Annotated in this window: 98 protein-coding genes, 4 tRNA genes, 4 other RNA genes and 1 pseudogene (1 of these 107 running past the window's edge); 61 read left to right on the top strand and 46 right to left on the bottom strand. The window is 36.0% G+C overall.

Translation table 11 applies throughout. The features are described 5' to 3' along the window. From J3U66_RS07840 to J3U66_RS07820, 5 genes are all read right to left on the bottom strand, one after another. Positions 1-2,545, bottom strand: partial view of a type I restriction endonuclease subunit R gene (locus J3U66_RS07840; protein WP_267348633.1) — the 5' portion only. 548 nt of this gene lie to the left of the window's left edge; only the first 2,545 of its 3,093 coding nucleotides appear in the window; it begins with the start codon at positions 2,543-2,545; its stop codon lies off the left edge, out of view. A gap of 285 nt (positions 2,546-2,830) precedes the next feature. Continuing rightward, complete coding sequence (locus tag J3U66_RS07835) at positions 2,831-4,171, bottom strand: restriction endonuclease subunit S (protein WP_267348632.1); 1,341 nt, start codon at positions 4,169-4,171, stop codon at positions 2,831-2,833. After that, the gene (locus J3U66_RS07830; protein WP_267348630.1) at positions 4,168-6,588 is read right to left on the bottom strand and encodes a type I restriction-modification system subunit M; all 2,421 of its coding nucleotides are present in this window, start codon (positions 6,586-6,588) and stop codon (positions 4,168-4,170) included. Before J3U66_RS07830 ends, J3U66_RS07835 begins: the two co-directional genes overlap by 4 nt. Before the next feature lie 710 nt (positions 6,589-7,298). Beyond that, positions 7,299-8,792 carry a hypothetical protein gene (locus tag J3U66_RS07825; RefSeq protein ID WP_267348628.1) on the bottom strand — a complete coding sequence of 498 codons (1,494 nt, stop codon included), beginning with the start codon at positions 8,790-8,792 and terminating at the stop codon, positions 7,299-7,301. 674 nt (positions 8,793-9,466) lie between these two features. Further along, positions 9,467-9,542 (bottom strand) — tRNA-Phe (locus J3U66_RS07820). A gap of 158 nt (positions 9,543-9,700) precedes the next feature. Between J3U66_RS07820 and J3U66_RS07815 the strand changes: the two genes are divergently transcribed. From J3U66_RS07815 to J3U66_RS07795, 5 genes are all read left to right on the top strand, one after another. Beyond that, on the top strand, positions 9,701-10,150 hold the full coding sequence (locus tag J3U66_RS07815) for an FxsA family protein (RefSeq protein WP_267334045.1): 450 nt from the start codon (positions 9,701-9,703) through the stop codon (positions 10,148-10,150). Positions 10,151-10,283: 133 nt separating this feature from the next. Beyond that, a complete protein-coding gene (locus J3U66_RS07810) occupies positions 10,284-10,577 on the top strand; it encodes a co-chaperone GroES (protein WP_034915350.1) in 294 nt (97 codons plus the stop codon). 46 nt (positions 10,578-10,623) lie between these two features. Beyond that, a complete protein-coding gene (gene groL / locus J3U66_RS07805) occupies positions 10,624-12,270 on the top strand; it encodes a chaperonin GroEL (RefSeq protein ID WP_065633806.1) in 1,647 nt (548 codons plus the stop codon). Between the two features lie 401 nt (positions 12,271-12,671). After that, complete coding sequence (locus tag J3U66_RS07800; protein ID WP_267334044.1) at positions 12,672-14,303, top strand: hypothetical protein; 1,632 nt, start codon at positions 12,672-12,674, stop codon at positions 14,301-14,303. An 18-nt stretch (positions 14,304-14,321) separates the two neighbouring features. Further along, on the top strand, positions 14,322-16,451 hold the full coding sequence (locus J3U66_RS07795) for an AAA family ATPase (protein WP_267348626.1): 2,130 nt from the start codon (positions 14,322-14,324) through the stop codon (positions 16,449-16,451). Between the two features lie 311 nt (positions 16,452-16,762). On the opposite strand, the gene J3U66_RS07790 is transcribed toward J3U66_RS07795, so the two are convergent. Beyond that, on the bottom strand, positions 16,763-17,377 hold the full coding sequence (locus J3U66_RS07790; RefSeq protein ID WP_267334042.1) for a hypothetical protein: 615 nt from the start codon (positions 17,375-17,377) through the stop codon (positions 16,763-16,765). 28 nt (positions 17,378-17,405) lie between these two features. Beyond that, a complete protein-coding gene (locus J3U66_RS07785; protein WP_323849461.1) occupies positions 17,406-18,566 on the bottom strand; it encodes a bifunctional tRNA (adenosine(37)-C2)-methyltransferase TrmG/ribosomal RNA large subunit methyltransferase RlmN in 1,161 nt (386 codons plus the stop codon). A gap of 122 nt (positions 18,567-18,688) precedes the next feature. On the opposite strand from J3U66_RS07785, the gene J3U66_RS07780 reads away from it, so the two are divergent. Then, positions 18,689-19,441, top strand: coding sequence for a M15 family metallopeptidase (locus tag J3U66_RS07780; protein ID WP_267334040.1), 753 nt, complete (start codon positions 18,689-18,691; stop codon positions 19,439-19,441). A gap of 7 nt (positions 19,442-19,448) precedes the next feature. Here J3U66_RS07780 and J3U66_RS07775 read toward each other — a convergent pair whose 3' ends face one another. Both J3U66_RS07775 and J3U66_RS07770 read right to left on the bottom strand, forming a co-directional pair. Continuing rightward, positions 19,449-20,744: an ATP-binding protein gene (locus J3U66_RS07775; protein WP_065633801.1), complete on the bottom strand. Its 1,296-nt coding sequence runs from the start codon at positions 20,742-20,744 to the stop codon at positions 19,449-19,451. Between the two features lie 19 nt (positions 20,745-20,763). Beyond that, positions 20,764-21,444 carry a response regulator transcription factor gene (locus J3U66_RS07770; RefSeq protein WP_065633815.1) on the bottom strand — a complete coding sequence of 227 codons (681 nt, stop codon included), beginning with the start codon at positions 21,442-21,444 and terminating at the stop codon, positions 20,764-20,766. A 393-nt stretch (positions 21,445-21,837) separates the two neighbouring features. Between J3U66_RS07770 and J3U66_RS07765 the strand changes: the two genes are divergently transcribed. The 17 genes from J3U66_RS07765 (at position 21,838) to asd (ending at position 33,956) form a co-directional block, all read left to right on the top strand. Beyond that, positions 21,838-23,133: a serine dehydratase subunit alpha family protein gene (locus J3U66_RS07765; RefSeq protein ID WP_267348624.1), complete on the top strand. Its 1,296-nt coding sequence runs from the start codon at positions 21,838-21,840 to the stop codon at positions 23,131-23,133. Between the two features lie 123 nt (positions 23,134-23,256). Further along, a tRNA-His gene (locus tag J3U66_RS07760) sits at positions 23,257-23,332 on the top strand. A 22-nt stretch (positions 23,333-23,354) separates the two neighbouring features. Continuing rightward, positions 23,355-23,431 (top strand) — tRNA-Pro (locus tag J3U66_RS07755). A 41-nt stretch (positions 23,432-23,472) separates the two neighbouring features. After that, positions 23,473-23,597, top strand: a non-coding RNA gene (locus tag J3U66_RS07750) — RtT sRNA. Positions 23,598-23,638: 41 nt separating this feature from the next. Beyond that, a non-coding RNA gene (locus J3U66_RS07745) (RtT sRNA) lies at positions 23,639-23,763 on the top strand. 41 nt (positions 23,764-23,804) lie between these two features. After that, positions 23,805-23,929: non-coding RNA, RtT sRNA (locus J3U66_RS07740), on the top strand. A 41-nt stretch (positions 23,930-23,970) separates the two neighbouring features. Beyond that, a non-coding RNA gene (locus J3U66_RS07735) (RtT sRNA) lies at positions 23,971-24,095 on the top strand. 176 nt (positions 24,096-24,271) lie between these two features. Beyond that, positions 24,272-24,994, top strand: coding sequence for a GntR family transcriptional regulator (locus tag J3U66_RS07730; RefSeq protein WP_267348623.1), 723 nt, complete (start codon positions 24,272-24,274; stop codon positions 24,992-24,994). Beyond that, positions 24,991-25,674 (top strand): GntR family transcriptional regulator, encoded by a 684-nt coding sequence (locus J3U66_RS07725; protein ID WP_267334037.1) that lies wholly within the window; start codon positions 24,991-24,993, stop codon positions 25,672-25,674. Before J3U66_RS07730 ends, J3U66_RS07725 begins: the two co-directional genes overlap by 4 nt. Positions 25,675-25,685: 11 nt before the next feature. Next, the gene (locus tag J3U66_RS07720) at positions 25,686-26,153 is read left to right on the top strand and encodes a PTS sugar transporter subunit IIB (protein WP_065633797.1); all 468 of its coding nucleotides are present in this window, start codon (positions 25,686-25,688) and stop codon (positions 26,151-26,153) included. 17 nt (positions 26,154-26,170) lie between these two features. After that, the gene (locus tag J3U66_RS07715; RefSeq protein ID WP_267334036.1) at positions 26,171-27,007 is read left to right on the top strand and encodes a PTS mannose/fructose/sorbose/N-acetylgalactosamine transporter subunit IIC; all 837 of its coding nucleotides are present in this window, start codon (positions 26,171-26,173) and stop codon (positions 27,005-27,007) included. Then, on the top strand, positions 26,988-27,809 hold the full coding sequence (locus J3U66_RS07710; protein ID WP_065633795.1) for a PTS system mannose/fructose/sorbose family transporter subunit IID: 822 nt from the start codon (positions 26,988-26,990) through the stop codon (positions 27,807-27,809). Before J3U66_RS07715 ends, J3U66_RS07710 begins: the two co-directional genes overlap by 20 nt. A gap of 13 nt (positions 27,810-27,822) precedes the next feature. After that, positions 27,823-28,908 carry an SIS domain-containing protein gene (locus tag J3U66_RS07705; protein ID WP_267334035.1) on the top strand — a complete coding sequence of 362 codons (1,086 nt, stop codon included), beginning with the start codon at positions 27,823-27,825 and terminating at the stop codon, positions 28,906-28,908. After that, positions 28,905-29,903: an SIS domain-containing protein gene (locus J3U66_RS07700; RefSeq protein WP_267348622.1), complete on the top strand. Its 999-nt coding sequence runs from the start codon at positions 28,905-28,907 to the stop codon at positions 29,901-29,903. Before J3U66_RS07705 ends, J3U66_RS07700 begins: the two co-directional genes overlap by 4 nt. Before the next feature lie 14 nt (positions 29,904-29,917). Next, entirely contained in the window at positions 29,918-30,349 is a 432-nt protein-coding gene (locus J3U66_RS07695) for a PTS sugar transporter subunit IIA (RefSeq protein WP_267334033.1), read from the top strand. A 148-nt stretch (positions 30,350-30,497) separates the two neighbouring features. Continuing rightward, positions 30,498-32,579 carry a prolyl oligopeptidase family serine peptidase gene (locus tag J3U66_RS07690; protein ID WP_267348621.1) on the top strand — a complete coding sequence of 694 codons (2,082 nt, stop codon included), beginning with the start codon at positions 30,498-30,500 and terminating at the stop codon, positions 32,577-32,579. A 273-nt stretch (positions 32,580-32,852) separates the two neighbouring features. After that, positions 32,853-33,956, top strand: a complete 1,104-nt coding sequence (gene asd / locus J3U66_RS07685) for an aspartate-semialdehyde dehydrogenase (protein ID WP_267344464.1) — start codon at positions 32,853-32,855, stop codon at positions 33,954-33,956. Positions 33,957-33,998: 42 nt separating this feature from the next. Here the strand turns inward: asd and J3U66_RS07680 are convergent, their stop codons facing one another. The 3 genes from J3U66_RS07680 to nagB are packed head-to-tail and all read right to left on the bottom strand — an operon-like array spanning position 33,999 to position 37,226. Further along, positions 33,999-35,228: an ROK family protein gene (locus tag J3U66_RS07680; protein WP_267348619.1), complete on the bottom strand. Its 1,230-nt coding sequence runs from the start codon at positions 35,226-35,228 to the stop codon at positions 33,999-34,001. Between the two features lie 37 nt (positions 35,229-35,265). Then, positions 35,266-36,408 carry an N-acetylglucosamine-6-phosphate deacetylase gene (nagA, locus tag J3U66_RS07675; RefSeq protein ID WP_267334029.1) on the bottom strand — a complete coding sequence of 381 codons (1,143 nt, stop codon included), beginning with the start codon at positions 36,406-36,408 and terminating at the stop codon, positions 35,266-35,268. An 11-nt stretch (positions 36,409-36,419) separates the two neighbouring features. Next, positions 36,420-37,226: a glucosamine-6-phosphate deaminase gene (gene nagB, locus J3U66_RS07670; protein WP_267334028.1), complete on the bottom strand. Its 807-nt coding sequence runs from the start codon at positions 37,224-37,226 to the stop codon at positions 36,420-36,422. Positions 37,227-37,472: 246 nt separating this feature from the next. Here nagB and nagE point away from each other — a divergent pair, with 246 nt between their 5' ends. After that, complete coding sequence (gene nagE / locus J3U66_RS07665) at positions 37,473-38,966, top strand: N-acetylglucosamine-specific PTS transporter subunit IIBC (protein WP_267334027.1); 1,494 nt, start codon at positions 37,473-37,475, stop codon at positions 38,964-38,966. 210 nt (positions 38,967-39,176) lie between these two features. On the opposite strand, the gene tusC is transcribed toward nagE, so the two are convergent. From tusC to fkpA, 3 genes are read right to left on the bottom strand one after another with little or no spacing between them, the layout of a single operon-like run. After that, positions 39,177-39,530, bottom strand: a complete 354-nt coding sequence (gene tusC / locus J3U66_RS07660; RefSeq protein WP_267334026.1) for a sulfurtransferase complex subunit TusC — start codon at positions 39,528-39,530, stop codon at positions 39,177-39,179. Positions 39,531-39,545: 15 nt separating this feature from the next. Then, positions 39,546-39,914 carry a sulfurtransferase complex subunit TusD gene (gene tusD / locus J3U66_RS07655; RefSeq protein ID WP_267334025.1) on the bottom strand — a complete coding sequence of 123 codons (369 nt, stop codon included), beginning with the start codon at positions 39,912-39,914 and terminating at the stop codon, positions 39,546-39,548. Further along, positions 39,915-40,730 carry an FKBP-type peptidyl-prolyl cis-trans isomerase gene (gene fkpA / locus J3U66_RS07650; RefSeq protein WP_267344468.1) on the bottom strand — a complete coding sequence of 272 codons (816 nt, stop codon included), beginning with the start codon at positions 40,728-40,730 and terminating at the stop codon, positions 39,915-39,917. Between the two features lie 229 nt (positions 40,731-40,959). Here fkpA and fabZ point away from each other — a divergent pair, with 229 nt between their 5' ends. Genes fabZ through rnhB form a run of 4 tightly spaced genes read left to right on the top strand, consistent with a single transcriptional unit; the run spans position 40,960 to position 43,967 of the window. Next, positions 40,960-41,406: a 3-hydroxyacyl-ACP dehydratase FabZ gene (fabZ, locus tag J3U66_RS07645; RefSeq protein WP_065558097.1), complete on the top strand. Its 447-nt coding sequence runs from the start codon at positions 40,960-40,962 to the stop codon at positions 41,404-41,406. A gap of 43 nt (positions 41,407-41,449) precedes the next feature. Next, positions 41,450-42,229 carry an acyl-ACP--UDP-N-acetylglucosamine O-acyltransferase gene (gene lpxA / locus J3U66_RS07640; protein ID WP_065633782.1) on the top strand — a complete coding sequence of 260 codons (780 nt, stop codon included), beginning with the start codon at positions 41,450-41,452 and terminating at the stop codon, positions 42,227-42,229. Next, positions 42,229-43,383, top strand: a complete 1,155-nt coding sequence (lpxB, locus tag J3U66_RS07635) for a lipid-A-disaccharide synthase (RefSeq protein ID WP_267334023.1) — start codon at positions 42,229-42,231, stop codon at positions 43,381-43,383. Before lpxA ends, lpxB begins: the two co-directional genes overlap by 1 nt. Beyond that, entirely contained in the window at positions 43,377-43,967 is a 591-nt protein-coding gene (gene rnhB / locus J3U66_RS07630; RefSeq protein WP_267371127.1) for a ribonuclease HII, read from the top strand. The genes lpxB and rnhB overlap by 7 nt, the downstream gene beginning before the upstream one ends. Before the next feature lie 2 nt (positions 43,968-43,969). Here the strand turns inward: rnhB and J3U66_RS07625 are convergent, their stop codons facing one another. Continuing rightward, entirely contained in the window at positions 43,970-44,569 is a 600-nt protein-coding gene (locus tag J3U66_RS07625) for a YiiX family permuted papain-like enzyme (RefSeq protein WP_267348615.1), read from the bottom strand. A gap of 102 nt (positions 44,570-44,671) precedes the next feature. Then, entirely contained in the window at positions 44,672-45,961 is a 1,290-nt protein-coding gene (locus J3U66_RS07620) for an NAD(P)/FAD-dependent oxidoreductase (protein WP_267348613.1), read from the bottom strand. Positions 45,962-46,299: 338 nt separating this feature from the next. Here J3U66_RS07620 and J3U66_RS07615 point away from each other — a divergent pair, with 338 nt between their 5' ends. The 5 genes from J3U66_RS07615 to rraA all read left to right on the top strand — a co-directional run bounded on the left by J3U66_RS07615 (position 46,300) and on the right by rraA (position 51,133). Continuing rightward, entirely contained in the window at positions 46,300-47,271 is a 972-nt protein-coding gene (locus J3U66_RS07615) for an HlyD family secretion protein (protein ID WP_267344471.1), read from the top strand. Then, positions 47,253-48,392, top strand: a complete 1,140-nt coding sequence (locus tag J3U66_RS07610) for an ABC transporter permease (RefSeq protein ID WP_065633777.1) — start codon at positions 47,253-47,255, stop codon at positions 48,390-48,392. The genes J3U66_RS07615 and J3U66_RS07610 overlap by 19 nt, the downstream gene beginning before the upstream one ends. 58 nt (positions 48,393-48,450) lie before the next feature. Beyond that, a complete protein-coding gene (locus J3U66_RS07605) occupies positions 48,451-49,566 on the top strand; it encodes an ABC transporter permease (RefSeq protein ID WP_416379733.1) in 1,116 nt (371 codons plus the stop codon). Positions 49,567-49,677: 111 nt separating this feature from the next. Beyond that, positions 49,678-50,556, top strand: a complete 879-nt coding sequence (locus J3U66_RS07600) for a 1,4-dihydroxy-2-naphthoate polyprenyltransferase (RefSeq protein WP_267348609.1) — start codon at positions 49,678-49,680, stop codon at positions 50,554-50,556. Positions 50,557-50,641: 85 nt separating this feature from the next. Then, entirely contained in the window at positions 50,642-51,133 is a 492-nt protein-coding gene (gene rraA / locus J3U66_RS07595; RefSeq protein ID WP_267334102.1) for a ribonuclease E activity regulator RraA, read from the top strand. A gap of 86 nt (positions 51,134-51,219) precedes the next feature. On the opposite strand, the gene dprA is transcribed toward rraA, so the two are convergent. Then, positions 51,220-52,323 (bottom strand): DNA-processing protein DprA, encoded by a 1,104-nt coding sequence (gene dprA / locus J3U66_RS07590; RefSeq protein ID WP_267348607.1) that lies wholly within the window; start codon positions 52,321-52,323, stop codon positions 51,220-51,222. 159 nt (positions 52,324-52,482) lie between these two features. Here dprA and def point away from each other — a divergent pair, with 159 nt between their 5' ends. Beyond that, a complete protein-coding gene (def, locus tag J3U66_RS07585; RefSeq protein ID WP_065633774.1) occupies positions 52,483-52,995 on the top strand; it encodes a peptide deformylase in 513 nt (170 codons plus the stop codon). Between the two features lie 36 nt (positions 52,996-53,031). Here the strand turns inward: def and grpE are convergent, their stop codons facing one another. Continuing rightward, positions 53,032-53,616 carry a nucleotide exchange factor GrpE gene (gene grpE, locus J3U66_RS07580; RefSeq protein WP_267334015.1) on the bottom strand — a complete coding sequence of 195 codons (585 nt, stop codon included), beginning with the start codon at positions 53,614-53,616 and terminating at the stop codon, positions 53,032-53,034. Positions 53,617-53,769: 153 nt separating this feature from the next. On the opposite strand from grpE, the gene nadK reads away from it, so the two are divergent. Further along, positions 53,770-54,648, top strand: coding sequence for an NAD(+) kinase (nadK, locus tag J3U66_RS07575; RefSeq protein WP_267344474.1), 879 nt, complete (start codon positions 53,770-53,772; stop codon positions 54,646-54,648). Positions 54,649-54,755: 107 nt separating this feature from the next. Here the strand turns inward: nadK and J3U66_RS07570 are convergent, their stop codons facing one another. Beyond that, positions 54,756-55,259, bottom strand: coding sequence for a phosphatidylglycerophosphatase A (locus tag J3U66_RS07570; protein ID WP_267348605.1), 504 nt, complete (start codon positions 55,257-55,259; stop codon positions 54,756-54,758). A gap of 94 nt (positions 55,260-55,353) precedes the next feature. After that, positions 55,354-56,364 carry an ornithine carbamoyltransferase gene (gene argF, locus J3U66_RS07565; RefSeq protein ID WP_267348603.1) on the bottom strand — a complete coding sequence of 337 codons (1,011 nt, stop codon included), beginning with the start codon at positions 56,362-56,364 and terminating at the stop codon, positions 55,354-55,356. Positions 56,365-56,631: 267 nt separating this feature from the next. Between argF and carA the strand changes: the two genes are divergently transcribed. The 3 genes from carA to J3U66_RS07550 are packed head-to-tail and all read left to right on the top strand — an operon-like array spanning position 56,632 to position 61,897. Beyond that, a complete protein-coding gene (gene carA, locus J3U66_RS07560; RefSeq protein ID WP_267348601.1) occupies positions 56,632-57,792 on the top strand; it encodes a glutamine-hydrolyzing carbamoyl-phosphate synthase small subunit in 1,161 nt (386 codons plus the stop codon). A 1-nt stretch (position 57,793) separates the two neighbouring features. Beyond that, entirely contained in the window at positions 57,794-61,009 is a 3,216-nt protein-coding gene (gene carB, locus J3U66_RS07555; RefSeq protein ID WP_267348599.1) for a carbamoyl-phosphate synthase large subunit, read from the top strand. Positions 61,010-61,051: 42 nt separating this feature from the next. Next, the gene (locus J3U66_RS07550) at positions 61,052-61,897 is read left to right on the top strand and encodes a fumarylacetoacetate hydrolase family protein (RefSeq protein WP_267348597.1); all 846 of its coding nucleotides are present in this window, start codon (positions 61,052-61,054) and stop codon (positions 61,895-61,897) included. Positions 61,898-61,933: 36 nt separating this feature from the next. On the opposite strand, the gene J3U66_RS07545 is transcribed toward J3U66_RS07550, so the two are convergent. Then, positions 61,934-62,407, bottom strand: a complete 474-nt coding sequence (locus J3U66_RS07545; RefSeq protein WP_267348595.1) for an NADAR family protein — start codon at positions 62,405-62,407, stop codon at positions 61,934-61,936. 149 nt (positions 62,408-62,556) lie between these two features. Beyond that, on the bottom strand, positions 62,557-62,976 hold the full coding sequence (locus J3U66_RS07540) for a GFA family protein (RefSeq protein WP_267348593.1): 420 nt from the start codon (positions 62,974-62,976) through the stop codon (positions 62,557-62,559). A 219-nt stretch (positions 62,977-63,195) separates the two neighbouring features. On the opposite strand from J3U66_RS07540, the gene J3U66_RS07535 reads away from it, so the two are divergent. Continuing rightward, positions 63,196-63,272: transfer RNA gene (locus J3U66_RS07535), tRNA-Met, on the top strand. Positions 63,273-63,295: 23 nt separating this feature from the next. On the opposite strand, the gene metF is transcribed toward J3U66_RS07535, so the two are convergent. The 3 genes from metF to J3U66_RS07520 form a co-directional block, all read right to left on the bottom strand. Then, positions 63,296-64,171, bottom strand: coding sequence for a methylenetetrahydrofolate reductase [NAD(P)H] (gene metF / locus J3U66_RS07530; RefSeq protein WP_065633764.1), 876 nt, complete (start codon positions 64,169-64,171; stop codon positions 63,296-63,298). A gap of 110 nt (positions 64,172-64,281) precedes the next feature. Next, positions 64,282-66,555: a 5-methyltetrahydropteroyltriglutamate--homocysteine S-methyltransferase gene (gene metE / locus J3U66_RS07525; RefSeq protein WP_267334006.1), complete on the bottom strand. Its 2,274-nt coding sequence runs from the start codon at positions 66,553-66,555 to the stop codon at positions 64,282-64,284. A 187-nt stretch (positions 66,556-66,742) separates the two neighbouring features. Beyond that, on the bottom strand, positions 66,743-67,294 hold the full coding sequence (locus J3U66_RS07520) for a YagU family protein (RefSeq protein WP_267344490.1): 552 nt from the start codon (positions 67,292-67,294) through the stop codon (positions 66,743-66,745). A 407-nt stretch (positions 67,295-67,701) separates the two neighbouring features. Between J3U66_RS07520 and J3U66_RS07515 the strand changes: the two genes are divergently transcribed. From J3U66_RS07515 to J3U66_RS07490, 6 genes are all read left to right on the top strand, one after another. Further along, positions 67,702-69,054 (top strand): Nramp family divalent metal transporter, encoded by a 1,353-nt coding sequence (locus tag J3U66_RS07515; RefSeq protein ID WP_267334004.1) that lies wholly within the window; start codon positions 67,702-67,704, stop codon positions 69,052-69,054. A gap of 262 nt (positions 69,055-69,316) precedes the next feature. After that, positions 69,317-70,978, top strand: coding sequence for a DNA repair protein RecN (gene recN / locus J3U66_RS07510; protein ID WP_267334003.1), 1,662 nt, complete (start codon positions 69,317-69,319; stop codon positions 70,976-70,978). 52 nt (positions 70,979-71,030) lie between these two features. Next, entirely contained in the window at positions 71,031-72,254 is a 1,224-nt protein-coding gene (gene coaBC, locus J3U66_RS07505; protein ID WP_267334002.1) for a bifunctional phosphopantothenoylcysteine decarboxylase/phosphopantothenate--cysteine ligase CoaBC, read from the top strand. Further along, positions 72,238-72,696: a dUTP diphosphatase gene (gene dut / locus J3U66_RS07500; protein WP_065633758.1), complete on the top strand. Its 459-nt coding sequence runs from the start codon at positions 72,238-72,240 to the stop codon at positions 72,694-72,696. Before coaBC ends, dut begins: the two co-directional genes overlap by 17 nt. Beyond that, a complete protein-coding gene (slmA, locus tag J3U66_RS07495) occupies positions 72,693-73,286 on the top strand; it encodes a nucleoid occlusion factor SlmA (RefSeq protein WP_065633757.1) in 594 nt (197 codons plus the stop codon). The genes dut and slmA overlap by 4 nt, the downstream gene beginning before the upstream one ends. 60 nt (positions 73,287-73,346) lie before the next feature. Further along, entirely contained in the window at positions 73,347-74,183 is an 837-nt protein-coding gene (locus J3U66_RS07490; RefSeq protein WP_267348591.1) for a mechanosensitive ion channel domain-containing protein, read from the top strand. Positions 74,184-74,236: 53 nt separating this feature from the next. Here the strand turns inward: J3U66_RS07490 and cysE are convergent, their stop codons facing one another. Together cysE and J3U66_RS07480 are read right to left on the bottom strand one after the other, a co-directional pair. Continuing rightward, a complete protein-coding gene (gene cysE / locus J3U66_RS07485) occupies positions 74,237-74,998 on the bottom strand; it encodes a serine O-acetyltransferase (protein ID WP_065633811.1) in 762 nt (253 codons plus the stop codon). 176 nt (positions 74,999-75,174) lie between these two features. Further along, entirely contained in the window at positions 75,175-76,416 is a 1,242-nt protein-coding gene (locus J3U66_RS07480) for an oligosaccharide MFS transporter (protein ID WP_267348589.1), read from the bottom strand. Positions 76,417-76,615: 199 nt separating this feature from the next. Between J3U66_RS07480 and J3U66_RS07475 the strand changes: the two genes are divergently transcribed. After that, the gene (locus J3U66_RS07475; RefSeq protein WP_267348587.1) at positions 76,616-77,620 is read left to right on the top strand and encodes a LacI family DNA-binding transcriptional regulator; all 1,005 of its coding nucleotides are present in this window, start codon (positions 76,616-76,618) and stop codon (positions 77,618-77,620) included. A 47-nt stretch (positions 77,621-77,667) separates the two neighbouring features. On the opposite strand, the gene J3U66_RS07470 is transcribed toward J3U66_RS07475, so the two are convergent. Further along, complete coding sequence (locus J3U66_RS07470; protein ID WP_267348585.1) at positions 77,668-79,137, bottom strand: glycoside hydrolase family 32 protein; 1,470 nt, start codon at positions 79,135-79,137, stop codon at positions 77,668-77,670. 308 nt (positions 79,138-79,445) lie between these two features. Between J3U66_RS07470 and J3U66_RS07465 the strand changes: the two genes are divergently transcribed. Beyond that, positions 79,446-80,405, top strand: coding sequence for an aminoimidazole riboside kinase (locus J3U66_RS07465; RefSeq protein WP_267348584.1), 960 nt, complete (start codon positions 79,446-79,448; stop codon positions 80,403-80,405). Positions 80,406-80,409: 4 nt separating this feature from the next. Further along, a complete protein-coding gene (locus J3U66_RS07460; protein WP_267348582.1) occupies positions 80,410-80,964 on the top strand; it encodes a sugar O-acetyltransferase in 555 nt (184 codons plus the stop codon). Between the two features lie 8 nt (positions 80,965-80,972). Here the strand turns inward: J3U66_RS07460 and ispC are convergent, their stop codons facing one another. The 12 genes from ispC to miaB all read right to left on the bottom strand — a co-directional run bounded on the left by ispC (position 80,973) and on the right by miaB (position 95,249). Continuing rightward, complete coding sequence (ispC, locus tag J3U66_RS07455) at positions 80,973-82,151, bottom strand: 1-deoxy-D-xylulose-5-phosphate reductoisomerase (protein WP_267348580.1); 1,179 nt, start codon at positions 82,149-82,151, stop codon at positions 80,973-80,975. A gap of 2 nt (positions 82,152-82,153) precedes the next feature. Next, entirely contained in the window at positions 82,154-82,915 is a 762-nt protein-coding gene (deoR, locus tag J3U66_RS07450; RefSeq protein ID WP_267333995.1) for a DNA-binding transcriptional repressor DeoR, read from the bottom strand. Between the two features lie 55 nt (positions 82,916-82,970). Beyond that, complete coding sequence (gene deoC / locus J3U66_RS07445; protein WP_267333994.1) at positions 82,971-83,636, bottom strand: deoxyribose-phosphate aldolase; 666 nt, start codon at positions 83,634-83,636, stop codon at positions 82,971-82,973. Between the two features lie 599 nt (positions 83,637-84,235). After that, a complete protein-coding gene (gene frr, locus J3U66_RS07440; RefSeq protein WP_065633748.1) occupies positions 84,236-84,793 on the bottom strand; it encodes a ribosome recycling factor in 558 nt (185 codons plus the stop codon). Positions 84,794-84,822: 29 nt separating this feature from the next. Then, positions 84,823-85,557: a UMP kinase gene (gene pyrH / locus J3U66_RS07435; protein ID WP_065633747.1), complete on the bottom strand. Its 735-nt coding sequence runs from the start codon at positions 85,555-85,557 to the stop codon at positions 84,823-84,825. A 119-nt stretch (positions 85,558-85,676) separates the two neighbouring features. Then, positions 85,677-86,537 (bottom strand): translation elongation factor Ts, encoded by an 861-nt coding sequence (gene tsf, locus J3U66_RS07430; protein ID WP_065633746.1) that lies wholly within the window; start codon positions 86,535-86,537, stop codon positions 85,677-85,679. 85 nt (positions 86,538-86,622) lie between these two features. Next, complete coding sequence (gene rpsB / locus J3U66_RS07425; protein WP_065633745.1) at positions 86,623-87,360, bottom strand: 30S ribosomal protein S2; 738 nt, start codon at positions 87,358-87,360, stop codon at positions 86,623-86,625. A 1,058-nt stretch (positions 87,361-88,418) separates the two neighbouring features. Then, positions 88,419-89,600, bottom strand: a complete 1,182-nt coding sequence (locus tag J3U66_RS07420; RefSeq protein ID WP_065633743.1) for a serine hydrolase — start codon at positions 89,598-89,600, stop codon at positions 88,419-88,421. A 14-nt stretch (positions 89,601-89,614) separates the two neighbouring features. Then, on the bottom strand, positions 89,615-90,721 hold the full coding sequence (gene mrdB, locus J3U66_RS07415) for a peptidoglycan glycosyltransferase MrdB (protein ID WP_267333993.1): 1,107 nt from the start codon (positions 90,719-90,721) through the stop codon (positions 89,615-89,617). A 2-nt stretch (positions 90,722-90,723) separates the two neighbouring features. Beyond that, positions 90,724-92,592, bottom strand: a complete 1,869-nt coding sequence (mrdA, locus tag J3U66_RS07410; protein WP_267333992.1) for a penicillin-binding protein 2 — start codon at positions 92,590-92,592, stop codon at positions 90,724-90,726. Positions 92,593-92,679: 87 nt separating this feature from the next. Continuing rightward, positions 92,680-93,702 carry a PhoH family protein gene (locus J3U66_RS07405; protein WP_267333991.1) on the bottom strand — a complete coding sequence of 341 codons (1,023 nt, stop codon included), beginning with the start codon at positions 93,700-93,702 and terminating at the stop codon, positions 92,680-92,682. Between the two features lie 119 nt (positions 93,703-93,821). After that, the gene (gene miaB / locus J3U66_RS07400) at positions 93,822-95,249 is read right to left on the bottom strand and encodes a tRNA (N6-isopentenyl adenosine(37)-C2)-methylthiotransferase MiaB (RefSeq protein ID WP_267333990.1); all 1,428 of its coding nucleotides are present in this window, start codon (positions 95,247-95,249) and stop codon (positions 93,822-93,824) included. Between the two features lie 624 nt (positions 95,250-95,873). Between miaB and J3U66_RS07395 the strand changes: the two genes are divergently transcribed. Next, complete coding sequence (locus J3U66_RS07395) at positions 95,874-97,109, top strand: N-acetylmuramoyl-L-alanine amidase (RefSeq protein WP_323849460.1); 1,236 nt, start codon at positions 95,874-95,876, stop codon at positions 97,107-97,109. A 21-nt stretch (positions 97,110-97,130) separates the two neighbouring features. Here the strand turns inward: J3U66_RS07395 and rsmG are convergent, their stop codons facing one another. Then, positions 97,131-97,730 (bottom strand): 16S rRNA (guanine(527)-N(7))-methyltransferase RsmG, encoded by a 600-nt coding sequence (gene rsmG / locus J3U66_RS07390; protein ID WP_267348578.1) that lies wholly within the window; start codon positions 97,728-97,730, stop codon positions 97,131-97,133. After that, positions 97,708-99,600 carry a tRNA uridine-5-carboxymethylaminomethyl(34) synthesis enzyme MnmG gene (gene mnmG, locus J3U66_RS07385; RefSeq protein WP_267348576.1) on the bottom strand — a complete coding sequence of 631 codons (1,893 nt, stop codon included), beginning with the start codon at positions 99,598-99,600 and terminating at the stop codon, positions 97,708-97,710. The genes rsmG and mnmG overlap by 23 nt, the downstream gene beginning before the upstream one ends. A gap of 576 nt (positions 99,601-100,176) precedes the next feature. On the opposite strand from mnmG, the gene hda reads away from it, so the two are divergent. Together hda and J3U66_RS07375 are read left to right on the top strand one after the other, a co-directional pair. Beyond that, positions 100,177-100,860, top strand: coding sequence for a DnaA inactivator Hda (gene hda, locus J3U66_RS07380; RefSeq protein ID WP_065633735.1), 684 nt, complete (start codon positions 100,177-100,179; stop codon positions 100,858-100,860). Position 100,861: 1 nt separating this feature from the next. Beyond that, entirely contained in the window at positions 100,862-101,641 is a 780-nt protein-coding gene (locus J3U66_RS07375) for a Cof-type HAD-IIB family hydrolase (protein ID WP_267333986.1), read from the top strand. A gap of 608 nt (positions 101,642-102,249) precedes the next feature. Here the strand turns inward: J3U66_RS07375 and J3U66_RS07370 are convergent. The 3 genes from J3U66_RS07370 to tusB all read right to left on the bottom strand — a co-directional run bounded on the left by J3U66_RS07370 (position 102,250) and on the right by tusB (position 104,337). Continuing rightward, entirely contained in the window at positions 102,250-103,356 is a 1,107-nt protein-coding gene (locus tag J3U66_RS07370) for an anhydro-N-acetylmuramic acid kinase (RefSeq protein WP_267348575.1), read from the bottom strand. Positions 103,357-103,360: 4 nt separating this feature from the next. Next, a complete protein-coding gene (locus tag J3U66_RS07365; protein WP_267348574.1) occupies positions 103,361-103,924 on the bottom strand; it encodes a Sua5/YciO/YrdC/YwlC family protein in 564 nt (187 codons plus the stop codon). 131 nt (positions 103,925-104,055) lie between these two features. Beyond that, positions 104,056-104,337, bottom strand: coding sequence for a sulfurtransferase complex subunit TusB (gene tusB / locus J3U66_RS07360; protein WP_267344509.1), 282 nt, complete (start codon positions 104,335-104,337; stop codon positions 104,056-104,058). Between the two features lie 130 nt (positions 104,338-104,467). Here tusB and tsaE point away from each other — a divergent pair, with 130 nt between their 5' ends. The 10 genes and pseudogenes from tsaE to purT all read left to right on the top strand — a co-directional run bounded on the left by tsaE (position 104,468) and on the right by purT (position 115,138). Then, positions 104,468-104,941, top strand: coding sequence for a tRNA (adenosine(37)-N6)-threonylcarbamoyltransferase complex ATPase subunit type 1 TsaE (tsaE, locus tag J3U66_RS07355; protein WP_267333982.1), 474 nt, complete (start codon positions 104,468-104,470; stop codon positions 104,939-104,941). Between the two features lie 60 nt (positions 104,942-105,001). Continuing rightward, positions 105,002-105,706 (top strand): annotated as a pseudogene (locus J3U66_RS07350) (N-acetylmuramoyl-L-alanine amidase); the annotation flags it as partial. 20 nt (positions 105,707-105,726) lie between these two features. Then, positions 105,727-107,562: a DNA mismatch repair endonuclease MutL gene (gene mutL / locus J3U66_RS07345; RefSeq protein ID WP_267348572.1), complete on the top strand. Its 1,836-nt coding sequence runs from the start codon at positions 105,727-105,729 to the stop codon at positions 107,560-107,562. A 2-nt stretch (positions 107,563-107,564) separates the two neighbouring features. After that, the gene (miaA, locus tag J3U66_RS07340; protein WP_267333979.1) at positions 107,565-108,476 is read left to right on the top strand and encodes a tRNA (adenosine(37)-N6)-dimethylallyltransferase MiaA; all 912 of its coding nucleotides are present in this window, start codon (positions 107,565-107,567) and stop codon (positions 108,474-108,476) included. A 301-nt stretch (positions 108,477-108,777) separates the two neighbouring features. Continuing rightward, on the top strand, positions 108,778-109,023 hold the full coding sequence (gene hfq, locus J3U66_RS07335) for an RNA chaperone Hfq (protein WP_065633726.1): 246 nt from the start codon (positions 108,778-108,780) through the stop codon (positions 109,021-109,023). Positions 109,024-109,044: 21 nt separating this feature from the next. Further along, the gene (gene hflX / locus J3U66_RS07330; protein WP_267333978.1) at positions 109,045-110,340 is read left to right on the top strand and encodes a ribosome rescue GTPase HflX; all 1,296 of its coding nucleotides are present in this window, start codon (positions 109,045-109,047) and stop codon (positions 110,338-110,340) included. A gap of 23 nt (positions 110,341-110,363) precedes the next feature. Beyond that, positions 110,364-111,578, top strand: coding sequence for an FtsH protease activity modulator HflK (hflK, locus tag J3U66_RS07325; protein WP_267348570.1), 1,215 nt, complete (start codon positions 110,364-110,366; stop codon positions 111,576-111,578). A gap of 14 nt (positions 111,579-111,592) precedes the next feature. Beyond that, positions 111,593-112,555, top strand: a complete 963-nt coding sequence (gene hflC / locus J3U66_RS07320) for a protease modulator HflC (protein WP_416379602.1) — start codon at positions 111,593-111,595, stop codon at positions 112,553-112,555. Positions 112,556-112,573: 18 nt separating this feature from the next. Further along, positions 112,574-113,872 (top strand): adenylosuccinate synthase, encoded by a 1,299-nt coding sequence (locus J3U66_RS07315; RefSeq protein WP_267333975.1) that lies wholly within the window; start codon positions 112,574-112,576, stop codon positions 113,870-113,872. A gap of 84 nt (positions 113,873-113,956) precedes the next feature. Continuing rightward, positions 113,957-115,138 (top strand): formate-dependent phosphoribosylglycinamide formyltransferase, encoded by a 1,182-nt coding sequence (purT, locus tag J3U66_RS07310; RefSeq protein WP_267348568.1) that lies wholly within the window; start codon positions 113,957-113,959, stop codon positions 115,136-115,138. Positions 115,139-115,343 lie beyond the last annotated feature (205 nt).

Genomic DNA, 115,343 nt, shown 5'->3' with positions numbered 1-115,343 from the left:
TACTATCATCGGCACGAATATACATATCTAACAGGTGTCGCATTGCGGGCTCAAAACGCTTCATCTCGACCAAATCACCACTAGCCAGCTTAATTTCATCACGAACTTTTTCATAGTGGCAAACTTCTGACTTGATTAAATCAATATCTTGAGCAGAATAGCCCGCATCAGACATTTCGTTAGCAATATTAGCAAATGCACGTAATAACTTAACTACGGCCTTGTACAAGGTTATACGAAGCGCTTCTTTATCGGTTAATTCATCTTGATTCAAGCCAGACTCACCACAAAAATAATGAATATAATCTTGAGTCTTTCGTGGGACTTTTACCGGTTCACATAATGCTCGAACCATTTCCAGCGCATTATCCAAATCCAGCTTGGCTTGCTCTAAACGGTTTTTTAGTAAACCGGCTACATCTTCCTTGTCATAATCATCAAACGCACCTTGAGTATAGTCAGAAATTGCTTTACCTAAAGAACGGAACAAATCTTTGTAGTCGATAATATAACCATATTCTTTATCATCACCATCTAAACGATTGACCCTACAAATTGCCTGAAATAGGCTGTGATCTTTCATTTGCTTATCAATATACAAATAGGTGGCTGAAGGTGCATCAAAGCCCGTTAGCAATTTATCGACCACAATCAATAGACGCATCTGCCCAGGCTCATCAATGAAACGCTTTTTAACTTCTGTTTCAAACTGTTCAACCATATTAGCAACTTTGTCTTGAGCTAATTCAAAATAGTCTGCTAGCATTTTGCGGTAACAATCATATTTAAAGAGTTTTTCCGTTAACCCTTCTCCTGTCTCTTCACCTTTAATATTCGCTGCAGTTGGTTGAAAACTGGTCACAATAGCGACCTTTCCAGCTAAGTCTGTTTGGCTGAACATTTCATAAGCTTTACAGGCCTGATAAACATCAGAGCACACTAACATAGCATTACCGTGACCATCCATCAAGCGTGGTTTAGTATCCATATCCAGCAAGATATCATTCACAATCTGTTGCAAGCGTGATTTGCTGGATAACACTTTTTGCATTGTGCCCCATTTTTGTTTAAGCTGCGTTTTTGCTATTCGAGATAAGCCACGCGTTTTCGCCTCAAACCACTCATCGATTTTCTTTTGGGATGTAATGTGTTGGTCGATGTCTCTTGCTTCATAGCGCAAATCCAATACTACGCCATCGGCGACAGCCTCATCAAATTTATAGGTATGAATGTAAGGGCCAAATACCTCAATGGATTTCTTTTTGTCTTTTTTCATCAGCGGCGTGCCCGTGAAACCAACAAACATTGCCTCAGGCAAAATTGATTTCATGGCATCATGTAACTTGTTAGATTGGGTACGATGGCACTCATCGACAAATACAAACAACTCGCCTTTAGCGCTAAAGTTGGATGGCAGTGACTTTTTCAGCTCTTTAATAAACTTATCGGTTTCAGCATCACGTTCAGACTCAGACTGACAGCCAAACTTATGTACCAATGTACAGACCAACCAAGGATTCGGTTGATTTAACGTCGCCACTAAATCGGCACCGCTTTTGGTGCGGTAAATGTCTTCCTCAACCCCTATAAATACTTTTTCAATCTGCTCATCCAGTTCAGTACGGTCAGTCACAATCAGCACACGGGCATCTTTGACATTTTCCCGTATCCATTTAGCTAACCACACCATAGTTAGGCTTTTACCTGAACCTTGAGTGTGCCAAATTATGCCACCCTCACGCTTTGCAATATAATGTTTAGCGGCCTCAATACCAAAAAACTGATTATGACGACAAGTTTTCTTTATTCCCGCATCAAAAACAATAAAATCATGGATGATTTGTAAAAAACGGACTTTGTTACATATACGGCTTAGGTGATAATCAAGTTTATGCGTATAAGTGTTTTCAATTATTTCTTTCCACTCAAGATAATATTTTTCGGGAGTTTCAATTGTAGCATACCGTAAACCTTGCGTATCATTGCCAGCCATTACTAATTGCATGGTAGTGAAAAAGTTACGAATAAAATCCTTTTTTTGGTTATCCAGATTTTGACGAATTCCTTCAGATACCGATATACACGAGCGCTTAAGCTCTATTACGCCCAGTGCAATACCGTTTACATACAGCACAATGTCAGGTCGTTTCTTATTTTCGCCCTTGATAGAGACTTCTTCGGCTATGGCAAAATCGTTGGCTTCAGGATTATTCCAATCAATCAACCATACTGTTTCATTCTGATGTCCAGTACCTTCTTTATCTTTAACACCATAGCGCAACAAACGATAAACATCTTTGTTGGCATAATAGAGCTTTTTACCTTCACCCAGCGCTGCTGCCATATCCAATTGTCGAATAGTGCGCTTAATTAACGTCTCACTTACACCCCGTTTTTTTAACCAATCACTAAGGATCGCAACTTCAATATTCTTATTATTTTCACGATCCCTCCAATCACCTAAATAACGATAACCTAAGTCAGTTTGAAAAAAATGAACAATCCGATTTTGGGTAGCGCGTTCACGCTGGCCGACAATACTCATATTAATTTTCCTTCATCTATGTTTTTAAGCTAAAGGCTCAAGAGATAAGGATTGCTAGTATCTTTTTATCATACAGGTTGTTCTGCCTGATATCCCACTCGCCATCAAATTAGGTAAACTCAGTCCTTTCATACAAATTTAAGCTATTTATAAAAATACGCTTAATTACAGCAGAGAAATGTACCGGCTTACCTATTGCCTTTAGTTAAATTTTATTATTCTTTTATTTAGCAAATTCTCGAGCTTCCGATTCAAGAATTTAATTATTTATATAACGATTTTCACTCACACCAATCTTGTTCTTCCTGTTAGTAACTCCTGCATCATTCCTTGTTTGATTTGGCAGGTTTTGTTTAGACGTTGCTCCAAAGCCTGAATTTCTTCGTCCATATCAGAGAGGATTGTGGCAATGGCGGTTTGTTCCTTTTCATCAGGCAATATAATTTTGAAGCCAAACATATCTTTATTTGTTATCTGGTTAATTGTTGCGCCCATAATTTCGTTTATCTGTTTTTGTATTAGATCTGATTGAAATTGGTAGAAGACAAATACAGAATATCTAGTCCTAAAAATTGACATAAATGCACCAAACGCACTTCCTTCCGCATTCTTATCAATTAACGCACACTTCCCGATAAGCTGGCGACTTCCATTCCGGACACAAACTAAAATATCACCTTGTTTTACTATAACTCGCTCAGATAGTTCCATATTGACGTAAACATTATCCACGTAAGCCAATTTACCATTTTGAACGTTCGACGATCTTAAAACTAATGTACCAAAATCTGCAACATCATTCGGCGAGTATGTTAGACCAATAAACGTTTGACCAATATCTCCGAGCGCACAAATCTCCCAATCCTCCGGTATCTCCCCTAATTCACTCTGTTTGGTGCCTTTTTTCGAACCATCTTCGCGCAAGGTGAATTGTGGTAGACGAGTGCGGCCAGTAAGGAGTTGTTGCATGGTGGCGGTTTTGATAGCCTGTTTTTTGGCAATCAGCTTTTCCAACTCGGTAATCAGCAGATCGACATCAGATAGTGCATTGGCTATGGCAGTTTGTTCTTTCGGTTCAGGATAAACTACAGGTATTTTTCCCAGAGATCCTCGAGAAATTCGTTTGTGTGTTGTTCCTCCTACCTGTTCTAAAACAAATTTAAACCAATCTGATGAAGAAAAATATTGATTGTAGAATTCACGATTTGCTATTTCATTAGAAGGTCGAAATATTGTGACATCTACAGACGTGATTACTTTATCTTCTCCAATATCAGGAAGAACGCAAGCTCGTCCTGCTGGTTCTGCTAAACGACAAATTAACAAATCACCCTTGTATAACTCTTTACACTTGAGTGTTTCAAAGGATTCTTCAAAAATATATTTTTTGGCATCTTTTTCAACATATCGACCAATTCCTATATTTCCTGTCTGTATTAACCTAATGCCTTTGTTTGTAATATGTTTCGCTTCAATCCAGTCTCCATCATCAAACAGACTTTTTTGGAAATTTACCAATTCAAATATGGTCTTTACCTCCCAATCCTTCGGAATCACTCCAACTTCAGTCTGCTTATATCCAATTGGAATAAGATTTGGGCTTGCTTCAGCGACTACATTGCTCATAATGTCCACTCCAACCCCATTGCTTTTAAGTGACTAGCCACTTTATCACTCAGACTTGTTACCGATTGCATAATCATTGGTAGTGGCTCACTGTAACGCTCTTCCAACTCTTTAACTCGATTGGCCAGTTGTTGGGTAATCCTTTCGATTTCAGCAATAAGGTTTGATTCGAGAGTCGCTAACCATTTATCGTCAACTATTAGAGATTTGATTTCATCAATACTAAGCTTCGAGTACTGCTTAAATACCGCCAAATCAAATGCATCTTGTGCTTCTTTAAGTGCTTTTTTAGCATCAGCCTCACAATCAAACAGTTTTTTAGCTTGTTTAAGTGCAGCTTTTTCATCAGCGTTAGTGGCAACTTTCAAACGCGTAGTGACTGTAGCTTTGGTGACTTTATCTTTGTCATTGACTGCATCATTGAGCAGACCGTCGTCACCACCATTTTCCTCAAGATATGTTTCTAGCTCTTGACTAGCACTATCAAGTTTACTTTGCAATGCATCGACCTTAGCTTGTTCATCAGCAAAATAGCGCGCCACAATAAGCGTAGGCGAAATTAATTCAGCTTTATATTTGGCTTTACCAATCACTAAATCAGGCGTCTCTTTGAGTTTTTCCCCTTTTTCCGCAACCAATTCACGCAGAACTTTACCCACAGACCAACCATCTTGCACTAGCACATATACATCATCTTGCATAGTATCAGCCCAGTAGTCCATTAAGATCTGGTAGATATCATATTTACTTAGCAATGGCGTTCGCGAATAACATTGCAGCAGATCTTCGCTGATCTGATGAATAATCTGTTTTGGCTGCTCACCTTGTTTTATCGCTTTTAGGTTTGCACGTTCAGCCCAATTGGTAAAGGGTTTAAGAGTTTGTGTTGCAAAGCTTTTGAACTCTGCATGATTTAGAATGGTATTTTTCACTTCAGAAGCGTTAATCAACGCTTCGCTATAACCTTCACGCGCAAGTTTGAATAAGGTAGCGCGAATACTCGGGAATATTTGCCAGTAGCGATCTAAAGCATCAACGTCACGATTGGGAATTCCCCCTTGCAGGTGGGCACTAAGATCATGCAGATCTTCCGGTTCGCTAGAATCAATATAGCGCGGAATATTCAGGTTGTAATCATTGGCTTCTATTTCGCTTAATGGTACTATACGACTAAAACGTGGCTGTTCTAGTTGTTTGGTAAACACCTCAACAATTTTGTAAATATCCTGGCTACGTAAGCGATTTTTATTGCCATCTTTGATAAAACCTTTACTGGCATCGATCATAAAAATACTTTCCCTCATCGATGCGTGTTCTTTATCGATCACAATAATACAGGCTGGAATGCCGGTGCCATAGAATAGGTTGGCAGGTAAACCAATAATGCCTTTTATATAACCTTGTTTAATCAGGTTTTCACGAATACGTGCTTCGGCGTTGCCACGAAATAATACGCCATGAGGTAGAATAACTGCGCCTTTGCCAGTGCTTTTTAAACTTTTGATAATATGTAATAAAAAGGCATAGTCACCATTTTTTTCGGGTGGCACCCCCCAGCTGAAGCGATTAAATTGATCCTCTTGAGGATTAATACCGTTAGTCCAGTTTTTATTTGAAAATGGTGGGTTAGCAACCGCAAAATCAAAAGTTTTAAGTTGTCCATTTTCTTCTTTCCATTGTGGATCTGTAATGGTATTACCTTTCCAAATTTTGGCGGTGGCATTGTTGTGCAGAATCATGTTCATACGAGCCAATGCACTGGTGGCGTTATCCATTTCTTGACCAAAAATACTCAAACCACGTGGAGCTTCATCACTGGCTTTTAATAAAAGAGAACCGGAACCACAGGTTGGGTCATAAACGGTGGCGTCCTGCCGAGTATTACTATTAATACCGATCACTTTAGCAAGAATGCGCGACACTTCGGATGGCGTATAAAACTGGCCTTTAGATTTACCCGATTCAGTTGCAAAGTGACGCATCAGATATTCATAAGCATCACCCAATAAATCGTCACCATCGGCACGGTTGGAAGAGAGATCAAGTCCTTCAAATAGACCTATCAGTTTAGATAGGCGGTCAACCATCTCTTTACCTTTACCGAGTTTATCTTCATCATTAAAATCGGCTACATCAATAACACCTTTGAGATCATTCTCTTCAGCTAACGCACTGATGATTTTATTTATTTTATCGCCGATTTCTTTATTGCCTTTAAGCTTAACCATATCATCAAAGCTAGCGCCTTGTGGCACGACAATCAAACCGTAAGGATCGCCTTTATATTTGTCTGATACATACTTCATAAACAATATTGTCAGAACATAATCTTTATACTGACTGGCATCCATTCCACCGCGCAGTTCGTCGCAACTAGCCCAAAGGGATGTGTATAGTTCAGTTTTTTTGATGGCCATGGTTATTCCTAATTATTACTACACTTGCGTAATCGGATGTTGTTTTTTCCGACACGTTTTAAATATGAACAGATTAAAGATTGGAGATAGGGTTGTAATCATTTAACAAAACTGCCTCCAATTTTTGTTTACCGATAAAAACAATGTATTACATTAGGCACCAATCCTACCACAAATTATGAGGGAGTGTGATGTTATAGGTAATAATATTTTGACTGGATAAATAGTAAGATATCTTCTCACTTTCTGGTAAAAAATATAGAATTTTCAGAAATATCACGATTGCCGTCTGTTTGGCTTTTAACAAATTCGCCTAATTTAGGGGCTCTTATATAGTTATGAAGACAAGATCCTACTGTTAACATTATTAAAAGACTACCGTTTCCAAAACCAAAACAATCGGCAAATCCGCCTCAGTCCAATTAAGAGCGGTTAATTCATTACACGCTCACTTTGGTTAATCTTTTGTAGATTACATTGCCGGTTTTCACTTAAAGTTATTTTCTTCAATTTTATTTCGACAATGCCTAATTACTCTTTTTTCGAGCCACCGACACCACCATTGGCGTTGTCGGTCGTAAGCGGTTGTCGCTGAAGAAACTACCGCTCTTTACTCGCCAACTCCGTCGGCTCGGGTTGCCCCTGCCCTGCAACCGTCCTGTTGTTGCTTAGCCTTAATTACGCCTGATTAAATACCCATGACGTAAGGACTAAGGATAGACACAAGTACCGATGCGACTGCTGAGGTAGGGAGAGGTGGATGTAACGCTGCCGACGTTCGTGAGTACAATGAACTGTTCCGAACCGTTGCTGTCGCTTGTCCAGTAGTAGTGAACGGCAAAGCCGGCAGCGGTATAACTGTCCATGTAACCCCATTCGGTGAACAAACCTGCACCAATATTACGATCATAATAATTGCCTGTTGATGGCGGTGTGCCGCCTGTCCAACTGTCTCCAGTTGCGTTAGTTAAGTCTTTGACCTGTGGCAGATGGTAACCACCGCCTAAATTACTACACCAAGATGAGTAGTTAGCAAGATTATCTAGCTTCCTTGCGCGATTGACAAACCACTGCTTTAACTCAAAACCATATTTTAATACCGCTGTATTATTACTATCATAACCGACTATTTCGAAGGTTTGTGGCAAACTGGGAGTAGCAATAGAACCTGGCGATGCTGAATTCTGTTGAGCTTTTGTTGCAACCGGTCCAGTAAGGGTAACGCGGATGTTAAAAGCATCATCGGGGGATGGTGTCATGGTAGCGGTAATACCACCTTGACTTATTGTTGGCCATGTCAATGCTGAACCTTTAATACCACCTATGTCTAAATCAAAATACAGATTATTTGCCCCAGTGGTCGGAAAGTTACGACTGTAACTTGATGGCTCAGTGGATTGTACTCGAAAGCCTTTACCCAGAGCCCAGATATCGTCGGGGCCGACCCCGGGGCCGCTACTGGAGTTGGAGTCGGCTTCATGTTCACCTTCAGCGTCAGGTGTATATAAGTAACAGATTTTAGGCGCGGCTTTAGGGCTGATATAATAAGTGGCAGTACCACTGCTGAAATTACGACTATTTGGTAGCCCATACTGGGTGGTTAAACTACCAGCAGTAGTGGTTAATTCCAATTTATAAGGCGCTTGACAAATATCTAAAGTAGCACTACGACTCACTACTTGATTGGCTTTATCGATAATGCGCACGCTTAAATTACCGGTAGCGGTAATACCATTAGTGCCTTGACCATCACCATCATCATCCCCCCAATAATTGTAAGGCTCACCAATTAAGGTGTTCAAAGCGATAGCATCAGCAGTGGGTGGCACCAACATAGCAATATCAATAAAGCTTTGGTTTTCTTTAGGTAACACTATTGGATTATCTAAGGTTGAAGTATTATTGGAAGGTGTAATGCGGGTACCATCGGATAACGTAATACTTAACAACCCCTCAGTCGTGGTAATTTTAGTTACCCCATTATCAGAGGTTAAATAGGGCTGACTACCATGAATGACTTGCGCCGTAGTCACCGACAACGCTTGAGTCGTAGTGGCATAAGGTAATAATAACAAAGGTATTAAAGCTAAATAGCATTTTATATTGAAAACAATATATGGCGGACGATTAACCAATAATAGCTGTCGTCGACAATGATGTTGAGAGCTGGGTTGGCGAACGTGCGATACTAAACCAGATAGCAACCTCTGCCTAAAATTTGATACGCAATCACACTTTAATTTGAGCAGAAAACGAGAGACTAAATCGAATACTAAACTAAGTTTTAAATTAAGCTTTAGGTGTAATAAATCAGCTAAAGTGTGTTGATATAGATTTTTGACGTAAGGCTGCCAATGTCTTGTGTCTTGTGTCTTGTGTCTTGTGTCTTTATATTATAAAGCATAATGCGCAATCCTTCAAGCAAATTTATGTTTTATTTACACTTTTCCATTTTAGTGCGCAAAAAACTAAACGATTAATTTACCGGTCAAAGTATAGCACCTTAGTAAAATTTAACTACCGATTAACGGCTATTATTTGTAAAGAATGGTAAATGAATAGGGAATGTTATTACTATATGAAAGTTATTAATTTCTGCTTATACGTTCCTTAGCTAAAATTGTAAAAAAATAGAAAAATAGACTTAAATCAGTAACGTTCTAGTCATGCTTGTTAACCTTAATAAATAAAGGTTAGCAAAGCCATTTTACCGATGTATGCGATTATTGAAGCCAATCTACCTGGCTGTGTATTCGATATTGTACTTGACTTGATTTAACACTGGTGAAAGTTGATTGATAAGAAAATACGTTGCAAGGCTTATGGGAAAAGGCTAAGACACAAAAAAACCAGCTTTCGCTGGTGTTCTTTTTGGAATTGGTGCCCGGACGCGGAATCGAACCACGGACACGGGGATTTTCAATCCCCTGCTCTACCGACTGAGCTATCCGGGCAACAATGGATGCACATTAAACACGATCTGAGATTATCCGTCAATCCCTTTTGTAAGATATTTTAAAAAAAATAGATTGTTTGGTTGAAAAATAACTAATCATCTATATATCTGGATCTAATTTTAATAATATAACGTCACTTTTTAAGGAATTGTTATATGCGATATCTAGGCTTTATTGTTTTTTTTATTTATCTCTATTTTGAGATTAGTACATTTATGATGGTAGCTAACGCTATTGGCGTTTTTCTTGCCTTAATTTGTATTATTGCAACATCGATTATTGGTTTTTCATTAGTTAAAACACAAGGTTTAAAAAACCTGCGCGAAATGCAACAAAAAATAGCAGAAAATCAGAGCCCTAAAAATCAAATTATTAAAAGTGTTGCTTTATTGTTTGCTGGTTTTCTATTACTTATCCCTGGTTTTTTGACCGACATTTTAGGCGCTATTTTATTAATTCCTTATGTGCAAGAATCGATTGTTAATTTCATTGTGAGAAAAATGCCCAAAAAATCAATATTTTCATCATACCAACGCACTGATAAAAATGCTGATATTATTGAGGGAGAATTTACTCGTAAAGATGATGAAGAATTAATCAATTAAAAAATATTTTGATTTTATTCTCTTGAAGAATTTAAAACAAACCCCATGTAGTATTCACTATATTATATAGATCATAATTTGATGATTTATTGTTAATAATTATTTAATTTAAATTAGTGCTAGGAGATAACTAATGAAAATTCGTCCATTGCATGATCGTGTGATCATTAAACGCAAAGAAGTAGAATCAAAATCAGCTGGCGGTATTGTTTTAACAGGTTCAGCTGCGGGTAAATCAACACGTGGTGAAGTTTTAGCTGTTGGTAATGGTCGCATTTTAGAAAATGGTCAAGTTCAACCATTAGACGTTAAAGTTGGCGATATCGTTATTTTCAATGAAGGATATGGCGTTAAAACAGAAAAAATTGATAACGAAGAAGTGCTTATCTTATCTGAAAGCGATATTTTAGCCATTGTTCAAGCGTAATTGGCAAATAATTTAATTTATAGACAGAATTCAGGAGAAATACAAAATGGCAGCTAAAGATGTAAAATTTGGTAATGACGCTCGCGTTAAAATGCTTAAAGGCGTTAATGTACTAGCTGATGCAGTTAAAGTCACTTTAGGTCCAAAAGGACGTAACGTAGTATTAGATAAATCATTTGGTGCACCAACTATTACTAAAGATGGTGTGTCAGTTGCTCGTGAAATCGAATTAGAAGATAAATTCGAAAACATGGGTGCACAAATGGTTAAAGAAGTAGCTTCAAAAGCAAATGATGCTGCTGGTGACGGTACAACTACTGCAACAGTCCTTGCTCAAGCGATTGTTAATGAAGGTTTAAAAGCGGTTGCGGCTGGCATGAACCCAATGGATTTAAAACGTGGTATCGATAAAGCTGTTGTTGCAGCAGTTGAAGAGCTTAAAAAATTATCTTCACCATGCGCAGACTCTAAAGCGATTGCACAAGTTGGTACTATTTCAGCAAACTCTGATGAAACTGTGGGTACTTTAATTGCACAAGCAATGGAAAAAGTGGGTAAAGAAGGTGTTATCACTGTTGAAGACGGCACAGGTTTACAAGACGAACTTGATGTTGTTGAAGGTATGCAATTTGACCGTGGTTATTTATCACCATATTTCATCAATAAACCAGAAACAGCGACTGTTGAATTAGACAGCCCATATATTTTATTAGCTGATAAAAAAATCTCTAACATTCGTGAATTATTACCAGTATTAGAAGCAGTTGCTAAAGCAGGTAAATCACTATTAATCATTGCTGAAGATGTTGAAGGCGAAGCATTAGCAACATTAGTTGTTAATACTATGCGTGGTATTGTTAAAGTTGCCGCAGTTAAAGCACCTGGTTTTGGTGACCGTCGTAAAGCAATGTTACAAGACATCGCGATTTTAACAGCTGGTACTGTAATTTCAGAAGAAATCGGTTTAGAGCTTGAAAAAGCAACGTTAGAAGATCTTGGTCAAGCTAAACGTGTTGTTATCAATAAAGACAATACCACTATTATCGATGGCGTTGGTGAAGAGTCTTTAATTACTGCGCGCGTTGAACAAATCCGTAAACAAATCGAAGAATCAACTTCTGACTACGATAAAGAAAAACTTCAAGAACGTGTCGCTAAACTTGCTGGCGGTGTTGCAGTAATTAAAGTTGGTGCAGCAACTGAAGTTGAAATGAAAGAGAAAAAAGCACGTGTAGAAGATGCATTACACGCGACTCGTGCAGCGGTTGAAGAAGGTGTGGTTGCCGGTGGTGGTGTTGCGTTAGTTCGTGCTGCATCTGCAATTTTAGACCTTAAAGGTGCAAACGAAGATCAAAACGTTGGTATTAAAGTAGCTTTACGCGCGATGGAAGCGCCATTACGTCAAATCGTGACTAACTGTGGTGAAGAAGCATCTGTTGTTGTTAACGCAGTTAAAGGTGGCAAAGGTAACTATGGTTACAATGCTTCAACTGAAGAGTACGGCGATATGATCGCAATGGGTATCTTAGATCCAACTAAAGTAACGCGTAGCGCATTACAATATGCTGCATCTGTTGCAGGTCTTATGATCACAACTGAATGTATGGTTACTGATTTACCTAAAGATGATAAAGCTGATTTAGGTGCTGCTGGTGGTATGGGCGGCATGGGTGGAATGGGCGGAATGATGTAATTCATCCTATTTCGTTACAACCCAAAACCTGTTAAAAAACCACCCTTTTATCGGGTGGTTTTTTATTTATTTTCCTTCTATCAAATACTCATTAACTTCACAACTTAATCACATAATCAACACCGTGAATATCAAATAAAAGTCCATTTACACTAATTGTTGTTGAAAATAGCAATACATCTAATTTTTCTTTATGACTTTTAGTTACGCTTTTTTAGAATTGAACCAAGTATGTTGTTTTTTTCTTGTCAAAATGAAATGTAAAATAGATAATAACATGATGAAAAAATAAGGTTTATTTTTTCTATAAAAATAAATTAATTATACCAAACTTTATTACTTTATATGAAATAAGATATAAAGTTATTAAATAATAAGTGAATATAAAAAGGAATAGAACAATGAGTGTATCGTCCAGTAAAAAAGCTGCAACAGTTCAACAAAATGATTATTCAGTAAGACAACGACAAAAATCTACCCGAACAGAATCCCCTCAAGCTAACATTCAAAATAATACTTTTTTCAAAGTTATTTTTTCCGATAATCTTTCTCTTGAACAAAAAGTTCAAGAAGTTACACAAATTTTAGAATTTACCGATAATAAAGAAATAGATCGTGAAAAAGTAGAAGAGTTTGATAAGTTCAAAGAATATCTACAATCAATCTCTGAAGAGATGTCTAAGCAACGTATCGAAATGACTGATACCGAAGTGTTCGCTGAATTGCAACGAGTCTATGCTGATTTTAATAATGACCTTAATGATTTTATTGATAAAATCAAACCGCTTACCGAGATAACTGATGCGCTTTATAACTTACGCCAAAATGGTGAAACACGTAACGCTCTAGCGCAAATAAAAGCAGATCAAGAATGGGATGATGAGAAGCAAGCCGAAAAAAAACAAATACAAGATGAAATCACAAATAACAATACACTAATAACCAAACTAAAAGAAGAAATTCATACTTTAGAGCAAGATAGAATATTCTTCGGACTTGGAAAAATTAAAGCGGCTTCAAAAGCGAAAATAGCAATTAATCAAGAAAAAATAGCGCAATTAGAACAAGATATACAAAATAAAAATACACAATTAGCAAATCTTGAAGAAGAAATTAAACACCGCCATGCGCAACGTAGTGAATCACTTGATGTTGAGAAATTAAAAGAGCTACTGAATTTAACATCAGATGAACACACATTACGACAAGCTGATATGGTTGAATCTGCCTTAAAATTCGTTAACCAAGGTAAAGAGCGTTTTGGTGCTATTCGTGGTCATCTTGAAAAGATGGTTAAACAAATCGAAGGGCTTAGCGACAATAATGGTAATATGATCCAAATTTATGCCATTATGAACGAAGCGACCAAACAAGTTGAAAAAGTCCATCGTGAACGCCGACAAGAACTCGAAAATAAAGATGTTGGTGACAATTTGTTAGAGTCAATGAAACTGGAAGAAACTCGACGTAATTTAGATGAACATATCGATACCGTATCAACCGCAACTGTCGATACTATGCAAACCTATGGCGAATTAACTACCGAAGCAATTAAAATACGTAACATGCAAGCTGCAACTAAAAAACAAGTAGAAAGTGCAAGAGCAATGCATTCACGCGGTATTGCATCAGTCGCTTCACAACTTAGCGTTGTGGTAACAGCGGTTAACTCAGCAGCGATTAATGAAGCGCAATCCATGGCAGGAAATACTTTAGCTGAAATGGCGAGAGTAACTAACGATATTGCTAAGAACGAAGCAATACGAATTGCAACGGGTCGTGATGAAATCAATAACGACTTAGAAGCTATGCTACAAAACTTAGCTGAATTTGGCGATACTCAACGTGAAGCAACAGAAATCACCCGTTCTGCCCTTGAAACAATGCGCGCTAATTTAGAAGAAATCGAAAAAATGTCCAAAGATGTTCAAGGTGATACTCGTGAATTTATTGCAGTAACTGGTGATGTTTTATCTGAAAAGAGTGAAGCCAAAAAAGAAACTAAAAATACTACGTCCCCTTTTAAACTATAACTGACGAAGGAATGCACAATGTACCTAGTTAGAGGGCGTGAATATTTAGCGCAACATCCCAATTTTTCATTAGTGGGAAGAGAGCATGATTTAGAAAGAATATCATCAATTCTGATCCGACAATCATCAAACTCACTTTTACTAACAGGACCAGCTGGTGTAGGCGTTTCGGCGCTTACCCTTGGTTTACAAGCAGCTAAAAATAGTCCTGACACACCATTTGACTTAATTGTTAAAAAACTATTTTGGTTAAATAGTGATGCACTGTTTTCCAGTGGTGATAGCACTAAAATTAATAACGAATTTCAAAATATTTTAAAAAAATTACTGCAAACACCTGAATCGGTTTTAATTATTACTGATACAGCTAATTTTTTAGAAGCGGCACACAATACCGGTAATGCTCATTTTATTAATGCATTAAATAACGCTGATAAATCAGGTAATTTTCAAGTAATTCTAGAAGTTCGTGATGATAAACTTAGTAGTGTGCTAAAAGCTAGTACTAAAATGCCAGAGCTCTACACGCTTTATGATGTAAAAGAGCCAACAGGAAGTGATTTAAAAGCAATTGTTACAGTTGTTGCAAAAGAGCTATCTGAACATCATCAAATCGAAGTTGACGATAATGCTATTGACGAAGCAATACACTTAACAAGCAAATATCGTGATAGTTTGGGTTTAGGTGGAGCACAGCCTCAACGCGCAATATCCTTGCTTGATCGCGCACTAGCAAGCTACCGCCAACTGACGCATAAACAGCACCCTAAAATTGCTGAATTAATGGCTAAAATTGCGAAAAGTACTGATGAAACAGAACGTCAAACTTTGCAACAGCAATTAAATCAATGGCAACAAGATTGGCAAGATTTGAAATCAGAAATTAGCAAAACATATCAATATCAACGTGATGCTGAAACATTACGCTTCCAGCTACAAGACGAAATCACCCAAATTCAGGAGCAAGAAGAGGAAAACAAAATTTCTGATTCTGCGGCCATAAAAACCTTTGCTCAATTGACAGCAGGTGGATTTGACTCGCCAGCTGTCACCAAATTGAAAGAAAAAATTCGACAAATTGATGCCGAAATTGCACAAAATAATGAGCAACATAAAAAACTAGTAATGCTTGCCAATAAAGATTTACGACTAAATCGACAAGAAGTAATTACTGAATTTAGTAAAATTTCGGGAATATCAACCAATAAACTCGATGAAAACGAAGTTGAAAATTTAATTAATTTAGAAGCGCATTTATTGTCACGTATTTTTGGTCAGGATGAAATCGTCAAACATGTAGCTAATTCGGTTAAAGTTGCTAAAGTCGATGCACTAAAAGAGTCTGGTCCAGCAATGTCTTACCTCTTTTTAGGGCCATCCGGTGTAGGCAAAACAGAAATGGCAAAAGCTTTAGCGCAATACGTATATGGTGACGAAAAATCATTAGTGCGATTTGATATGTCAGAATATATGGAAAAACATGCAGTTGCTAAATTAATTGGTGCACCGCCAGGATATGAAGGGTTTGAAGCTGGTGGTATTTTGACTAATTCAGTTAGGGCTAAACCGATTGGTATCTACCTATTTGATGAAATCGAAAAAGCACACCCTGATGTATTTAATATTTTCTTGCAGATCTTATCAGACGGACGTTTAACCGATAATATCGGTCGTACGGTCGATTTTTCTGACATAATGATTATTATGACATCAAATATTGGTCAGCCTTATTATCTTGATCCTAATCTATCTGATGAGGCAGCACGCGAACTAGCAACAAATGAGCTAAATAATACCTATCGTTCAGAATTACTGAATCGTTTTAATGGTAGAGAAAATATTGTTCATTTTAAACGACTACCAATGGAAGTTATTGAGAAGATTATCCGCCGTGAAATTGATAAACTCAATCAAGCTTATCAACCTCGAAACCTAACTATAGAAGTACAAGACGCTTGTCTTAGTGCATTTTGTCATGATCATTATGATATTATTCGTGGTGCAAGAGGTTTACCAGGTTATATTAAAGCCAATATTCGACCGTTTATCGTCAATCACATATTACAAAACCCACTTGATCAAGGCACGTTTAAAATAGTGTATAACCAACAAACGCATAGTTTTGATATGGAATTTTGTAAAAATTAAAAACGCTTCACTTCGTTTTTAGCGAAGTGAAATTTACTACAATAAATTGAAGCTAACAGGTAATGTTCCTTTAGCTTCAATTATATAACCTGTCTTCAATCCAAAACTTTTTAGCGTAGCCACGTAAATTATCAGAAAATTACCCAATAGCAGTAGTAAATAAATTAACCGTTGTGATTTTTTCTCATAGTTATATTACGTAAAGTAAACCATCACCCAAAATGGTTTACTAACATAATTTAATTAAACTTACGCAACAAGCCTAGGGTGTAAACTTCCGCTTTGTACAAGCACGATATCGTTATCAATATTTATTTTTTCGCAACAGAAAATAGATAATTAGCCACCTTAGTATCACCATTTTTTTGGTATAATTGAGCTGTTTTAATGACACTTTCTTGTCGAGATGCATCGTAATTAAAAAGTTGCTTAAACATTAAATCAGCAGTTTTCTGATCACCGTTTTGAATTGCACAATAACCATATTGTTCATACGCATCGGCTTTCCAACGGTGGCGATCTAAATCAATACTTTGTTGAAATTGTTTTTTGGCTTCTTGATAACGATTTCTACCACATAAAAAAGAGCCATAATGGACATGATACAGTCCATTACCGGGTTGCATTAAGGTGATACGTTTGTAAATCATTTCAGCTTCATTATATTCACCAACATGCTGATCAAACATTGCCATTGCTAGCATAACTTGAGGGTTATTAGGTGAATATTGGGCAGCCAATTTCAAGTTATAATGTGCAGCTTTGATATTTTCTGGTGACTCATCAGCTTTAGCCAAATAAGCTAAACCTAATCGCGTTCTAGATAATGCGGCAGCTTCGGGATCAAATTCTTCATGCCCTTTAACTTGGCAACCTGTTAAAGCAATCATGGATAAACAGCTGAAGATGACTAACCATATTTTCATTAACTTTTCCCTTTTCCGTTGTCTATTTTTATGCGGTTTGCTGAACCAAGTTTTGCTTTTTATACAGTGTTCTTTTAGTCCTGTCGACAACTTCACCGGCTAACTGACCACATGCTGCATCTATATCATCGCCGCGGGTTTTACGTACAATAACCGTAAATCCATAACCCATTAATGTTTTCATAAAACGGTCTATACGTGTATTTGAGCAACGAGAGTAAGGAGCACCAGGGAACGGATTCCATGGAATTAAATTAATTTTACTTGGTACATTTTTTAAGAATTGAGCTAATTCATGGGCATGTTCTACGCCGTCATTAATCTGATTTAGTAATACATACTCAATTGTTACCTTGCCATGATTGGCATTTGAAGTAGATAAATAACGTAAAATTGAATCGCGTAACATCGCCATATTATACTTTTGGTTAATTGGCATAATTTCACTACGTATCGCATCATTTGGAGCATGAAGTGAAATCGCTAACGCAACATCAATCATTCCTGCCAACTTATCTAAAGCAGGAACAACACCAGAAGTTGAAAGCGTAACACGTCTTTTTGATAAACCGTAACCAAAATCATCTAACATGATTTCCATTGCCGGTGCAACGTTAGATAAGTTGAGTAAAGGTTCCCCCATTCCCATCATAACAACATTCGTAATAGGCCTATCAGCTAATTTTCCTGTCACACCAATGGCATTTGATGCACGCCAAACTTGGCCGATTATTTCAGAAACGGTTAAATTACGATTAAAACCTTGCTGAGCGGTTGAACAGAATTTACATTCCAAAGCACATCCTACTTGTGAGGACACACACAAAGTTGCGCGATCGCGCTCAGGAATATACACCGACTCAATCATCTGATTATTGCCAACATCCAATGCCCATTTAATAGTACCATCAGATGAGCGCTGTTCCATCGCTATTATTGGGGCTTTAATTTCGGCTAACGTTTTTAATTGTTCACGTAATTTTTTATTAATGTCAGTCATTTGATCAAAGTCATCTATTCCAAAATGATAGATCCACTTCATCACTTGATCTGCTCTAAAAGGTTTTTCACCTAATGATATAAAAAACTCTCTCAATTGCTGGCGGGTAAAATTAAGTAGATTAATTTTTTCATTGGTTGCTGGAGTAGTTTGTGTTATTTTTGCTGCATCTGCACAATTTACAGACATGTTCGGTGTTGATGATGTTAACATAAGGCCTCGTTTTTACACATTATGGCTATTTAAATTTTTAGGGAAAGGATTATACTGGTTTTCACCTTATCTGGCTAATAAATATTAGTGATATATAAATGAAAATGAATTCAACAATTTTAAAAAAAACGTTAACGATTACTCATACAATAACTTTACTTTTATGTTCAACATTCGCTATGGCACAACCAATTCCATTAGATAAATTAACAGGTCAATTTGACGAAAAGAAAGATAACAATTTTATTGCGTTAGATTCAACAATTTTGCCTGTTAATAAAAAAGGCATGTATCTGCAAAAAGAACCTGCCGAGCAGTTAATTAAAGCTTATAACGACTTTAAAAAGTCTTATCCAGATATACCGTTTATAGTTGTGAGCGCAACTCGTAATTACACGTATCAAAATGGCATCTGGCAACGTAAATGGGATGACTTGTTACCGAAACTTCATGAGCCACAAAAAATTGCTGAGCAAATTTTAAAACTATCATCTATGCCAGGTACCTCAAGACATCATTGGGGAACAGATATTGACATTACCAGTGTTTCATCAAGTTATTTTAGAAATGATAAAAAAGGCATCATACTTTACCAATGGCTACAAAAAAATTTACCTAAGTATGGTTTTTGCCAGCCATTCAATGAAGGTCGTAAAGGAGGGTATTTGCCAGAAGAGTGGCACTGGTCATACAAACCTATTTCCAGCCAATATATCGCGCAATATAAAGCTATATTAGACAGTGAGCCTGATAAAATTATACAAAGGCTCAATTTTACTGGTCACGACAAAATTACACTTGAAAGTTTAGTTAGACAATATGTATTAACGGTTAATTCTGAGTGTTATTAATAATACATTAGTGGTTTCGCCAATAAGGAAGTTTGATAGTGACCACTAATCCCCCACCATCACGATTATTTGCTTGAATCGTACCGTTATGCATAATGACGGTCTTTCTTGCAATTGCCAGACCTAAACCATAACCTTTGCCTAATTGCGCTGACTGGATACGAACAAACGGTTCAAAAATACTCGATAATTTATTTGAATCAACACCTGGACCACGGTCTTTGACTTCAATTTGCAAATATTTACCCACTTCTTTTAACGACACTTCGACAGCTTGCCCAGCTTTAGAAAAACGAATTGCATTACGAATAATATTTTCAACTGCTCGGCGAATTTGTTCCGAATTACCTTTAATAATAGAATGCGTTATGGATGCTAAATTAAAATGTACATCAATTAATTGATGATTGGCTTCATAATTAGCATCACTAATCACCACACTAATTAAATCTTTTAAATCAAAATATTCATCAGTACGATTATTCATTTCGGCGCGTGAATAATTTAAAATTTCACCAATTAACTGATCTAATCGTTCCGACTCTAATTCAATTCTCGCTAAAGCAGTATCAATATTTTGTTTATTTTGTTGGGCAAGCCCAATGGCTAACTGTAAACGCGCAAGCGGTGTACGCAACTCATGTGACACATCATGTAAAAGTGCTTGACGATCTGAAATTAAAATATTTAATTGTTCAACCATCATATCAAAATCTTTACCCAACTCACTGAGTTCATCACGTCTAGGCTTTAATTTTTTAAATAACCTGACAGAAAGATCACCTTGTGATACACGAAAAAAGCCTTGTCGTAATAACCGCATTGGCCTAGTTAAGTTCCATGCTAAAAATAGACTAAAAGCTAAACCAACAAATCCCCCCATTAACATAATTGGCAACGGCATACTAAAAAATACCTTTTTGCTACGATCATCTTTATCTTCTTTGAACGAAACAGCATATAAAGTACCATCAGGCGCAATAGCTGTTCGTTGATAAATATAAGTTGGTGACTCTAATTCATCAGTCAATATATTAACTTGATCATTTTGTGGGGAAATTAATTTTATTGATAACAACGCCCGTTCACGTTCAGGTAAATGCGCAATAAAATTAAGTGTTTCATCTTCACCCGCAACATGTAACAATTGCGCAATCATATCGACTTTGGTCGGCATATGATTAAGAAAACGTTGATTTCTATTTTCTACATAAAAGGAGAAAGCTATCCAGGTTAACTGAAAGGTTAGATAAAAAATCACACAAAATATAATCAGTATTTTCCAAAATAATCGACGATTCATACCAAAGCCTATTCTATCGTTAACGGATACGGTAACCTACTGCTCGAATGGTTTCAATTGTCACATCGTTTTGTGCTACTTGAGACAGTTTTTGACGAATATTACTAATATGGACATCCACGCTACGATCATAAAGCTCTCTAGCTCGACCTAATCCTATTTCAGATAGCTCTTCTTTAGTCACAACCCGTTCGCTATGTTTGACTAATAAAACTAATAAATTGAATTCAGTTGATGTCAAATCAATAACTTGCCCATTCCAAGTACAAAGTCGCTGCGGTAAATCAAGCGTTAAACCATTAAAATGGTATTTTTTGTCATCAACCATCTCAACTGAACGTTCATCAAACCGACGTAAAACCGCTCGCAACCTAGCTAATAATTCTCGTGGATAACAAGGTTTAGGAATATAATCATCAGCACCAAGCTCTAAGCCTAACACCCGATCAATATTATCGCCTTTAGCTGTTAACATAATAACGGGCATATTACATTGCTGACGTATGCTTTTTAATACATCAATACCATTAATATCAGGTAGCATGACATCTAAAATTGCGGCACGATACTTACCCGATAATGCTTCATCAATACCATCTTTACCCAAATAAACACTTTTAATATTAAAACCTTCATTGGTCAAATATTCACTTAGCATTTGTGATAATTCAATATCATCATCAATTAATAAAATATTTATCATAATCGCCATTATTATCTAAATTTTAGGTCTTTACATTATTGCAATAATTAAAAAAAAGTCAGGTAGTTTTACTAAAATATTACATATTTTGAACTATTCCTGATTATTTAATTTACTAACCAACCATATAAAAAATTTAAGATAAATATTATCTCTTATTATATTTTTTGAAAGAATTTGAATAGTATTTATCAGTTAAATTACTTACCATATTATTTAAGTCAAAATTGTCAGATTGGTTATTAATATCAAACAGCAAATAACTAAGTCTTATACTGTTTACGCTGCAATCACATCGTTCAATTTTCAATAAATATTAAATAAAATAGTATGCTATCAAGAAGGTAACATTTCACCATCAACATTACCATTAAAATATGGAGATAAATAATGAAACAACAAGTAATGTGGCAAGAGTTAATTAAATTGGTGAAACATGAAGTATTACCCGCACTCGGTTGTACTGAACCGATATCATTAGCATTTGCCGCTGCAGTTGCGGCTCAATATCTAAACAAAAATAATATTGAAAAAATTGATGCTTATGTTTCACCTAACTTAATGAAGAACGGTATGGGCGTGACTGTGCCTGGCACTGGTATGGTTGGATTACCTATTGCCGCAGCAATTGGCGCAATAGGTGGCGATGCAAATGCAGAACTTGAAGTATTAAAAAATATTACAACAGAGCAAATCACCTTAGCTAAAAAAATGTTAGTGGATAACAAAGTGAATGTGAAAATAGCCAACAATAATCAAGCTATCTACTGTGAAGTCAATATTTATACTCAACACGATCATGTTAAAGTATGCATCGAAAATTCACATACCAATGTTATTTTGATTGAAAAAAACAGTAGCGTTATTTTTAAACAAAATAACATTGCTACAAATCAATTAAACAATAACGATATCATCAAACAGGTATCAGTCAGATTAATTTATGACTTTGCAACCTATGCAAATTTTGAAGATATTCAATTCATTTTACACTCTGCCGAATTAAATTGCGCCCTATCTCAAGAAGGATTAAAGCATGCTTATGGATTAAGTATTGCCTCAACATTACATGAACAAACCCAAACAGGATTATTAGCTGATGATTTGCTTTCAAAGGTCATTATTCGCACAACCGCTGCATCTGATGCTCGTATGGGGGGCGCAACGTTACCAGCCATGAGCAATTCAGGTTCAGGTAATCAAGGGATCACTGCCACCATGCCGGTTGTGGTGGTAGCAGACTATTTAGATGCAACACCTGAACAATTAGCTCGAGCATTAATATTATCCCATACTATTGCCATTTATATTCATAGTAAGTTTCCGCCTTTATCGGCTCTTTGTGCAGCATCAACAGCCGCTATGGGCGCAGCAGCGGGTATGGCATGGTTACTTGGTCAAGGTAGATATGAACCTGTCGATATGGCAATTTGTAATATGATTGGCGACTTATCAGGCATCATTTGTGATGGCGCTTCAAATAGCTGTGCAATGAAAGTTTCAACATCTGTTTCATCAGCGTTTAAAGCTGTACTGATGGCTTTAAACCATATTCGGGTCACAGGAAACGAAGGTATAGTCTGTGATAGTGTTGAAAATTCAATCAACAACTTAGGGGCTATCGCTAGTAATAGCATGAAAGCAACTGATACTCAGATTATTGATATCATGTCACATAAGGCTTAAACTACGTTTTAGTGCTAAAAGATTAAACTTTTAGCGCTTTTAATATAACCAATTGGTATATTTTTTAAAAAATATGCTGGACAATGTTGTTTTTTATGCGTAATATTTCGTCCTGCTTCAATGGTGGCTATAGCTCAGTTGGTAGAGCCCTGGATTGTGATTCCAGTTGTCGTGGGTTCGAATCCCATTAGCCACCCCATTTTATGAAGCAAAAAATCTAACGGCGAGTAGCGCAGCTTGGTAGCGCAACTGGTTTGGGACCAGTGGGTCGGAGGTTCGAATCCTCTCTCGCCGACCAATTTTAAATAAAAAAGCCTGCTCAGTGAGTGGGCTTTTTTATTATCCGCTTTAGCTTAAAGGATGTGAACCGACAGAGGTTCGAGCCGAGCGCAGCGAGACAACGTTGCTAAAGCAACGGCCCGAAGGGCGAGCATAAAATGCGAGTTATCCTCTCTCGCCGACCAATTTTAAATAAAAAAGCCTGCTCAGTGAGTGGGCTTTTTTATTATCCGCTTTAGCTTAAAGGATGTGAACCGACAGAGGTTCGAGCCGAGCGCAGCGAGACAACGTTGCTAAAGCAACGGCCCGAAGGGCGAGCATAAAATGCGAGTTATCCTCTCTCGCCGACCAATTTTAAATAAAAAAGCCTGCTCATTAAGTGGGCTTTTTTATTATCCGCTTTAGCTTAAAGGATGAGAACCGACGGAGGTTCGAGCCGAGCGCAGCGAGACAACGTTGCCAAAGCAACGGCCCGAAGGGCGAGCATAAAATGCGAGTCATCCTCTCTCGCAGACCAATTTTAAATAAAAAAGCCTGCTCATTAAGTGGGCTTTTTTATTATCCGCTTTAGCTTAAAGGATGTGAACCAACAGAGGTTCGAGCCGAGCATCGCGAGACAACGTTGCCAAAGCAACGGCCCAACGGGCGAGCATAAAATGCGAGTCATCCTCTCTTCCCCCGCTCTATTTTTTATTATCTTACTGATTTAATGTTACTAACAATAAATATTGTGATCACAACAACAATTTTGGTACTTAAGATTGACAAGATATATTTTTTTAATTAATTTTTAACCAATAAAAATGGATTTAAGATATATCTTTTAGATATTACGATCCAAAAAGGAAGGGGATGACTATTGGAATATCGTGATATTGCGGTCAAAACAGCTGTTGAAGAGCAAATTAAAGCCAATCCAGCCATAATTAAGGATAAATTCACAGAACGTGGGCTTGCCGAATATTTTGGCGTCAGTCGAACAACGGTTAGAAAAGCGTTAAATGATTTGGCCATGGAAGGCTATGTTTTTTTTGATAAAAAAAATACGCAATATCCAACAATCTTTGAAATCAATATGTTAAAAATGTCTTCATTTAGTGAAGAAATAGATAAAGAAAATCCTAAACAAATTAAAATCAAAGTTCTTTCCAACCAAATTATCAAGATTCCTTCAGAATTGACAAAATTCTTTAATTTTAATCACCAATTACTCAAAATAATTAGGCAACGCGTATTAGGTGAAATGCCTTTATCTTACGAGATCTGTTATTTACCCTTCGAAAAATTCAGAGGTTTAGAAACACAAAATTTGAGCAATGTGTCGCTTTATCAATATTTAAAAGATCATTACCAGCTCATCCCGAGTCATGGTCGGGAAGAAATTACCTACGAAACCGCAACTAAAGAATGTGCCAAGTATTTAGGTATCAAAGAACAAACACCAATCTATAAAGTTTCAAGTTATAACTACGATGATAACTTTGAGCCTTTTGAACACACTGAGCAATATTTAATAGGTAACCGATTTAAATATCACTTATCGGCTAAAAATATCTTCAATTATAGCGAGACAGATAAATGAAGTTATTTGAAAAAATTGCAGTTCAATTAGGCGAGCTAATAGATACAGGTAGGTATGGTGTTGGTGCCGCATTACCGCCAGAAGGCCAGCTACAACAAAACTACGGCGTAAGTAGAACAACTATTCGTAAAGCAATAGATCGATTAGTTGAAAAAAATCAAGTTGTAAGAAAGAAAGGGGTGGGTTTATTTGTCGCACCTAAACTTTCAACACAAAATATTCTAGAAATGACGGGCATCATCAAACCCTATGATTATCAAAATGATAAAAAAGTGATTAAAGAGTCTTATTTAAGACAAGCAGGAAGCTACTACAGTCAATTATTAAAAATAAAATCGTCCGAGCTTATTTATTATATCAGCTTTCTTGAAGTGGCAAAAAACAGTGTCGTAAAAGCTATATTTTTGTTACCTCTTAACTATTTTCCTGATTTTCAACTTTCCATCATAAAAGTGTTATCGGCGCTGGAAATTGTCAATTCGAGTAAAAAGAAAGTTGATAAATTAGAACAAGATTTACAATTAATTGTTGCCAATGCTGAACTTGCCAAACAGCTAGGTATCAAAATTAATAACCCATTATTTAAAATTTCTAACCACTATTTTGATATTAACAGTGAACCAATAGCCATTGAATATAAATTTGCTACTAATACTAAATATGTTGTCGATTTCACCTAGGAGGAAAATTAATGATTAAATTATTACGTGTTGATCATCGTTTATTACATGGTCAAGTTGTTGTTTCATGGTTCGATAGCGTTGGGGCCAATACTATTTTGGTCGCTAATGATACGGTGGCAAATGACGAACTACGCAAATCAGCTATTCGATTAGCTAAACCTGAACATGGCAAATTAGTCATGAAATCCATTGATGACAGCATTGAGGCAATTAATTCGGGTGTCACTGATAAATATCAAATGCTGATTGTTGTTGAATCGGTTGCCGATGCTGAAAAGCTAATTAGAGGCACTCAAGGAAAAATAACCAGCCTCAATTTAGGTGGCACAAAACCACGCGAAGGCACGAAGAGCTACTCTAAAACGATCAATCTAACTGAGCAAGAAGCAGATTTATTAACTGCATTAAAACAAGATGGCATTGATATTTACATTCAACAAGTTCCGAGTGAAGCAAAGCAAAAATTTGAAAAATAATTTAGAGGATACAACACATGAGTATCGAATTAACAGCACTTCTATTAGCTTTAATTGCGATGTTAGCAAATGCTGAATACTTTTTAGGATCATCAATGTTATCTCGCCCACTTGTCACCTGTACTTTAGCAGGTTTAGTTATGGGGGATATCACTCAAGGCATTATCATTGGTGCAACCTTAGAGTTAGCTTTTGTTGGATCGTTTTCTATTGGGGGGTCGATTCCACCCGAAATAATTTCAGGCAGTGTTTTAGGTACCGCATTTGCTATTGGTGCAGGCAAAAGTACCGAAATTGCTTTAACATTAGGTATTCCAATTGCGTCACTGGTGTTATTAGTCAAAAACCTCTGCTTCCTTTTTATTCTTCCTTATTTTGTTCACAAAGCAGACAAATATGCCAGTGAAGGCAATGGTAAAGGGATGGATAGAATGAATATCTTAGGTGGATTTTTCTCAATCAATCTTCCAATTGGGTTAGTTGTCGGATTTTCCTATTTATTTGGTAGTGCCGCTGTTAACAACTTATTAGAGATGATACCTAAATTTATCATTGATGGTTTAGGTATTGCCACAGGGCTACTACCAGCTTTTGGTTTTGCAATGTTAATGAAAATTATGATCAAAAAAACCAATACTACCTTCTTTGTTCTTGGCTTTGCATTAGCGGTATACATGAAAGTACCTGTTACCGGCGTGGCTATTTTTGGCGCTTGTCTTGCCTTAATTTTGACCGGTTATTCTGCATTTAATGGCAAAAAAGGCGCAATAGACGAAGGTAATCAACAGCTCAATACCAATACGGGTAATGCATTAGCATCACAGGAGATCGATTATGAAAATGAAGAATTCTAAATTAGTAACCAATAAAGAATTAAACAGAACCTTTTGGCGCTCGTTTACCGCTGAATGGTCATGGAACTATGAACGACAAATGAATTTAGGCTATGCCTATGCTATGCGTCCGGCTTTGGATAAAATCTACAGCAATAACAAAGTAGAATTAACCGATGCCTATCAACGACACCTTGAATTTTATAATATCACACCATGGTTAATCACTTTTCCATTGGGTATTTGCATTGCCATGGAAGAGCAACACGCTACAGACAGTGAGTTTGATAAAAACTCAATCAATGACGTTAAAATTGCCCTAATGGGACCATTAAGTGGTTTGGGTGACTCATTTTTTTGGGGAACACTACGTGTCATCGCAACAGGCATTGGTACCTCGTTAGCGTTGCAAGGCAATATTTTAGGCCCACTTTTATTTTTACTAATCTTTAATGTCCCGGCAATTTTGGCGCGGTATTTTGGCTTACTCATAGGCTATAACATCGGCACTTCATTTATCGACAAAGTTCAAAAAACAGGTTTGATGGATAAATTATCCTATGGCGCTTCGGTATTAGGGCTTTGTGTGGTCGGGGCGATGGTTGCCACCATGGTTACCTTAAATATGCCATTAAAAATTGGTTCAGGTTCAGACGCGGCATCACTGCAAGATATATTTGATGGAATTGTGCCACAAATATTACCGTTACTTTTTACGCTGTTTATTTTTGTACTTGTTAAAAAAGAAGTGAAAGCACATTGGATTCTATTATTAATTGCGGCAATAGGTATTTTTGGTGCCTGGAGCGGTTTGTTAGGTTAATGAGAGGAAAACAATGAAAAGTATCGCAGATTATGTGGCTTTAGAACCTGAGTATTATCAACATATACTCGATAATTACCAAACGTTATTTGCCAATATTATCGATTTAAGCCAGATCAAACAACTTAACGCAATTGTTATTTTTGCAACAGGTTCAAGCGCTAATGCGGCCTATAGCGCTCGCCCTTTTATGAGTAAAATATTAAACGTGCCAGTTTATATAGAAGATCCTTCTATTGCGGCTAATTATTCATATTACAATGATCCCAACAATTTATATTTTGCTATTTCGCAAGGCGGTGAAAGCTACTCAACGATTCATTTAGTTAAACAATTTGTTGAGAATAATCAAACTATATACAGTTTAACCAGCAATCCAAGCAGTCCATTGTATAAAGTGAGTAATCATATTTTATCAATGGGAATGCCAATTGAAGAGATGCCTTATGTCAGTGCAGGTTATAGTGTAACCATACTCGACTTGATGTTAATCGCTTTAGCTATTAGTCAAAAACTAGCGCGTATTAACGCTCAACAATTTGAAAGTTATTTCACACAAATACAAAAAATAACCCAACTATTGCCACAAGCCATTTTGCAGTCACAAGCTTGGGTTGCGAAACATCAAGATCAATTCAATCAAACTAACCGTGTGATTTTTATCGGTTATGGCGCAACATACGGCATTGCACGCGAAGGTGAAACCAAATTCACTGAAACCGTCCGCAATACAGCATTTGGCAAAGAATTAGAGGAGTATATGCATGGCCCTTATCTTGGCTTGCATCGCGATGATTATATCGTTTTTATTGAGCCACAAGGTCGACTCATGGACAGAGCTGAGTTGTTAAAACAGTTTTTAAAACAATATGTGCAAAACATTGCAACTATTTATGCACATGATACCAAAACACCGAAAACAGCCGATTTGTGCTTAAATATTGAGTGTGATGAACTTTTATCATCACTGTTTATGACTATCCCAATTCACTTACTCAGTTATCAAGTGTCGCAATTAAAAGGTCACAATCTAGAAAAATCAACATATCCAGAATTTGATGAAATCACTAAATCTAAAATAAAGAGGGTTACAGTATGAGAAAATATGACGAACAAAAAGAACTCGACAGCATGAATGGTGCATTAGCGTTACGTCCACAAATTAATGAGTTTATTGATAAAATTCATAAACGTGGTTACAGCAATGTTTGCTGGTTAGGTATTGGTGGCACTTATGCATCATCAATGCAAGCAGTTGTTCATATGAAAGAAAAAACAGCCATTGAAACTTTTGTTCAACATGCGGCTGAATATCTAGTAACAGGAAACAAACGTATCACTAAAGACACATTGATCATTATTTCATCTGTCACAGGTACCACACAGGAAGTCGTTGCAGCTATTGAAAAAATTCAAAAAGAAGTGGGGGCAACCATATTCGCTTTCATGGATAAAGCTGATACACCATTAGGGAAAATGGCACATCATGTTATTACTTACCCAATGAATGAACAATTAAAATTCTTTATGACAGCAGATCGTTTAATGTATTTAGCCGGTGAGTTCCCTGATTATGATGAGTTTTATCAACAAATGGATCAACATTTTGCTAAAAATATTGTTGCTGTTGCTAAAAAAGCCGATAAATTTGGTCAAGAAGTTGCTGAAAAACACCATAACGATACAATGCACTATTTTGTTGGTGCGGGCAATCAATGGGGAGCAACGTATTCTCATGCTATGTGTTATTGGGAAGAGCAACATTGGTTACGTTCAAAATCCATTGAGTCAGCTGAATTTTTTCATGGTACATTAGAAGTGATCGATCGTGATACGGCAGTTACTGTTTATGTTGGTGAAGATACACAGCGTCCATTAAGTGAACGTGTCGCTAAATTCTTACCACAAATTTGTGGAAATTACACCATTATTGATACCAAAGATTATGAATTACCGGGTATCGCTGAAAAATATCGTGGACACTTATCACCGTTTGTTTTTCGTACTATCAATAATCGAATTGATGCTTATGTCGAACACTTAAATCGTCATCCAATGTCAATTCGTCGTTATTATCGTTGCTTAGATTACTAAGGAGAACATTGCCAATGATTGCAGTATTAGTCAGCACCCATGGACCAATGGCAAACAGCATTATTGAAAGTGCTGAAATGATTTGTGGTAAACAAACACAATGTGAAGCAGTCCCTTTTTTAACAGAGCAATCGTTAGATGATTTTCAACAGCAAATTGAACAAACATTGACAATGCTAACACAGGAAGGACAAACTCTACTTTGTTTTGTTGATTTAAAAGGTGGCACCCCCTTTAATACATTAACCAGACTAATGGCAAATTACCCAAATCTCGAAATTGTTACTGGGGTGAATATACCCATGTTATTGGCAACATTTATGCTAAGAACGCAAATGGCGTTAGATGATTTATTACCAGAACTAATGCAAACCGCTAAACAAAGTATTGAACACTATAATATGGTGTCAATGACGTCATCAATAATAGAAGATGAAGAGTTTTAAACTGGTCAAATAAAAAACAATTAATTTAACTTTAATAAGGCAAATATATTTTTAACGCAAATAAAATTATATTTGCTTTTATCCATTACGAGTAATACCTTTCTATTTAAAGCCTTACATTGATCATCGAATAAATAGGTAGGCAAATTTGACTATATTTAGAGATAAAACAGTTATCATCACATTGATTCTATTATTAAGTAGTATTTGTAGCTGTTGTAAAACTAATAATGAATTAACATTAAAACAAATCGACACGAACGATAAATATCGTTGGATGGAAAATCAACCACAGTTAATCAATAATTGGTTATTGTCTGAATCTGAACGTACTGTCAAAACACTAAATGCGTTACCTTGGCAAAAAACAGTGAGTCAGCGGTTTGATGAGTTAACAGATTTTGGCGCTGAACCTAGAATATCTGATATTCAATACGTAGGCGATAATTGTTTTTATTTCAAACAAACAGCAGATCATCCGTATAATCGTCTTTTTGTTAAAGATCGCTTCAGTAATGAAAAAGTATTAATCGATCCCCCTATTGGCTATGGCATATATGACTTTTATCCTTCACATGATGGTCAATATATTGCTTATAGCATTTATGAAAATGGTGCTGAGATATCATCAATAAAAATTATTAATGTAAAGACCAAATCACATCTTAATGATGATATAACCGGCATATCAGATCCAAATATCATTTGGTCTAAGGATAATTTATCCTTTTTTTATAAAAGAAATGATAGATATCAACACAATAGTCAAAAATCCGGCACAGAAGAGGTCTATCATCACTATTTAAACGCAAATAGACAAAATGATGTTTTAATATTTGGTACTGGCCAGATATCCGATTATAACCCCTTTACTGATCAAAACACTTCATTATCCTTTTCGTCAAATTGGGCTATTGCTTCGGTCTCACCTTCTATATCGGGTTATAGTATCGATTTGTATATAACACCCTATGATGATCTTCAAAAAAACAATGCTCATTGGCAAAAAATCATCGATAGAAAACAAAATGTGACCAATTTTATTCTGAAAGATGATTGGTTATATTTAGCTAAATATAATGATTTGTCTGGTTATACTATTTCGCGCGTGAATCTAAATAAGAATAGCCAACCAGAAGAAAAAATTATGGCATGGCAAAATGGAGATTTGACTCAATTTGCCGCAAGCAAAGATGCTATTTACTTAGCTTATCATGAGTCAACAATCCCCCACTTTGTAACTATCCCTTTTGCTGACACTCATCATGTTAAATTGATCCCACTTGCCAATAATGAAGAAGTAACGGCCATTTTTAGTAATGCAGATCACAAAGAAATATTATTTACTGCTCAAAATTGGACTGTCCCACCCAAAATATTTAGTTATGATCCTGATAATGGGTTAATTCAAGATACAAAAATGATTAATCCCAGTGCTTTTTCGTTTGCCAACTATGAGGCTGAACAACAATGGATAAAATCAAGCGATGGCACACTCATTCCCATGACGATTATTCATCCTAAAGGGATCAAATATGATGGTACTGCTCCTACATGGTTAACGACCTATGGCGCATATGGTGTAAGTCAGCTCGCTTTTTTTGATGCAACACGTTTAATTTGGCTTGAAAGAGGTGGAATAATTGCAATTGCTCACATTCGAGGTGGTGGAGAATTAGGCAAAAATTGGCATATTGGCGGTAGCTTAGCGAATAAACAAAACTCAATTGATGACTTTATAAAATGCGCACAATATTTGATTAATCATCATATTACCCAACCATCTAAGCTAGTTATCAGCGGTGAGAGTGCGGGTGGTATTATAATTGGCATGGCATTAGCTAAACATCCTGAACTTTTTGCTGCGGCATCTATTAATGTGGGTATGTTAAATATGAGCCGATTAGATAACATCGCCATTGGCAACGCAAATTTTGCCGAGTTTGGTTCGCCATTAAACGCAAAACAGTTAAATGATTTATCTAAAATAGATGCCTATTTAAACTTAAAAGATAATGTTACGTATCCACCGGTTATGATTTCGCTAGGTTTGAAAGATGAGCGTGTCGCACCATGGCAAAGTGCTAAATTTATTGCTCGTCTTAATGCGATAAACCATAGCAAAAAACAGCAGGTATTCGTTATTGCAGATCAATATGAAGGGCATTTTTTGGATAATTTTCTCAATACTGTCGAGTTTTTTATTTGGCAAACCATGCCAACACCATAATTAAAAATGGCTAACATTAAAGTGAATATTATTTATGACAATCTTTATCATCAAATAGGTTACTTAAGCGCACTTATCATTGTAAAAAAAGAATAGGTAACGGACATCAATAAAAACTAGCTAGTAATTTAAATAACAATAGTTTTATATAATTCGCTGTTATCTTTTCATAATCTAAAAAAATAATTCTTATCTTACTTTGATTTATGATGATATTTTGCTTTAATAGTAAAAGTGACTATTTATATAACATCTACTTTTTGGAAATAAATTATGAAAAATGTTGGTTTTGTCGGATGGCGTGGAATGGTGGGTTCTGTTCTGATGCAACGTATGGTTGAAGAACACGATTTTGATTATATTAACCCTGTTTTTTTCTCAACTTCTCAAGCAGGTGCTGCTGCGCCAACTTTTGGTGGAAAAACAGGCACGTTACAACGTGCAGATAATATTGATGCACTAAAAGCATTAGACATTATTGTCACCTGCCAAGGGGGTGATTACACTTCCCAAATCTATTCAAAACTACGCGCGACAGGCTGGCAAGGCTACTGGATTGATGCTGCATCAACTTTACGTATGGAAGATGATGCTGTTATTGTGCTTGATCCCGTTAACAAAGCGAATATCCACGCAGCTCTAGATAAAGGCATTAAAACCTTTGTTGGTGGTAACTGTACCGTCAGTTTAATGCTAATGTCTTTAGGTGGTTTATTTGCTGAAAACTTGATAGATTGGGTATCAGTCTCAACTTATCAAGCAGCATCTGGCGGTGGTGCACGTCATATGCGTGAACTGTTAACCCAAATGGGAATGCTAAATGCCGAAGTTGCTAAAGAATTGCAAGATCCGCATTCTTCAATTTTAGATATCGAACGTAAAGTCACACAAAAAATGCGCGATGGAAGCTTACCTACCGATAATTTTGGTGTGCCTTTAGCCGGTAGCTTGATTCCTTGGATCGATAAAGCACTGGATAATGGCCAAAGTAAAGAAGAGTGGAAAGGCCAAGCTGAAACCAATAAGATTTTAGGAACCAGCCAAATTATCCCTGTTGATGGACTTTGTGTTCGAATTGGCGCTCTACGTTGCCACAGTCAATCATTCACGATTAAATTAAACAAAGATATCAGCGTGCCAGAAGTTGAAAAATTATTAGCTGCACATAATGATTGGGTAAAAGTGGTACCTAATGATCGTGAAATTTCAATGCGAGAATTAACACCAGCTGCCGTTACTGGTACGTTAACAACACCAGTTGGACGTTTACGTAAACTTAATATGGGTAAAGACTATTTATCAGCATTTACCGTTGGCGACCAACTATTATGGGGCGCGGCAGAACCATTAAGAAGAATGTTACGGATTTTAGCCTAATAAAAAAGCCCGAACCCTCGGGCTTTTTTTATCATCAAAAAACTATTGTTCACTATCTTCAACTAATGTCATTAACAACGAACCATTAAATAATGCTTGTTGAATAAGAGCAAAAGCGCCTATAGCTGAACAATCATTTAACACTGAACAATTAATGGTGAGGTTTTTTCTTAATCCCTCTAAACTTTGAGCATTCAATGCACTATTTACAGCATGTAACAATATTTCGGATGATTTAATTAATTCCCCTGCGAGTACAATACGTTGTGGGTTAAATATATTTACCATAATTGCGACAGCTCGCCCCAAATTTTCACCCGCGTCTTTAACTAATTTAATAGCTAGCTCATCGCCTTGATTGGCACAACTGCAAATATTTGCAATATTACACTCAGTAAGCGTTAATTTAGTCGGATAACCTTGTTCGATCATCTGTTTAGCTCGGCGCTCTATAGCGTTATTTACGACGCGATTTTCTAAACAACCAAAATTACCACAATGACAACGTTCCCCTAGTGTATCGACCTGAATATGACCCACTTCACAAGCACTTTGGTTATGATTGGTTAATAATTGTTGATTAACAATTACGCCTGATCCTACTCCTCGATGAACCCGTATCAATATTGAATCATCGACATCTTGTGTGGTGCCAAAGTAACTTTCAGCAAGCGCTAAACTTTGAATATCATTGCCTAAAAAGATAGTGACATTAAACTCACGATGTAATACATCACCCAAATGCCACTCTTTAACTTGAATATGCGGAGCGTATCGAACAATACCGCGTACAGAGTCGATCAAACCAGGAAGTACGACCGCTATGGCTATCAGGCGTTTCACTTTTTTACTATTTTTATGAATAAATTCTTTGAGTAAAGCAACAAGATAGTCTTGCACTTCTTGCTCAGTAAAATCGGTTAACGGATAAACCTCTAACGCTATACTATGCGCACCTAAATCATAAAGTTCAATGGTAACATGTGAACGACTTAATTGTACGCCAATAGTTTGATAATAACTAAACTTAGCTTGTATAGAAACAGCTGGACGCCCACCTGTTGATTGTTGTGCATCAACTTCTTTAATCAATTTATTTTTAAGTAGTTGGCGGGTAATTTTTGTGATACTTGCTGGAGCTAAGTGGCTAATTTCAGCAAGTTGTATTCGAGAAATTGGCGCTTGCTGAACAATCAAACGATAAATCATTGCATAATTAAGTTGCTTGATTAGCTCAGCATTGCCAACTAAGTTCAGATAATTAAATGTCATAAATTAACTCAGATAATTTCATTCGTTATCTGACATTCTAGCGGGTCATCACCCCATTAACAACCGTTTTAATTATTCTAAAGTCACGATTAAAAACAACAAGATTGGCTATTTTACCTGCATTAATTGTACCCAGTTGTTTATCGACACCTATGGCTTTTGCGGGATAAAGCGTTGCCATTCTTAATGCCTCATCCAATGCAATGCCTACATATTCAACTGCGTTTTTTACCGCCTCAATCATGGTTAGGGCTGATCCACCTAATGTGCCATTTTCATCAACGCAACGCCCATCTTTATAATAGATAGTTTTTCCAGCAAACACGCCCGAAGTTAAATTTGAACCAGCAAGTAACATCGCATCAGTTATTAAAATTAAATGATCTTGCTTTATTTTATGGCTATTACGAATATTAGCCCAGCTCACATGATGACCATCAGCAATAATGCCGACGTAAACCTCTGGTTCATCATAAATCGCACCAACTACACCCGGTTCTCGCCCAGAAATATAAGGCATAGCATTAAATAGATGCGTGCCTAAACGAATACCGTCATTAAATCCTCGACGACAATCATCATAATGCGCATTAGAATGACCCACTGATACATGAATACCTGCATTAACCAACTGTTGAATAAAATGACTTTCAACTTTTTCTGGTGCCAGGGTAATAATTTTAATCACATCAGCATTTTCACAAAGAAAATCAATCATTTTTTGCGACGGTTGACGAATAATATTAGGATCATGAATACCTTTCTTTTCTGGATTGATATAAGGTCCTTCAAGATGTAATCCCAAAGCTTGGTTAGGATGCGTGGCTAAATATTCACGCATAACATTCACCGCTTTTATCATAAATTCATCTGTTGAAGTAATCAAAGTCGGTAAATAACTGGTACAACCATGAACAAGGTTTGTTGCTTGCATTGCTTCTAGTGTTTTAACACTCAAAGCATCAAGTGTTTCATTAAACTGTACCCCGCCACAGCCATTGACTTGAATATCAATAAGACCCGGTGCAACAATAGCACCTTGTAAATCGTCAATAGTGATGCCAGCTGGCAATTGTTCTTGTTTACAAACTTTGCTAATCTTATCGCCGTCAATAATAACGGCGTGATTTTCAAGAATTTCATAACCAGTATAAATACGACAATTTGTTAATGCGTACATTGAGTTATCCTTTATAAAACAGTTATTTTAAGATTATCTGCTTCCATCTGTTTAAAATATTTTAAGGTTTTGACTTTAAGATCATCAGTACTTGGCTCATCACAAACAATAATTGATGCTGGGTGCATTTGTAATGCAGTCACAGTCCATAAATGATTAATTGAACCTTCAACACCGGCTTGTAGTGCTAAACTCTTATTATGACCACAAACAAGTAAAATTACCTCTTGTGCATCCATTAATGTTGCAACACCAATAGTCAGTGCGTGTTTTGGTACTTGATTTTTATCATTATTAAAAAAGCGAGAATTAGCAATAATGGTATCTTCAGTTAAAGTTTTAATCCGTGTTCTTGAACAAAGTGAAGAGCCTGGTTCGTTAAATGCAATATGTCCATCTTGACCCACCCCACCAACAAAGATATTAATTTTACCATAAGCTTTAATTTTTTCTTCATATTGACGACATTCTGCATCGATATCAGGAGCATTACCATTTAAAATATTGATATTATTTTTATCGATATCAATATGATCAAAAAAGTTTTCATGCATAAAAGTATGGTAACTTTGAGGGTGATCTTCCGGTAACCCAACATATTCATCCATATTAAAGGTCACAACGTGTTTAAAACTGACATGACCTGCTTGATAATGTTTGATTAATTGTTGATACATAACTAAAGGTGAACTTCCCGTTGGTAAACCTAATAAAAACGGACGATCCGCTGTCGGTTTAAATTGATTAATTTTATTAACAATACGCTGTGCCACCCAAGCGCCAACTTGTTGCGCATTTTCTAAAGGAATAAGTCTCATGTGCTACTACCTCTTCTGATATAATAAAATAACTTCTTTTTTTTTAAAGTAAAATATGTTGACTATATTTTACTATATTAAAGTATTTAATCAAAAAAATTAGTGACAAAAATCACAAAAAGCAAATAATTAATTTGCGAAGTAAAATAATATAATATCAAATATAAAAAAATAACAACTAATATCTAACAACTGTTTTTAACTTAACTTTTTTAGATATTGTTTAACAATATATGAGGTTAACTTATGGGAATTTTAGCGTATTTACAACGCATTGGGCGTTCATTAATGGTGCCGGTGGCAGTATTACCTGCGGCGGCAATACTGCTTGGTATAGGCTACTGGATTGATCCAAATGGTTGGGGACAAAATAGCATTATTGCTGCCTTTTTAATAAAATCTGGTGGTGCAATTATTGAAAACATGCCAATCCTCTTTGCTATAGGTGTTGCTTATGGTATGTCTAAAGATAAAGATGGTGCAGCTGCATTATCTGGATTAGTCGGTTTTTTAGTTGTCACAACATTACTTTCACCAAGTTCTATTGCATTATTTAATGGTATTGATACCAGTGTTGATGGTTGGCAATCACAAATTTCCCCTGCGTTTAAAAAAATTAATAATCAGTTTGTTGGTATTTTAGTTGGCATTATTGCAGCTGAATTATATAACCGATTCAGTTCTGTTGAATTACATAAAGCGTTAGCTTTTTTTAGTGGTAAACGATTAGTTCCTATTATTGTTTCTATCGTGATGCTATTAGTTTCTGCTGTTTTATATTTTATATGGCCATCTATTTATGATGCATTAGTTGCTTTTGGTAAATACATTAAAGATTTAGGCTCTATTGGGGCGGGTATTTATGGCTTCTTTAACCGTTTGTTAATTCCGGTCGGCTTACACCACGCACTTAACTCGGTATTTTGGTTTGATGTGGCTGGCATCAATGATATACCAACCTTCCTTGGTGGCCAAAAATCAATTGATGATGGATTAGCAACCATTGGTATTACCGGTCGCTATCAAGCAGGATTTTTCCCAATTATGATGTTTGGTTTACCGGGCGCAGCATTAGCCATGTATCATACAGCTAAGAAAGGCAATAAAGATAAAACCGCATCGATCATGTTAGCCGCTTCATTTGCCGCATTTTTCACTGGGGTTACTGAACCTTTAGAATTTGCTTTTATGTTTGTAGCACCTTTACTTTATGTGATCCATGCTATTTTAACTGGAATTTCACTATTTATCGCTGCAACCATGCAATGGATAGCTGGCTTTGGCTTTAGTGCAGGTTTAATCGATATGCTGTTATCCAGCCGCAATCCTTTAGCTGTACATTGGTATATGTTGATATTACAAGGTTTAGTGTTCTTTGTTGTCTACTATGTTGTATTCCGTTTTGTGATTGTTAAATTCAATCTTAAAACACCGGGTCGTGAAGATGATGAAACAGTAACAACAAATAGCCAAAATTCACAATCAGGACTTGCTATTAGCGATGCATCTCAACTTGCACAGCAATATTTACTTGTTGTTGGTGGTAAAGAGAACTTAACCAATATCGACTCATGTATTACTCGTTTACGCCTAAGTGTTAATGATTCTGACTTAATTGATGAACAAGCAGCAAAAGCACTTGGTGCAATGGCAGTAATCAAATTAGGTAAAACAGGTGTGCAAATTGTGGTTGGACAGCAAGCTGAAAAAATTGCCGACCAAATGAAAAAACTGGTTTAATCGAGTTATGACTCAATTTCTATAAGTTATTTTAATAACAATAATCCAACCTATGACTGAGGGTAGCAAAGTAATAGGTTGGATTAATAACTTATATCATTAGTATTTTGTTATATAAACATTCCTACACATTCAATATATCAAATAGAAGTAAAAAAGATCTAAACAGTGGGTAGAGTTAAAACTGATTTGTGTTTTTAGTTTTAATAATTAAAACCGTAAAACCACATCTTGACTAGCTAATAATTGTTTTAAAGATGGTGCATCAAGCACCTTATGTGGAATATTTAAGTTGATATTAGTCAGATTTCGTGAGTTTAACGCAGACTGACAAACATAAACATCATCAATATCATAAAGTTCTAACAGGTTAAAAGTAGCAATATAATCGCGCATTAAAATTTTATCAGGATACTGATTTGGCAATAGATGAAATACCCCATCATCAATAAATAGTACCGAAATAGCATTTATAGCCGATGCAGCAAGTGCAATATCAAGTGCTTCCCGACCTTTAGCATCACCATGAGGTAAAGCGCTAATAATAATGGCAATTTTCTTCATTGTAATAACCTTAAGTTAAAATTGAATAGTCCGATCTGAAGTCGCCATGGATTCACTTAACTCTCCAAGCCCAGTTAATTCAAAATATTGTGCAAGATTATTTTTAGTCACACCTCGCCTTTGTGCAGCAGCGACACAAACACCTAACTTTAAGGCATATTTTTCTGCTAATTGTTGCCAAGCTGAAATTAAATTAAATTCATCATTTGCCGGATCGGTATAATCGTTAGCATTATACACGCCATCGCCATAGAAAAAGATATTTTCAATACGATAAGAAGTTTGACTTAACAGTGATTGAGCAAATTGATAGGCACAATAAGCAGATTGGGTCCCATAAGCAGGACCCAAAACAACAAGAGTGTAACTTAATGAATTACTCAATTAGTTTGTTGCCTTTGGTTGGGCTGATTGAGTATTTTGGTTTTCGCTATTAGCATCACCATTATCGATACCAAGTAATTCAACTTCAAAAATTAATGTTGAACCAGGTTGAATTGAAGCTTTATCACCTTGTCCAGGGAAGCTTTGATCACCATAAGCTAAATCAGGCGGCACAACCAACTTAATTTTACCACCAACACCAATTAATTGAATTCCTTCTGTCCAACCTTTAATAACACCGCTTAATGGGAATGTTGCTGTTTCGCCACGGTCATAAGAACTATCGAATTTACGTCCATCGGTTAATGTTCCAGTATAGTGAACAATAACGGTGTCATCGGCAGTTGGATGACGATCTGAACCTTCTTTAAGAATTTGATAAAGTAATCCAGACTTAGTTTGTTTAACGCCATCTTGTTTAGCAAAATCTGCACGGAATTTATCACCAGCGGCAGTATTATCGGCTTTTTCTTTTTCAAAACGCGCTTTACTTTCTTCTTGAATACGTTTACCGAATGCTTCTAAAACATTTTTTACTTCATCTTTTGAAAGTTGAGATGCATCACGGAAAGTTTCATTAAAGCCACTAATGATATAATCTTGGTCGGCTTTAATTTGATTTTGTTCTAAATTTGCTTTCATGTAAGTTGCAAATGATGAACCCAAAGCATAAGCTTCTTTTTGTGCATCATTTGAAATGGTAATTTTATCTGTTCCTGACTGTGTTTTTTCTTGAGATGTTTTTTTATCATCACAGCCAACCAAAGCCAATACAATTGCACTACTTACTAACGTCATTTTAATCAATGATTTCATACTACTCTCCAAGTTAGGAACTTTTTAGCTAAATTTCAGATTATTATATATGATTTGATATAGGATAATATAGTATTTACAGATCATTTATTTAATAAAACTATTATTAATATAGCAATAATAGCTATAGTTAAACAAAACGGGGGATTTAAATCATCCTTGAGTGATAGTGGCATCCTCAGTTATAATATACAAAATTTATAGAAAATAATGTAAAAGGATAGCTATTTTGACTACCGAACTTAATACCCTTGATATTGAAGAAATCATCAGTTTATTACCTCATCGTTATCCATTTTTAATGGTTGATCGGGTAATTAGTTATGAAAAAGGTAAAACATTAAAAGCGATTAAAAATGTCACAGTTAATGAACCTTTCTTCCAAGGTCACTTTCCAAATAAACCGATTTTTCCTGGCGTATTAATTTTAGAAGCTATGGCGCAAGCTACGGGAATTTTAGCGTTTAAAAGTATTGAAGAGTTATCACCAGGACAACTTTATTATTTTGCATCAATTGATAAAGCGCGCTTTAAAAGACCGGTTGTACCAGGCGATCAAATCGTGCTTGATGTTGAATATATTAAAGAACGTCGTGGTATTGCACTATTCCATGGAGTTGCAACTGTTGATGGCAAGTTGGTTTGCGAAGCAGAAATGATGTGTGCTCGTAAATAACTTGGTTTTTAAAATATCCCTAAAACAGTATTAAGGAACTGCTATGGCAACGGAAATACACCCAAGTTCAGTAATTGAAAAAGGCGCAAAAATTGGCGATAACGTCAAAATTGGACCTTTTTGCTTTATTGGTGAAAATGTTGAAATTGGCAATGGGACTTTTTTAAAATCACATGTTGTCATCAATGGTCATACTAAAATTGGTAACGATAACCAAATTTATCAATTTGCTTCAATCGGTGAAGTTAATCAAGATTTAAAATATCGAGGTGAGCCAACTCGCACCGAAATTGGCGATCGTAATATGATTCGTGAAAGTGTGACTATCCATCGAGGAACGGTTCAAGGTGGTGAGTTAACGCGTATTGGCAGTGATAATTTATTTATGATAAATGCCCATATTGCACACGATTGCCATATTGGAAATCATTGCATTTTAGCCAACAATGCAACACTTGGTGGGCATGTTCAATTAGACGATTATGTCATTATTGGTGGTATGACAGCTGTACACCAATTTTGTGTAATAGGATCACACGTAATGGTAGGTGGCTGTTCAGGTGTTGCGCAAGATGTCCCCCCTTATGTGATTGCCCAAGGTAATCATGCCACTCCGCATGGTGTTAATTATGAAGGTTTAAAACGCCGTGGATTTAGTAAAGAAGCGCTACAAGCCATTCGTAATAGCTACAAAATTCTTTATCGAAACGGATTAAGTTTAGATGAAGCTAAAATAGAAATTGAAACACTCGCAAAACAGCATCCAGAAGTACAATTATTTGTCGACTTTTTTGCGCGCTCAACACGTGGCATGATTCGTTAATGGCAGATAAGCCCTTTACTGTCGCTTTAGTTGCCGGCGAAACTTCTGGCGATATTCTTGGCGCAGGTCTAATCTGCGCTTTAAGAAAACTTCATCCCAATATTCAATTTATCGGTATCGCTGGCCCCAAAATGCAAGCCGAAGGCTGTCAAGCTTGGTATGAAATGGATGAGTTATCGGTAATGGGAATAGTCGAAGTATTAGGAAGATTGCGCCGCATTTTATCCATCCGCCAAGATATCACTAAACGCTTAATCGCCCTTAAACCAGATGTTTTTATTGGTATTGATGCCCCTGACTTTAATCTCTCTTTAGAAGGTAGGCTAAAACAAGCCGGTATTAAAACCATACATTATGTGAGCCCATCAGTTTGGGCATGGAAGCAAAAACGCGTGTTTAAGATTAAACGTAATACAAATCTGATTTTGGTCTTTTTACCGTTCGAAAAAGCGTTTTATGATAAGTTTGATGTGCCGTGTCGTTTTATTGGTCATAAAATGGCGGATGACATCCCTTTAATACCCGATCAATTCGCAATGCGCCAACAATTAGGTATCCCACTTAATAGTCGTTGTTTAGCGCTATTGCCGGGAAGCCGCCATGCTGAAGTCACGCTATTATCGGCGCCTTTTTTACAAGCAGCTCAGTTGCTAGAGCAACGTTTTCCAGATTTACATATTGTTGTACCTTTAGCAAATGCAAAAAGGCGACAAGAGTTTGAACAAATTAAAGCACAAATCGCCCCTAATCTTAAGGTTCAATTATTCGATGGTCAGGCGCGTGAAGCAATGATTGCAAGTAATGCAGCTATTTTGGCATCAGGAACGGTTGCTTTAGAATGTATGTTGGCTAAATGCCCAATGGTGGTTGGGTATAAAATGAAAGCCTTTACGTTTTGGCTAGCTAAAAAATTAATCAAAACTCCTTATGTTTCATTACCTAACATTTTAGCCGGTAAAGCGATTGTACCTGAATTACTTCAGCATGACTGTACACCCGAAAATATCGCTAATCACGTTATTCCTCTCTTAGAGAGTGATAATACAGAATTGAAAGCAACCTTTTTATCATTACATAAGCAAATTCGTTGTAATGCCGATGAACAAGCCGCTCAAGCAGTACTTGATGTTTTAGAGGACTCACCTTGTTGTTAGAATTTACCTACCCTGATGCCACATTAATTGCCGGTGTTGATGAAGTTGGACGAGGACCATTATGCGGGGATGTCGTTACCGCGGCGGTTATTTTAGATCCCAATAAACCGATTAAGGGATTAACAGACTCCAAAAAACTGTCAGAAAAAAAACGCGAACAACTATTTGACATTATTAAAGAAAATGCATTAGCTTGGTGTGTTGCAAGGGCATCTGTTGAAGAAATAGACAAGTTAAACATTTTACACGCTACCATGTTAGCTATGCAACGAGCTGTAGATGGATTATCGATTAAACCCAATTTTGTTTTGGTAGATGGTAACCGTTGTCCTAAATTCGGCATTCAAACACAAGCCGTGGTTAAAGGTGATTTACTTGTTGCTGAAATTAGTGCTGCGTCAATTCTTGCAAAAGTGACGCGTGATCGTGAAATGGTTGAATTAGACAAATTGTATCCACAATATGGACTGGCTCAGCATAAAGGTTATCCAACTAAAGCCCATTTAATTGCCATTGAAGCGCACGGTATTAATCACTTATACCGAAAAAGCTTTGCTCCGATAAAAAAATTACTGTTAGTTTAACACTACCAATGCTTATCAACAGTAATCAATAATGGCGAGTTAAACATAGCGACAGGCGAAATAACTCTTTCTTGATAAGGAATATTATTCCCATAGCGCTCTTTCAATTTTTGTTTAACTGCTGGTGCTGACAGATTAAAATCTTTAATTCTTTGTAATTGTCCAATTTTCAACGCTAATGCTCGGTCATAAATTTTCCAAACTAATTCTGAGCAATAAATATATGTATCATCCCAACCAAACCAAATATCGTAAGGCTTATTTTCAAATGAATGAGCAACTTGTTTTAAATGAGAAATTTCTTGCTGTGATAAAGGGTGATCTTTTAGACGTTTAATTATATATTTTCTGTTTTTTCCTCGATTTATCCATTTCTCAAACGGTGTATAGACCACTTTATTTGCCGCTTCAAAGACATAAGGTTTTCCATTTTTAATAAAAATTATTCCCATATGACTATAAGGTGAGTTAGTAGCTTGTTGAACAGCAAGACTTTGACGGGATTGAGAGGATTGAAAGATAATATCCCCATCTTGAGGTTTGTAGTCAGCAACACAAATAAAACTGGTTAATAATAACACCAGTACAGAAACAAAACGCATCAATAAAAACCCAAACAGCTAAACTCATTAGCTGAAATTATATAAAAAATAGCTACTTATAATTTTTATTCTTATAAGTAGCTATATGTTTTTATGTAAAAACTAATCTCTGTTAGTAAAAATCGACGATGCTTTAGCTTTATACATCACTTTACTTGCGCTAGCAAACCGAATGGTTTTAAATACGCCAAGTAAACTCGCCTGATGTGTACGATAAAGTAACCGATGAATCATTAACGCTAAAAAGCCTTTAACACTCATTTCACTTTTACTGCCTAATTTAACCACTCCTTGTGCAGTATCGTGCAACGAAATTATGGTACCTTTGTCAGAATATTTAAATGACTTCATTGGTTGATTATTAAACAAGTTAACAATGTTTTCATAACATATTTTTGCCATTTGATGTGCGGCTTGCGCGGTAGGAGGAGATGCATGACCGTTATCTTGCATAGCATAGGCACAATCACCAATAACAAAAATACTATCATCTCGCGTAGTTTGTAATGTCGGTTTGACGACCAATTGATTAGAGCGGCTCGATTCTAAACCGGCAATCTCTTTTAAAAAGTCAGGGGCTTTAACACCAGCAGTCCAGATCATAATATCGGCTTTAATCTCGTCCCCTTCTTTAGGGTAAAAACCGTCACTTTCAGCTTTGGTAATCATGGTTTTAGTCAACACATGTATACCACGTTTTTGTAAAGTTTGAGTAATACTTTTCGCTGTTTTTTCTGGTAAGGCTGGTAGAATTCGATCTGTTGCTTCAATTACCGAAACATCTAACAAATCAGAACACATTTTATTGCGCCCACAAGCACCGAAGGTTTCAACCATATGAGGTAGCTCCGAGGCTAATTCAACACCTGTTGCGCCACCACCTACAATAGCAATACGGATTTTATCTTCATCTTTTGTTTCGCTCTCATCAATAATAGAGCAAAAACTGGTAAATTTAGAAATTAAGGTTTCACGTAACTTAATTGCCGCATTTTGATCATCTAAAAAGATACAGTGCTCTTTCACACCTGGCGTACCAAAATCATTAGAAGTGCTACCAATTGCTATCACTAAAAAATCATACGCAAGGGACGTTGTTTCATTATTATTGTCGATAATTTTAACTAATTTGTTATCTCGATCTATATCGGTAAACGTACCTTGAGTAAATCCAAAACCATGATCTTGCCCTTGAGAAGAGTAATAAATATTATCAACTTGTTCATCAAGAACACCAGTTGCAACTTCATGTAATAGTGGTTTCCAAAGATGATAACTATTTTTATCGATCAACGTTATCTGTGCTTTATTACTTTTTCCCAGCTTATCGCCTAGGTCTGTCGCTAGCTCTAAACCACCAGCGCCACCACCAATAATAATTATTTTTTTCATAAATTTTAGGCCTTAGTATTTCAATTTTAAATATCATACTAAATAAGTCGGTTTTTATCTATTTCTTTTAACTAATCTCATTCATAAATAAAATCTATTAAAATAGTAGTTTAGAATGATTGAAATTTATATATCGTCCAAATAAAATAATAGTAAAATCAATAAAAGTGCCAATATTTACGTATTCTTTAAACAAAGAACGTGCTTTCGTTGTTTAAATAAAACACATTTCGTATAATATAAAGAAAAGTTACAATTTACGTATGTAAAATCCATATTGCATACAATTATCCTAACTCTTTAGGCCTTATCTAATTACTGTCACTCTTAAAAAATTTATGAATAAAAGAACTTTTATTATTATTGCATTAATTGTTATTTTAATTTCAATGACAATTTTAATTCGATCACACAATAATCAACTCATATTACAAGGTGAAGTTGATGCGCCTAATGTCAGTATCTCGTCAAAAGCGAAAGGTCGGGTACAAGTCATCAATGTCAATCGAGGCGATGATGTTAAGCCAAATCAGATTGTTATTACCCTTGATAGTCCTGAGCTTTTAGCGCAAGTCAAAGCGGCCGAAGCGGCTCGCGATCAAGCTCAGGCGCAAGTCGAACTTTCAGAACATGGCACACGGGAAGAAAGTATTCGTTACTACGAAGCACTACTTAAACAAGCCACAGTAGATTACAACAATGCATCAAAAGAGTATGAACGTAATAAAGCCATTTCAAGCAAAGGATTTGTCTCTCAATCAATATTAGATAATGCTTTAAAAACTCGCGACGCTGCTTTTCAACAAGTTCAATCTGCGCAAGCTAATTTAGATCAAGCCAAAAATGGTGACCGAGTTGAACAACGTCAAATTTATGATGCGCAATTAAAGCAAGCAGAAGAACAACTTAAACAGTTACAAATCCAATACGATGACTTGAAAGTTAAAGCCCCAGTTGAAGGTGAAATTGGCTCTATCCCGGCTGAAGTTGGTGAGTTATTTAATGCAAATAGTCCATTATTAACCATAATTCGATTACCCGAAGCCTATTTTGTATTTAATCTTCGTGAAAATATTATGCCTAATATCCACAAAGGTGATCACGTTAAATTAGAAGTACCTGCACTTGGCAATAAAGAGGTTGAAGCGGAAATTCGTTATATCGCGCCTATGGGTGATTACGCAACTAAGCGCGCAACTCGTGCCACCGGCGACTTTGACTTAAAAACATTTGAAGTTAGACTTTATCCAACTACACCTATTGCAGGTTTACGCGCTGGCATGAGCACCTTATGGAAATTAGACAACTAATTTTAGACTTTTGGCAGCGTTTTAAACAAGCATTTAACGCTGAAATACCAGTCATATTTAGACGGTTTACCTTCCACTGGTTAATGTGGATTTTACCGCTGATTATTTTCATATTAATCAGTAGTATCTTCCATCGTGGGGTATTATTTGATTTGCCAGTTGGCTATATTGATAATGACAAAAGTAGTTTATCACGTGAAATAGTGCGCGATCTCAATGCTGGCGCACATGCTAATCTTATCAATTATGATAGCCAACTTTCTATTGCTGAACGTGATTTACAAAAAGCTAAAATTTATGCCATTTTGTATATTCCACCCAATTTTGAAGCGGACGTATTAGCCGGTCGTCAACCTACGCCTATGCTTTATTATAATGCGTTGTATTATAGTGCAGGGCTGTATTCAATTATGGATTATTCAGGTTTGATTGCCACATTAAATACTCAATATCGAACCACAATGGCAACCAGTGTTGGCTTACCTGTTCCAACGTTGGCAAAAGTTAACTTCAATTATGATGGGCTATTTAATGCGAGCGGTAACTCGATGTACTTCCAACAGTTCTCTGCTGTCGTGCATTTGTTACAACTATTTGTAGTCACAACCACAATTCATATTTTAGCGCAGCTACCTAAACGTACTCGCCCAAATTATCCGTTTGTGCTCGGTAAGTTAGCACCTTATACCATTTGGTATACCATGTTACTCATTTTCGAAATCGCCATGTTGGTGCTATTTTCGCATGCTCGCGTATCAGGTTCACCCTTTGCTATGATTGTGGTGGTGTTCTTTTATGTTATTGCTGCACAAAGTATTGGTATTTTGCTTTACACATTTACCAAAACCTCTTTAGATGCCTACACCTATATTGGTGTCTTGGTTGGTTTGGCACTCACTTATTCTGGTGTAGTTGTACCCGAATTATCGATGCCTTGGATTGCAAGATTTATCTCATCTCTTGAGCCGTTAACCTATGCTCTAAATAAATTGTTTGATCTATTTTTGCGGCATTCTAGTTATCTTTCAGTACTAAAAACCTGTAGTATTTTAATGATTTACCCAATAATTATTACAGTGTTAGTTCGAAAACGCTTAGTTAGACGGCTACATTCACAGTAAGAGGAAACATTTGGTGGTTAAAATATTTTGGTCTTCATTTGCAAAAATATTTTTATTTATGCTAGTACGCCCGATGTGGTTGTTGCTCTTAGTATCTGTCTCGTTGATGAGCTTAGTGTATAGTAATGGTACGATTACAAGTTTACCTGTAGCAATTGTTGATCAAGATCATACCGCAACCAGCCGTAGCCTTATTCGTTCTTTAAATACCAGTTCCAAGATTGAAACAATTATATACGAAGGTTCATTAGAAGCTTATGACGATATCAATAATCGTAAACTGTTTGCTGTTTTCACCATTCCCCGAGATTTTGAAAAACGGATCTTAAGTGGTCAAGAAGTGACAATCCCAGCTTATGGTGATGCTTCAAGCCGTTTAGCTAATGGCTTAATACAGGTGGACATAAAGGGCATTTATCAGCAAATATTAACGGAATTTAACAGCCGAATTATGCGAAATAATGGTTTTTCAGACAAACAAATCAATGTCATTCTTTCACCAATAAATGGTCAAACTGAGCCTCTTTATAATGCTGGAATTAGCTTTGCTGCAATAACGTTCCCGGGTTTATTAGTGATGTTATTACAACACTCATTTTTGATTGCTTCAACGCGCACGAATATAACTTTAAACTCACTGCCTCAAGGAAAACCACCCAAAATCGCGGTAATAGGTAGTTTATGCGGTTTAATTCCAATTTGGTTATTCTTATCAATTGTGCTATTTGGTTTATGGCCTTGGGTTTTAGGATACAGGCAATTGGCAAACATACCAGAAATTTTAATTATGACATTTCCATTATTGCTTGCAGTTTTAGGTCTCAGCAAATTACTGACCGAGTGTTTACGTAGAGCAGAAATGATCTATTTAACACTGGCATTTTTAACAACGCCTGTATTTTACTTATCCGGTACAATTTGGCCGCTCGATGCCATGCCTCTTTGGGTGCAAACAGTTTCAAGAATGTTACCCTCAACTTGGGCAACCAATATGATCGCCGGCGTTAACCAAATGGGTTTAGGCCTAACAGATAATTGGTTTAATGTATTTATGATTTTAATGCTTGGCGTGATGTACGGCTCGCTTGGTTTTTTTATTGCCGCATTAAGACAAGGGCAAGTAAGACGATTCTTTAAAAAAATGAAAAGAACTTATATTGCTAAAATTAGATAAATAAAATTCACTTAGTTCATCATTAGCAGTTAATATCAATTACTGTTATGATGACTACAAATTTTTTAAATTTAAATAACATGTTAAATGTCAATGAAATGTTATCCGTGGATGATTAGTTTACGTCCAAAAACATTAGTACTTTCGCTTTCTGCAATTCTTATGGGTAATGCGCTAGCTTATTGGCAGCACGCATTCAATCTATTTATTATGCTGTTTTCAATCACCACAGCCGCTCTATTACAGATATTATCTAATTTAACCAATGACTATGGTGATGCCATTAAAGGGAGTGATAAGCAAAATCTCAGCGCACATGCTCGAGGCATTCAATTAGGTTTAATTACCTTAAAGCAATTAAAGATAGCATTATGGATTAACATTTTGTTATGTATCTTATCGGGATTAATTTTAATTATTGTTGCCTGTAATAGTGTTTATCAATTATTAAGCTTTATCCTGTTAGGACTTTTGGCGATTATCGCAGCCATCACTTACACTATTGGCAAAAAACCTTACGGTTATATTGCACTAGGTGATTTATCCGTATTGCTCTTTTTTGGCTTAGTTGGGGTAATGGGCAGTTATTATTTACAAACTAAATTATTATCTGTATCGATTATCTTACCATCTATTGGAAGCGGCTTATTGGCCGTAGCGGTTCTTAATATTAATAACTTACGCGATATTGACAGTGATCGGCTCAATCATAAAACAACGCTTGTAGTTTTGATGGGAAACACGCTTGGACGATACTACCATATATTGTTATTGCTCTGTTCTCTAAGCTTTTTTAGCTTGTTTGCTTATTATCAACTACACACTATTTACAGTGGATTATTCTTAATAATCTTACCACTATATGGCAAACATATTTATGCGGTTTTACAATATCGCAATTCAAATCAAGCATTACCTTTGTTAATACAGATGGTCAAACTTGCTTTATTAACTAATTTACTTTATTGTTTGGGTATTATTTTGAGCTAGCTCACGTTTATTTAAATTTTATGTCGTGTTAATCAATGCTAGCGTTATACTAAACACAATTTAAAATGCAAAAGGAGACTCGATGATGGAGTTTGATACTTCAATTCTTTGCGATTATTACCCAGAAGATGTTAACGTCGTTGAACCAATTTTCAGCAATTTTGGTGGTGTATCGTCATTTTCAGGTCAAGCTGTAACAGTAAAATGTTTTGAAGATAACGGCTTATTATACGAAGTCTTACAATCTAATGGTACTGGCAAAATATTGGTGATTGATGGTGGAGGATCGGTTCGACGAGCACTGATTGATGCAGAATTAATTGATATTGCTATTCAAAATCAATGGGAAGGCATAATTGTTTATGGTGCGGTTCGTCAAGTTGATTACCTTGCTGATGCTGAAATCGGTATTCAAGCTCTTGCATCAATTCCTGTCGGCTCAGAAGATCAAGGTGTGGGTGAAGTCGATATCCGCGTTAACTTTGGCGGTGTAACTTTCTTTTCAGGTGATTTTGTCTATGCCGATAACACCGGTATTATCCTATCTGAAATTGCATTAGAAATTGAAGAAAAATAAAAAGTATATTCCCCCACCGATTCATATCGGTGGCAGTTATTCTTAGCCTATAATCCAGCTAAATATTTACGACAATATAAAATGTATTAGCAAGTTCTTGTACGAATAAAACCGCCAGTTACTGTCATAATTAATCCAGCAATTTCCATCTCTAATAGTTTACTGGTTAGTTCTGGAATCGGTAAATCAACTAATGAGGCTATCACATCAACAGCTATAGGTTGGTGATGGATCACAGCAAAAATTTCGGGATACAAAATATTATTGTTAGTGTCATCATGTTGTTTTTTTACTTGCCGATCCATTGTTGATAAATAACCACTATAGTGTTCTAAAATATCGATAGGTTGAGTCACTAAATAGGCACCTTGTTTAATTAAATAATGGGTTCCACTACAGTTTTGATTATCAATATCCCCAGGTAAAGCAAACACATCACGATTTTGTTCAATAGCATAACGCGCAGTAATTAACGATCCACTTTTTTCAGAGGCTTCAACCACAAACGTACCTAAACTTAATCCACTAATAATTCGATTGCGTCTTGGAAAGTACTCAGATCTCGCGTTTTCAAAGGGCAAAAATTCTGATACTAATGCCCCATTTTGGGCCAAAATATCTTGCGCAAGTTTAAGATTAGATGTTGGTGCGATCTTAGCTAAGCCACTGCCAAGAACGGCTAGAGTATTACCCGCGACTTCAAGTGCCCCTCGATGACAAATTGCATCTAAACCAAGCGCTAAACCACTGGTTATCGTTAAACCATTAATCGCAAGTTCACCGGCAAAATATCGTCCCCATTGTGCGCCATATTCACTAAATTCACGGCTACCGACCATCGCAATTTGGGGAGAAGATAACAGCTGAGCGTTTCCCATCACAAATAAAAATATAGGGGGAGAACTGATTTGTTTTAGTAAAGCGGGATAGTGTAAATCACAATAAGCGATCAACGATCTAGGTGGAAAAGAATTATTTAACCATTTGAGTATTGGTTCAAAATGTAAATAAGAGATAGATAAGCAATGTGCTTGTTGAGTTTGGCTTAAGCCTAATTTTTCTAATAAAAAAGGCACATCCTTAATTTGATTAGGTAGACCAGATACAAAAAACTGACTCAATTTTTTAAAAATAGCCAGTTTTCCGTGACCAAGCATTGAAATTCGAAGCAAGAATTCATATTTACTCATTACATTCCTCTTGATTCACATCTAAAACAGATGCCTTACCTTGAATTGATAAGATATATTTTATCAATAGCCAACTAAGGCTATTCATTACCAAGATAAATGTTTACAATGTGAGCAAGTTGATAAAACCTAACAAATGAGGAGTAGATCGAACAATTTATGGCTATTTTACCGGTATTACGTTTTCCTGACGAACGACTTCGCAAAGTTGCAAAACCTGTAACTAATTTTACACCTGAGCTACAAACCATCATTGATAATATGATTGAAACAATGTACGCCGAAAATGGTATTGGACTTGCGGCAACTCAAGTCGATGTACATGAACAAATTATTGTTATTGATGTTTCGGAAGACAAAAGTCAAGTTTATGTCATTATTAATCCAGAGGTTATTAGTCAAGAAGGTGAAACAGGTATTGAAGAAGGTTGTTTATCAGTTCCTGATTGCCGTGGATTTGTACCAAGAGCAGAAAAAATTAAAATTAAAGCACTTGATCGTCATGGTAACCCTTACCAAATTGATGCCGATGAATTATTTGCTATTTGTATTCAACATGAAATGGATCACTTAAAAGGTAAATTATTTGTTGATTACCTTTCACCATTAAAACGTCAACGAATTGAACAAAAAATGAAAAAATTGACTCGAGAAGAGCAACGCAATAAATAAGTTTAGCCGCCTTTTTAAGGCGGCTCATTTTTTACTTTATTTAGCAACAATTACCATAGCTGGACGAATTAATCGACCATTTAACGTATAACCTTTTTGAATGGTATTTACGATTTGACCTGATTGATGTTCAGGTGACTCAACCATACTAATCGCTTGATGTAAATCTGGATTTAATTGTGAATCTTGGGTGTTAATCACTTCAATACCAAATTTTTTCACGGTATCTAAAAATGATTTTAAGGTCAGCTCTAAACCTTCAACCATTGCTTGATGCTGTGGATTATCCTTATCAGTTGATTCTAAAGCACGTTCTAGATTATCAATGACAGGTAATAATTCATTCGAAAACTTTTCAAGCGCAAATTTACGGGCTTTATCAACATCTTGCTCTACACGTTTGCGCACGTTGTCGATCTCGGCACGAGCACGAATCATGGCTTCGCTTTCATTCTTTTTAGCAATTTGTAATTCTTGTTCAAGCTCGGCAATTCGTGCATCTTTCGCTTTTAATTGCTCATCAACATTAGGTTGAGCTTGTGTAGCTTGCTCGGTTGATGATTCGGTTGCGGTATCAATGTTAGATTCATTTTCTGACATATTCTTATCTTGCTCTGTCATACGGTACTCCAAATGTAGTCGAAAACTTAGTTAATAACGGTTATTATGGGGACAAATTTTATTATTACAAGCTTAACAATAAGTTGATAGATATTTTTTTGGCTGTTATAAAAAAATACAGAGATTTATATCTAACAATAACAAGGATATTCTATGCGTGCACCATTTAAATGCATTGGCTTAATTGGCATTCCAAGAAAACTTGAGGCAATCGAAACACATAGCGTACTCTATGATTGGCTGGTTAAATTGGGAATTGAGGTTTTAGTTGAAGACCGATTAGCGGAATATATTAAATTCCCGAACAACATTTATGCTTCACTAGATAAAATCGGTGAACAAGCAGATTTGGCTATCGTGGTAGGTGGCGATGGTAATATGTTGCGCTCAGCACGTTGCTTATCACACTATAAAATTAAGGTAATTGGCGTCAATCGTGGCAATCTGGGTTTTTTAACCGATATTTCACATGAAAAAGTGATCGAGCAGTTAAGCCCAGTGATTGCAGGTGAATATGATGATGATCCTCGCTTTTTAGTCGAAGTCTCTATTTATGATAATGGCAAATTAATCAACTCGGGTTTTGCCGTTAATGAAATTGTCGTTACACCTAATACGGTTGCGCATATGATTGATTATGATGTTTACATCAATGAACGTAATGCCTTTTCACAGCGGGCTGATGGCTTAATTATTGCCACACCAACTGGCTCAACAGCCTATTCTTTATCTGCGGGCGGACCTATTTTAGCCCCACATTTAGATGCTTTAATTATTACACCTATGTTTCCGCATTCATTAGCAGTTAGGCCATTAGTTATTAAAAGTGACAAACCTATTCATCTTAAATTTCCAACCACCGCACTCGATCTAAATATCGCCTGTGACAGTCAAATAATTTTACCGGTGAAACCAAGTCAGGATGTGATTATTCGCCGTTCAGAGTATGAATTTAACCTCATTCACTCTAAAGACTATGATTACTTTAATAATCTTTCAACTAAACTTGGCTGGTCACAAAAAATGTATTAGCCAATTTAAATGGCTCTTTTTTAGCTATCATCGTTATGAAAGACAACTCGCTTGTTAAGATAAAAACAAGCGAGAATAAGAGAAAGCAAAACAATATTGTTTTTAAATCAGCAGTTAATCAGATAAGTGAATAGATAAACAGTAATAGAAGAAAAAATAGCGGCGATAACATCATCGATCATAATCCCAAATCCACCTGGTACACGCTTATCAAACCAACGAATAGGCCACGGTTTTGCCATATCGAATATTCTAAACGCAACAAAAGCAATCATGACCCAGAGAATAGAAACTTGTGGAATAAAAAATAAAGTTATCCACATGCCGACAAATTCATCCCAAACGATATGTCCCGAATCATGAGTATGCGTATCATCAGATGTTTTTTGACATAAAAAACAACCAAATATAAAGGCAACGACCATCAATACCCAGTATAAAATGGGTTGCAAGCCATTAAATAATAACCAACACGGAATTGCCATTAATGAGCCCATGGTTCCTGGCATAATAGGCGATAAACCACTGCCTAGCCCAACCGCTAAAAAATGGATTGGATTGGTAAGTTTTAGGTATTTTTTAAAATCTTTATTGCGATCTTGTTTAGTCATTATGTCGTGATTCTTATTGATAAAATTTTGCCGACTAAAGTCGGCAAATTATAAAAAGCTAATGCCTTATAAGCATTAAGTCCAGATAGGTATATTATTCGTCTTTAATTAAGGTTGCAACCATGACAGCTTTAATGGTGTGTAGCCGGTTTTCGGCTTCATCAAAAACAATACTATGCTCGGATTCAAAGACTTCATCAGTCACTTCTAATCCATTTTTCAAACCATATTGGGCAGCCATCTGTTTTCCTACAGTCGTATTCATATCATGAAAAGCTGGTAGGCAATGCATAAATTTAACTTTAGGATTGCCGGTTAATTTGATCACATTTTGGTTGACTTGGTATGGAGTTAATAATTTTACTCGCTCATCCCATACTTCTTTCGGTTCACCCATAGATACCCAAACATCGGTATAGAGGAAATCAACATCTTTTACACCTTCGGCAACATCTTCTGTTAAGATAATTTTAGCACCAGTGGTTTTGGCTATCGCTTGGCATTTTTGCACCAGTTCAGCTTCAGGTTGGCAAGCTTTCGGCGCAACTAAGCGAATTTCCATTCCCATTAATGCCGCGCCTTCCATTAATGAGTTGCCCATATTATTACGCGCATCTCCCAAGTAAGCAAATTTAACACTATTTAAAGCTCGCTTTCCAATATGCTCTTGCATGGTCATAAAGTCAGCAAGGATTTGGGTCGGATGCGCTTCGGTAGTTAAACCATTCCAAACTGGCACACCAGCATATTTTGCTAAGGTTTCAACAATATCTTGCCCATAACCTCGATATTCAATACCGTCATACATTCGACCAAGCACTCGTGCAGTATCAGCAATCGACTCTTTATGACCAATTTGACTACCACTTGGCCCCAAATAAGTTACTTGTGCACCTTGATCGTAAGCACCAACTTCAAATGCACAGCGAGTACGAGTAGAGTCTTTTTCAAAAATTAAAACGATATTTTTACCTGATAAATGTTTTTTTTCCGCTCCTTGGTACTTAGCCTGTTTTAATTCAATAGCAAGATTAATTAATTGATTAATTTCTGCCGGTGTGAAATCGAGTAATCTTAAGAAATGGCGCTGATAAAACCCGTGCATGCAATACCCCTTTAGTTATCATGATTCAAATAATTTTATTTGAATAATTATTCACTTTCAAGCCAATTTTTCAAAAATCAATAACAAATACCAAAACCCAACTAAAATCTCAAAAATTAGACATTATTATTTAGTTATTTTTAATAATAATGCTTTTTTTATTTAAAATATTGTAATAAACTAGCCAAGTGCTGTATATGGAAAGATAAGCAAGATTGAATTTTTATTCAATTTAAATATATTTTTATTCAAAAGGTCTTTTTAATTATGCAAACTTATGCCCTCCTTATGTTACAAGATGGTTCAACATTTATTGGTAAATCAATCGGCGCTGACGGACAAACAGTTGGCGAAGTCGTTTTTAATACATCAATGACTGGCTATCAAGAAATCCTAACTGATCCCTCTTATTGCGAGCAAATCGTTACCTTAACTTATCCACACATTGGTAATGTCGGCACGAATGATGCCGATGCCGAATCTAATCAAGTTTATGCTAAAGGTTTAATCATTCGTGATTTACCCCTAATAACTAGCAATTACCGTAGTAAGCTTGATCTTTCAAGCTATTTAAAAAAGCATAATGTCATTGCTATTGCAGATATCGACACCCGTCGTTTAACTCGAATCTTGCGTGAAAAAGGTGCACAACATGGCGTAATCATAACAGCAACAAATAAACAAACCTTATTGGATAATGCTCAAGCAGCCAAGCAACAAGCAATAAATTTTAAAGGATTATCAGGGTTAGATTTAGCGAAAGAGGTGACCTGCGCTAAAAGCTATACATGGACACAAAGTGTATGGACAAGCGAGAATGAAAATCCTATGCCGAAAGCAGAGAACACACTACCTTTGCATGTTATTGCTTATGATTTTGGCGTAAAACGAAATATTTTACGTATGTTAGTTGAGCGTGGATGTAAATTAACAGTGGTACCCGCTAAAACACCCGCGGCTGAAGTATTAGCACTAAACCCAGATGGCATATTCCTATCAAATGGTCCTGGTGATCCCGCCCCCTGTACTTATGCTATAGATGCAATTAAGGCATTTTTAACCACCGATATTCCTATCTTTGGTATCTGCTTAGGCCATCAACTGTTAGCACTGGCGTGTGGTGCTAAAACCGTCAAAATGAAATTTGGGCATCATGGCGGTAATCATCCTGTCAAAGATTTAGAAAATAATCGCGTCATGATCACTGCGCAAAATCATGGTTTTGCTGTCGATGAAGCCAGTTTGCCAAGCAATTTACGCGCCACACATAAATCTTTATTTGATGATTCATTACAAGGTATTCATCACAATCAAAAACCGGCTTTTAGCTTTCAAGGCCATCCTGAAGCAAGCCCAGGCCCCCATGATGCCGCCCCACTTTTTGATCACTTTATTGAATTAATAAAAATTTATAAGCAGGAGCAATAATATGGCTAAGCGAACAGATATCAAATCGATTTTAATCATTGGCGCTGGCCCAATTGTTATTGGTCAAGCTTGTGAATTTGATTATTCAGGCGCCCAAGCCTGCAAAGCCCTACGTGAAGAAGGTTACCGCGTTATTTTAGTCAATTCCAATCCGGCAACCATTATGACAGATCCAGAGATGGCTGATGCCACCTATATAGAACCTATTCACTGGTCAACTGTTGCCAAAATCATCGAACAAGAAAGACCTGACGCTATTTTACCAACTATGGGCGGGCAAACGGCACTAAATTGCGCTTTAGCGCTTGAAAAGCAAGGTATTTTAAAACAATTTAATGTTGAAATGATCGGTGCCACCGCTGATGCTATCGATAAAGCAGAAGATCGTAAGCGCTTTGACCAAGCGATGAAAAAAATAGGACTTGATACAGCACGTTCAGGTATTGCGCACTCATTAAAAGAGGCTTATGCCGTACTTGAACAAGTTGGTTTTCCTTGCATTATTCGTCCTTCATTTACGATGGGTGGAACTGGCGGTGGTATTGCCTATAACACCGAAGAGTTTGAAGAGATTTGCGTTCGAGGATTGGATCTTTCTCCCACCAATGAACTATTGATTGATGAATCTTTGATAGGTTGGAAAGAGTATGAAATGGAAGTTGTTCGAGACAAAAATGATAACTGTATTATTGTTTGTTCGATCGAAAATTTTGATCCAATGGGCATCCATACGGGTGATTCTATTACCGTTGCTCCTGCTCAAACCTTGACCGATAAAGAATACCAAATCATGCGTAATGCCTCGATTGCGGTACTGCGTGAAATCGGTGTCGAAACCGGCGGTTCCAATGTACAATTTTCGGTCGATCCTAAAACAGGGCGACTCATTGTTATCGAAATGAACCCACGAGTATCACGCTCATCTGCACTAGCATCAAAAGCAACTGGCTTTCCTATTGCCAAAATCGCCGCTAAGTTAGCGGTTGGTTATACGCTTGATGAACTTTCCAATGACATTACTGGCGGTAAAACACCTGCATCATTTGAGCCATCTATCGATTATGTTGTGACAAAAATACCTCGCTTTAACTTCGAAAAATTTGCCGGATGTAATGACCGCTTAACCACCCAAATGAAATCAGTAGGTGAAGTGATGGCTATTGGTCGAACTTTTCAAGAATCATTACAAAAGGCACTACGAGGACTTGAAGTCGGTGCGTGTGGTTTTGATCCGAAAATTGAAAATTATGATGATGAAAAAAATCTCAGCAAAATACGGTATGAACTGCAAGAAGCGGGGGCTGAACGTATTTGGTATATCGCAGATGCTTTTCGAGCAGGCTTTAGTTTAGATGAGATCTTCACACTAACAAATATCGATCGCTGGTTTTTAGTGCAGATTGAAGAACTTATTCGCCTTGAAAACCAACTAAAATCACAATCATTAGCTAGCCTTAATTCAGAATCATTATGGCAACTTAAGCGTAAAGGTTTTTCAGATTTACGTATTGCTAACCTGTTGAATGTTAAAGAACAAGACGTTCGTGATCGACGAAACCAATACGATATTCATCCGGTTTATAAACGCGTTGATACTTGTGCCGCTGAGTTTGCAACCGACACCGCCTATCTTTACTCAACTTATGAGCAAGAGTGCGAAGCTAAGCCGCAATTTAGTCGTCCTAAAATCATGATATTAGGTGGTGGACCGAATCGAATTGGGCAAGGAATTGAGTTTGATTACTGTTGCGTACATGCAGCGCTGGCGCTACGTGAAGATGGCTATGAAACCATTATGGTGAATTGCAATCCCGAAACGGTATCAACCGATTATGATACTTCAGATCGACTCTATTTTGAGCCTGTCACGCTTGAAGATGTATTAGAAATTGTTTATGTTGAAAAACCAAATGGGGTTATTGTGCAGTATGGCGGACAGACACCTTTAAAATTGGCTCGTGCGCTTGAAGCGGCTAGCGTACCGATTATTGGTACCTCACCGGATTCGATCGATAAAGCGGAAGACCGAAAACGCTTTCAAGCTATTGTTGAAAAATTAACATTAAAACAGCCCGTTAATGCTACTGTTACCGATATTAAAGATGCGGTGATTAAGGCCGAACAGATTGGTTATCCCTTAGTGGTTCGGCCATCTTATGTTTTAGGTGGACGAGCAATGGAAATTGTCTATAACGAACAAGACCTACGGCGTTATTTTAAAACCGCGGTCAGTGAATCGAATAATGCACCGGTATTACTTGATCACTTCCTAGATGATGCCATTGAAGTTGATATTGATGTGATTGCCGACGGTGAACAAATTGTCATTGGTGGCATTATGGAACATATTGAACAAGCCGGCATTCACTCGGGGGATTCTGCTTGTTCATTACCAACGTATACTCTCAGTCCAGAAATTTTAGATAAATTACGCAAGCAAGCCAAACAATTAGCACAGGAACTTCATGTTAAAGGTTTGATGAACGGTCAATTTGCGATTAAAAATAATGATGTGTATCTGATCGAAATCAATCCTCGAGCCGCACGTACAGTACCATTTGTATCGAAAGCGACTGGTTTGCCCTTAGCAAAAATTGCAGCTAGAGTAATGACAGGACAATCACTTGCTGAACAACATATTACGAAAGAAATCATCCCGTCTTATTACTCAGTTAAAGAGGTGGTATTACCGTTTAATAAATTTAGCGGCGTTGACCCCATTTTAGGGCCTGAAATGCGATCCACTGGTGAAGTAATGGGAATTGGTAAAACCTTTGCCGAAGCCTTTGCTAAAGCACAGTTGGGTAGTTTATCGAATATGAAAAAATCGGGGAAAGCGCTCTTATCAGTTCGTGATCAAGATAAAACTCGCCTACTCCAAGTGGCTAAGCGACTTGTTGCCCATGGCTTTACAATTGATGCCACCACCGGCACAGCTAAAATATTGCAACAAGCCGGTATTGCTTGTCAAATCGTTAAAAAAGAGAACGAGGGTCGACCCAATATTCATGACCACATTAAAAATGGTGAATATAGTTATATTCTTAATACCACTTCGGGACGCGCAGCCATTGAAGCATCAAAAATCCTGCGTCGAAGTGCAATACAATATAAAGTACACTACGATACAACGATGAATGCAGCCTTTGCCACCACCGCTGCACTCGATTGCGATCCGGCAAAAACCGTTATACCATTACAAGCACTGTACCAATAAGTTTTGGGCAAAATCAGCCTGTAAAATGATAGGGAGAGTAATATGCGATTACTGCGTTATGGTTTGAAAGGAAATGAGAAACCAGCCATCTTAGATGATAAAGATCAACTACGCGATCTCAGTGCGGTAATTGCCGATATTGATGCACAAACATTAGCCGATAATGTGCTAACAAAAATTAGCCAAATGGATATTGATACGCTACCAATAGTTAATCGTCCTGAGCGTATTGCCCCTTGTGTTGGTAAAGTCGGTAAATTTATCTGTATTGGTTTGAACTATATCGATCATGCAAAAGAAACTGGCGCGCCAATTCCTAACGAACCAGTTATTTTCAATAAATGGACCAGTGCCATTAGTGGTGCTAATGATAATATTGTATTACCCCGAGGCTCAACCCATACCGATTGGGAAGTAGAACTAGGTATTGTCATAGGCAAAGAAGGCAAATATATTCAAGAGCAAGAGGCATTAACTTATATTGCTGGTTATTGCGTGGTGAATGATGTTTCTGAACGTGATTATCAAAAAAATCGTGGTGGAACTTGGGACAAAGGTAAAGGTTGCGATAGTTTTGGCCCTATTGGCCCTTGGCTAGTCACAGCCGACGAAATTAAAGATCCACAAAATCTTGAATTATGGTTAGAAGTCGATGGCAAGCGCTATCAACACAGTCATACCAGCAACATGATTTTTAATGTTAAACAGATCATAAGTTATGTCAGCCAGTTTATGAGTTTACAAGCCGGTGATATTATCTCAACCGGTACACCCGCTGGCGTTGGTCTTGGTATTAAACCTAAACAAATCTTTTTGAAAGCGGGACAAAAGGTTCGTTTAGGCATTGCCCAATTAGGTATTCAAGAGCATTTAGTTGTCAGTGAATAATTGTGTTTATTGCACGAGCTTAATACCAAAAAAACATTAAAGCTTTGATGCTTTTAATGCGTCCCTAACTTGCATTAAAACTTCACCCAATAAGTTTTGACCTCGCCATTTAGTCATATTAAAGCGCATCTCATCATCCATACTTAAACCTATTCCCCAAATTTTATCGTACGGACTTGCCTCTGCTAATACTTTACCTTTGGTCGATAATAAATAGGTTTTGAGCTCAGCATTTTGCGAAAACTTAGCAAAATTTCCTTTGAAAACTATCTCTTTTTTATGAATATTCCAAATATTATCATCAAAATTAGTTACCTTTTTACCCAAATTTTTCTGCATTTTGGCAGAAGACGTCGCTAAAATAGCATTAGCACAATCCAAATCTTGAAATAACATTGCCTTGGCATACATCATCCATTGTTCGGTACAGGTAAATTCAATATCATCAATAATAAAACGACAAGGATACCATTGTGACAAGTAATGATCTGGGCTAAAAAAGAAAATCATTTTCTTTTTTCCTACTGGTTTCATGTATTAACATCACTTTTTAAAAATAAGTTTATCGTCAAATTAACCAATAAAACCACACCATAATAATGCATTTTATTGGCTAATTATTGATGATCGATAATTACGTTAACAATTAACTATTTGTACTATTTATTAGCCGTAGCCATGGCTAAGATATCAGCCTCTGTCAATTTATGGGTAGGATTAGCAAACGCATAACAAGTTGGTTTTTTGTCAATAAATACTTCAGTAGTAAATTGTAGATCGTTAATATCTTCAAAAATCCACGTCGCAAGATAATAGTGTTGTGTATCTTTCATATGATAATAAAGGTGAGTACCACATACTTGACAAAATGCTCTTTCTGCCCATTGAGATGAATTATACACACTAATGTTTTCTTGCCCTTCAACCGCTATTTGTCCATCATACATTAATGTCATAAATGGCCCCGCACCCCATTTAAGGCAAGTATGACAATGACAAGCACTAAATTGGGTATTTTTAAAAGGTACCGTTAATTTAACCTTTCCACATAAACATGATCCATGATATTGATTAGACATAATTCATCCTATTATTTAATTAATCGTGCAAATATTCTAACAATAAAAACAGATAATAAATTAAAAATACAACTTATATTGTGAATAAATTTCAGATTACAGATGTATTTATGTAAAGAGATAGCCTATATTTACTTAATAATGTTTAAATATAGGACAGTTAAACCAAAAAGGTATTGCTTTATTATTTTATTACTATATTATAGCTCACCTCTTTGACGCGGGGTGGAGCAGCTTGGTAGCTCGTCGGGCTCATAACCCGAAGGTCGTTGGTTCAAATCCAGCCCCCGCAACCAATTTTCTGTCTAATCTATCTTTTCTAAGCCGATTTTGGCACTGCTAATAACGTTGATACCGCTTCACTGATTCTTCTAGCGATATAACTATTGTTCATTGTATATAAATGAATACCGTCAACATTTTGTGAAACTAAATCCACAATCTGATCGATAGCATAAGCAATACCAGCATCACGGAATGCATCAGGATGATGTTCATATTTCTCCATCATCTGTTTGAACTTCTTCGGTAGATTCACACCACACATTGAAACCATACGTTCAATTTGATTTTTATTCGTTACCGGCATAATGCCTGCTTCAATTGGTACGTTAATCCCCATATCACGCGCTTTATCTAAAAACGCATAGAAATAGTCATTATCAAAAAAGAGCTGTGAGATTAACTGATCGGTACCTGCATTCACCTTCTCTTTTAAATGAATCAGATCTTGTTTAAGGGTAGCAGCTTCAAGATGTCCCTCTGGATAGCATGCGCCAATAATATTAAAATCCCCATTTTCTTTAATGAACGATACTAATTCGCTGGCAAAACGAAAATCATTTTTGGGTTGTACATTCGGACTAATATCACCACGCAACGCTAAAACATTGTCAATACCTGCACATTTTAGCTCATGTAAAATTTTACTCATCTCAGCTTTATCAAAATTAATACCCGGTAAATGGGCAACACTTTCAATACCATAAGTGTGTTTAACTGAATGTGCAATATCAATGGTGGTTTGACCATTTAAACTACCGCCTGCTCCATATGTAACACTGATAAAATCAGGCTTAAAATAGCCAAGTTCACGTAATGTGCTATAGATAGTCTCTAATGGTGATGTTTTTTTGGGTGGAAAAACTTCAAAAGAGAACACCGTTTTTTTATTAAAAAGTAAATTTGTTTTCATCTGTTTCATCCATTCGTGTGACAACGATTGTCCTTACTGACATTTCCGCCACCAAAAAAGGTGGCGGAATCTGAGGTATAACCAAGAGACCTTACTTGGCAAACAGAGTATTAATTAAGTGTTTTTCGAACTTCTAAGGTTGCTTGAACTAAATGCTCTAAGCTTTCAACCACTTCTTTTTCGCCTCGAGTTTTTAAGCCACAATCTGGATTGATCCAAAGTTTTTGCTTGTCAATTTTTGCAAGTAATTTTTCAATGGTTGTTTTAATTTCAGCAACAGGCGGAACACGTGGTGAATGGATATCATAGACACCCGGCCCAACTTCTGTTTTAAAGTTATTAGCTTTAAGTACATCAATCAATTGTAGATTTGAGCGTGAAGCTTCAAACGAAATCACATCGGCATCCATTGCATCAATATCTTTAATAATATCTGCAAATTCGCTATAACACATATGGGTATGAATTTGTGTATCGGCTTGCACTTTGCTGTGTACTAATCTAAATGATGGAATTGCCCAATCAAGGTATTCACTGTTCCAATCCGCTTTACGTAATGGTAATTTTTCTTTAAGTGCGGCCTCATCAATTTGAATGATTTTAATACCAGCAGCTTCAAGATCTAATACTTCATCACCTATGGCTAACGCAATTTGGAATACTGATTCTTTTTGTGAAATATCTTCACGTGGGAATGACCAGTTAAGAATTGTCACAGGTCCTGTCAACATACCCTTAACAGGTTTATCAGTAAGACTTTGCGCATATTTTGAATATTCAACCGTAATCGGTTTAGAACGTGAAATATCACCCCAAACAATTGGTGGCTTAACACAACGAGTACCATAAGATTGAACCCATGCTTTTTCGGTAAAGACAAAGCCATTTAAGCTTTCACCAAAATACTCCACCATATCATTACGTTCAAATTCACCGTGAACTAATACATCAATACCAATTTTTTCTTGAAGCTTGATACATTCTGCAATTTTTTGCTTATTAAACTCAGTATATTCATTCAAACAAATTTCACCTTTTTTGAATTTTGCACGATTTACGCGCACATCGGGTGTTTGTGGAAAAGAACCAATAGTCGTAGTTGGCAATAGTGGTAAATTAAAGGCTTTCTTTTGTGCTGCCTCACGTACTGAAAATTCCGGTAAACGGGTAAAATCAGACGCTTTTAACGCAGCCACTTTTTCACGTACAGAATGATTTGCCCCTTCACGTTCACGGGTAAATAATGTTTGATTTGCTTTATAAGCTGCACTATTTTCAGGATTAGCTTCTTTAAATAATTGGCCTAACTCTGCAAGTTCTTGCAGTTTTTCTTGAGCAAAAGCAAAGTAAGCACGTTGTTGAATGGTTAGTTTGGTTTCATTCTGCAACGTATAAGGTACATGTAATAATGAGCATGAAGTATTAATAACGATGTTAGCCGCTTTTTGTTTAATCTTACCAAGTAAAGCTAACGTTTTTTGATAATTATTTTTCCAGATGTTTTTACCATTAACAACACCTGCAAATAACACTTTATTCGCTGGAAAACCATTAGCTTCAAGTAATGCTAGTGATTGTTTTCCTTCAACAAAATCAAGACCAATACCATCGAATGGCAGAGCAACTAACTCTTTATAACAATCACGTACGTCACCAAAATAGGTTTGTAGAACCACTTTAGTCGCACCTTTGACAGATAAGATTGCTTGATAAAGCTCAGTAAATAAAGCGATATCATCGTGATTAAGATCAGTGACTAAAATTGGCTCATCAATTTGAATCCACTCTGCACCTAATGCCGTAAATTTTTGAATAATATCTTGATAAGCTTTAATAATATCAGCTTTAAAGTCAGTGATTTTTTTATTACCTAAATATTGGGCCAATTTAAAAAAGGTTAATGGACCAACTACAACGGGTTTAGTTTGAATACCGAGCGCTTTTGCTTCTTGATACTCATCAAATGGTTTGTTGCCAGCTAATTTAATTTGCACTGAATCTTCAATTTCAGGCACTAAATAATGATAATTGGTATTGAACCATTTTTTCATTGCTAAAGCTCGCACATCGCCTTTGTCACCTTGATAGCCACGCGCCATCGCAAAATAGCGATCAAGCTCAGGCAAACCTAAATCTTGATAACGTTTTGGAATCACATTAAGTAAACAAGCGGTATCTAAAACCGCATCATAAAATGAAAAGTCATTAGATGATATATAAGCAATGTTTTGTGCACGTTGTTGTTTTAAGTGCTCTGCACGAAGCGCTTTTGCTTCGTTTAATAATTCAGCTTGGGTTTTATTACCTTTAAAATAAGCTTCAGTTGCAAACTTAAGTTCACGAAGTTTACCAACGCGAGGATAACCAATAACAGCAGTATTCATTTTTGTTTCCTTTTCATCTTAATCACATTTCTTTAGTGGTTAAAAAGATAACAAAAAAAATTGTTATTGAATAATTCTACTTTTTTATTGGTTAATATAGTTTTTAACTATAACAAATTTAATTTTAGCAAAAAAAATCCCGCTATTTAGCACAATAGCGGGATTGGTTTTTAATTACTTTATCTAATTACTTACGCCATTCACCACGAATTGGTCTTGAAAAATGAGCAAGTACGGCAATCATACAAATTTCAATTGATACGCCCCAATAGATGTGACCTAAAATTTCACTCCAAAGTTCATAACCATTTAAATTCCATAACCAACCCACCGTTCCTTCTGGATCATAAGCAGGATGACGAAAACCGAGTAATGGAATTAAAAATCCATGCATGGCAACGGTAATAATAATGCCGTAAAACGCACCATACCATAAACGAATATTATTCCAAAAATAAGCGATAAAAACATACACAAAGGCAAACGCAAAACTAAATAACCAATGGTAAAGTGTCACCGCTCCAGATACTATTGCAGTTTGATAGACATAATCGAGAGAGTGAGAGTTAATACCTAGCCAGCCAAGCCATGCATCAATATGTGCTGCTGGTGGTGAAATTTCGCCAGGAACGCGAGGCGGCATATTGACTTCAGAGCCCCATTTTACTAATGCACTAATAAACCCACCAATAAGTGTGGTCCAAATAATAATTTGCCGATTTGTTTTATTTCCAAACATTTAGATTAATTCCTAATATTATTGTTAATATGTTTTTAAATTATATTACACATTAATCCACGAAAAAATAAAATTTAGTTAGTTGGCAAACATTCTTCAACAAAAGAGAGAAATCTTATAAATCTGCATAAAATTAACCCACTAAAATTTAATGCAACTATTTGATAATTAATAAAATATAAATCAATCTTACAATAAGAGTGATAAGCATTTAAAAAATATATTAAAGGGATTATATTAGTTATTAATAAAAATTATTCGAATATAAAAATATGCATTGTGAGCTAAATCGAGTATTTATATACTATAGGTAACTGGCTTAATGGAATGAAAGGTTATTTTTATTTGATAATGATTCTCATTATCAATATAATAAAAACATACACTTTACTGTAGAGATCTTAGTTATGTTAAAAACGTCGACAATAAGCCTTGAAGAAATCAATAATACAGTCCAAATTCCGGATCCTCAGTCTGGTTTTTTTCGAAAACTCTGGGCTTTTTCAGGACCCGGCGCATTAGTTGCTGTCGGTTATATGGATCCGGGTAACTGGATCACCTCTATACAAGGAGGCGCCCTTTATAGTTATCTGTTACTGTCAGTTATATTAATATCGAGTTTAATTGCTATGCTTTTGCAAGCGATGTGCGTCAAAATAGGCATAGTCACTGGTATGGATCTTGCTCAAGCAACAAAATCGATGGTAGGCAAAAAATTTTCTTTTTGTTTATGGATATCAACTGAACTGGCGATTATCGCTACAGAAATAGCAGAAGTGATTGGTAGCGCTGTCGCATTAAACCTTTTATTTGATATCCCGCTATTGATCGGTGTGTTATTAACAGTCTTCGATGTTGTCATTTTATTAATATTAATACGGTTTGGATTTAGAAAAATAGAAGCTATCGTATTTTGCTTAATTGCCACTATATTTATTATTTTTTCTTACGAAGTTTTACGGGCCTCGCCTCAATTTAGTGACATAATTAATGGGTTTATTCCTAAAATAGATATTTTTACTCAATCCATTAAAGGCCATGACTCAGCATTAGTAATTGCACTAGGTATTGTTGGCGCAACGGTCATGCCACATAATTTATATCTACATTCATCTATTGTCCAAACCCGAAAATATAATAGAACAAAAACATCTAGCCTAAAAAATGCTATCAAATATGCAACTATTGACTCTAACATACAATTATCTTTTTCATTTATTATCAATTGTCTGTTATTAATTCTTGGCGCTTCGCTTTTTTATGGTAATGATCCTGACAATCTTGGTCGCTTTACTCAGCTTTATGACGCTTTAAAAAATCCGCAAATGGTTGGACCTGTCGCCAGTTCAATAATGGCAACATTATTTGCTGTTGCTTTACTTGCATCAGGTCAAAACGCCACAATAACAGGCACACTTACCGGACAAATAGTAATGGAGGGTTTTATTAATCTATCTATTCCTCTTTGGGCTCGTAGAATGATAAGCCGAGGTTTAGCGGTCGCCCCTGTTATTTTATGCATCTATATATGGGGTGAAAAAGAGAGCATTGTTGAAAATTTATTAATCTATACTCAAGTATTTCTCAGTATCGCCTTACCGATATCAATGGTTCCTTTATTGTTAGTCACTTCCAACAAAAAAATCATGGGCGAATTTGTTAATTGCAAATTAACTATCATATTAGGATGGTTAGCGGCTATTGCACTGGTTCTACTTAACCTACAGTTAATTTATGAAGTTATGAGTTCACTATTTTAAATAGATCACTTTAAAGCCATAAATAGACAACTATTCATGGCTTTTTATCTATTTTATCCCACTAATTAATAATCATTTACTTTTTACCAAATTGCATTATTAATAACATAAATAGCCCAAAAGCAATTAAAATAAAGCTTAGCACACATTATTGATTAACTAATTAATTACACGTCTTTATTTCACCAAAAAACTGTATTTATTTACAGTGTTTTTACTGTTATACTGCCTACATTATAACTAGTCTTATGTATTCATTATTATGATAACGCAATTAACTATTAATAATTTTGCTATTGTTGATCAGCTACTGGTTGACTTTACCTTAGGTATGACAGCAATAACGGGTGAAACAGGTGCCGGTAAATCTATTGCTATTGATGCTTTAGGGTTGTGTTTAGGTAATCGTTCTGATGCTTCATCTATTCGCTATGGCGCAGAACGTGTTGATATTTCTGCTTGTTTTGTACTTGATGATACACCAGCCGCCTTTAATTGGCTTACTGAAAATCAACTTGATGAAGGTAATGAATGTATATTACGAAGAGTAATTAACCAAGATGGCCGTTCTAAAGCATTTATAAACGGACGAACTGTTCCTATTTCACAATTAAAAGATTTAGGGCAAATGTTAATTCAAATTCATGGACAGCATGAACATCAACGTTTGCTACGTAGTGACTATCAACAGCTTCTATTAAATCATTATATGAACGAGCCAATATTACTTGCACAAATGCAACAAGCTCACAAACAATGGAAAGTCGCTCGACAAGCTTATCAACAATATGAAACATCACGGCAAGAACGTGATGCTCATATGCAACTTTTACAATATCAACTTAAAGAGTTAAATGAGTTTTCGCCAATTGAAGGTGAATACCAACAAATAGACGAAGAATACAAACGATTATCTAATAGCGAGCAACTGATAAATCTAAGTCAACAATCAGTTATGCTATTAGACGAAGCTGATGATTACAATGTGAGCAATCTGCTCAGTAGTGTCAAAAATAGCGTTCAGCAGTTAACTGAACTCGATCCGACGCTAAATAATATTTATACCATGTTAGAAGAGGCTTCCATTCAGATTAAAGAAGCAAGCTATGAACTGCGTCATTACAGTGAAAATCTAGATCTTGATCCAGCTCGGGTTATGCAACTCGAACAACGCCTATCAAAACAAATAGCGTTGGCTCGTAAACATCATGTAGCGCCTGAAGCACTACCAGAATTACACCAACAGTTATTGGCCGAATTCAAACAAATTAACCAACAAGATGAACAAAGTGAACAACTAAAAGCGGATATTAAAAAGTATCATCAAATCGCCATTGAACTTGCAGAAAAGTTACATCAAAAACGATTAACAGTAAGTAAAACCCTAGCTAAAAAAGTAACAGCATTGATGCATGAGTTATCTATGCCAAATGGACAATTAAGCATTGAAATTGCTTATGACGAAAATCGTTTAACTGAAGATGGTGCGGACTTAGTCACTTTTTTAGTGACGACAAATGCAGGGCAACAAGCACAACCTTTAGCTAAAGTAGCATCAGGCGGGGAGTTATCACGTATCGCACTTGCTATTCAGGTTTTAACTGCACAAAAAATGGAAACACCTGCGCTAATATTTGATGAAATTGACGTTGGGATTAGTGGACCGACTGCGGCTAAAGTGGGTCAATTATTAAGGCAACTTGGCGAGTCAACACAAGTGATAACTGTTACACATTTACCACAAGTCGCCGGACAGGCTAATCAACACTATTTTGTTACTAAGCAAACAAAGGGAAAACAGACTTCAACCGACATGCAAAAATTAGATAATAATGGCCGTGTAAATGAACTCGCTCGATTATTAGGCGGTGATAAAATCACTGATGCAACGTTAGCCAATGCGAAAGAGTTACTTATTATCTAACTGAATTGTGGTAATATAGCGATTTAGACTGAATTATGGGGAAAGCTTGAGCATGAATCTATCTGGTAAACATATTTTATTAGGGATTACAGGCGGTATTGCAGCTTATAAATGCCCTGATCTTGTTCGCCATTTAAAAAAAGCGGGAGCTGAAGTTCGAGTCATTCTTACTGAATCAGCAAGTCATTTTGTCACACCAATGACACTACAAGCTGTGAGTGCTAATCCTGTTTCCAGCGATCTGTTTGACCCGTCGGCTGAGCTTTCAATGAGCCATATCGAACTGGCAAAATGGGCAGATATTGTATTAATTGCACCGGCAACAGCCAATATTATTGCCAAAATCGCCAATGGCATTGCTGATGATTTATTATCAACAGTGTGTTTAGCCACGCCGGCTCAAATTGCTATAGCACCAGCTATGAACCAACAAATGTATAAAGCTATAGCCACACAGCATAATTTATCGGTATTGAATGATAGAAACACCTTAATTCTTGGTCCTGATGAAGGGTTCCAAGCTTGTGGTGATATCGGTCCAGGTCGAATGCTTGAACCACACGTGATTGTCGAAAATCTCAATAGCTATTTTACCCACTCATCATTATTAGATGGGATATCAATTACTATTACTGCTGGGCCAACGGTTGAAGAAATCGATCCTGTCCGTTATATCAGTAACTACAGTTCAGGAAAAATGGGCTTTGCTATTGCTAAAGCTGCGGCAGAAATGGGCGCAAATGTTACACTTATTAGCGGCCCAGTTAATTTAGATACGCCAAAGCATGTCACACGAATCGATGTTAAAAGTGCAAATGAAATGTATAATCAAGCATTAACTGCAGCGCAAAAATCGTCTATTTTTATTGCTTGTGCAGCAGTTGCTGATTTCCGTGCGGCAACAATTGCCACTCAAAAAATAAAAAAAACGGACGATAATGAACTTGTGATTAAATTAGCCAAAAATCCAGACATTGTTGCAAGTGTTGCCGCATTAAAAAATTCAAGGCCTTTTGTTGTTGGTTTTGCCGCAGAAACCAATAATGTTGAAAAATATGCCTTAAAAAAATTAATCACCAAAAATTTAGATTTAATCTGTGCTAATGATGTTTCAGATAAAAAAATTGGTTTTAATTCCGATCAAAATGCATTAACCCTTTATTGGCAAAATGGCGAACAAAGGTTACCATTAAGTAGTAAACAACAATTAGCAAAACAATTACTTGAAGCTGTGATAACACGATACAAAGCGAGTGATAATGAAAAGAAAAATTGATATTAAAATATTAGATAAACGTTTAGGTAATGAGTTTCCACTCCCCACTTATGCAACTGAAGGATCAGCTGGTATTGATTTACGAGCCATGTTTGATAAAACAACCGAAATTAAACCCGGTGAAACCATCTTAACGCCTACCGGTTTATCCATGCATATTGCCGATCCAAATCTAGCGGCATTGGTCTTACCTCGTTCAGGTTTAGGATCTAAAAATGGGATTGTACTCGGTAATTTAGTCGGTTTAATTGATTCTGATTATCAAGGACAGCTTTTTGTTCCGGTATGGAACCGCAGCCAAACCCCTTTTATAATTGAAGCCGGTGATCGAATTGCACAATTGATTATCGTACCTGTGGTACAAGCCGAATTTAATATTGTTGATGAATTTACACTCTCAGCACGAGGGGAAGGTGGATTTGGGCATTCGGGTAAAAAATGATTGTGACCAGCAAAAATAAGAATCGTAAAGAAGACATCTTGCAAGCATTGGCAACTATGCTTGAGTCCAATGAAGGGACGCAACGCATTACCACGGCGAAATTAGCCGCCACTGTCGGTGTTTCAGAAGCAGCACTTTACCGACATTTTCCAAGCAAAACAAAAATGTTTGAAAGCTTGATTGTTTATATTGAAGATATATTACTTTCACGCATCAATACCATTATGCAAGATGAGCCTAAAACATTCACCCGCTTACAGCTTATTTTAGCGCTGATATTAGGTTTTTCAGAAAAAAACCCTGGATTAACTAGGATTATGACTGGGCATGCGTTAATGTTTGAACAAGAACAATTACAAGAGCGAATCAGTCAATTATTTGAACGAATAGAAACTCAAATAAAACAAGTTTTGCGAGAACGAAAAATTCGCGAAGGGGTTGCATTTACTACTGATGAACGTATTTTATCTAGTCAATTATTAGCATTTTGTGAAGGGATGATGTCACGTTATTCTCGTTCAGGCTTTAAATATCTTCCTACCACCAATTTTGATACACGTTGGGCGTTACTAGCAAAACAGTTAGTTTAAATGCTATGTATGTATGACTTTTTAAACTAACTTTTTATCGCTCTCAAATAGGATTATGTGATGAATTTTGAAAATATTTTAACTCAAACTACCGCATTTATTGATAAATATGATGGCATTGTGCTTAGCTATATAGCGCATTTTTGTTTTGCCATTATTATTTTTATAATTGGTCGAGCAATTTCTAAGTTTATCAGTCGTCAATTAAAACGCATTTTAAGCAGCCGCCATGTTGATCCAACAGTGGTGAAATTTGTCAGCGCATTATCTTATTATGCCGTTATGGTCGTGACACTGGTTGCAGTTTTAGGACAGTTAGGCGTACAAACAGCCTCAATTGTCGCAGTTATCGGTGCTGCAGGTTTAGCTGTTGGTTTGGCACTGCAAGGTTCACTGTCTAACTTTGCCGCTGGCGTCATATTAATAATATTTCGTCCGTTTAAAGTGGGTGAAACCGTTGTTATCAACAGTCAAAGAGGCGTCATTGACTCTATACAGATTTTTTCAACAACGATTGTTACACCAACTAACGAACTTGTTGTTATTCCTAATAGTCAGGTAGTTAGTGCCAATATAATCAACTTTACCCGTTTACCAGAAAGACGTTTAGATTTGGTTATTAATGTGGGTTATGATTCAAATATTCAAAATGTTTACCAAGTGCTAAGACAAGCAGTAAACCAAACCAACAATATTTTGACAAATAAAGAATCAATTATTCGTTTAGATCTGTTAGATGCATCATCAATGAACTTTAATGTTTTGGTTTGGACATCAAACGAAAATTACCCGTCAGTGAAAGCAGAATTACTGGAAAATATTAAAAATCTACTAACTGAAAATGGTATTAATATTCCATATCCAACTATGGATGTGAATGTTAATTCTAACCACTAAATTTTGGTTTTGACCTACCGTCGACTATTGTCGACGGAAATCTTTTCACGCAATCAAATTTCTTGATCCATATTCAAAGCTGGTTTATCACAATCAGGGCAGCCGACCACTTTTGCTGGTACTCCAGCAACAGTTGTATGGGCTGGCACTGGCTCTAATACGACTGAACCGGCACCAATTTTTGCCCCTTTACCAATTTCGATATTACCTAAAATCGTTGAATGAGCACCAATCATGACGCCTTCTCGAATTTTTGGATGACGATCCCCATTCTCTTTACCTGTACCACCCAGTGTTACCGATTGTAAAATCGATACATCATTGTCTATGACGACAGTTTCACCAATGACAATACCTGTCGCATGATCGAACATCACACCACAGCCAATTTTTGCAGCTGGATGAATATCAACGCCAAACACAATAGCAATCTGACTTTGTAAAAATGTGGCGAGTGATTGACGATTTTGTTGCCAAAGCCAATGTCCAATACGATAAGCTTGCAACGATAAAAAGCCTTTATAATAAAGTAAAGGAGTTGAATAATAATTAGTGGCGGGATCACGCACATAAACCGCAATAATATCAGTAATAGCGGATTGAATAAGATGCGGATCAGCCTTATAAGCCTGCCGTGCAATTTCACGAATTTCAATTGCTGGCATGACTTGGGTAGCAAGTTTATTGGCTAAAATATAGCTTAATGCATTACCTAAATTTTCGTGATTAAGCAAAGTGGCATGGAAATAACTGGCTAGCATCGGTTCACTTTCTACTAATTTTGATGCTTCTTGCCTGATTGTTTGCCATAGCATATCAGGCGTAACTACTGTTTTGGTAATATTCACAACAACAACCTATAGACATTAATCATAGTGATTATCTATTGTTTCGCAAACTCATCATAGAAGCAAGCTTTGTATTTATTGATCATAAACTAAATAGCAAAATGGAAACTTCCGTTTCCATTTTATAAAGTGGATAACAATAACTATTGTGATTGAAGTCTATTTTTTCGATCATTGGTTAAGGTAAATATAGCAACAATTAAAATAAATAGCACAATACTAGCAAGCACATAAAACGTTGTTGAATAGCCAGTATTATCAAATAATTTACCCACCACCCATGACAGTGCAATCACACCAATATTAGATGAAATATTAAAGCCAACTAAATAGAGGGTTGATGATAATCTAGCATCAAAATTAGCTACAACATATTTAAATACCGCCAAAATAAACAGCGGCGTTTCAATGGCATGAAATAGTTTTATTAATGATATCAGATAAACATTATGTAGTGATGCAGATAAAGCAATTCGGCAAATCATCACGAGTGCAGCAATTAATAGTGACTTTTTAGCACCCGCTTTATTAATAAAATAGGGTGCTAAGATCATACAGGCCGCCTCTAAAAAAACTTGAAAAGAGTTTAAATAACCATAAACGCGGTAACCATCTTCATTTTTTTCAAAAAAACTTGTGTAAAAATTTGGAAACAGTTGTTGATCATAAATGGTATAAAAACTATTTGTCCCAATAATAAAAAATACAAATAGCCAAAATTTTTTCATACCAAATAATGAGAAAATTTCACTTAATGTTGGAATGGTTGAGGTTTTTTCAATAACCCTATCCTTGTTTGCATCCACTGGATAACGTTTTGGCGTAAAGGTCAAATTAATAATAAAAAAGATAACAGCAACAGCAGATGCCATCCAAAAATTAATATGAGGATCGATACCAAATAAAATACCAGCAACAAACGTCGCGGCAGCATAACCAAACGATCCCCAAAAGCGAGCTGGACCAAACTCAAAACCAAATAAGCGGCTAATGCGCTCAATAAACGAATCAATTAAAGCACATCCAGAAATAAATCCGGCACTCAACACTGGTGCACCAATACAGACACCGATAATAAAATCACTTTTTAATAACGGCTCATAAACATAAATTAAAAACGGACCAATTAATATCATCACGATACTTTGAAAGGTAATAACAGCTTTGCCGATTTGTAATTTATCTTGAATGATGCCGTAAAATATCATAAAAAACATGGCAGCAGCCGAGTTTGCCGCATAAACCGTTCCAAGTTGCTCACCCGATAAGCCAATTTTACTTTTTAACCATATTGCATAAAAAGACCACCAAAGAGACCAAGCTGCATAAAAGGTAATAAGATAACCAGATGAAAACCAATAATTTCTATTTGCTATTATATTCATATTTATTACTCTTATATTGTGAAGTTTAACGTTAACATGTTAATGTTAACATTATTGTCACAATTGACAGAAAATAGATACAACCGGTTATCATAAATGATAACTCCCTCACACTTTTTATCATTTTTATTTGTGGTATCATCATTTGAAATAATTATTAGAAAAAGATTTTTTTAATGCTAAACAAAAGGATTTAATTATGGCTTCACTTAAGGATGTTGCAAAGTTGGCGTCGGTTTCGTTGATGACGGTATCACGCGCAATTAATAATCCTGAAAAATTAAATAAACAGACTTATAATCGGGTTCAAAAAGCAATTGAGCAACTTGACTATGTGCCGGACTTGTCAGCACGTAAAATTCGTGGCGATAACTCTGGCCCTCGTGCAATAGGTGTTTTAGCATTAGAAACAGCAATGACCCCTTTTTCTGTAGAATTATTACAAGCGATCGAAAAAACAGCACAACAACACGGTTGGAATACTTTTATTGTTAATCTATTTGATGATAAACAAGCTAATCATGCCATTAATACTCTGCTATCTTATCGACCTAATGGCATTATTTATACCACTATGGGACTAAGAAAAATTGAACTTCCGACAAAGTTACTCGGGAAAAACGTGGTATTAGCCAATTGCATCTGTGATAGTGAAGATCTAGCGTGTTATATTCCGGATGATTACACAGGTCAATACTACGCCATGCAACAAGTGATTAAAAAAGGCTATAAAAAACCATTATGTATTTATTTGTCAAATACCAGCTTAGCTGGTAAAACTCGCCGTAAAGGTGCCGAGCAAGCATGGTTAGACGCAGGTCGTAATTTAAATGACATTATCAGTTACCACACCACAACGGTAGAAAATAACCTTACCCAAGAATATATGATGACAGTTGATATATTAAAACAGCACTGTAACAAAAAACCAGACTTTGATGTGTTAATTTGTGGCAATGATCGTATTGCTTTTGTTGCTTATCAATTTTTGTTAAGTCAAGGTTTTCATATTCCAACAGATATCGCAGTTGTAGGTTATGATAATATGGTCGGCACAGGAGAACTTTTTTATCCACCGCTAACCACCGTACAATTACCTCATTATCAGATAGGCGAACAAGCCGCATTACACATCATAAACAACCAAACTAACAAAAACGTAATCTATGTACCTGCGCCATTTTTGCAACGAGATTCATTATAAACAAAAACTGTTATCCCACTACACTAAAGTAGTGGGATGATTAGCAATTATTCATAAATTGATTTTAACTGCCAACTATCTAATTTTATAATTTTTGCTTGGCCATTTTCAGCAAATAAGTTAACGATTCGTTTAGCCGGTAATTTTGGATAAATACGACTCGATAGACTATATAAATCACCATTAACAAAAACCTCAACAGATGAAGCATCAACATAAATATGCAAATTTAACTTTTTAGTTTTAGGTAACCGAACACTGCGATATCCCTTTAATGCTAATCCTGAAAGACTACGATCAAGTACAATACGATTCGATTGCAGATCCACATACAATAGTGTGGCTTGCTTACCATCTGGCGTTGCCGCTAGCTGTAAACCGAAACGTTCAGCATTACTTTGGGTTAAATCAATATCGACATTAATCTCGCAACTAATTGATTCAATATCGGTATTTTTCAATTCATTATTGAGTGTTATTTCACTCAGGTTTTTAGGCTTTTCTCGTAATGCTTCAAGCTCTTTAATTGGACGGTTACGGACATTATTATTGCGATCTAAAACTAATTCGCGCGGAAGCGTAAAGGCGCCCATCCATTTATCTTGTTTACTTGGCATCATTGATTCCCACATATCCATCCAAGCAAAAATAATGCGCCGACCATCTTTTGCAACAAACGATTGTGGTGCATAAAAATCATGACCAAAATCCATTTCTTGAAATGGTTTAACTATCGAAAACGTTTTCCCAGGTTGCCAATCACCGACAATATAGCCTGATTGGAATCGGTTACGGTATTGATAACCTTTTGCTTTCATACCTTGCGGTGAAAACATCAAGATCCATTTATCACCAAGCGGGAAAAAATCAGGGCATTCAAGCATATAGACATTAGGATCGATATGACTAACCACCACGTGATCAAATTGCCACTTTTTAAAATCGTGAGAGCGATACAATAATATTTGTCCAACATCATTGTTATCCCTTTGCCCAACCACCATCCACCATTGACCTGCTTGTTGCCAAACTTTGGGATCACGAAAATGCATAATGCCATCTTCTGGGGTTAAAATAGTGCCATGTTTTTCAAAATGAATACCATCTTTACTTGTAGCAAGGCATTGAGTTTGACAAATATGTTCATCATTCCCTTGACCTTGTAACCAAATATGACCGGTATAAACTAAACAAAGCTCACCATTTTTATCTATTGCCGATCCAGAAAAACAACCGCTTTTGTCAAACGCATCACCCGGTGCTAGCGCAATAGGTAATCTTTTCCATGTGACTAAATCATCACTCACCACATGCCCCCAATGCATCGGTCCCCAGTTTTCATCAAAAGGATGATGCTGATAAAAAGCATGGTACTGCCCTTTAAAATAGATAAGACCATTAGGATCGTTCATCCATCCAGACTGTGGTGCCAGATGAAAACGTGGATAGTACTGTTTATTCATTACCTTTTCTAACTGTTTAACAGCTTGATTTGCTTGATCGATTGCAATAGACATAAACTCCCCTTTATACATTCCGCATTAAATATAATTTTCATCAATATGATGACTTTAATATAGCCACCTTTCTTATCAAGCTATATTACCCTAACTTAATTGTTAACGTTAACTTTTGATCAATTAACAGGCAAAATATGTGATAATAATCACACATTTTTAACGTTAACAATGAATTTTTTTGTAAATGCTTTAGTCTATTGTTAATGACTAATTATAAAACTTCGTTTAAGCTGACTTAACTGTTTAAATAAACCAGCCATAAAGTCACAACACTTAAACCTATTAACTTTAAATTGAGTAACAAAATGAATAAAACTAAAGTCTGGTCGCTTGGCGATGCTGTTATCGATCTTTTACCATTTGGTGATATGAATTACAAAGCCTGTGCAGGAGGAGCACCTGCAAATGTCGCTATTGGTGTAGCGAAATTGGGACTTCCTTCCGCATTTATAGGTCGTGTTGGTAATGATCCTTTTGGTCACTTTATGGAAAAAACATTTAATCAATACCACGTTGATTGCCAAAGTTTAGAAAAAGATGATAATCATAGAACCAGTACGGTGGTGGTTGATCTGGGTAATAATGGCGAAAGGAGTTTTACTTTTTTAGTGTCGCCGTCTGCCGATCAGTTTCTATCTCAGCAGGCGATTCCTGATTTTAACCAAGATATTTTGCATTTTTGCTCGCTAGCTTTAGTTGGGCAGACTTGCCGTCAAACATTAAAAACAGCGATTGAAAGGTTGAATGGTAAAAAGGGTTTAATCAGCTTTGATGTCAATTTACGCGAACAAATGTGGCACAATAAAAACGAAATGCGCACAATTATTACACAATTTTGTCATGATGCCGACATACTAAAACTTTCTGATGAAGAGCTATTTTGGCTAACCGAATCTAACGATTGGAGTGCCGCTTTAAATAAGTTACAACAACATTATGATGCAACACTCAAATTAGTTACAAAAGGTAAAGATGGCAGTGTAGTTTTATGGCATGGTAAAACATTTTCGTTCGATTCCTATCATGTTAACAGCATTGATACAACCGGTGCCGGCGATGCTTTTGTTGCAGGATTATTAAGTAGTATTGCAACGTCCGGTATGCCAGACGATAAACTTATGTTAGAAAGCATGATGACTATTGCCAGTGCTTGCGGCGCGTTAGCGACAACTCAAAAAGGGGCGTTAACTGCACTTCCTGACAGCGCTTTTTTACAATCATTTATTAGTGATAACCCTGCATTAACAGCAAAACAAATGGCGTAGCAACATGAGCGAAAAAGAGAAAATGCTAGCAGGTATGCTCTATAACCCAGAGATCGATTTACTGGCTAACGAAAGGCTTTATGCACAAGATCTTTGTTTTCAAATAAACCAATTATCGCCACTAGCCAAACAGCAACGACAACAGTTATTCCAAATCCTATTAGGCAAAACTGGGCAACAGTTTACTATCATGCCTGGTTTTCAATGTGATTATGGCTACAATATTGAAATTGGCGAAAATTTTTTTGCTAATTTCAATTGCATTATGTTAGATGCGGCTAAAATTACTTTTGGCGATAATGTATTAGTTGCACCCAATTGTGGATTTTATACCTCAGGACACCCATTAAATAGTCAAATTCGCAATAGCGGACTTGAATTTGCAAAACCAATTACAATCGGCAATAACGTTTGGATCGGCGGCAATGTGATTGTATTACCTAATGTGACCATTGGCGATAACACCGTTATTGCAGCTGGTAGCATAGTTGATCGTGATATACCAAGCAATGTCATTGCGATGGGCACACCTTGCCGCGTCTATAAAACACAACTATAACACTTAAGTTATAGCTTACTACACTGTTGTCGAGCCCACTTATCAATTACTAACACATCCTCGATAGTCTTGGGTTCGGGTAAATTAAGTTTATCTAAGGTTGCCGCAACTTGATTTGCAATATCCATAAAACCGATTTTGCGTTGTAAAAAAGCCTCGACAGCGATTTCATTGGCGGCATTTAAAGCCGTCGTTGCCGCTTGCCCTTGATTAAAAGCATCTATCGCTAATTTTAAGCAAGGATAGCGATTAAAATCGGGGGCAGTAAACGTCAATGCCGAAACTTTTGTAAAATCTAAGGGTGGTACAGTTGACAAAATACGCTGTGGATATGACATAGCATAGGCAATAGGTGTACACATATCCGGTACACCTAGTTCAGCGATGACACTACCATCTTGGTAACGTACCATAGAGTGAATAATCGATTGAGGATGAATAATAATTTCCATTTCATCGAAACTGGCATTAAATAGCCATCTGGCTTCAATATACTCTAAGCCTTTATTCATCATCGTTGCTGAATCAACTGAAATCTTTTTTCCCATTGACCAATTAGGATGCGCAACCGCCTGCTCGGGTGTAACTGAAATGAGCGAGTTTAAAGGTAAATCTCGAAATGGACCACCCGAGCCGGTTAGTACTATTTTAGTTATGCCATAATCGGCTAAATGAGCAAAGCCTAATTGTTCTTGAACGGCACAAGGTAAACTTTGAAAAATAGCATTATGCTCACTATCGACCGGTAGTAACTGTGCGCCATATTGCTTCACCGCCTGCATAAATAAATGACCACAAGTCACTAATGACTCTTTATTTGCCAGTAATATACGCTTACCTTTTTTAATAGCAGCAAGGGTCGGTTTTAATCCAGCCGCGCCGACAATAGCCGCCATAACGTAATCGACTTCCGGTAATTGAGCTAAGTCACAGATAGCTTGTTCACCACTCGATACCTCAATATCTAAATTCAGATTTAGCAAATTAGCCTTAAGCGCTATGGCAGCTTGCTCATCAGCCATAGCCACGTATTTAGGTTTAAATTCTTGGCACTGTTCGGTCATTTTGCTGACATTTTTACCGCCGACTAAGGCATAAGCTTTAAATTGTGACCAATTTTGCCGAATAACGGCCAACGTACTACAGCCAATTGATCCTGTTGAACCTAAAATTGTAATATTTTTCATCATCAATAAATTAAACCGATATTATTATCGTTAAAAAAAGTAAGGTACTGAGCGCTTGGCGCTTTATCCGTAATCACTTGATAGAACTGATTAAGTTCAGCAATAAAAGCCGGCTTAACCTGATTAAACTTGGTATGATCAGCAATTAAAATATTCTGACAAGACTTATTTAAGGCTTGATGCTTCATACTCAGTTCATCAAAATCATAACAAGTAACACCTTGTATAAGATCTATACCTGCAGCCGAAATAAAAGCTTTATTAGGGCATATAAAATCTAATTGATTATGTGGACTAATACTGGTAAAGATGGCATTGTTAAGCTGATAATGCCCACCGCATAAAATAATTTTGCATTTCGGTTTATGTTGTAACGCTAAAAAGGCATTAAGCGAATAACAAATTGCAGTGAAGGATATATCCTCATGAATTGCATCGATAATAAAGGGGATGGTAGTACCACAATCAAAAAAAAGAGTATCGTTTTCGTTAACTAGTTGACTAACAAGCTTACCTATGTAACGTTTTTCTTCTACCTGTTTATCTTGCTGATCGCTAACAAAGTATTGGGTAATTTGATTTTGGGACTGATTAACAATATAACCGCCTAATACCGTTAAAGGTGAAGGTTGATTGTTAATATCACGCCGAATCGTCATTTCAGATACAGCTAACATTTGAGCCGCTTCTTTTAAATGAATTTTATCGGTCGATTTTAGGTACTCAATAAGTGCGTTAACTCTTTTTTGAGGTTGTGTTTCCATTGCCATTCCATTAAATAGCAATAAGCTACTTTGCAGTAGCTTATGAAAGGATCAATTAATAGTTGCTTGATGAGGTAGAATTGCCTGAAACAATTGCAATGCCTGCACTAGCGCCTAACCGTGTAGCACCAGCTTGAACCATTTTCTCAGCAGTTTGCCGATCGCGAATACCACCTGATGCTTTAACACCCATTTTATCACCAACGGTGTCTCGCATCAATTTGACATCTTCAGCCGTTGCGCCTGATGTACTAAATCCTGTAGAAGTTTTAACAAAAGCAACGCCAATTTCCTTGCAAATTGTACAAACTTTTACGATTTCATCTTTAGTTAACAAACAAGTTTCTAAAATTACTTTCAATGGCACTGAATTACATGCTTTGAAGACCGCATCGATATCTTTTTTAACGGCATCCCAATCATTGCTTTTTAGCCAACCAACATTGATAACCATATCAATTTCTTGCGCACCCGCTTTAACCGCCATTTCAGTTTCAAATGCTTTTGCAGAAGTTAACATCGCACCAAGAGGAAAACCAACAACCGAGCAAACTTTGACGTCGCTACCTTTTAATAAGCTAGCGGCTAAAGGTACATAACCAGAATTCACACACACGGAATAAAAATGGTACTGCTTTGCTTCATCACAGAGTTTACGTATTTGATCTTCTGTGGCATTCATTGCAAGTAGAGTATGATCAATATACTTTGCATAATCCATAAGCTTTCCTTTAATTATTATTAATGATGTCTAGTAAATATTGTTAGTCATTTATAAATGTTAGTAAATGTTATAAAAATAACAAATATAGCCCTATAATGTTATTTTCATCACATTATATACTTAAATTATGACAATTAGAAACAAAACTAATCACACAATATAGACAATTTAAGCCAATAATTACTAAATAAAACCTCAGTTATAATTAACCGTTTTTAAGTTTGGTAACATCAATATCTACCAGTCGTGTTTACAGTCGCTCATCCATTTGATCGAAGATCAATGATAAATCATGCCTAAAACTCTTTTCTATTTAGGATTAGTACTTTTACCATGATTAGCACTCAAATTAACTTTTTTCCGAATTTACGGTTAATTAGGCATAATGCTGAACTACCTATAATGGATTGGAATCATTAACCTGCTTTTGCGATGCTGACGGTGAATAGGAATTATCACTGCATCCAACAAATAAAATAATAAAACAGTAACTATCCATTTTTATGAAACATTAATTGAAAAAACCAATCTTAAGAAGCAAATTATTTACATAAAAAAAAGCCTAGTTGTTATAACTAGGCTTATAAACTCACAAATTAAAATTCCATTAACTCTTTTTCTTTATCGGCGAGTACCGAATCTAACTTTTTAATCGCCGCATCGGTAGCTTTTTGAATTAAATCTTGTGATTTACGTTCATCATCTTCTGAAATTTCTTTATCTTTTAACAGTGCTTTAATCTGATCATTGGCATCACGACGAATATTACGAATAGACACGCGACCTTGTTCAGCTTCATTACGCACGATTTTTGTTAAATCACGACGGCGTTCTTCAGTTAATGGTGGCAGAGGCACTCGAATTACTGTACCTGCTGATGCGGGATTAAGTCCTAAGTCTGAAGTTAAAATTGCTTTTTCAATCATTGGTGTTAATGATTTATCAAATACTGTAATAGCAAGGGTTCTTGCATCTTCTGCAACCACGTTCGCTAATTGACGTAGTGGTGTTGGACTGCCGTAATATTCAACCATAATACCATCTAATAAGCTTGGTGATGCACGGCCTGTTCTCACTTTAGAAATATGAGTTTGAAACGCATCAATACTTTTTTCCATGCGCGATTGCGCTTCTTTTTGAATCTCATTTAGCATAATAAAAACCTTATTTAAAATAACAAAGACTAACAGCTAACTGTTGCCTGATTATTAATTAATGTTCCTTCTGGTTCACCTAAAATGACACGGCGTAATGCACCAGGTTTATTCATATTAAACACACAAATAGGTAAATTGTGATCACGCGCTAATGTAAATGCGGCAAGATCCATAACTTTTAGTTCATCATCTAACACTTTTTCATAATTTAATGTTTTATAAAGTGTTGCATTTGGATCTTTAACAGGATCAGCAGAATATACACCATCAACTTTAGTCGCTTTTAGAACCACATCTGCTTCAATTTCGATACCACGTAAACAAGCAGCAGAATCGGTTGTAAAAAACGGATTACCTGTACCTGCTGAAAGGATAACCACCTTACCATGACGAAGTAAGCTAATTGCTTCAGTCCAACGATAATCATCACACACACCATTTAAAGGTATAGCAGACATTAAACGCGCATTAACTTCTATTCGATGCAGAGCATCACGCATTGCAAGACCATTCATTACCGTTGCTAGCATCCCCATGTGATCGCCAACTACTCGATTCATACCTGCTTTAGCAAGACCTGCACCACGAAATAGGTTACCGCCCCCAATAACAACAGCCACTTGAACATTCATTTCGATTAGTTCTTTTATTTCTTGTGCCATACGGTCAAGAACGGTGGGATCAATACCAAAACCTTCATCGCCTTGTAGTGCTTCACCACTGAGTTTTAGAAGAATACGTTTATAGAAAGGGGTTACCATATGAAGTCTCACTATTTCGTTATTTAATTACCTGACAAACTAGGTTAGCTAGCGGGTAATAATTTTAAAATATTTTGTAGATAAACAAAACCGCCTTTACGGCGGTTTTTATAAAACAATTAAGATTGTTTCGACATCGCAGCAACTTCGGCTGCAAAATCAACTTCGACTTTTTCGATACCTTCACCCACTTCAAAGCGGATAAATGTCGCAACTGTCGCTTTTTTCTCAGCAAGTAGATCACCTACAGTTTTACTTGGATCCATTACAAATGGTTGACCAGTAAGCGATACTTCACCCGTGAATTTACGCATACGGCCTTCAACCATTTTTTCAGCGATTTCACGTGGTTTACCTGATTGCATTGCAATATCGATTTGAATATTGCGTTCATGTTCAACCACATCAGCCGGAACATCACTTGGATTAACATATTCAGGTTTACTTGCAGCGATGTGCATAGCGATATGTTTAACTAATTCTTCATCACAGCCACTGTTAGCTGCAACTAAAACACCGATACGAGCACCATGTTGGTAACTACCAACCACATCACCAGCGATTGCTTGAACACGACGAATACCAATGTTTTCACCGATTTTAGCAACTAACGCTGTTCGCTCTTCTTCAAATTTAGCTTGTAAAGCAGCAAGATCAGTAATGTGATCATTTAATGCAGCTGTTGCTACTTTTTCGCTGAATGCGATAAAACCAGCATCTTTTGCAACAAAGTCTGTTTCACAGTTGATTTCTAAAATAATACCTGATTTTTTATCAGCAGAAATTTTAGAAATAATTACACCTTCAGCAGCAACACGGCCAGCTTTTTTAGCCGCTTTTGCTTGACCTGATTTACGCATATTGTCGATAGCAAGATCAATATCACCATTCGCTTCAACTAATGCTTTTTTACATTCCATCATGCCTGCGCCTGTTCTTTCACGCAGTTCTTTTACCATAGAAGCGGTAACTTCAGCCATTTTTTAATCCTCTATTTAACCATTGTGATGATTTTCATTAGAATGGGTCGATACTGATTATCGACCCTGAAAATATTTGAGTTTATTACTCAGCTGCTGGCGCTTCTTCAACAAAGCTTTCTTCAGATACTGGAGATTGGTTTTGTTCACGACCAGAACGTACTGCATCAGCAACCGCATTTGCATATAATTGAATAGCACGAATTGCGTCATCATTACCTGGAACAATATAATCAATACCATCTGGATCTGAGTTTGTATCAACAACAGCAATGACTGGAATACCTAAATTGTTAGCTTCTTTGATTGCGATATGTTCATGGTCTGCACCAATAACAAAAATCACATCGGGTAAGCCACCCATATTTTTAATTCCACCCAAGCTATTTTCTAATTTAGCCATTTCGCGAGCACGCATTAGTGCTTCTTTTTTGGTTAATTTGTCAAATGTACCATCACTAGCTTGTGTTTCTAAATCTTTTAAACGTTTGATTGATTGACGTACTGTTTTCCAGTTAGTCAACATACCACCTAACCAACGGTGATTTACGTAGTATTGCCCACAGCTTTCTGCTGCTTGTTTAATCGCTTCGCTAGCTGCACGCTTTGTACCAACAAATAAAATTTTACCTTTACGAGCGGCAATCTTGTTTAATTCAGCTAACGCTTCGTTGAATAAAGGAACTGTTTTTTCAAGATTGATGATGTGAACTTTATTACGAGCACCAAAAATAAATGGTTTCATTTTTGGGTTCCAATAACGAGTTTGGTGTCCAAAATGTACACCCGCTTGTAACATATCGCGCATTGATACTGTAGTCATGATTTCCTCATTTTGACGTTGGGGTTATGCCTCCACATATCCGCTTTATCCGACCTTATGACTTAAAGTAAAAGGCACCCCGGCAAAGAGTAATGATATGTGTGTGTTATAACGTTAATTAAATTTTAAAATTTTTGCTTTACCTCACAAGGATTTTTTGAAAAATGAATGTGAAGAGTTGCGCGCGTTTTATACCATATTTAGATAAGGTTTGCTAGCGTTATTTCTATAAAAATAGCAACAATAGTGTTATGCATTAAAAAGAAAGTAACCTCAAAAAATAAAAATTTGAATAAATTTCGTGAACTTACTAAGTATTTTTTTAATCCACAAATATAAACGCTAGCTTTATTAATACTGTGTGTTTACACGTTAAAAATTAGCTTTACTGTCATCTTGTTAGCTTATGTCGTTAGTCTTCATTCACTTTTTAATTATGCTTCTATTCTAATCGTATTAAGAATATACAATATCAACCGATAAAAAGATGTTATAACGAGTTAAAAGAGATATTACTAAGAGTAAGTTATATTAAAAAGCTTTTGTATCCTCATGCGTTAAAGATAAATTACCGTTATTTGCCGATTTTAGTGATTAAAAATTACGTGTAACAAATGACTTTTATCCCGACTTTAGCCACGCATAAAATAGTTAATATTTAAGCTAAACCGGCCAAAATTACTTTAGAAAAACGAGAGCTTATAGTAGATGAGCTAGATGTAACATCAATAGTTGCTGATCTTAAAAGTTTTAATGCGTTACATCTGGTAGATTTTTATACCGTTTGACATCGTAACGCTCTTCTTTTCAAAACGTTGTTGGAAAGATAATTTTATAAGACCAAACAGTTATCTTTTTAAAAGGGATGAGTAATAAACAGGCAATGCTCGTAAATCAAGCAAGATAGAATAAATATTGTCGCGTGACTAACAAAGTAATAAGCGCTGTAAGAACGTTACCTTTGTGCTGTGAATAAGTTGACAAATTGTTTTATGTTATAAAAAACCATTCAATAAGTTTTGACTTATTAAATGGTTTAATAAAATTTAGTTAAATACTTAGTTAAATATTTGATTGAATTTTAAACAAATCCAATCCCATACCGATCCAAAGAATCCTGTTTCTTCAACATCTTGTAATGCAACTAATGGTTGTTCATTAATAATTTTGCCATCTAATAAAAACTGCATTTTACCTACACTGGTCCCTTTAGTAATAGGTGCGTAAATATAATCATCAATAATATATTGTACTTGTACATCAGCCGAACGTCCTTTTGGCACAGTAACATAAGCACCTTCAATTGCACCCAACTGAATTTTATTTTGATCGCCATACCAAATAGATTCTGTTGTTAATGGCGTACCTGCTTTGACTGGATTAGCTGTTTCGAAGAAACGAAATCCCCAAACTAATAACTTTTTACTCTCTTCTTCACGTCCTTTAAACGTGCGTCCACCTAATACAGCAGAAATTAAACGCGTATTACCATCAACAGCTGAGGCAACTAAATTATAACCAGCAGCATTGGTATGCCCAGTTTTAATACCATCAACATTTAAAGTGGTATCCCAAAGTAAACCATTTCGGTTTAATTGTGGTTTAGATAATGTGTAAGTAAACTCTTTTTCTTTATAAATAGCGTACTCGGAAGGTAAATCATGGATTAATGCTTTTCCTAAAAATGCCATATCTTTTGCTGTTGTATATTGCCCGGGTGCATCTAAGCCATGTACAGTTTCAAAATGCGTATGCTCTAAACCTATTTTTTTTGCATATTCATTCATTAAATTAACAAAAGCACCTTGGCTACCCGCAATATGTTCAGCCATTGCGATACAGGCATCATTACCAGATTGGATGATTATTCCTTTATTTAAATCAGAAACCGAAACCGTTTTACCCACTTCTAAAAACATCAATGATGAGCCTTTTAAAATAGGATTTCCTGTTGCCCAAGCATCTTTACTTACAACGACCATATCATCATTTTTGATACGCCCTGATTGTAATGCTTGGCCAACTACATAACTGGTCATCATTTTCGTTAAACTTGCTGGATCGCGTTGTTGTTCAGCATTATATTGCGCTAAAATTTCACCAGATTTAGCATCAATTAAAATATAAGATTCAGCATCTAATTGAGGAATAGCAGGAATAGGAAAAGCCATTTCAGCTGATGCCGAAGAACAAATTGCAAGCGCTAACAAAGCAAAAGATAATTTAAATTTCTTTTTCATTTAATTCAATTCCGTTAAATATTTTTAGATAACATGTATCGATGAGTGTGAATAGACATCATAATGCCAAAACTTGCCATTAATACGACTAAGGAAGAGCCACCATAACTTATTAGCGGTAATGGTACACCAACTACCGGTAAGATTCCACTAACCATACCAATATTAATAAAGACATAAACAAAAAACACTAAAATTAAACCACCTGAGAGTATACGACCAAATGTGGTTTGAGCTTGCGCCGCAATAACTAATCCACGGATAATTAAGCATAAAAATAACACTAATAGTATTATCGTGCCGATAAAACCAAACTCTTCAGCAATAACGGAAAAAATAAAGTCAGTATGTCTTTCCGGTAAAAATTCTAACTGAGATTGCGTGCCTTCAAGCCAGCCTTTACCCCAGATCCCGCCAGAGCCGATAGCGGTTTTAGATTGAATAATATGATAACCTGCACCACTAGGATCGAGTTCAGGATTAAATAACATTAATACTCGAAGTCGCTGATAATCATGCATAAGAAAAAACCACATTATCGGTAAAAATATCGCAATTAAAATAATAGCAATAAAAATAAATCGCCAATTGATGCCAGCTAAAAATATGATAAAAATACCTGACATAACAATTAAAATTGCAGTACCTAAATCTGGCTGCATAGCAACAAGTAAAGCAGGAACAGCAATAATAATTAAAGTTTGAAAGGTATTTTTTAATGGTGGTGGACAACCATCACGATGAATAAATTTAGCGACCATTAATGGGACAGCTATCTTAGCAATTTCAGAGGGTTGAAAGCGTAAAATACCTAAATCCAACCATCGCTGCGCACCTTTACTTACATAACCAAAAATATCGACCAATAACAACATCAATATACAGAACAAATATAAATATGGCGCCCATTTTTCAAAGGTTCTAGGCGAAAATTGCGCAATTGCAATCATGACAACATAACCAAGTAAAATTTGAATTACCCGTTTTTGCATCATATCAAAATCTTGACCAGTAGCACTCCAAAGAATATAAAGGCTATAGCCAAGTAATAGTGTAATAAATAAAAAAAATAGTGGATCGATATGGATTTTTTGCCAAAAAGTTTTTTTAATATTATTCATAATTAATCTTCATGCCCTGCATGTGATGGAGTTTCATCTAATTCCGTTGAATTATCGCCTAATAGATAGTAATCCAATATTTTTCGCGCGACGGCTCCGCCATTTGAGCTACCACCACCACCATTTTCAAGCACAATGGCTAACGCAATAGTTGGTTTATCAAAAGGAGCATAAGCAACAAACAACGCATGATCACGTAAGTGTTCAGGAATTTTATGGGCATTATAAACTTCATCTTCTTTTAAACCATAAACTTGTGCAGTGCCCGATTTACCAGCTGCTTGGTATTTTGCATCAGCATAAACTTTTCGAGCTGTTCCCCGTGCACCAAACATTACCCGATGCATGCCTTCTTTAGCTAATGCCCAGTAATTGGGATTAACATCAACTAAGCTATTAGTTTCAATATAATTTTGTTGATTAACTGCAGGTGGATTCGAATTGGTATTTAAAATATCGCTCTTTTTATATAATAAAAAATGTGGCGTATAAGTTTTACCATTATTAATCAAAATAGTAAGTGCTTTAGCTAACTGTATAGGTGTTGCTGTCCAATAACCTTGGCCAATCCCTACCGGAATAGTGTCACCTTGTAACCAAGCTTTTTTATAACGTTGCATTTTCCATTCACGACTAGGCATAACGGCTTTATTTTCTTCATTTGGTGAAATATCAATACCGGTTCTTTCACCATAACCGAATTTAGTCATCCATTGATGTAAACGATCGATACCCATATCATAAGCAACTTGATAAAAATAGGTATCAACTGATTCTTCAATTGCTCTTAACACATCAACGCGCCCATGTCCCCATTTTAACCAGTCTCGATATCGTCTATCGGTACCAGGTAGTTGCCACCAACCCGGATCATTAATAGTCGATTTGGGTGTGACAACACCTTCACTTAAAGCGGCAATGGCAATATAGGGTTTTACTGTTGAAGCAGGCGGATAAGAGCCAAGTAATGCTCGGTTATAAAGAGGTTTATTAGGATCATTGAGTAATTCGCTATATTTAGCATTCGATATTCCACCAACAAACGGATTAGAATCGTAACTCGGACTTGAAACCAATGCTAAAATTTCACCATTATTAGGATCAATAGCAACCACTGCTGCTTTTCGGCCAGCAAGTAACTGTTCGATATAAAGTTGTAATTTAAGATTGATAGACAGGTAAATATCTTCACCAGCTTGTGGTGGATGCTGATTAAGTTGACGAACAATGCGCCCTCGGCTATTAACTTCAACTTTTTCATATCCTGGCGTACCATGTAATACATCTTCGTAGTATTTTTCGATACCCATTTTACCTATATTAAAGGTTGCCACATAATCACTGGTTTTATTTTCATCATCTAAACGTTGTTTATCAGCAGTATTAATTTTTGAAATATAGCCAATAATATGCGTTAATGATGCGCCAAATGGATAATAGCGATGCTGTATACCCACAATTGAAACATAAGGGAAACGATGTTGATCAACAACAAAACGCGCAATTTGCTTTTGAGTTAAATTGTCCTTAAGTGGCACCGGTCGATGAGCTTTATAATTACGGCGTTCTTTTTGAAAATTTTCAATATCTTCGTCAGTCAAATTAACAATATTTTTTAATTCATTAAATTGCTCATTAAGATTTTTGATTTTATCAGGAATAATATTGAGTTGATAAGTTATATTGTTAATGGCTAAGGGTGTGCCATTGCGATCATAAATCATTCCACGGCTAGGTGGAATGGGAATAATTTCGATACGATTATTATTCGATTTTGTACTGTAATAACTAAAATTAGAAATCTGCAAATCAGCTAAATTACCGAGTAAAACCGATATTAATAATAAGATAATAACAAAAGCAAATAACACTCGCCGCAAAAACAGGTTTGTTTCTGCCGAGTGATCTCGAATATTGCTTCTCTTTTTTTTACTTGAGATAGGGATAATATGACTCCTCTAAATACTTCTTTCGCCAGATTGATGCTTATGTTGTTCTTCCCAATTTTCATAAGCATTGACGATTCTTGCAACCACAGGATGACGAACAACATCTTCACTATTAAAAAAATTGAAGCTAATTTCGTCAACTTGGCTTAATACTTCAATTGCATGACGTAATCCAGATTTTTGATGGCGAGGTAAATCAATTTGCGTGATATCACCAGTAATGACTGCTTTAGAATTAAAACCAATACGGGTTAAAAACATTTTCATTTGTTCAATAGTCGTATTTTGGCTTTCATCCAAAATAATAAATGCGTCATTAAGAGTACGTCCACGCATATAAGCTAGAGGCGCAACTTCAATAACACTTTTTTCAATGAGTTTTTCAACCTTTTCAAAACCTAACATTTCAAATAAAGCATCATAAAGAGGACGTAAGTAAGGATCCACTTTTTGACTTAAATCGCCGGGTAAAAAACCCAGTTTTTCACCGGCTTCAACCGCAGGGCGAGTTAATACAATTCGACGAATTTGTTGCTTTTCCAAAGCATCAACCGCTGCGGCTACCGCTAAATAGGTTTTACCTGTTCCTGCCGGACCAATACCAAACGAGATATCATAATCTAACACATGCGCAATATATTGCGCTTGATTTGCTGTTCTGGGTTTGATTACACCACGCTTAGTTTTTATCATAACAAGCTTACCTGCTTGATAATCAACATAAGCAGGTAAGTGTTCACTTGCTTTTTCAAGTGCCCCAGATTCTTTGATAGCTAAATGAATCTGTTCTGGTTCAATATCAACTATTTTATTTTTTAATTTAGTTTGCTTATAAAGTACTTTTAAAATATCGTTGGCCGCAGTAACACAAATAGGATCACCGGTAATTGAAAATAGATTACCACGATGGTTAATTTCAATACCCAATCGACGCTCTAATTGTTTTATATTGTCATTATAAGGACCACAAAGACTATTTAACCGCTGATTATCAGCCGGCTCAAGTAAAGTTTCACAAGTCAAAATATTCAATGATAAGTCCTCTAATAATTAAAATTAACTGCCAATGCGTTATTGATATAATATTTAATATTTTAACGCATTAAAAAGTGCACAGCATAGTGATAACACTTCACGATATTTTCTTATAGTTATGGATGATAAATACCCACCCCTAAATCATTTTCTTTACGCGTTCGTGAAATTACTGACATTGGCGATTGATTGACTCGTAAATCCATTTCATCTTCAGTACGAACCACTCTTCCTCGTAAGGAATTAGGATAAATATCAGTTATTTCTACATCAACAAATTTTCCAATCATATCTGGTAGACCTTCAAAATTAACAATACGATTATTTTCAGTACGTCCTGTTAATTCCATTAAGTTTTTCTTCGAAGGTCCTTCAACCAAAATACGTTGCACAGTATTTAACATGCGGCGACTAAATTGCATCGCTTGTTGATTAATGCGCTCTTGCAATATATATAAACGCTGTTTTTTCTCGTCTTCTGTGACGTTATCTTCCATTTCGGCTGCTGGCGTACCTGGTCGTGCTGAATAGACAAAGCTATAACTTAAATCAAAATTCACATCAGCAATGAGTTTCATGGTTTGTTCAAAATCTTCTTGGGTTTCACCAGGGAATCCAACAATAAAGTCTGAACTAATTTGAATGTCAGGACGAACTTTGCGTAATTTACGAATAATTGATTTATATTCAATAGCGGTATGTGTGCGTTTCATCAGATTTAACACACGATCTGAACCACTTTGTACCGGCAAATGTAAAAAGTTAACTAATTCTGGCGTATCACGATAAACATCGATAATATCATCAGTAAATTCAATTGGATGACTGGTTGTAAAACGAATACGATCAATACCATCAATAGCCGCAACTAAGCGTAGTAGTTCAGCAAAAGAACAGATATCACCATCAAATGTTGGACCGCGGTAAGCATTTACATTTTGACCGAGTAAATTGACTTCACGAACGCCTTGTTCAGCAAGTTGAGCTATTTCATAAATAACATCATCACATGGCCTACTGACTTCTTCACCTCGAGTATAAGGTACCACACAGTAAGTACAATATTTATTACATCCTTCCATAATCGATACAAAAGCTGTTGGCCCTTCACTACGCGGCTCTGGCAAACGGTCAAATTTTTCAATTTCAGGAAAGCTGACATCAACAACATGATTGCCTTTACCACTACGAACTTGCTCAATCATTTCAGGCAGACGATGGAAAGTTTGTGGTCCGAAAATAATATCAACAAATGGTGCGCGTTTACGAATATGTGCACCTTCTTGTGAAGCAACACAACCACCTACCCCAATAATAATATTTGGATTATGTTGTTTTAAGTTTTTCCAACGACCTAATTGATGGAATACTTTTTCTTGGGCTTTTTCACGAATAGAGCAAGTATTGAGTAATAAAATATCTGCTTCTTCTGCATTTTCTGTTAAAGTTAAACCGTGGGTGGATTCAAGGAGATCTGCCATTTTAGTTGAATCATATTCATTCATTTGGCAGCCCCAAGTTTTGATATGTAGTTTTTTGCTCATCAATAACTCAGCTATATTTAATTGTTAAAATGAAAACGGGTTTAAATCCGCGATTTTAGCGTGCCATATTGTAATCCTTTGTAATAGTAGGGTCTATAATAAAAATGAAAAATAACAAAACAAAGTAACGTATTGGATTTTTTTATTGAATATAGCAATATGTTAGAAAAAATTTAACAGTAAAAAATAGGCTATTTTGCTAACTAAAAACATTACCAATCAATTTACTATTTAGCGTTTAGTCAAAATTTATCGTAAAGATAATTTTGCTATAACTGATTTATTAATAACGTAATTTTTAATTTTTCTAGTCGTGTAAAATAAGTAGGTAAACTGAAAAATGCATGATAACGCCAATTTGATTACTTCCTATTTTCATCAAAAATATAAATTTCATTATTTAAAAGTTTTAACAGACAGCACCAACAGAACCAAATTGATTAAACCTGAGTTAAATATAATCCTAACCTGAATAAAAAATATCAAGGCCGCGGCTATAACATAATCAATTGATAACTTATCACATAAAAAAGCTAATTAAAGATGAGAATCATTCTTTTTAATATCAATATATTTTATGCTATTATTCACGATCAATTTATTTAGAAAATAATGTGTTTAGATATGTCAAAAACATTTAGTCCAACAAAACGCCTACTCATTAAAGGTATTATTGCGACATGTTTATTATCTGTCACAAAAGTAGGTTTTGCAGCAAACTTAGCTCAGGTCATAGCTGTTAGAGTTTGGCCTTCATCGACCTATACTCGAATAACATTAGAATCGAATGTAAATTTAAAATTCAAACACACTTTATTGACCAATCCAGACAGGCTTGCCATTGATATTGAGAATATTAATTTAGATGCTACTTTAAAAAAGATTTCATCTAAAGTATTACCTCGAGATCCCTATATCAAATCAATAAGTGTTGCCCAACTTGATTCAAAAAAAGTTCGAATCATGATCAATTTGAAGCAAGGTATTCAACCCAATACCTTTAGCTTATCGCCTGTAGCTGAATTTAAACATCGTTTAGTCATCGATCTTTATCCATCTAAACCTTCATCAGCAACAGATGATGATCCTTTGCTTGCATTATTAGAAGAGTATAAAAAAGGCGATCTTAATAAAAAACAATCTCAGATCAAAACAACAGCCAATAAAAGCAAAAACGCACCTATTATTGTTGTTCTCGATCCTGGACATGGAGGTGAAGATCCTGGTGCTATTGGTAATAATAAGACGCGTGAAAAAGATGTCGTATTACAAATTGCCCGTCGAGCTTACAGTTCTTTGAAAAAAGAACCTAATATAAAAGTCTACATGACTCGTAATGAGGATGTCTTTATACCATTAAAAGTAAGAGTAGCCAAAGCTCGATCATTACACGCTGATATTTTTATTTCTATTCATGCCGATGCCTTTGCCAGCCCATCAGTAAAAGGATCGTCAGTATTTGCCTTATCCACACGCGGCGCAAGTAGCTCAGCAGCTAGCTATTTAGCACAAACACAAAATGAAGCCGACCAAATAGGTGGCGTTAGCCGTAGTGGTGATAAATATTTAGATAATACCATTTTGGATTTAGTACAAAAAACCACACTGAGCAATGGTATATTACTCGGCAATGCAATTTTAAATCGAATGAAAAGTGTCAATAAATTACATAAACCGTCACTTGAAAAAGCCGGATTTGCTGTATTAAAAGCACCGGATATTCCTTCGGTTTTAGTCGAAACTGCTTTTATTAGTAATGCTACAGAAGAACAAAAATTAAAAACAGCTTCGTTCCAAAATCAAGTATCTAAAGCAATCGTAGATGGGATTAAAGATTACGTCAAAAGACGTAAAAACTAGTAGTAGTAATTAAATATAACACTATTGAATTATCACTAAACGTCTTTCCGCATCTAATTGAGGAATAGTCAATTTAATATTTTGTTTAAGCATAAAACCATCCGGAATGGTGTCGATCTCACTGCCTTTAAGCGCATAAAAAGCACCATGTTCATTAGGTAAATGTTTACACCAATTAAGCATATCTTGCAGGGAAGCAAAAGCACGACTAATCACACCGTCAAACTTTTTATCGCAATATTGTTCAATTCGACTTTGTACTGGATGTATATTAGTTAACTTTAATTCAAATTGAACTTGTTTTAAAAAACGAATTCGTTTACCTAAACTGTCAACGAGATCAAATTGTTTTTCAGGGTTGATAATTGCTAATGGAATGCCAGGTAAACCTGGCCCTGTTCCAACATCAATAAACGTTTTACCTTCTAAATAAGGCGATACAACAAGACTATCCATAATATGCTTAACTAACATTTCGTTAGGATCTCGCACGGCAGTTAAATTGTAAGCTTTATTCCACTTATGTAACATTTCAACATAATTAATTAACAGATCTATTTGCTGATCAGAGATCAAAAGATCGGTTTGATCAATTAGATTAGTGAGTTTCTTTTTTAACATAATTCTTCTTTTTTAAGTAAACCAGTAACATTGAAATAGCAGCAGGCGTAATACCCGAAATACGTGAAGCTTGCCCAATAGAAACAGGTTTATGTTGTTTTAATTTAGCCACCACTTCATTAGATAACCCTGATATTTCTGCATAATCAATATGCGCAGGAATCAATGTTTGTTCATTACGTTTTTGACGCTCTATTTCTTCAATTTGTAGTTTGATATAACCATCATACTTGACTTGAATTTCAACTTGTTCAGCCGCTTGCGGATCGCTTAACCCTGGCGCAAACAGTGATAGTTTTTTTAACGTTTGATAATTCATTTCAGGGCGTTTTAGTAGCTCTTCGCCATTGGCTTCTTTGGTTAAATTAGCACTTAAGACCGCATTTACTTCATCAATGGTTTCGATGTGAGGGTGAACCCAAATATCACGCAGACGTGCCCTTTCTTGTTCCACTGCTTCAAATTTTTCATTAAATTTTTGCCAACGGTAATCATCAACCATCCCTAATTTACGTCCGATTTCAGTTAAGCGAATATCGGCATTATCTTCACGTAACATCAAGCGATATTCGGCACGAGATGTAAACATGCGGTAAGGTTCGTTTGTGCCTAATGTACAAAGATCATCAACCAAAACGCCCAAATAAGCTTGATCACGTGTTGGATACCATTGATCTTGATCATATACAAATCTTGCTGCATTTAACCCAGCTAGCATTCCTTGGGCCGCGGCTTCTTCATAACCTGTTGTGCCGTTGATTTGACCGGCTAAAAATAGCCCTTTGATCACTTTACTTTCTAACGTTGGTTTAAGATCTCTTGGATCAAAATAATCATATTCGATCGCATAACCCGGTCTTACAATATTCGCATTTTCAAGCCCTTTCATACTACGTACAAATGCAAGCTGGGTATCAAAAGGTAGACTTGTTGAGATCCCATTTGGATAGATTTCATTACTATCTAATCCTTCTGGTTCCAGATAGATCTGATGGGAATTACGATCAGCAAAACGCATGATCTTATCCTCAATGGAAGGGCAGTATCTTGGCCCGACACCTTCAATAACCCCTGTGTACATAGGACTGCGATCTAAACTGTTACGAATGATCTCGTGTGTGGTTTCGTTAGTACTTGTTATATAACATGGGATCTGCCTTGGATGTTCACTAGCCTGACCTAAAAATGAGAATACTGGAACGGGATCATCGCCATATTGTTTTCCAAGTTTTGAAAAATCGATGGTTCTTGCATCAATACGAGGTGGTGTACCTGTTTTTAAACGACCCATTCTAAATGGATATTGATGCAATGATTTTGATAAACCAATTGATGCTGGATCGCCGGTTCTTCCCCCGCTGTAATTGTCTAAACCTATGTGGATCTTTCCATCTAAGAAGGTGCCTGCTGTTAATACTACGGCTTTCGCTCTGAAAGATACGCCCATTTGAGTTTTTACACCTGTGATCTGATCGTTTTCGATGATCACATCTTCAACTGATTGTTGAAATAGCATTAAATTAGGTTGGTTTTCAAGTGTTGTTCGGATCACTTTTCGATAAAGCGATCGATCTGCCTGTGCGCGAGTAGCTCGCACAGCAGGTCCTTTACTACTATTTAAGATCCTAAACTGGATCCCTGCTAGATCAATAGCGTGTGCCATGAGTCCGCCCATTGCATCGATCTCTTTTACTAGATGCCCTTTACCAATACCACCAATTGCAGGGTTGCAAGACATTTGACCTAACGTATTGATATTATGGGTTAATAGTAGTGTTTTTCTGCCCATTCTAGCTGATGCCATTGCTGCTTCTGTTCCTGCATGGCCGCCACCAACAATAATGACATCAAAAAGATCTGGATAAAACATAAAAGCCTCGTTGTTTTTATTTATATACTGATGATCGTCGTTTTGGATCAGGTGATTTGGGTTTATTTAGCGTTAGGAATTGTACTCATCTTTTTGATTACGTCAAATGATCTATTTTGATCGCTATTTAAATTAAATAAGATCTTTTATTTGATCTTTTTATTTTTATTGTTATTAGTTTAGATGACTTCTGTTGATAACTTAGTTTTGCCATTATTATTTAGGATCTTAGTTGTGATCTAATGCTGTTAATTGATCGGATCTTTTTGGATTTAGACTTGTTTATAACTATTGTATTTATCCACAATTGTTTTTGTCTTTAAGGTTATTAATCCGATTATAACAGCTTATTAGCCGTATTTATCACAAAGTTATCCACAAAAAATAAGTTTGTTTGCTTAAATTTTGATATATTAGTGATGATGTTTTAAACACTGCTATTTGATCTGTATTGCTCAATTTAACTTATTAAGTAAGATGGTTATTGTGCTTGATTTGTTTTATACAAAAGTGATTGATTTTTGTGGTAGCAAATTTATACTTATCATGAAATTATTTTTATTGTGAGGTTATTTTATTACTCTTTCACAGTTACCTTTACCTTTTTCTTTATCTAATAGTGAAACTTTTGATAGTTTTTATGTGGGCGATAATCAATTATTGTTCGATTCGTTACAAGCTTTATTTGATAAGCCAGGTTTCAATGTTTTTTATATGTGGTCGGCAAGTGCTTCTGGTCGGACTCATTTGTTGCATGCTTCAAATCAAAATAAGTTAGCCAGTTATATTCCTTTAAAGCAGTATTACCATCTTGTTCCCGAAATTTTACAAGGCTTGGATAATTATGATTTAGTGTGTTTAGATGATATTGATGCTATAGCAGGTCACAGAGATTGGGAAGAGGCTATTTTCGATTTATTTAATCGTTTAACTGAGAAAAATGTAAGTAAGTTATTAATTACAGCTAATGCACCGCCTAAACAGATTTGTTTTACTTTACCTGATTTGGTTTCTCGATTATCTTGGGGACAAGTTTATCAATTAAAAGAATTGAGTGATGATGATAAGCTTAAAGCTTTACAATTAAGAGCTAAATTAAGTGGTTTTGAATTATCAACCGAAGTTGGATTGTTTTTATTAAAACGTGTTAATCGTGATATGCGTACACTGTTTTCTTTATTAGAAAAGTTTGAAGTTGCAACGCTTGCTCAACAACGTAAGTTAACTATTCCTTTTATTAAATATATTTTGGATTTGTAGTATGAGTAAAAAGCCTGAAGCTATCGTTTTTTTTGATTTAGACGGAACACTATTTAATAGTCAAATTGAAGTTTTACCCAGTTCTTATCAAGCTATAAATAAGCTTAAACAAAATAATATTATTCCCATGTTGGCGACGGGACGAACGCCTTGTGAAGTCGTTGACTTGATGCATAAAACACAAATCGATTCAATTGTTGGAATGAATGGTCAAGTGGTACTTTATCAAGGTGAAACGGTCTTTACAAATAATATTGATAAAGATGTGATAGCTAGAATTTATCAATTTTCCAAACAACAAATGGATATACCTCTCTCTTTTTATAATTATGAAATTATGCGTGTTTCGCAAGATAGTCAACCTGCTAAGGTATTTTATCATTATTTAAAACAACCCGTTCCTCCCGTTGATGATCAGATCTATTTAAATCAACCTATTCAAATGTTATTGCTGTTATGTGAATCAGGCGAAGAACATTATCGTGATCTATTTCCTGAATTGACCTTTATTCGTAATACCCCCTATTGTGTTGATGTTTTTAATCACGGTGGTTCTAAAGGAAATGGCATAACTCAGTTATTACAGCGAAAAGGGTTCACCGACGTACCAACTTATGCATTTGGTGATGGAATGAATGATTTCGAGATGTTCTTAACGGTTGATCATCCAATCGCCATGGCTAATGCCGTTGATGGGCTAAAAGCACATGCTGAATTTATCACTGATGATAATAATAATGATGGAATCGCTAAAGCTTTACAGAAATTTGGTTTGATTTAATTTTATTAAAAATAAAAATAAAAATAATTTAATTTATCTATAATGATATTTAGATCAATATCTTTTTACTAAAGCAGTTATTATAATCATAACTAGCGGGTTATTTTACTCGTGCTCTCATTTTTGGTGTTGTGTCTTGTTTAATCTATCTGATTTTATGAATTACTTGAGTGTGAATTGATTTGTCTAGTTTTATGCAGTAAGTAAACAAGAAACTTAATGATGCTATCTCACTTATAGGGTTAAGAAAAGTATGACTTGTTTGGTTAATGATTAAAGTAACAAAAATTTAGTCAATAGCATTGAATTTAGCCAATACACACCTAAAACTATAATCAGTAAAGATGCTTTTTTCGCTAAGCTTGACGAGGTTAAACGCCTAATGGGAAAGATGATGAAGAGTCAGCGTTTGGGTTTAGGTGTTTTGTTGTATCTATTTATGATCGTTTAAGTAACATTCTTGCCGCGTTAAGTTTATTAACGTCTATTTTTAGGTGTAATACGGCTGAAGATGGGGTTAAATTAATTATCAAAATTAACCAATATGCCGCAAAAATTTCTGAGTTGATTGGTTATAATAAACAGGCAAAATCATCTGATTAATTCTTTTATTGGTATAAAACGCCTAAGCATACTGCTTGGCTTGCTCCTGTCACTTCAGGAATGTTGGATGGAATATGATTGATTCGACAATAAGCAAGCCATGCAAATGCAATTGCTTCCATATCATCACCGTTTATTCCTTTGTCATTTGTGGTTAATACTGCCCAGTTAGGTAATAATGTCGATAATCTTTGCATAATCAGTGGGTTTTTAGCACCACCACCACATACCAATAATTCGCAAGGTAAATTGTTACTGATGGGTAATTTTTCAATTTCATGTTTAATAGATACTGCAGTTAATGCCACTAAGGTTGCTTGAACATCTTGTGCCTTTAAATTCATGCCTGTCAGTTTTTTATGTAACCACGGTAAGTTAAATAATTCGCGCCCAGTGCTTTTAGGTGCAGGTAATTTGAAATATGCTTCATCAAGTAACTTATTTAATAAGTTTTGTTGAATGTGACCTGTTTTTGCCCACATCGCATCTTTATCATAGCTTTGATTAAGATTTTCATTTATCCAGCCATCAAGTAATACATTACCCGGCCCCGTGTCGTATCCAATGACTGTTTGATTAGGAATTAAGACAGAAATATTACTAATGCCGCCAATATTTAATATGACTCGATTGATGTGTGGATCTTGTAGTACTGCTTTATGAAAAGCAGGTACTAGTGGAGCACCTTGTCCACCATAAGCCATGTCTTTACGGCGAAAATCGGCAATGGTGATAATGCCAGTTTTAGCGGCAATAATATTGGCATCACCAATTTGCATGGTAAAAGGATTATTACCTGTTGGTTGATGGTAAATTGTTTGCCCATGACAGCCAATCGCTTTAATTTGATTTTTATTGATATGATTGTTTTGTAAAAATTGATTGATACTATTAGCAAATAATAGTCCAAGTTGATGATCAAGCTGACCTAAATCTTGTAATGTTGTTTGGTTTGTGTCGCATAGTGTTAGTAATTGTTGTTTAATTGAATTTGGCATCGGATAACAATCACTGATAATGGATGTGACTTTTCCTGCTTTGATATCAACTAGCGCGATATCAATTCCATCCATACTTGTTCCCGACATTACGCCAATATATAAATTTTGCATAACACTATCCTTGCCTAATAATTTGTCCTGTTTTGATATCTCTAATTTCAGAGGGCTGTGAGCGTTGCCCTGTTTCACCTTGTAAAATAGGCAATGTGTCACCAAATTGTTTAGTTACTTCAATTACGGTTCGACAAGGTTCATGACCAGAAAGATTGGCACTGGTTGAGACTAATGGTTTTCCAAATAGATCGCAAAGTTGGCAAACTAAGGGATGATTTGTTACTCTTACCGCAATTGAATTATATTGCCCCGTTAAAAAATAAGGCGTGGTTTTATTTTTGGGCATAAGCCAAGTAATAGGACCTGGCCAACTGGCAATTGCTTTTTGTTGTTGCTCTATTGTTAACGCTGCTTCATCTATATAAGGGATAAGTTGTTTAAAATGGCTAGCAATTAAAATCAACCCTTTATCAATTGATCGTTGCTTTAGTTGTAATAGTGTCATTACTGCCGATTGGCAATCAGGATCACAACCTAATCCAAAAACAGCTTCGGTTGGATAGGCAATGACATCCCCTTTTTTTAATCGAGCACTTGCTTGTGATAAAGTTAATAAATTGGTCATTAATATCAGCTATTCATTAAAACACAGTTGAATTTATATTAAACTGCAAGATTTAGATTTGCAAATGTGCCAATTTTGTTTTGATATGTGGTTATTTAAGAATAATGAATTCTTTTAATGATATTAAAAGATTATTCCCAATTTATTTGTGGATAATACTTAGCAGTCAATTCAACTACTTGTTGCATAGTGATGATTTCAAGCCTTACATCGATGAATTGACTAATGCCACGAGCAATAATATCGTTGTCAAGTACATAACAATGCGTGGTTTTTTGTAAAATATCATTCAGTAAGGGATTATTTTGACAAGCAATCATAACGCCATTTTGCCAAAAAAGTACGGCATCTTGCGTAGATATGAGTGTTGTATCAATATTTACTGAGTGATGAGTTGAAATTGTATGTAACATTTTTCCACTTTTTACTAAAATATCTATTTTACTTTGAATTTTTAAGAAAAAAGCAAGTTAACCTTGCTTGGTACATCTTTAATGGTTATTAGTATATAATAAGGATCATTTATTGAGCAAAGAATTCGTTATGAAACCGATTATTTTAGCTAACGAGCAAGAAACAATTTTATTGGGTAAACAGCTTGCTGAGCAATGTTTAAATTATTTATCTAATCACAATAGTGCGATAGTTATCTACTTAATTGGCGATCTTGGTGCGGGTAAAACAACGTTTAGTCGAGGATTTTTACAACAACTTGGTCATAAAGGTAATGTTAAAAGTCCTACTTATACTTTAGTTGAACCTTATCATTTTAACGATTTTTCAGTTTATCATTTTGATTTATATCGATTAGCTGATCCTGAAGAATTAGAGTTTATGGGCATACGCGAATATTTCTCTTCTCGATCAATTTGTTTAATTGAGTGGCCAAAGCAAGCACAAGGCATATTACCCATTGCCGATATTGAAATCCATTTGTCTTATTTAGCGCTTGAACGCAGTGTTTGTTTACAAGCAAATACCAAAATAGGTCAGTCAATTATTAATTTATTACATTAACAATTAGCGAAAATACTGATGAAAAAATTAATGGCTTTTTTTATGCTTTTGCTACTTTGTAGCTCAGCTAATGCCGCTAAAGTGATTATAGCTGTTGATGCTGGGCATGGCGGTAAAGATTCTGGTGCAATAGGTAAACATAATCTTTATGAAAAAACAGTGACTTTTTCTATTGCTAAAAAGCTTACCAATTTATTAAATAATGATCCTAATTTTAAAGGGGTTTTAACACGCAGTAGTGATAATTTTATTTCGGTATCGCAGCGTTCAGATATCGCGCGTAAAAACAAAGCTAATTTACTTGTGTCAATTCATGCTGATGCAGCGCCAAATCGAAGTGCTTCTGGCGCATCCGTTTGGGTATTGTCAACTAAACGTGCGGATACTGAACTGGGGCGTTGGCTAGAACAAGATGAAAAACAGTCTCAGCTATTAGGCGGAGCTGGTGATGCGCTTAGTGATGACCATAATCGTCATTTAAGCCAGGCGGTATTAGATCTACAATTTTCCTATTCTCAGCGTGTAGGATATGAATTAGCAACACAAGTTATTAAAGAGATGAGTGGATCAATCAAACTGCATAAACGTAAACCTGAACATGCTAGTTTAGGTGTATTACGGTCTCCGGATATCCCTTCTATTTTGGTTGAGGTTGGCTTTATATCTAATGAAACAGAGGAAAGTTTACTTGCTAGTAATACTCACCAAGATAAGATTGCAAGAGCAATTTATCAGGGTATAAAAAATTATGTAAAACAAAATCCTAAATTTGGAGAACGGCACTAATGGCAATACATATTCTATCACCACAATTGGCCAATCAAATTGCCGCTGGTGAGGTGGTAGAAAGGCCGGCATCTGTTATTAAAGAATTAGTCGAAAATAGTCTTGATGCAGGTAGTACGCAAATTGATATTGATCTCGAACAAGGTGGTTGTAAGTTAATCCGTGTTCGTGATAATGGTTTTGGTATTGCTAAAGAGGAATTAGCATTAGCTTTAGCCCGTCATGCCACCAGTAAAATTAGTACGCTAGATGATTTAGATTCAATTATTAGCCTTGGATTTCGTGGTGAGGCGCTGGCGAGTATCAGTTCTGTATCACGATTGACGTTAACTTCCCGCACCGCCCAGCAATCCGAAGCTTGGCAAGTCTATGCTGAAGGTCGCGATATGAAACCGGTTATTAAACCTGCGGCTCATCCCGTGGGATCAACGGTTGAAGTCTTGGATTTATTTTATAATACACCCGCGCGTCGTCGTTTTTTGAAAACCGATAAAACCGAATTTATGCATATTGAAGAGTTTGTTCGTAGAATTGCTTTAGCGCGTCCTGATGTCTCTTTTAATTTGCAACATAATGGTAAACTGGTTAAACAATATCGATCATCCTCGCTTGAAAAAAGGGTCGAATTAGTTTGTGGTCGAGAGTTTATGCAAAAAGCAGTTAAACTCGATTGGCAGCATGATGATTTACTTATTCAAGGATGGGTCGCTAGTAATGATGTTAGTGATCTGCAATATTTTTATGTTAATGGTCGTGTTATTAAAGATAAATTACTTAATCATGCTTTGCGTCAGGCTTATATTAGTCAAACTCATGAGCAGCAAAGTTATGTTGTCTTTTTACAACTTGATCCAAAACAGGTTGATGTTAATGTACATCCTGCTAAACATGAAGTTCGTTTTCATGAAGCACGTTTAGTTCATGATTTTGTTTATCAAGCTATTATGATGGCATTGGAATCCCATTTGTCTATTACGACTCAAGCGCCAGTCATTACCCCTAATCGCCAAGCTGCGGGGGGGAATATTTTTAATCAATTGGCTCAACCTAAAAATTATCAAGCTAACAGTCAACCAACAAAAAAATCGGGTAATTTTGCTAGAGAAAATACACTATATGGTCAATTAATTGATGTTGCTAAATCGGTTGAAACTAAACCGGAGCCAGCAAGATTATCTCACCAAGAAGATCAAATGACTGAGGGGCAAAAAGCGGTGATTGATGCGTTGTTTCCACAGCGAAGTACATCTTTACATTCCTTACAACAGCAGCTTGATAGTTCATCATTAGTACAATTTGGTCGCGTGTTAACGGTTATTCAACCAGATATAGCATTGCTTGAAAAGTTTGAAGATAATCAGCAAAAATTTATGTTGATGAAATTGCCTGTTGCTCAACAAAAATTTTCGGCAATTAAATTATTATCTCAAGATTCTGAAAAATTATTGATTCCATTGACCATTTTAATCAATCATAAAGAACAACAAGCATTAACCAATTATCAACCTCAACTTAATTTTTTAGGGTTTGATTTTTATATCGATAAAGCAAAACTACATTTACAAACCGTACCTAAAATGCTTAGAACGATGAATTGGCAGCAAATATTACCTGCTTTATTGGCATTGATTTCATCGTCAAAGGAAGATGCATTAGATCCGACCAAAATTGCAGATTGGCTAGCGAGTCAATGTGATAATACTCAAGCAGTAAGTTGGAGTGTGACCAAAGTGATCCAATTACTTGCACAGCTAGAGCAAATTGATAGCAATTTATTGCAACTAGAAACATTTTTACATCCTATTGATCTTCAATCTTTTATAAAATCCATGTAACTATGAATAAAGCAAAAGTTATTTCATTAATGGGGCCAACGGCTTCAGGTAAAACCGCATTTGCAATGGCCCTTTATGAACGTTATCCAATTGATATTATAAGTGTCGATTCAGCGCTGATTTATCGCGATATGGATATTGGTACGGCCAAACCAACGAAACAAGAGCAGTTAAACTACCCACATAAATTAATTGATATATGTGATCCAGCAGAAAGTTACTCTGCCGCCAATTTTAGGCATGATGCTCTAATTGAAATTGAAAAAACGCTAAAAAAAGGGCGAATTCCATTGTTAGTTGGTGGAACAATGTTGTACTTTAAAGCGTTGCTTGAAGGGTTATCACCTTTACCTGTAGCTAACAGTGAAATTCGGCAACAAATAGAAGAAAAGGCCAATAAATTTGGTTGGCAAGTGATTCATGAAGAATTAAAAAAAGTTGATCCTGTTTCTGCTCAAAGAATTCATCCAAACGATCCACAGCGTCTTAATCGTGCTTTAGAAGTGTATTTAATTTCGGGTAAGAGTTTAACCGAACTTACCCAAGAAAGTGGTGAAGCATTACCTTACGATGTGATGCAGTTTGCCATTATGCCTTCAGATCGCGCGCAGTTACATCAGCGTATTGAACAACGTTTTTTACAGATGCTCGATCAAGGATTTGAAAACGAAGTGAAAGCGCTAAAATTACGACCTGACTTGCATTTAAATTTACCTTCGATGCGTTGTGTTGGCTATCGGCAAATGTGGGAGTATTTAGAGGGTCAAAGTAGTTATGATGAAATGGTGTTTAAAGGTATTTGTGCAACACGTCAATTAGCAAAAAGGCAAATTACTTGGCTACGTGGTTGGAAACAACCTGTTACATGGTTAAATCCTGATAATATGGATAAGGTTTTCGATCAGCTTTTTTAGGTTTGAAAATATTTTTTACTTTTTATTACTTTACTTTTTACCTCGAAATTGTTTTTTCAAAATGTAAAAAAGTTTTAGGTTAACATAATATTTTAGTATTTTTTTTTGTTTGATTAGTGTAAATTTATTAAAATTTTAGTTATTTGTGCATAAATTATTGTTGACCAGTTCAAGAGCTGAGTTTTTTATGTTATTTTGGTAAATAGACATAAGTACTTTATGTTTTAGTTAAATTAAATATTTTTAAAAAGTACGATTATATTATCTTCATATTATTATTTTCATCTTAAAGGATAAACTCATGTCAAAAGGGCAGTCATTACAAGATCCTTATTTAAATTTGCTTCGTCGCGAGCATATTCCTGTATCCATTTATTTAGTTAACGGTATTAAATTACAAGGGCAAATTGAGTCATTTGATCAGTTTGTTATTTTATTAAAAAATACTGTAAGCCAAATGGTATATAAACATGCCATCTCAACAGTTGTACCATCAAGATCTATCTCTGGATTGGTGACTCAACCTGAAGAGGAAAGCGAAAGCTGATTAATTCAGTGGAGAATCTGATTGTTTGAGCGATATAAAGGCGGGGAATCTGCCTTATTAGTCCATGTATTCTTCCCTCAAGAAAGCGATATCGAGGATCTGAAAGAGTTTGAAGTACTTGTTTCTTCTGCTCAAATTGAGATTCTCGATATTGTGACAACCTCAAGAAAAGCACCACAAGCTAAATATTTTATTGGTGAAGGGAAAGCCCTTGAAATTGCCGAAAAAGTTAAAGCGCTTGACGCATCAGTTATCTTAGTTAATCACACCTTAACTCCTACCCAAGAACGAAACCTAGAAAAATTATGTGAATGCCGTGTCGTTGATCGAACTGGGCTTATTTTAGATATTTTTGCACAACGTGCTAGAACTCATGAAGGTAAGTTACAAGTAGAATTAGCGCAGTTGCAGTATTTATCAACGCGTTTAGTTCGAGGCTGGACACACTTAGAACGACAAAAAGGTGGAATTGGTTTAAGAGGGCCGGGCGAAACTCAGTTAGAAACCGATAGACGTTTAATTCGTCATCGTATTCAATTGATATTATCTAGGCTTGCTAAAGTTGAAAAACAGCGCAATCAAAATCGACAATCAAGAAATAAAGCCGATCTACCTACTGTCTCGTTAGTTGGTTATACTAATGCTGGTAAATCAACACTATTTAATTCATTAACGCATGCCGATGTTTATGCTGCCGATCAATTGTTTGCAACGCTTGATCCGACTTTAAGACGCATTAATGTTGAAGATGTTGGCGAAGTCGTATTAGCCGATACAGTCGGATTTATTCGTCATTTACCTCATGACCTTATTGCTGCTTTTAAAGCAACATTACTCGAAACCCAAGAGGCCGCACTTTTATTACATGTGATTGATGCATCCGATCCAAACCTATTAGATAATATACATGCTGTAGAAGAGGTTTTATTAGAAATAGATGCCCATGATATTCCAACATTGATGGTAATGAATAAAATAGATTTAATGGAAGGTAAACAGCCTTGTATTGATCGTGACGAAAATGGTATGCCTATTCGTGTTTGGATTTCTGCTCAAAATGGTTTAGGATTAGATCTACTATTTACTGCATTAAAAGAAAGACTTGCTAGACAGATCCAAATTTGTCAATTAAGCTTACCTGTTCATTTAGTCAGGCTAAGAAGCCGTTTTTATCAGCTAAATGCAGTAGAACATGAAATTATAAATGAAGATGGTAGCTTTCAACTTGATGTGAGAATGCCGTCAATTGAATGGAATCGCCTCTGTAAACAAGAGCCAGATCTGTTATACTTAATTAATACGCAAAATAACAACTAATTGTTAAATGGAGCATATAAAATATGGCGTGGAATCAGCCCGGAAATAACGGACAAGATAACGATCCATGGGGAAATAATAATAAAAAACCTTCTAATTCATCCGGTGGTTTTTTAGATAAAATTAAAGACCTATTAAAAAAAGGTAATTCAAGCAATAATAATGGGGGTTCATCAAAAATTAAATTATCGATGAATAGCTCAAAAATTGTTATTGCAGTCATTGTTGTGCTTATTCTGATTTGGGGAATAAGTGGTTTTTATACTATCAACCAAAGTCAACGAGGTGTGATTACCCGTTTTGGACAGGTTCAACCAGAAATTATTCAACCAGGTTTGAATTGGAAACCTACCTTAATCGACAAAGTTTATGTCGTTGATACCCAAGGAACACGAAATTTTAATGTGCAAGGGTTCATTGTTACAACAGGTGAAAATTTAGTTTTTGTTGAAATGAATGTTCAGTATCGTATCAGCAATCCATTAAAATATTTATTTAATGTAACCAATGTTGAGGATAGTCTTCGTCAAGCTGCTGATAGTGCTTTAAGAACAGCGGTTGGAAGTTCTAATATCGATGCGATTATTTCCGATGGACGAGCCGCGCTTGAAAGCAGTACTAAAGATGAATTAGTTAATGTAATTACGCATTACGATATGGGGATTAACATTGTTGATTTGAACTTCCAAGTTGCTCGACCACCAGATGAAGTGCAAGATGCTTACGATGATGCTATTCGTGCTCAAGGTGATAGCGAACGTGAAATTAAACAAGCTGAAGCAGATAAAGTTCAGTTAGTGCAACAAGCAGAAGGTAAATCTGCAAGAATTTTAGCTGATGCTGATGCGTATAAAGTTCGTGTAGAACTTGAAGCGGCTGGTGATGTTGCACGTTTTGAAAAAATATTACCTCAATATAAGGCTGCCCCTCAAATCACTAAAGAGCGTTTATATATTGAAACAATGGAAAAAATATTAAGTAAAACTAATAAAGTTGTTGTGAATGATAAAAGTGGTAATTTAATGGTGTTACCGTTGGAGCAGTTATTAAAAAATAACAGCGAAAAAATGGCTACACCAACTACGTTGCCAAATCAAAACAGTGATTACAATTTTAATATGCCAAGCTCTTCTGATGCGATAAAAAGTGCACCTCAACCAACTAAAGAGTCACAAAATGGTGCTACAACCCGTAATAATAGTTCTACCAGCAATACGACGCGGACTATGGGACGATAAGGAGAAAAATGAATATGCGTAAATTATTGATTCCTATAGTTTTGATTTTAATCGGTGTGTTTTTTTCAAGTGTTTATGTTATTGAGGAAGGCACCCGTGGTGTTGTTTTAAGATTTAATAAAATAATTGGATTATCCGAACCTGGTTTACATTTTAAAATTCCAGGTATTGATAGTGTTAAAGTTATTGATGCTAAAATACAAACCACCAATAGTTCTAATAACAGTAAAGAACAACGTTTTTTCAATGTTCAAAAGAAAGAGTTGATAGTTGACTATTTTGTTCAATGGAAAATTGTTGACTTCAATCGCTATTATGAAACAGTTGCCGGTGGCAATAATGTTGAAGATTTACTACTTGCTCGTCTTAATGGTCGTTTAAGAGCGGAAATTGGTAAACTGAGTAATAAGGACATTATTAATGACTCGAATGCGGATACTAAATCGCGTAATTCTTTAATGATTCGAGTAAAAGATGCTTTAAATGGTACACATCAAGATTCTGTTGATAACGCACCAATAGATAAATTAGTTGCAGATACAGAAAAAGATCCCGAAAGTAGTAAAACGAGTCTACGCGCTTTTGGTGTTGAAGTCGTTGATGTACGTATTAAACAGATTAATTTCCCTGCTGAAGTTTCAGGTTCTATCTATGCCAGAATGCGAGCAGAACGAGAAGTCATTGCCCGCGATAAACGTTTTGAAGGCGTAAGAAAAGCGGAAGAAACTAGAGCGGCAGCGACACTTGAGGCAACAAAAATATTATCTGAAGCTGAACGACAATCACGAATTATTCGTGGTGAAGGTGATGCTAATGCAGCTAAACTTTATGCTGATGCCTTTGGTAAAGATATGGAATTTTTTAGCTTCATTCGAAGTTTAAAAGCTTATGAACAAAGTTTTATTGGTAATGACGTTATGGTTATTAGCCCAGATAGTGAATTTTTCCAATACATGAAACTAAAATCGAATAAATAACAGAATGAGTAATAGTCTATGAGTAATAATGTTGTTGTGCTAGGTACGCAATGGGGTGATGAAGGCAAAGGTAAAGTTGTTGATTTACTCACAGAAAAAGCAAAATATGTTGTTCGTTATCAAGGTGGGCATAATGCTGGCCATACGTTAGTGATCAATGGCGAAAAAACAGTATTACATCTTATCCCATCAGGTATTCTTCGTCATGATGTTATAAGTATCATTGCGAATGGTGTAGTACTTTGCCCTGATGCGCTAATGAAAGAGATGAAAGCGTTAGAAGATAAAGGTATTCCCGTTAAAGACAGATTACTGATATCTGAATCTTGCCCTTTAATTCTACCTTACCATATTGCATTAGACCAAGCCCGTGAAAAAGCACGTGGTAGTAAAGCGATAGGCACCACAGGTCGAGGTATTGGCCCTGCATATGAAGATAAAGTCGCTCGTCGTGGACTTCGAGTTGGTGATTTACGTGATCGCCAAGCTTTTGCTGAAAAACTAAAAGAAGTAATGGAATATCATAACTTCCAATTAGTCAATTACTACAAAGCTCAAGCGGTTGATTATCAAAAAGTCCTTGATGACACATTAGCGATTGCAGATATTTTAGTGGCTATGATTGCAGATATTCCGACGCTATTAGAAGACGCTCGGAAGAAAGGCGAAAGAATCATGTTTGAAGGTGCACAAGGTACATTACTTGATATTGATCATGGTACTTATCCTTTTGTTACCTCTTCAAATACTACTGCTGGCGGCGTAGCGACAGGATCAGGTTTTGGTCCACGTTATGTTGGCTATGTGCTAGGTATTGTTAAGGCTTACTCTACTCGTGTCGGTGCAGGACCATTTCCAACAGAACTCTTTGATGATGTGGGTGAATATCTTTGCAAACAAGGTAATGAATTTGGTGCAACAACGGGTCGCCGTCGTCGTACTGGATGGCTAGATGCGGTTGCTGTTCGTAAAGCCGTACAACTAAATTCAGTTTCTGGTTTTTGTTTAACTAAACTTGATGTGTTAGACGGCCTTAAAGAAGTTAAAATCTGTGTTGGTTATCAATTACCTAATGGTGATGTGATTAACAATGCACCGGCTGCTGCTGAAGATTGGAGTTTAGTCAAACCTGTATATGAGTCTATGCCAGGATGGAGCGAATCAACGTTTGGTATTAAAAGTTATGATGCGTTACCACAAGCAGCAAAAAATTATATTAAACGGATAGAAGAGTTAACTGAAACCCCAATTGATATTATTTCAACAGGTCCAGATCGTAGTGAAACCATGATTCTACGTGATCCTTATCAAGCATAATAATTAGAAAATCGGGATATTATTCCCGATTTTTTATTTTTAGGATATTAAAATTAAAAGTAGTTAACTGAGTATGAGGACATTATGGCTACAATAGGAACGCCGTTATCACCCACTTCAACTAAAGTTATGCTTTGTGGTGCAGGTGAATTAGCGAAAGAAGTCGTGATAGAGCTACAACGGTTTGGTTGTGAAGTTATTGCTGTTGATCGCTACGCTAATGCACCAGCAATGCAAGTTGCACATCGTTATCATGTAATCAATATGTTAGATGGTCAAGCTTTAAGAAAAGTTATCGAAGCTGAAAAACCTGATTATATCGTTCCAGAAATAGAAGCAATTGCAACTGACACTTTAGTCGAATTAGAGCAGCAAGGCTTTACAGTTATTCCTACAGCAAAAGCAACACAACTAACGATGAATCGAGAAGGTATTCGTCGGCTAGCCGCTGAAGAACTAAAACTACCAACTTCACCTTACCGATTTGCTATAAATGAACATGAATTTAAAAAAGCGGTTGAAGAGATAGGTTTTCCTTGTTTTGTTAAACCCGTTATGAGTTCTTCAGGAAAAGGACAATCACTGATACGTAATCATCAGGACATTGAATTAGCATGGACATATGCACAAGCAGGTGGGCGAGCTGGTGGGGGTAAGGTTATTATCGAAGGTTTGGTGGATTTTGATTATGAAATTACTTTATTAACTGTTCGACATATTCATGGTGTTTCATTTTGTCAACCAATTGGTCATCGTCAAGAAAAAGGTGATTATCGAGAATCTTGGCAACCTCAAGCGATGTCTGATAATGCACTAAAGTTAGCAAAGGAAATTGCAACTAAAGTAACTGATGCATTAGGCGGACGCGGTTTATTTGGTGTCGAATTATTTATTAAAGGTGATCAGGTTTGGTTTAGTGAAGTTTCACCACGTCCACATGATACCGGTATGGTGACGTTAATATCACAAAATCTTTCTGAATTTGCGCTGCATGCTCGCGCAATACTTGGTTTACCTATTCCTGTTATTGAACAATATGGCCCGAGTGCATCTGCTGTTTTATTAGTAGAAGGAGATTCTAAACAAGTTACCTTTGTTAATTTAGATAAAGCATTAAGTCAGCCACAAACAGATTTACGTTTATTTGGTAAGCCAGAAGTAAAAGCAACGCGCAGAATGGGTGTTGCGCTTGCTAGAGCACTAACGGTTGAGGAAGCGATTAGTAAAGCGAAGAATGCAGTAAAACAAATCACGATAAGCTTATAAAGTTACGTTTAGCTTAAAAAGCAATCACTCGATAAGAAAAATTTGAAATTTATAAAATTGGGGGTTGACGTAGGCAAATGAAGTGAGTAACATACGCAACCCTTGAGACAGCAAACTGATACAACAAAATGTTTAGTTAAATTTAACGCTGTCAGCTCTTTAAAAAGAAGAAACAGACAATCTGTGTGGGCACTTGCGAGACGAA

Source organism: Gilliamella sp. B2969, from assembly GCF_026536195.1.
Lineage (GTDB): Bacteria > Pseudomonadota > Gammaproteobacteria > Enterobacterales > Orbaceae > Gilliamella.
The sequence above is the reverse complement of the archived record's forward strand: the minus strand, read 5'-3'. Positions and strand labels throughout refer to the sequence as shown.

Excerpts from the sequence above, each read along its gene's own strand:
- J3U66_RS07695 (WP_267334033.1), top strand. The coding sequence starts at position 29,918 with ATGATTGCAGTATTAGTCAGCACCCATGGACCAATGGCAAACAGCATT.
- deoR (WP_267333995.1), bottom strand. The coding sequence starts at position 82,915 with ATGGAAACACAACCTCAAAAAAGAGTTAACGCACTTATTGAGTACCTA.
- J3U66_RS07800 (WP_267334044.1), top strand. The coding sequence starts at position 12,672 with ATGAGTGTATCGTCCAGTAAAAAAGCTGCAACAGTTCAACAAAATGAT.
- J3U66_RS07780 (WP_267334040.1), top strand. The coding sequence starts at position 18,689 with ATGAAAATGAATTCAACAATTTTAAAAAAAACGTTAACGATTACTCAT.
- purT (WP_267348568.1), top strand. The coding sequence starts at position 113,957 with ATGGCTACAATAGGAACGCCGTTATCACCCACTTCAACTAAAGTTATG.
- recN (WP_267334003.1), top strand. The coding sequence starts at position 69,317 with ATGATAACGCAATTAACTATTAATAATTTTGCTATTGTTGATCAGCTA.
- J3U66_RS07370 (WP_267348575.1), bottom strand. The coding sequence starts at position 103,356 with ATGCAAAATTTATATATTGGCGTAATGTCGGGAACAAGTATGGATGGA.
- groL (WP_065633806.1), top strand. The coding sequence starts at position 10,624 with ATGGCAGCTAAAGATGTAAAATTTGGTAATGACGCTCGCGTTAAAATG.
- lpxA (WP_065633782.1), top strand. The coding sequence starts at position 41,450 with ATGGCAACGGAAATACACCCAAGTTCAGTAATTGAAAAAGGCGCAAAA.
- J3U66_RS07365 (WP_267348574.1), bottom strand. The coding sequence starts at position 103,924 with ATGACCAATTTATTAACTTTATCACAAGCAAGTGCTCGATTAAAAAAA.
- grpE (WP_267334015.1), bottom strand. The coding sequence starts at position 53,616 with ATGACAGAGCAAGATAAGAATATGTCAGAAAATGAATCTAACATTGAT.
- mutL (WP_267348572.1), top strand. The coding sequence starts at position 105,727 with ATGGCAATACATATTCTATCACCACAATTGGCCAATCAAATTGCCGCT.
- dprA (WP_267348607.1), bottom strand. The coding sequence starts at position 52,323 with ATGAGTAAATATGAATTCTTGCTTCGAATTTCAATGCTTGGTCACGGA.
- J3U66_RS07620 (WP_267348613.1), bottom strand. The coding sequence starts at position 45,961 with ATGAAAAAAATAATTATTATTGGTGGTGGCGCTGGTGGTTTAGAGCTA.
- J3U66_RS07710 (WP_065633795.1), top strand. The coding sequence starts at position 26,988 with ATGAAAATGAAGAATTCTAAATTAGTAACCAATAAAGAATTAAACAGA.
- carA (WP_267348601.1), top strand. The coding sequence starts at position 56,632 with ATGCAAACTTATGCCCTCCTTATGTTACAAGATGGTTCAACATTTATT.
- J3U66_RS07395 (WP_323849460.1), top strand. The coding sequence starts at position 95,874 with ATGTCAAAAACATTTAGTCCAACAAAACGCCTACTCATTAAAGGTATT.
- J3U66_RS07615 (WP_267344471.1), top strand. The coding sequence starts at position 46,300 with ATGAATAAAAGAACTTTTATTATTATTGCATTAATTGTTATTTTAATT.
- J3U66_RS07610 (WP_065633777.1), top strand. The coding sequence starts at position 47,253 with ATGGAAATTAGACAACTAATTTTAGACTTTTGGCAGCGTTTTAAACAA.
- miaA (WP_267333979.1), top strand. The coding sequence starts at position 107,565 with ATGAATAAAGCAAAAGTTATTTCATTAATGGGGCCAACGGCTTCAGGT.
- cysE (WP_065633811.1), bottom strand. The coding sequence starts at position 74,998 with ATGCTATGGCAAACAATCAGGCAAGAAGCATCAAAATTAGTAGAAAGT.
- J3U66_RS07700 (WP_267348622.1), top strand. The coding sequence starts at position 28,905 with ATGAGAAAATATGACGAACAAAAAGAACTCGACAGCATGAATGGTGCA.
- frr (WP_065633748.1), bottom strand. The coding sequence starts at position 84,793 with ATGCTAAATGAGATTCAAAAAGAAGCGCAATCGCGCATGGAAAAAAGT.
- metE (WP_267334006.1), bottom strand. The coding sequence starts at position 66,555 with ATGAATACTGCTGTTATTGGTTATCCTCGCGTTGGTAAACTTCGTGAA.
- J3U66_RS07420 (WP_065633743.1), bottom strand. The coding sequence starts at position 89,600 with ATGAAAAAGAAATTTAAATTATCTTTTGCTTTGTTAGCGCTTGCAATT.
- J3U66_RS07605 (WP_416379733.1), top strand. The coding sequence starts at position 48,451 with ATGCTAGTACGCCCGATGTGGTTGTTGCTCTTAGTATCTGTCTCGTTG.
- nadK (WP_267344474.1), top strand. The coding sequence starts at position 53,770 with ATGCGTGCACCATTTAAATGCATTGGCTTAATTGGCATTCCAAGAAAA.
- J3U66_RS07785 (WP_323849461.1), bottom strand. The coding sequence starts at position 18,566 with ATGTCTGTAAATTGTGCAGATGCAGCAAAAATAACACAAACTACTCCA.
- J3U66_RS07715 (WP_267334036.1), top strand. The coding sequence starts at position 26,171 with ATGAGTATCGAATTAACAGCACTTCTATTAGCTTTAATTGCGATGTTA.
- hfq (WP_065633726.1), top strand. The coding sequence starts at position 108,778 with ATGTCAAAAGGGCAGTCATTACAAGATCCTTATTTAAATTTGCTTCGT.
- def (WP_065633774.1), top strand. The coding sequence starts at position 52,483 with ATGGCTATTTTACCGGTATTACGTTTTCCTGACGAACGACTTCGCAAA.
- fkpA (WP_267344468.1), bottom strand. The coding sequence starts at position 40,730 with ATGAAATCATTGATTAAAATGACGTTAGTAAGTAGTGCAATTGTATTG.
- J3U66_RS07475 (WP_267348587.1), top strand. The coding sequence starts at position 76,616 with ATGGCTTCACTTAAGGATGTTGCAAAGTTGGCGTCGGTTTCGTTGATG.
- tsf (WP_065633746.1), bottom strand. The coding sequence starts at position 86,537 with ATGGCTGAAGTTACCGCTTCTATGGTAAAAGAACTGCGTGAAAGAACA.
- tusC (WP_267334026.1), bottom strand. The coding sequence starts at position 39,530 with ATGAAGAAAATTGCCATTATTATTAGCGCTTTACCTCATGGTGATGCT.
- nagA (WP_267334029.1), bottom strand. The coding sequence starts at position 36,408 with ATGTACGCATTAACAAATTGTCGTATTTATACTGGTTATGAAATTCTT.
- J3U66_RS07775 (WP_065633801.1), bottom strand. The coding sequence starts at position 20,744 with ATGAATCGTCGATTATTTTGGAAAATACTGATTATATTTTGTGTGATT.
- J3U66_RS07815 (WP_267334045.1), top strand. The coding sequence starts at position 9,701 with ATGCGATATCTAGGCTTTATTGTTTTTTTTATTTATCTCTATTTTGAG.
- J3U66_RS07480 (WP_267348589.1), bottom strand. The coding sequence starts at position 76,416 with ATGAATATAATAGCAAATAGAAATTATTGGTTTTCATCTGGTTATCTT.
- tusB (WP_267344509.1), bottom strand. The coding sequence starts at position 104,337 with ATGTTACATACAATTTCAACTCATCACTCAGTAAATATTGATACAACA.
- deoC (WP_267333994.1), bottom strand. The coding sequence starts at position 83,636 with ATGGATTATGCAAAGTATATTGATCATACTCTACTTGCAATGAATGCC.
- J3U66_RS07550 (WP_267348597.1), top strand. The coding sequence starts at position 61,052 with ATGCGATTACTGCGTTATGGTTTGAAAGGAAATGAGAAACCAGCCATC.
- J3U66_RS07810 (WP_034915350.1), top strand. The coding sequence starts at position 10,284 with ATGAAAATTCGTCCATTGCATGATCGTGTGATCATTAAACGCAAAGAA.
- J3U66_RS07545 (WP_267348595.1), bottom strand. The coding sequence starts at position 62,407 with ATGATTTTCTTTTTTAGCCCAGATCATTACTTGTCACAATGGTATCCT.
- J3U66_RS07725 (WP_267334037.1), top strand. The coding sequence starts at position 24,991 with ATGAAGTTATTTGAAAAAATTGCAGTTCAATTAGGCGAGCTAATAGAT.
- J3U66_RS07790 (WP_267334042.1), bottom strand. The coding sequence starts at position 17,377 with ATGAAAATATGGTTAGTCATCTTCAGCTGTTTATCCATGATTGCTTTA.
- carB (WP_267348599.1), top strand. The coding sequence starts at position 57,794 with ATGGCTAAGCGAACAGATATCAAATCGATTTTAATCATTGGCGCTGGC.
- J3U66_RS07515 (WP_267334004.1), top strand. The coding sequence starts at position 67,702 with ATGTTAAAAACGTCGACAATAAGCCTTGAAGAAATCAATAATACAGTC.
- mnmG (WP_267348576.1), bottom strand. The coding sequence starts at position 99,600 with ATGTTTTATCCAGATCTTTTTGATGTCATTATTGTTGGTGGCGGCCAT.
- J3U66_RS07315 (WP_267333975.1), top strand. The coding sequence starts at position 112,574 with ATGAGTAATAATGTTGTTGTGCTAGGTACGCAATGGGGTGATGAAGGC.
- J3U66_RS07540 (WP_267348593.1), bottom strand. The coding sequence starts at position 62,976 with ATGTCTAATCAATATCATGGATCATGTTTATGTGGAAAGGTTAAATTA.
- argF (WP_267348603.1), bottom strand. The coding sequence starts at position 56,364 with ATGCACGGGTTTTATCAGCGCCATTTCTTAAGATTACTCGATTTCACA.
- slmA (WP_065633757.1), top strand. The coding sequence starts at position 72,693 with ATGATTGTGACCAGCAAAAATAAGAATCGTAAAGAAGACATCTTGCAA.
- lpxB (WP_267334023.1), top strand. The coding sequence starts at position 42,229 with ATGGCAGATAAGCCCTTTACTGTCGCTTTAGTTGCCGGCGAAACTTCT.
- hflC (WP_416379602.1), top strand. The coding sequence starts at position 111,593 with ATGCGTAAATTATTGATTCCTATAGTTTTGATTTTAATCGGTGTGTTT.
- tsaE (WP_267333982.1), top strand. The coding sequence starts at position 104,468 with ATGAAACCGATTATTTTAGCTAACGAGCAAGAAACAATTTTATTGGGT.
- rraA (WP_267334102.1), top strand. The coding sequence starts at position 50,642 with ATGGAGTTTGATACTTCAATTCTTTGCGATTATTACCCAGAAGATGTT.
- miaB (WP_267333990.1), bottom strand. The coding sequence starts at position 95,249 with ATGAGCAAAAAACTACATATCAAAACTTGGGGCTGCCAAATGAATGAA.
- mrdB (WP_267333993.1), bottom strand. The coding sequence starts at position 90,721 with ATGAATAATATTAAAAAAACTTTTTGGCAAAAAATCCATATCGATCCA.
- dut (WP_065633758.1), top strand. The coding sequence starts at position 72,238 with ATGAAAAGAAAAATTGATATTAAAATATTAGATAAACGTTTAGGTAAT.
- coaBC (WP_267334002.1), top strand. The coding sequence starts at position 71,031 with ATGAATCTATCTGGTAAACATATTTTATTAGGGATTACAGGCGGTATT.
- J3U66_RS07520 (WP_267344490.1), bottom strand. The coding sequence starts at position 67,294 with ATGTTTGGAAATAAAACAAATCGGCAAATTATTATTTGGACCACACTT.
- J3U66_RS07625 (WP_267348615.1), bottom strand. The coding sequence starts at position 44,569 with ATGCGTTTTGTTTCTGTACTGGTGTTATTATTAACCAGTTTTATTTGT.
- J3U66_RS07490 (WP_267348591.1), top strand. The coding sequence starts at position 73,347 with ATGAATTTTGAAAATATTTTAACTCAAACTACCGCATTTATTGATAAA.
- J3U66_RS07375 (WP_267333986.1), top strand. The coding sequence starts at position 100,862 with ATGAGTAAAAAGCCTGAAGCTATCGTTTTTTTTGATTTAGACGGAACA.
- pyrH (WP_065633747.1), bottom strand. The coding sequence starts at position 85,557 with ATGGTAACCCCTTTCTATAAACGTATTCTTCTAAAACTCAGTGGTGAA.
- J3U66_RS07765 (WP_267348624.1), top strand. The coding sequence starts at position 21,838 with ATGAAACAACAAGTAATGTGGCAAGAGTTAATTAAATTGGTGAAACAT.
- J3U66_RS07460 (WP_267348582.1), top strand. The coding sequence starts at position 80,410 with ATGAGCGAAAAAGAGAAAATGCTAGCAGGTATGCTCTATAACCCAGAG.
- nagE (WP_267334027.1), top strand. The coding sequence starts at position 37,473 with ATGGGAATTTTAGCGTATTTACAACGCATTGGGCGTTCATTAATGGTG.
- asd (WP_267344464.1), top strand. The coding sequence starts at position 32,853 with ATGAAAAATGTTGGTTTTGTCGGATGGCGTGGAATGGTGGGTTCTGTT.
- nagB (WP_267334028.1), bottom strand. The coding sequence starts at position 37,226 with ATGAGACTTATTCCTTTAGAAAATGCGCAACAAGTTGGCGCTTGGGTG.
- J3U66_RS07600 (WP_267348609.1), top strand. The coding sequence starts at position 49,678 with ATGATTAGTTTACGTCCAAAAACATTAGTACTTTCGCTTTCTGCAATT.
- J3U66_RS07830 (WP_267348630.1), bottom strand. The coding sequence starts at position 6,588 with ATGGCCATCAAAAAAACTGAACTATACACATCCCTTTGGGCTAGTTGC.
- J3U66_RS07705 (WP_267334035.1), top strand. The coding sequence starts at position 27,823 with ATGAAAAGTATCGCAGATTATGTGGCTTTAGAACCTGAGTATTATCAA.
- metF (WP_065633764.1), bottom strand. The coding sequence starts at position 64,171 with ATGAAAACAAATTTACTTTTTAATAAAAAAACGGTGTTCTCTTTTGAA.
- J3U66_RS07680 (WP_267348619.1), bottom strand. The coding sequence starts at position 35,228 with ATGACATTTAATTATCTGAACTTAGTTGGCAATGCTGAGCTAATCAAG.
- J3U66_RS07465 (WP_267348584.1), top strand. The coding sequence starts at position 79,446 with ATGAATAAAACTAAAGTCTGGTCGCTTGGCGATGCTGTTATCGATCTT.
- J3U66_RS07470 (WP_267348585.1), bottom strand. The coding sequence starts at position 79,137 with ATGTCTATTGCAATCGATCAAGCAAATCAAGCTGTTAAACAGTTAGAA.
- J3U66_RS07720 (WP_065633797.1), top strand. The coding sequence starts at position 25,686 with ATGATTAAATTATTACGTGTTGATCATCGTTTATTACATGGTCAAGTT.
- ispC (WP_267348580.1), bottom strand. The coding sequence starts at position 82,151 with ATGAAAAATATTACAATTTTAGGTTCAACAGGATCAATTGGCTGTAGT.
- rpsB (WP_065633745.1), bottom strand. The coding sequence starts at position 87,360 with ATGACTACAGTATCAATGCGCGATATGTTACAAGCGGGTGTACATTTT.
- rsmG (WP_267348578.1), bottom strand. The coding sequence starts at position 97,730 with ATGTTAAAAAAGAAACTCACTAATCTAATTGATCAAACCGATCTTTTG.
- J3U66_RS07835 (WP_267348632.1), bottom strand. The coding sequence starts at position 4,171 with ATGAGCAATGTAGTCGCTGAAGCAAGCCCAAATCTTATTCCAATTGGA.
- J3U66_RS07795 (WP_267348626.1), top strand. The coding sequence starts at position 14,322 with ATGTACCTAGTTAGAGGGCGTGAATATTTAGCGCAACATCCCAATTTT.
- J3U66_RS07570 (WP_267348605.1), bottom strand. The coding sequence starts at position 55,259 with ATGACTAAACAAGATCGCAATAAAGATTTTAAAAAATACCTAAAACTT.
- hflK (WP_267348570.1), top strand. The coding sequence starts at position 110,364 with ATGGCGTGGAATCAGCCCGGAAATAACGGACAAGATAACGATCCATGG.